74 protein-coding genes (2 of these 74 only partly in view) are annotated in these 115,343 nt (G+C 73.9%); 29 read left to right on the top strand and 45 right to left on the bottom strand.

From position 1 onward, the window contains the following. The 3 genes from BFV98_RS00895 to BFV98_RS00905 form a co-directional block, all read left to right on the top strand. On the top strand, positions 1-610 hold the end of the coding sequence (locus BFV98_RS00895; RefSeq protein ID WP_255367949.1) for a bifunctional 3-(3-hydroxy-phenyl)propionate/3-hydroxycinnamic acid hydroxylase. Its footprint begins 1,157 nt before the window's first position; only the last 610 of its 1,767 coding nucleotides appear in the window; the start codon falls outside the window, past its left edge; it ends in the stop codon at positions 608-610. Positions 611-1,025: 415 nt separating this feature from the next. Further along, on the top strand, positions 1,026-5,282 hold the full coding sequence (locus BFV98_RS00900; RefSeq protein WP_071094424.1) for a VCBS repeat-containing protein: 4,257 nt from the start codon (positions 1,026-1,028) through the stop codon (positions 5,280-5,282). A gap of 163 nt (positions 5,283-5,445) precedes the next feature. After that, a complete protein-coding gene (locus BFV98_RS00905; protein ID WP_071094426.1) occupies positions 5,446-7,479 on the top strand; it encodes a hypothetical protein in 2,034 nt (677 codons plus the stop codon). 127 nt (positions 7,480-7,606) lie between these two features. On the opposite strand, the gene BFV98_RS00910 is transcribed toward BFV98_RS00905, so the two are convergent. Genes BFV98_RS00910 through BFV98_RS00965 form a run of 12 tightly spaced genes read right to left on the bottom strand, consistent with a single transcriptional unit; the run spans position 7,607 to position 20,167 of the window. After that, entirely contained in the window at positions 7,607-8,761 is a 1,155-nt protein-coding gene (locus tag BFV98_RS00910) for a pyridoxal-dependent decarboxylase, exosortase A system-associated (RefSeq protein ID WP_013287011.1), read from the bottom strand. Next, positions 8,761-10,002 carry an acetyl-CoA carboxylase biotin carboxylase subunit family protein gene (locus BFV98_RS00915; RefSeq protein WP_013287010.1) on the bottom strand — a complete coding sequence of 414 codons (1,242 nt, stop codon included), beginning with the start codon at positions 10,000-10,002 and terminating at the stop codon, positions 8,761-8,763. Before BFV98_RS00915 ends, BFV98_RS00910 begins: the two co-directional genes overlap by 1 nt. A 17-nt stretch (positions 10,003-10,019) precedes the next feature. Then, a complete protein-coding gene (locus tag BFV98_RS00920) occupies positions 10,020-10,946 on the bottom strand; it encodes a 3-oxoacyl-[acyl-carrier-protein] synthase III C-terminal domain-containing protein (protein WP_013287009.1) in 927 nt (308 codons plus the stop codon). Beyond that, positions 10,933-11,910, bottom strand: a complete 978-nt coding sequence (locus BFV98_RS00925; RefSeq protein ID WP_071094428.1) for a transglutaminase domain-containing protein — start codon at positions 11,908-11,910, stop codon at positions 10,933-10,935. The genes BFV98_RS00920 and BFV98_RS00925 overlap by 14 nt, the downstream gene beginning before the upstream one ends. Further along, positions 11,907-13,412, bottom strand: coding sequence for an AMP-binding protein (locus tag BFV98_RS00930; RefSeq protein ID WP_071094430.1), 1,506 nt, complete (start codon positions 13,410-13,412; stop codon positions 11,907-11,909). The genes BFV98_RS00925 and BFV98_RS00930 overlap by 4 nt, the downstream gene beginning before the upstream one ends. Next, the gene (locus BFV98_RS00935) at positions 13,409-14,350 is read right to left on the bottom strand and encodes a ketoacyl-ACP synthase III family protein (RefSeq protein ID WP_071094432.1); all 942 of its coding nucleotides are present in this window, start codon (positions 14,348-14,350) and stop codon (positions 13,409-13,411) included. The genes BFV98_RS00930 and BFV98_RS00935 overlap by 4 nt, the downstream gene beginning before the upstream one ends. Continuing rightward, complete coding sequence (locus BFV98_RS00940) at positions 14,344-15,882, bottom strand: class I adenylate-forming enzyme family protein (RefSeq protein WP_013287005.1); 1,539 nt, start codon at positions 15,880-15,882, stop codon at positions 14,344-14,346. Before BFV98_RS00940 ends, BFV98_RS00935 begins: the two co-directional genes overlap by 7 nt. Positions 15,883-15,892: 10 nt before the next feature. Next, on the bottom strand, positions 15,893-17,254 hold the full coding sequence (locus BFV98_RS00945) for an MATE family efflux transporter (protein ID WP_071094433.1): 1,362 nt from the start codon (positions 17,252-17,254) through the stop codon (positions 15,893-15,895). Next, a complete protein-coding gene (locus BFV98_RS00950; RefSeq protein WP_071094435.1) occupies positions 17,251-18,342 on the bottom strand; it encodes an acyl-CoA dehydrogenase family protein in 1,092 nt (363 codons plus the stop codon). Before BFV98_RS00950 ends, BFV98_RS00945 begins: the two co-directional genes overlap by 4 nt. Further along, positions 18,330-19,016, bottom strand: a complete 687-nt coding sequence (locus tag BFV98_RS00955; protein ID WP_071094438.1) for a hypothetical protein — start codon at positions 19,014-19,016, stop codon at positions 18,330-18,332. Before BFV98_RS00955 ends, BFV98_RS00950 begins: the two co-directional genes overlap by 13 nt. Further along, positions 19,013-19,888 carry a hypothetical protein gene (locus BFV98_RS00960; protein WP_071094440.1) on the bottom strand — a complete coding sequence of 292 codons (876 nt, stop codon included), beginning with the start codon at positions 19,886-19,888 and terminating at the stop codon, positions 19,013-19,015. Before BFV98_RS00960 ends, BFV98_RS00955 begins: the two co-directional genes overlap by 4 nt. Positions 19,889-19,891: 3 nt before the next feature. Continuing rightward, positions 19,892-20,167 (bottom strand): acyl carrier protein, encoded by a 276-nt coding sequence (locus tag BFV98_RS00965; protein ID WP_013287000.1) that lies wholly within the window; start codon positions 20,165-20,167, stop codon positions 19,892-19,894. A 998-nt stretch (positions 20,168-21,165) separates the two neighbouring features. On the opposite strand from BFV98_RS00965, the gene BFV98_RS00970 reads away from it, so the two are divergent. Continuing rightward, positions 21,166-23,163: a S8 family serine peptidase gene (locus BFV98_RS00970; RefSeq protein ID WP_071094442.1), complete on the top strand. Its 1,998-nt coding sequence runs from the start codon at positions 21,166-21,168 to the stop codon at positions 23,161-23,163. On the opposite strand, the gene BFV98_RS00975 is transcribed toward BFV98_RS00970, so the two are convergent. The 9 genes from BFV98_RS00975 to BFV98_RS01015 all read right to left on the bottom strand — a co-directional run bounded on the left by BFV98_RS00975 (position 23,164) and on the right by BFV98_RS01015 (position 48,663). Continuing rightward, positions 23,164-24,063 carry a GlcNAc-transferase family protein gene (locus BFV98_RS00975; RefSeq protein ID WP_071094444.1) on the bottom strand — a complete coding sequence of 300 codons (900 nt, stop codon included), beginning with the start codon at positions 24,061-24,063 and terminating at the stop codon, positions 23,164-23,166. It abuts the gene before it with no gap. Then, positions 24,060-25,016 carry a hypothetical protein gene (locus BFV98_RS00980; RefSeq protein WP_071094446.1) on the bottom strand — a complete coding sequence of 319 codons (957 nt, stop codon included), beginning with the start codon at positions 25,014-25,016 and terminating at the stop codon, positions 24,060-24,062. The genes BFV98_RS00975 and BFV98_RS00980 overlap by 4 nt, the downstream gene beginning before the upstream one ends. Positions 25,017-25,143: 127 nt before the next feature. Next, positions 25,144-26,064 (bottom strand): hypothetical protein, encoded by a 921-nt coding sequence (locus tag BFV98_RS00985; RefSeq protein WP_071094448.1) that lies wholly within the window; start codon positions 26,062-26,064, stop codon positions 25,144-25,146. Further along, positions 26,061-26,561, bottom strand: a complete 501-nt coding sequence (locus BFV98_RS00990) for a type VII secretion system-associated protein (protein ID WP_047890713.1) — start codon at positions 26,559-26,561, stop codon at positions 26,061-26,063. The genes BFV98_RS00985 and BFV98_RS00990 overlap by 4 nt, the downstream gene beginning before the upstream one ends. Continuing rightward, positions 26,558-26,923 (bottom strand): hypothetical protein, encoded by a 366-nt coding sequence (locus BFV98_RS00995; protein WP_071094450.1) that lies wholly within the window; start codon positions 26,921-26,923, stop codon positions 26,558-26,560. The genes BFV98_RS00990 and BFV98_RS00995 overlap by 4 nt, the downstream gene beginning before the upstream one ends. A gap of 62 nt (positions 26,924-26,985) precedes the next feature. Beyond that, on the bottom strand, positions 26,986-27,309 hold the full coding sequence (locus BFV98_RS01000) for a YrhB family protein (RefSeq protein ID WP_013286993.1): 324 nt from the start codon (positions 27,307-27,309) through the stop codon (positions 26,986-26,988). A gap of 78 nt (positions 27,310-27,387) precedes the next feature. Further along, a complete protein-coding gene (locus BFV98_RS01005; RefSeq protein WP_071094452.1) occupies positions 27,388-47,337 on the bottom strand; it encodes a DUF6531 domain-containing protein in 19,950 nt (6,649 codons plus the stop codon). A gap of 25 nt (positions 47,338-47,362) precedes the next feature. Then, complete coding sequence (locus BFV98_RS01010) at positions 47,363-48,256, bottom strand: WXG100 family type VII secretion target (protein ID WP_071094454.1); 894 nt, start codon at positions 48,254-48,256, stop codon at positions 47,363-47,365. After that, positions 48,253-48,663, bottom strand: a complete 411-nt coding sequence (locus BFV98_RS01015; RefSeq protein ID WP_013286990.1) for a YbaB/EbfC family nucleoid-associated protein — start codon at positions 48,661-48,663, stop codon at positions 48,253-48,255. The genes BFV98_RS01010 and BFV98_RS01015 overlap by 4 nt, the downstream gene beginning before the upstream one ends. Before the next feature lie 252 nt (positions 48,664-48,915). On the opposite strand from BFV98_RS01015, the gene BFV98_RS01020 reads away from it, so the two are divergent. From BFV98_RS01020 to BFV98_RS01080, 13 genes are all read left to right on the top strand, one after another. Continuing rightward, positions 48,916-49,236: a WXG100 family type VII secretion target gene (locus BFV98_RS01020; RefSeq protein ID WP_013286989.1), complete on the top strand. Its 321-nt coding sequence runs from the start codon at positions 48,916-48,918 to the stop codon at positions 49,234-49,236. Between the two features lie 37 nt (positions 49,237-49,273). After that, positions 49,274-49,576 (top strand): WXG100 family type VII secretion target, encoded by a 303-nt coding sequence (locus tag BFV98_RS01025; protein WP_013286988.1) that lies wholly within the window; start codon positions 49,274-49,276, stop codon positions 49,574-49,576. Positions 49,577-49,699: 123 nt separating this feature from the next. Beyond that, on the top strand, positions 49,700-50,548 hold the full coding sequence (locus tag BFV98_RS01030; protein ID WP_225319862.1) for a hypothetical protein: 849 nt from the start codon (positions 49,700-49,702) through the stop codon (positions 50,546-50,548). A gap of 42 nt (positions 50,549-50,590) precedes the next feature. Beyond that, on the top strand, positions 50,591-53,887 hold the full coding sequence (locus tag BFV98_RS01035; RefSeq protein WP_071094456.1) for a hypothetical protein: 3,297 nt from the start codon (positions 50,591-50,593) through the stop codon (positions 53,885-53,887). Positions 53,888-53,889: 2 nt separating this feature from the next. After that, the gene (locus BFV98_RS01040) at positions 53,890-54,288 is read left to right on the top strand and encodes a hypothetical protein (RefSeq protein ID WP_013286984.1); all 399 of its coding nucleotides are present in this window, start codon (positions 53,890-53,892) and stop codon (positions 54,286-54,288) included. Further along, a complete protein-coding gene (gene eccCa / locus BFV98_RS01045) occupies positions 54,285-58,244 on the top strand; it encodes a type VII secretion protein EccCa (RefSeq protein ID WP_071094457.1) in 3,960 nt (1,319 codons plus the stop codon). The genes BFV98_RS01040 and eccCa overlap by 4 nt, the downstream gene beginning before the upstream one ends. 13 nt (positions 58,245-58,257) lie before the next feature. Then, positions 58,258-59,667 carry a type VII secretion integral membrane protein EccD gene (gene eccD, locus BFV98_RS01050; protein ID WP_071094459.1) on the top strand — a complete coding sequence of 470 codons (1,410 nt, stop codon included), beginning with the start codon at positions 58,258-58,260 and terminating at the stop codon, positions 59,665-59,667. A 6-nt stretch (positions 59,668-59,673) separates the two neighbouring features. Continuing rightward, positions 59,674-61,029 carry a type VII secretion protein EccB gene (eccB, locus tag BFV98_RS01055; RefSeq protein ID WP_071094461.1) on the top strand — a complete coding sequence of 452 codons (1,356 nt, stop codon included), beginning with the start codon at positions 59,674-59,676 and terminating at the stop codon, positions 61,027-61,029. Between the two features lie 7 nt (positions 61,030-61,036). Beyond that, complete coding sequence (locus BFV98_RS01060; protein WP_071094463.1) at positions 61,037-64,072, top strand: hypothetical protein; 3,036 nt, start codon at positions 61,037-61,039, stop codon at positions 64,070-64,072. Positions 64,073-64,076: 4 nt separating this feature from the next. Beyond that, positions 64,077-67,364 (top strand): right-handed parallel beta-helix repeat-containing protein, encoded by a 3,288-nt coding sequence (locus tag BFV98_RS01065; RefSeq protein WP_071094465.1) that lies wholly within the window; start codon positions 64,077-64,079, stop codon positions 67,362-67,364. Between the two features lie 50 nt (positions 67,365-67,414). Then, positions 67,415-67,714 carry a YbaB/EbfC family nucleoid-associated protein gene (locus BFV98_RS01070; RefSeq protein WP_369752305.1) on the top strand — a complete coding sequence of 100 codons (300 nt, stop codon included), beginning with the start codon at positions 67,415-67,417 and terminating at the stop codon, positions 67,712-67,714. Positions 67,715-67,833: 119 nt separating this feature from the next. Then, a complete protein-coding gene (locus BFV98_RS01075; RefSeq protein ID WP_174361720.1) occupies positions 67,834-68,469 on the top strand; it encodes a response regulator transcription factor in 636 nt (211 codons plus the stop codon). Between the two features lies 1 nt (position 68,470). Then, a complete protein-coding gene (locus tag BFV98_RS01080) occupies positions 68,471-70,996 on the top strand; it encodes a hypothetical protein (protein WP_071094467.1) in 2,526 nt (841 codons plus the stop codon). 28 nt (positions 70,997-71,024) lie between these two features. On the opposite strand, the gene BFV98_RS01085 is transcribed toward BFV98_RS01080, so the two are convergent. The 3 genes from BFV98_RS01085 to BFV98_RS01095 all read right to left on the bottom strand — a co-directional run bounded on the left by BFV98_RS01085 (position 71,025) and on the right by BFV98_RS01095 (position 76,770). Next, complete coding sequence (locus BFV98_RS01085; protein WP_071094469.1) at positions 71,025-73,076, bottom strand: BREX system ATP-binding domain-containing protein; 2,052 nt, start codon at positions 73,074-73,076, stop codon at positions 71,025-71,027. Continuing rightward, complete coding sequence (locus tag BFV98_RS01090) at positions 73,073-75,265, bottom strand: BTAD domain-containing putative transcriptional regulator (protein WP_071094471.1); 2,193 nt, start codon at positions 75,263-75,265, stop codon at positions 73,073-73,075. Before BFV98_RS01090 ends, BFV98_RS01085 begins: the two co-directional genes overlap by 4 nt. Before the next feature lie 290 nt (positions 75,266-75,555). Beyond that, complete coding sequence (locus BFV98_RS01095) at positions 75,556-76,770, bottom strand: cellulose binding domain-containing protein (RefSeq protein ID WP_071094472.1); 1,215 nt, start codon at positions 76,768-76,770, stop codon at positions 75,556-75,558. 296 nt (positions 76,771-77,066) lie between these two features. Here BFV98_RS01095 and BFV98_RS01100 point away from each other — a divergent pair, with 296 nt between their 5' ends. The 6 genes from BFV98_RS01100 (at position 77,067) to BFV98_RS01125 (ending at position 83,637) form a co-directional block, all read left to right on the top strand. After that, the gene (locus BFV98_RS01100) at positions 77,067-77,411 is read left to right on the top strand and encodes a hypothetical protein (RefSeq protein ID WP_013286972.1); all 345 of its coding nucleotides are present in this window, start codon (positions 77,067-77,069) and stop codon (positions 77,409-77,411) included. Between the two features lie 64 nt (positions 77,412-77,475). Then, positions 77,476-78,291, top strand: a complete 816-nt coding sequence (locus BFV98_RS01105; protein ID WP_176921668.1) for a hypothetical protein — start codon at positions 77,476-77,478, stop codon at positions 78,289-78,291. Positions 78,292-78,556: 265 nt separating this feature from the next. Beyond that, positions 78,557-79,852 (top strand): sugar ABC transporter substrate-binding protein, encoded by a 1,296-nt coding sequence (locus BFV98_RS01110; protein ID WP_030268305.1) that lies wholly within the window; start codon positions 78,557-78,559, stop codon positions 79,850-79,852. A gap of 27 nt (positions 79,853-79,879) precedes the next feature. After that, positions 79,880-80,797, top strand: coding sequence for a carbohydrate ABC transporter permease (locus tag BFV98_RS01115; RefSeq protein ID WP_030268306.1), 918 nt, complete (start codon positions 79,880-79,882; stop codon positions 80,795-80,797). Between the two features lie 3 nt (positions 80,798-80,800). After that, on the top strand, positions 80,801-81,718 hold the full coding sequence (locus BFV98_RS01120) for a carbohydrate ABC transporter permease (RefSeq protein WP_030268308.1): 918 nt from the start codon (positions 80,801-80,803) through the stop codon (positions 81,716-81,718). Further along, positions 81,715-83,637 (top strand): glycoside hydrolase family 127 protein, encoded by a 1,923-nt coding sequence (locus BFV98_RS01125; RefSeq protein WP_232236579.1) that lies wholly within the window; start codon positions 81,715-81,717, stop codon positions 83,635-83,637. Before BFV98_RS01120 ends, BFV98_RS01125 begins: the two co-directional genes overlap by 4 nt. Before the next feature lies 1 nt (position 83,638). Here BFV98_RS01125 and BFV98_RS01130 read toward each other — a convergent pair whose 3' ends face one another. The 3 genes from BFV98_RS01130 to BFV98_RS01140 form a co-directional block, all read right to left on the bottom strand. Then, on the bottom strand, positions 83,639-84,679 hold the full coding sequence (locus BFV98_RS01130) for a LacI family DNA-binding transcriptional regulator (RefSeq protein WP_013286966.1): 1,041 nt from the start codon (positions 84,677-84,679) through the stop codon (positions 83,639-83,641). Between the two features lie 16 nt (positions 84,680-84,695). Further along, a complete protein-coding gene (locus BFV98_RS01135) occupies positions 84,696-86,219 on the bottom strand; it encodes a family 43 glycosylhydrolase (protein ID WP_030268312.1) in 1,524 nt (507 codons plus the stop codon). A 72-nt stretch (positions 86,220-86,291) separates the two neighbouring features. Then, positions 86,292-89,621, bottom strand: coding sequence for a discoidin domain-containing protein (locus BFV98_RS01140; protein WP_030268314.1), 3,330 nt, complete (start codon positions 89,619-89,621; stop codon positions 86,292-86,294). 503 nt (positions 89,622-90,124) lie between these two features. Between BFV98_RS01140 and BFV98_RS01145 the strand changes: the two genes are divergently transcribed. Beyond that, positions 90,125-91,225 carry a LacI family DNA-binding transcriptional regulator gene (locus BFV98_RS01145; protein ID WP_030268315.1) on the top strand — a complete coding sequence of 367 codons (1,101 nt, stop codon included), beginning with the start codon at positions 90,125-90,127 and terminating at the stop codon, positions 91,223-91,225. Here the strand turns inward: BFV98_RS01145 and BFV98_RS33030 are convergent. The 3 genes from BFV98_RS33030 to BFV98_RS01160 all read right to left on the bottom strand — a co-directional run bounded on the left by BFV98_RS33030 (position 91,167) and on the right by BFV98_RS01160 (position 95,720). Then, positions 91,167-92,246 carry a cellulose-binding domain-containing protein gene (locus tag BFV98_RS33030; protein ID WP_030268317.1) on the bottom strand — a complete coding sequence of 360 codons (1,080 nt, stop codon included), beginning with the start codon at positions 92,244-92,246 and terminating at the stop codon, positions 91,167-91,169. The two genes, BFV98_RS01145 and BFV98_RS33030, sit on opposite strands and share 59 nt — an antisense overlap. A 12-nt stretch (positions 92,247-92,258) precedes the next feature. Next, complete coding sequence (locus BFV98_RS01155) at positions 92,259-93,509, bottom strand: cellulose-binding domain-containing protein (protein ID WP_030268319.1); 1,251 nt, start codon at positions 93,507-93,509, stop codon at positions 92,259-92,261. A 219-nt stretch (positions 93,510-93,728) separates the two neighbouring features. Beyond that, a complete protein-coding gene (locus BFV98_RS01160) occupies positions 93,729-95,720 on the bottom strand; it encodes an acyl-CoA dehydrogenase (RefSeq protein WP_071094473.1) in 1,992 nt (663 codons plus the stop codon). A 170-nt stretch (positions 95,721-95,890) separates the two neighbouring features. Between BFV98_RS01160 and BFV98_RS01165 the strand changes: the two genes are divergently transcribed. The 3 genes from BFV98_RS01165 to BFV98_RS01175 are packed head-to-tail and all read left to right on the top strand — an operon-like array spanning position 95,891 to position 100,963. Further along, entirely contained in the window at positions 95,891-97,612 is a 1,722-nt protein-coding gene (locus BFV98_RS01165; protein WP_013476359.1) for an ABC transporter ATP-binding protein, read from the top strand. Further along, the gene (locus BFV98_RS01170) at positions 97,609-99,405 is read left to right on the top strand and encodes an ABC transporter ATP-binding protein (protein WP_071094475.1); all 1,797 of its coding nucleotides are present in this window, start codon (positions 97,609-97,611) and stop codon (positions 99,403-99,405) included. Before BFV98_RS01165 ends, BFV98_RS01170 begins: the two co-directional genes overlap by 4 nt. 34 nt (positions 99,406-99,439) lie before the next feature. Continuing rightward, positions 99,440-100,963, top strand: a complete 1,524-nt coding sequence (locus tag BFV98_RS01175; protein WP_071098706.1) for a methyltransferase — start codon at positions 99,440-99,442, stop codon at positions 100,961-100,963. A gap of 59 nt (positions 100,964-101,022) precedes the next feature. Here the strand turns inward: BFV98_RS01175 and BFV98_RS01180 are convergent, their stop codons facing one another. From BFV98_RS01180 to BFV98_RS01205, 6 genes are read right to left on the bottom strand one after another with little or no spacing between them, the layout of a single operon-like run. Continuing rightward, on the bottom strand, positions 101,023-101,724 hold the full coding sequence (locus tag BFV98_RS01180; protein WP_071094477.1) for a LysE family translocator: 702 nt from the start codon (positions 101,722-101,724) through the stop codon (positions 101,023-101,025). After that, positions 101,717-102,106 carry a hypothetical protein gene (locus BFV98_RS01185; protein WP_071094478.1) on the bottom strand — a complete coding sequence of 130 codons (390 nt, stop codon included), beginning with the start codon at positions 102,104-102,106 and terminating at the stop codon, positions 101,717-101,719. The genes BFV98_RS01180 and BFV98_RS01185 overlap by 8 nt, the downstream gene beginning before the upstream one ends. Beyond that, entirely contained in the window at positions 102,097-103,356 is a 1,260-nt protein-coding gene (locus tag BFV98_RS01190) for a lysine N(6)-hydroxylase/L-ornithine N(5)-oxygenase family protein (RefSeq protein WP_030268332.1), read from the bottom strand. The genes BFV98_RS01185 and BFV98_RS01190 overlap by 10 nt, the downstream gene beginning before the upstream one ends. After that, positions 103,356-104,399, bottom strand: a complete 1,044-nt coding sequence (locus BFV98_RS01195; RefSeq protein ID WP_030268334.1) for an FAD-binding oxidoreductase — start codon at positions 104,397-104,399, stop codon at positions 103,356-103,358. Before BFV98_RS01195 ends, BFV98_RS01190 begins: the two co-directional genes overlap by 1 nt. Further along, entirely contained in the window at positions 104,392-105,759 is a 1,368-nt protein-coding gene (locus BFV98_RS01200; RefSeq protein WP_071094480.1) for a class I tRNA ligase family protein, read from the bottom strand. The genes BFV98_RS01195 and BFV98_RS01200 overlap by 8 nt, the downstream gene beginning before the upstream one ends. Continuing rightward, the gene (locus tag BFV98_RS01205; RefSeq protein WP_013286951.1) at positions 105,752-106,132 is read right to left on the bottom strand and encodes a cupin domain-containing protein; all 381 of its coding nucleotides are present in this window, start codon (positions 106,130-106,132) and stop codon (positions 105,752-105,754) included. The genes BFV98_RS01200 and BFV98_RS01205 overlap by 8 nt, the downstream gene beginning before the upstream one ends. Before the next feature lie 315 nt (positions 106,133-106,447). Between BFV98_RS01205 and BFV98_RS01210 the strand changes: the two genes are divergently transcribed. Beyond that, positions 106,448-107,356, top strand: a complete 909-nt coding sequence (locus BFV98_RS01210) for an NB-ARC domain-containing protein (RefSeq protein WP_255367953.1) — start codon at positions 106,448-106,450, stop codon at positions 107,354-107,356. Positions 107,357-107,379: 23 nt separating this feature from the next. Here the strand turns inward: BFV98_RS01210 and BFV98_RS01215 are convergent, their stop codons facing one another. Next, complete coding sequence (locus BFV98_RS01215) at positions 107,380-108,054, bottom strand: pyridoxamine 5'-phosphate oxidase family protein (protein ID WP_071094484.1); 675 nt, start codon at positions 108,052-108,054, stop codon at positions 107,380-107,382. Between the two features lie 29 nt (positions 108,055-108,083). Beyond that, on the bottom strand, positions 108,084-109,556 hold the full coding sequence (locus BFV98_RS01220; RefSeq protein ID WP_071094486.1) for a PLP-dependent aminotransferase family protein: 1,473 nt from the start codon (positions 109,554-109,556) through the stop codon (positions 108,084-108,086). A gap of 46 nt (positions 109,557-109,602) precedes the next feature. On the opposite strand from BFV98_RS01220, the gene BFV98_RS01225 reads away from it, so the two are divergent. Further along, on the top strand, positions 109,603-110,910 hold the full coding sequence (locus tag BFV98_RS01225; protein ID WP_255367954.1) for an FAD-binding oxidoreductase: 1,308 nt from the start codon (positions 109,603-109,605) through the stop codon (positions 110,908-110,910). Positions 110,911-110,971: 61 nt separating this feature from the next. Here the strand turns inward: BFV98_RS01225 and BFV98_RS01230 are convergent, their stop codons facing one another. The 7 genes from BFV98_RS01230 to BFV98_RS01260 form a co-directional block, all read right to left on the bottom strand. Then, positions 110,972-111,334 (bottom strand): helix-turn-helix transcriptional regulator, encoded by a 363-nt coding sequence (locus tag BFV98_RS01230; protein WP_013286946.1) that lies wholly within the window; start codon positions 111,332-111,334, stop codon positions 110,972-110,974. Between the two features lie 60 nt (positions 111,335-111,394). Next, positions 111,395-111,802 (bottom strand): arsenate reductase ArsC, encoded by a 408-nt coding sequence (locus tag BFV98_RS01235; RefSeq protein ID WP_013286945.1) that lies wholly within the window; start codon positions 111,800-111,802, stop codon positions 111,395-111,397. A 58-nt stretch (positions 111,803-111,860) separates the two neighbouring features. Then, positions 111,861-112,946, bottom strand: coding sequence for an ACR3 family arsenite efflux transporter (arsB, locus tag BFV98_RS01240; RefSeq protein WP_071094488.1), 1,086 nt, complete (start codon positions 112,944-112,946; stop codon positions 111,861-111,863). Positions 112,947-113,016: 70 nt separating this feature from the next. Further along, positions 113,017-113,703 (bottom strand): helix-turn-helix domain-containing protein, encoded by a 687-nt coding sequence (locus BFV98_RS01245; protein ID WP_071094490.1) that lies wholly within the window; start codon positions 113,701-113,703, stop codon positions 113,017-113,019. Positions 113,704-113,796: 93 nt separating this feature from the next. After that, positions 113,797-114,180: a helix-turn-helix transcriptional regulator gene (locus BFV98_RS01250; RefSeq protein ID WP_013286942.1), complete on the bottom strand. Its 384-nt coding sequence runs from the start codon at positions 114,178-114,180 to the stop codon at positions 113,797-113,799. Positions 114,181-114,342: 162 nt separating this feature from the next. Then, positions 114,343-115,134, bottom strand: coding sequence for a DUF2470 domain-containing protein (locus BFV98_RS01255; protein ID WP_030268342.1), 792 nt, complete (start codon positions 115,132-115,134; stop codon positions 114,343-114,345). A 153-nt stretch (positions 115,135-115,287) separates the two neighbouring features. Then, positions 115,288-115,343: the 3' end of a DUF1540 domain-containing protein gene (locus tag BFV98_RS01260; protein ID WP_030268344.1), read on the bottom strand. Its footprint extends 241 nt past the window's final position; only the last 56 of its 297 coding nucleotides appear in the window; its start codon lies beyond the right edge, outside the window; it ends in the stop codon at positions 115,288-115,290.

Raw genomic sequence — 115,343 nt, forward strand, 5'->3', positions numbered from 1 at the left:
GGTACGGCGGTTCGTGGAGCGCTTCGAGTTCAAGCCGGTGCCGGCGTACCGGCGGGGCCTGATGACCGGCGGGCGGCGGGACGGCGTGGTCGGGACCATGTTCCCCCAGCCGCGGGTCCTCATCCCGGGTGCGCCCGGCGAGCGCCTGCTCGACGAGGCGCTCGGCGACGGCTTCGTCGTGCTGGGTCGCGCCGGTGTGGACGACCCGCCCGGCGCGTGGTGGCAGGGGTTGCCGGTGCGGTTCGTCGCGGTCCACCCGTCCGGCACGCCGCTCGCCGGCCTGCCGGACCCGCTCGCCGGCCCGCCGGACCCGCTCGCCGGCCTGCCGGACCCGCTCGCCGGCCCGCCGGAGTCGTCCGCGGACGGCCGTCCGGACCGGATCGACGTCGTGGACGCCGACGGGGTGCTCGGCGGGTGGCTGCGGCGGCACGGCGCCGACCTGGTGGTGCTGCGGCCGGACCGGTTCGTGTTCGCGCTGGCGACGGCCGATGGGATCGAGCAGGCCGCACGGGACCTGTCGGCCGCCCTCGGTGCGCCGCCGGACGGCGGCCGGAACCGGGCGGCCGGCCCGGGACTCGCGACGGCGCCGGCAGTGCCCTCGTCGTCGTGACCGCCCTCGTCGGCAGCCGGGCCGATCTCCCACGCCCGCCGTCGCGGCGTGCCGACGTGCGGCCCCGGCCGTGGCGGTCCGCCGGCGGCGGTGCCGAGCCGGCTCGGCGTCCACCGCCGCGCGCAATCGTCTTCCCGACTCGGCCGCCCGATGTGGCCGGACGGGCAGGGGGTTGTCTTGCGCGCGGGCAGAAAGATCCGGCACGCCGTTGCGCCGCCCTGGACCGCCGACCCTGTAGCCGGACGTCCCCCGGGGACGAGACTCGTACCGGACCGGCGGTGCCCCGCGTGCGGCACCCGGCCCGGGCCGGCTGTCTCCCGGTCGACCCGATCGAGACTTCCCACTCTCCTACGACGATCGTGCGCCGCCGTCCGGCCTCGCGCCGGACGGTCGTGCGCGCGGAAAGGTGGCAGTGATGCGTTCACGAAGATCAGGCCGGTGGACCGGCGCGGTGGCGGCCGCTCTGGCGGTGGTCCTGCTGGGGCCCGGGGCGACAGTGCCGGGCGCCGCGGCACCGGTCCGGGTCGCCGGCCCGCCGGGAGCGGGCCTCGTCGCCGGCTGCGAGACGTTCGGGTTCACGGCCATGCCGGCGGTCGCCGGTGTGGCCGCTCCCCGTGACGTCGAGGCGGTCGACACCAACCAGAACGGCTTCGACGACCTGCTCGTCGCCTCGGCGAGCGGTGACGGCGACGTGCACCAGCTCATCGCCGTCGGTAACGGGACGTTCCGCACGTCGGTGGGGCCCGGCGCCCCGCCGGAGGTCTATCCGGCGCCGGGCACGCCGCGCGCCGTCACCGTCGGCTACTTCAACCGGGACGCCAAACCGGACTACGCCGTCGCGACCACCGACGGGGTGGGTGTCTGGTTCGGCGCCGCCGGTGGAGACCCGGGCTTCGGGCCGGGAGGGCGCGTGCTGGCCGGCCGCAGCGTGGCGGACGTCGCGGTGGCCGACTTCGACCGTGATCTGCTGCCCGACCTGGCGGCCCTCGACCCGGAGGACCGGACCGACCGGGACGACGACCGGGTGCGGGTGTTCCGCAACCTCAACGGCGGCAGCTTCGACCAGAGGTTCCTCCTCGGTGACCAGCCGACGTACGTCCAGCCGGACTTCCTCGCCGCCGGCGACCTGACCGGCAACGGCGTGCCCGATCTCCTGGTCAGCAGCCGCACACAGGGCACGGTGTCGCTGATCCGCGACGGCGCTAACAGCCCCGCGCCCCGGGTGGAAGGGATCGGCGAGGCGTGGAAGCCCGCGATCGCCGACTTCGACCTCGACGGGCGGCTCGACGCGGCCGTCGCGATCCCCGGCGAGGACCGCATCCGGTTGTGGAGCGACTACCGCGACCCACCGTCCGGCGGCTTCCCGTCGGCGCCCCGGGAGTTGCCGTCGCTGGACCTGGGGCCGCTGACCCCGGGGCGGGAGGGTCCGCACGACGTGGACGTCGCCGACGTCAACCGGGACGGCCGTCCGGACCTGGTGGTGGTCGGCTACGCCAGCCGGGCGGTCTACGTCTTCCCGGGCCGTGGCGACGGCACGTTCGGCACCCCGGCCGTCCTCGCGGCGGGCAGCCAGCCGGTGCAGGCGGCCGTGGGGCGGTTCGACAACAACCAGTCCCTCGACGTGGCCGTCCTGGACGAGGTCGACAACACCCTGCGCGTCTACCTGAACACCTGCACCGCGCCCGGACCGAACCTGACCGCCGGCGGGCTGGAGGTCACCCAGGTCATCCAGGACCTGGGCAACTCCGTCGACCTGGTCGCCGACCGCCGCACCGTCGTCCGGGCGTACGTCGGCACCGACGCGCAGACGCCCGCGGTGACCGCGGCCCTGCACGGGTTCCGGGCCGACGGCACGTCGCTCGGCCCGCCGCTCGCCCCGGCGAACCCGGGCCGCCTGCTGGTGCCCGACCGGACGGTGCGACGCGGACAACTGGGCGGCGGGTTCCTGTTCGAGCTGCCCACCCAGTGGACGAGCGAGGGCCAGGTCAGGCTGCGGGTCGAGATCAACCCGGACCGCCGGGTCACCGAGCCCGACCACCTGGACAACGTGACCGAGCGCACGGTGCGCTTCCAGGCGTCCCAACCGGTTCGCGTCAAGCTGATCCGGTTCGGCTACCAGCGCGACGGACAGACAGTGCTGCCTCCCGAGTCCGACCTGGACCGGGCCGAGTCGCTGCTGCGGCGCACGCTGCCGACGAGCCGGCTGGAGGTCACCCGCGCCGACTACCGCGACGACCACCCGTTCTTCTGGATCGGTGACGACAGCTTCTTCCTCGACGCGCAGGACGCGCGTTCGGTGCTCGACCGCTACCGGCAGGCGACGGCAGGGACGCGGGAGCCCGGCGTCTACCACCTGGTCATGGTGAACCGGGACCGGATGGGCGGCATCGCCGAGAACATCCCCGGATGGGTGGCGGTCGGCGGAGCGCACAACCCCACGACCATCCTGCACGAGCTGGGGCACCTGCTCGGCGCCGGGCACGTGGAGTGCACGGACAATCCCGGCGACGAGACCGGGCCCCGGTCCTACCCGTACCCGCGCGGCACCATCGGCGGGCCGGACCCGGCGAATCCCGGCTTCGCCGGCTACGACATCGGTGACGCCTCGGTCGGCGCTCCGCGCCGGATCGTCTGGGCGCCGGACACCAGCCCGCCGGTCGCCGACCTGATGAGCTACTGCCGCAACACCTGGGTCTCCGACGACCTGTGGCGGCTGTGGCGCAACCGCGTCCAGAACCCGCCCGCCCAGCAGGGCGCGACGGGTGACCTGCTGGCGCTGTCCGGCGCCGTCGGCGACGGCACCGCCACCCTCACCGGGCAGCGCCTGACCCGCACCACCCAGCGCCCGGCCACCACGCCCGGCCCGTACGCGCTGCGGCTGCTCGACGCCGCCGGGGCGACGCTCGCCGAGCATCCGTTCACCCCGGCGGCCACCGAGCACGCCGCGACACGTCCCTTCCAGGAGGTCGTCGACTTCGCCCCCGGCACCCGCCGGGTGACGCTCGTGGACACCCGCGCCGGGCGGGACCTCGCCACCCTCCCGGTGTCGGCGAACCCGCCCGTCGTAGCGCTGGCGGGCGAGGCGCCGCCCGCGTCGGTGCCGGCCACCGGGCCGGTCACTGTGGGCTGGAGCGCCGGCGACGCCGACGGCGGTCCGGTCACCGCGAGCGTCCTGTACAGCCCGGACGGCGCCGACGACTGGCGGGTGCTGGCCACCGGGCTCACCGGGACGTCGTACACGCTGGACGCCGCGCAGCTCGCGGGCACCGGCGGCGCGGCCACCGGCCGGCTGCGGGTACGGGTCACCGACGGTGTGCACACCGCCGACGCGACGAGCGGTCCGCTCACTGTCGCCGGCAAGAACCCGGCGGTACGGATCACCGCTCCGATGGGCGGCACGTTCTTCGCCACCGGGCAGACGGTCACGCTCGCCGCGTCCGTCACCGACCCGGAACAGGGCGACCTGGACGGGTCGGCGGTGCGCTGGACCTCCGACCGTGACGGTGACCTCGGCACCGGCGCCACCCGTACGCCGGGGCAGCTCAGCGAGGGACGGCACGTCCTCACGGTCACCGCCACCGACGCCGACGGCCTGCGGGCCACCGCGCGTACCGAGGTGACTGTGGGCCGGGTCCTGCCGGCCGGTGGCCCGCCCACAGCCGACGCCGGGCCGGACCGGACCGCCGTCGAGGGCGACACCGTCACCCTCGACGCGACCCGGACCACCGACCCGGACGGCGACCCGGTGACCCTGTCCTGGACGGTGCTCGCCCAGCCGGAGGGTGGCGGCCTCGGCGGCGGCCTGCGGCTGGAGGGTCCGGCCCGCACGCCGTCGTTCCGCGCCGACCGGGCCGGCACGTACCGGCTGGAACTGACCGCCACCGACGCCCGCCACGGCACCGCCACCGACACGGTGACAGTCACCGTGGCGAACCGGCCGATCGAGGTGAGCCCGATCGCACTGGACGAGGAGCTGCGGGTGGCCGGTCCGGTCACCGCGCGGGCCACGTTCACCGACCCGGGCGTGCCGGACACCCACCGCTGCGCGGTCGACTGGGACGGCGGGGGTCCGGCCCCGGCCACGCCCGGTGTGGTCAGCGAGGACCGCAACGAGGGCGGCTGCGTCGCCACCGGCGATCTCCGGCCCGGCGTGCACGTCGCGCGCCTCACGGTGACCGGCGACGACGGCGGAACCGGGCAGCAGACGGTACGGATCGTGGTCTACGACCCGTCGGACGTGACGGTCGCCGGCGCCGGCGCCATCGTCTCACCGGCGGGCGCGCTCAGCGCCGACGTGGCCGCCACCGGGCCGGGGGAGTTCGCCTTCGTCGCGGGCCTGGTGAAGGGTTCACCCACGCCGTTCGGCGCGACCACCTTCCGGCTGCCGGGACGCGAGTTCACGTTCGCCGGTACGACACACGAGCGTCTGACCGTCGCCGGATCGGTGGGCCGGTACCAGGGTGAGGGCACCGTGAACGGCCGGCCGGGGTACGCGTACCAGCTCACTGTCGCCGACGCCCCGGACGGACGTGACGTGGACCGGTTCCGGATCAGGATCTGGGAGAGCGACGGAGGGCGCGTCGTCTACGACAGCGGCCGGGGCGCACCGGACGATCTCGACCCGGCGCACCTGCAACCGCTGAACCAGGGCCGCGTCGTGGTCGTCGGCTAGCCCGGCGCCCCTCCCGCCGTCCGCCGCCGGGAAGAGGCGGACGGCGGGAGGCCGCGCCCGTCGCACCACGTAGTGCTTCGCGGCCCTGTCCATGGTGGGCCTTGCCGGGATCCGGTCACGGGCGTAGGAAGAACACCACCGTCCGCTGTCGAAGGAGACACGCGTGCCCACCCCCAGACGGCTCCGTCTCGCCGTGTCCGCGTTGGTGACCGCATCGGCCGTGCTGCTCGGTTCCGGCGCCGCCGCGGCGCCGTCCGCGCCTCCCGCACCGGCCGGGCAGCGGTCCTGCGACCCGATCGACCCGGCGGCCTGCCTGCTGCCGTTCCCCAACGACTACTTCACCGTCCCGGACCGCAGCACCCCGACCGGCAAGCGGGTCCGGTTCGCGGCCTCCGCGATGCCCGCCAACGTGCTCGGCGTGCCGATCGACCCGGCGGAGTGGAACCGGCAGGACGGGTTCAGCCCCGGATCGCCGATCCTGGCGCGCGTACCCGGCCTCGACGCCGAGCGGACGCGGATCGCGCCGGTCACCGACGTGGGCCGCTCGCTGGCGCCGGACGCGCCGATCGTGCTGCTCGACGCCCGCACCGGCAGGCGCACGCCCTACTGGGCGGAACTGGACGCGCACGCCGCCGGCAACCCGGACCGGCAGGCGCTGATCATCCGGCCGGCGGTCGCGCTGACCGAGGGCACGAGGTACGTCGTCGGCCTGCGCGGCATGCGCGACGGCGACGGCGCGCTGATCCCGGCGCCGAAGGCGTTCCGCGCGTACGTGTCCGGCGCCGGCCTGGACCGGCGTGACCCGCGCGCGCCGCAGATGAGGCGGATCCTCGCCGACCTGAGCCGGGCCGGTGTCAAGCGGCACAGCCTGTACCTGGCCTGGGACTTCACGGTGGCCAGCCGGCAGGGCCTCACCGGGCGGATGCTCGCGGTCCGGGACGGCGCGTTCGCCGCGCTCGGCCGCCGCGCGCCCTCGTTCACAGTCAACCAGGTCACCGACTACACGCCGGAGCAGGATCCGCTGATCGCCCGGCAGGTGACCGGCACCGTCGCCGTACCGTCCTACCTGACCGGTGACGGCGGACCGGGCTCCCGGCTGCACTACGGGCCGCCCGGCGGCGACGGCAGCCCGCCGGCGCCGGACGCGCTGCCCACACCGTCCGGCACGACGGTGGCGGCCGACTTCGTCTGCAACATCCCGCGCAGCGCGTCCGCCGCGAAGCCGGCCCACCTCTCGCTCTACGGCCACGGCCTGCTCGGCCGGCCGACCGAGGTCAACGCCGGCAACGTCAAGACCATGTCGCAGACGTACGACTTCACCTTCTGCGCCACGAGCTGGATCGGCATGGCCGCCGCCGACGTCCCGTACGTGGCGGGCGCCTTCACCGACCTCAGCGCCTTCCCCGCGGTGGCCGACCGGCTCCAGCAGAGCTTCCTGAACTTCCTGTTCCTGGGCCGGACGATGATCCACCGCAGCGGGTTCGCCGCCCACCCGGCGTTCCGCGACGCCGCCGGGCGGCCGCTGATCGACGTGGCCGGCGGGCTGCACTACGACGGCAACAGCCAGGGCGGCATCAACGGCGGCGCGCTCACCGCCGTCGCCCAGGACTGGACCCGCTCGGTGCTCGGCGTGCCCGCGATGAACTACTCGACGCTGCTGCAACGCAGCGTCGACTTCGCCCCGTTCCAGTCCGTGATGGACGGCTACTACCCGGACCGGATCGACCAGCAGCTCATCTTCGGTCTGCTCCAGATGCTGTGGGACCGGTCCGAGGCCAACGGGTACGCCCAGCACATGACCGACCGGCCGCTGCCGCGTACCCCGGCGCACCGGGTGCTGATGCACGTGGCCTTCGCCGACCAGCAGGTCTCGACCGCCGCGGCGGAGGTCCAGGCGCGCACCATCGGCGCCCGACTGCACACCCCGGCGCTGGCCGACGGCTGGTCACCGGACGTGCGGCCGTTCTGGGGCATCGCGCCGATCCGCAGGTACCCGTACGCCGGCTCGGCCATGGTGGTCTGGAACAGCGGCGCCGCGTACGCGCCGCCGCCGACCAACCTGGCCCCCGCCGGACCGGAGTACGGCGAGGACTCGCACGAGTTCCCGCGCGCCCAGCCCGGCGCGCAGCGGCAGAAGGCGGTGTTCCTGCTCACCGGCAAGGTGATCGACGTCTGCGCGGGCGGACCCTGCCCGTGAGCTGCGTCCGGCCGGTCTGAACACGCCTACCCACAGGCCGACCTCCCGCGGCAGCCGGCACACCAATGTCCTAGGACGCTCTGGCGGGTGTGCCGGCCGTCGCGGTGCGGCGCAGCGCCGTGCCCACTCAGAGCAGCACCTCGACCGGCGCCGGATGGCCGAGGAAGTGCACCGGGCTGGCGGTCGGCCCGTACGCCCCGGACTGGTGCACCACCACCAGGTCGCCGACCTCGCACCGGGGCAGCTCCACCCGCCGGCCGAGCGTGTCCAGCGGCGTGCAGAGCGGTCCGACCACTGTGACCGTCTCCCGCTCGTCGGCCGGCTTCGCGGTCACGGCGGACACCGGGTAGTTGCGGCGTACCACCTGGCCGAAGTTGCCGGACGCGGCGAGGTGGTGGTGCATGCCGCCGTCGACCACCAGGAACGTCTCGCCGCGCGAGTGCTTGCGCTCGACCACCCGGCTGACGAAGACGCCCGCCTCGCCGACCAGGTACCGCCCCAGCTCCAGCACGACAGCGGTGTCCGGGTGGCGGCGGCGCCACCGCTCCACCTCCACGGCCAGGTGCCGGCCGTACGCGGCCAGGTCCAGCGCCTCGTCACGGGGGAAGTACGGGATGCCGAGCCCGCCGCCGATGTTGACGTGCGCGAGGTCCAGCCGGTGCTCGCGTACCAGCCGGTCGGCCAGCTCGAACGTCTGGCTGACCCCCGTGGTCAGCGCGTCCAGGCGCAGGTTCTGCGACCCGGCGAAGATGTGCAGCCCGCACAGTCCGCGCCGGCCCGGCCCGCGCAGCACCTCGCCGACCGCCTCGGCGTCGATGCCGAACTGGGTCGCGCCGCCGCCCATCGTCATCCCGGAACCGGAGAGCTGGAAGTCCGGGTTGACCCGCAGCGCGAACCGGACGGACCGCCCGACCGCCGTCTCGATCCGGCGCAGCCGGGCCAGCTCGTCGCCGGACTCGACGTTGACCACCACGCCGGCGGCGATCGCGGCGGCCAGCTCCGGGTCGCGCTTGCCCGGCCCGGCGAAACTGATCTGCTCCCGGTCGACGGCGGTGCCGAGCGCGGTCAGCAGCTCACCGTGGCTGGCCACGTCGAGTCCGTCGACGAGCGGCGCGAGGCGCTGCACCAGGGCCGGCATCGGGTTGGCCTTGATCGCGTAGTGCAGCAGCACACCGTCGGGCAGGGCCGCCCGCAGCTCGGCGACCCGGTGGCGGACGGCGGCGAAGTCGTACAGGTAGAAGGGCGTGCGGCCGGCGATGTCGGCGGCGAGGTTCAGGTCCATCAGGGCTCCACGCGGTAGAGGGTGAGGTCACGCAGCAGGTCCATGTCGTGGCCGAAGGCGACCCGGTCGGCGCCGTAGACCATGAACACGGCGGAGGGCGGCTCGACGATGTGCGCGCTGGCGCGCGCGACGGTCTCGCCGACCGACACGTGCACCTGCACGGTGTGCTCGCTGCGCAGCGCGGGCAGGTCGACGGCGCTGACCCGGCCGGCGTGACGAGGGGTGATCACCCAGGCCCCCAGCTCGCCGGTCGGCCGGGCCCGCACGTCGTACGGCTCGCCGGCCCGCAGCAGGTAGTGCGCGAGGTCGATGTCGACGCCGTGGGTGCGCAGGTAGACGGCGCGCATCTCGCCGCCGGGCGGCCGGGCCGCGACCTCCAGGAAGACCAGCTCGCCGTCGGGCGTGCCGAACACCTCCATGTGTACGCCGCCGTCCGGTGGCCGCAGCGCGGCGAGCGCCCGGTGGCCGAACCCGGACACCCGCACGGCCGTCGGGTCGTCGGCGGGCAGCGTCCACACGCCGAGCGACCGTCCGGCGGCGAACTCCATGCAGGGGTTGAGGTTGGCGCACACGTTGCTCCACACCACCCGGCCGTCCTGCACCAGCGCGTCGAAGTTGTAGAGCGTGCCGGAGACGAACTCGTCCACCTCGTAGCTGTTGCGGTCCTTCGGCGAGGACGCCCAGCTCGCCCAGGCGCGCAACGCCGCCGGCCCGTCCAGCCGCCGCACGTCCATGCTGGCGTACCTGTCGACCGGCTTGACCACCATCGGGAAGCCGATCTCCGCGGCGATCCGCTCGCAGTAGCCGCGCGGGTCGGCGGCGTGCCGGTCGCGGTCGAAGCGCAGGTGCCGCGGCAGCCGCAGCCCGCTGCCGGCGAGCGCGGCCTTGCTGGCCATCTTGTCCACGAACGGCAGCAGGCGCGCGGCCGGCCAGCCGGCCGTGCCGAGGTGCTCGGCGAGTCGCGCGCAGATCAGCTCGCAGGACTCGTCGTTGGTGAGGAACCGGAGTTGCTCCGGCCGGGGGCGGGGCAGCTCCCGGTCCAGCAACGCCACCAGGTCGGTCGTCTCCATGTCGTCGGGCACGACGATCCGGGCGTACGCGGCGCGCTGCTCGTCGGTGAGCCGGCGCGCGTAGTGCGGGCTGGAGACCAGCCAGAGTTCCGCGTCCGCGAGCCGGCCCAGGTCGGCCAGGCCGGATCGGATCACGTTGTCGTTGATGAGGATGACGTACAGCTTCTTCACGCGACTCTCCTCGCGGGTCAGTGTTCGAGCAGGACGGCGCCGAACGTGCCGCCGACCCCGACGGACGCCATCAGGGCCAGGTCACCCGGGCGCAGCCGGGGCCGGACGGTGTCCAGGTTCAGGAAGATGTCGGCGCCGAAGCAGTGGCCGTACCGGGGCACGTTGTCGAGCACGATCCGATCGGCCGGTACGCCGATCACGCCGGCCGCCGCCCGCCACACGTTGACGTTGACGTTGTGCGGCAACAGGACTGTCAGCTCGTCGGGACGGCGTCCGGCCCGCCGCAGCGTCCGGTCGACCACGTCGCCGAGATGCTCCTGGAAGCGGCGTTCGTACTCCTGGCGGCTCGGCGCGCCGGGCTCGGTGTAGATGCCGCCGGCGTACTGGCCGTGCGTGGCGACCGCGTGGGCGAGCACCCGGTCGCGGGGCCCGTTTCGGCGCAGCAGCACCGCGCACGCCACGTCCCCGGCGATGCCGGTGTCCAGCACCCGCAGATCCGGGCTGTCGGCGGTCTCGCCGATCAGCAGGACGCCGACGGCGTCGCCGGGCCGCCCCGCGAGCAGCCGGTCCATCAGGTCCAGCGCGCTGATGCTGGAGACGCACTTGTTGGACTGGGTGCCGAAGCACAGCGTGTCGCCGCCGAGCTGCCGGGCGACCAGCCGGGGCAGGCCGGCGCCCACCGGTCCGATGTACGGGCCGGTGTGCGCGTGCACCACCACCGCCACGCGGTCCGGTGTCACGCGCGCCTCGTCGAGCAGCCGCCGGACGGCGTCCAGCAGCATCGGGAACTCCTGCCCGGCGGCGGCCACCGGGATCCGGTCGTAGCCGTAGAGCCGGCCGTACACCCGGGCGCGGGCCGAGGTGAGGCCGAGCAGCGCGTGGTCGTCGGTGACCGACAGCCGTCGTTCCGGTTCCACGCGTACCACCGCGTCAATCGCGATCATCGGGTGTCCTCCGGGCGGGCGGCGCGGCGACGACGCGGCGGCCGTTGACCGGGCTGCACGACAGCACCCGGGCCGGCACCCGGACCAGGCGGGTGGCCCGGTAGCGGCGCAGCAGCTCGCGCCACTGCTCCGGATCGCGGTCGTCGAGCGCGGCGAGCCGGCCGAGCTTGCGGTACTGGAGGAACCCGCGCGGGCGGGACTGCGGGCGGGCCCGGCGGATGTAGCCCCAGGCGTCCCACATCAGCGGTTCCCAGCCGGCGAGGGCGGCCAGGTCGTACAGGAACAGGTTGCGGGCCTGCCAGCGGCCGGCGTCGGCGTTCAGCATCAGGCCGCTGAGGCGCAGCGCCGCACGCTCGCCCTCCTGGGCCCGGCGCCAGGCGCGGGCGCCGGTGAGGAACACCGACTCCGGAACGTCGTCCCGGTAGTGGTCGGGCAGTTGGAAGGTGTCCCGGGCGGTCCGGTACATCCGGCCGTCGGCGTACCGCCACCGGCCCTCGCCGGCCGACCAGTACTCGACCACCACGTGGTCGTGCATCGGCCGGTAGGGCACGTACAGGTGGTGGGCGGTGCCGTACCGCAGCCGGGCCGGCACCCCCTGCTCCCGCAGCACGGCGCAGAGCAGCAGGCTCGCGTCCCGGCAGACGCCCAGCCAGCGGCGGTGCAGCGGCCGGGCCCGGGTCAGCGGCGCCGGGTCGAGGGCGAGCACCCGGTCGAGCATCCGCCGGGTGGTGCGCAGGTCGACCTCGGCGAGCCGGTCCGGTCCGGGCTTCCAGCCGGCCGCGGGCGGGTCCAGCTCGTAGTGGGCGAAGAGGCCGCCGATGACCTCCACGAGGGCCGGCACGTCGGCCGGCAGCCGGCGCAGCGCCTCGGCGTGCGGTCCGGGTTCGGTCATCGGGGTGTGCCGGCGGTAGGTGGCGAGCATCCGGTCCAGCCCGGCGGCCGGTGTCCGCACGGCGGCGGTCACGCTTCCTCCTCGAGCCGGCGCCGCAGCTGCGGGTAGTCCACCTTGAGGCTGCGGTTCTGCGGCAGCGGGCCGACGTGGATCCGGCTCGGCCACAGGTGTTCGGGCAGTTCCCGGCTGATCCGGCGGCGCATCTCGGGCACCGGCGTCGCGGTGTCCGCGACGAACGCGACGAGCCCCTGGACGAGGCCGCCCGGCGCCACCGGCCAGCCGACCACCGCCACGGCCTCGGTGCCGAGCACCTGCCGCAGCAGGGTCTCCACCTCGAGCCGTTCCACCCGGTGCCCGCGGACCTGCATCTGGTCGTCGCGGCGGCCCTTGAACACCAGCCCCCAGCGCGGGTCGTGGGCGACCAGGTCGCCGGTGCGGTACCAGCGTCCGGGCGCGTCCGGCAGCTCGACGAACCGGGCCGCGGTCTGCTCCGGGTCGCCGTGGTAGCCCGGGACGAGCTGGCTGCCACGCAGCAGCAACTCGCCGGTCTGCCCGGCGGCCACCCCGGCCAGGTCGGCGCCGACGACGCGGACCTCCTGCCGGGGGTACGGCCATCCGATCGGCACGACGTCCGGCAGGTCCTGGTCCGGCCGCCAGCCGAAGGAGGTCACCGCGATCGTGCACTCGGTCGGCCCGTACACGTTGAACAGCTCCCCGTCCGGGTTGGCGGCGTGCCACGCCTGCGCGAGCCGCCGGGGCAGCGGTTCCCCGCAGAACAGCGTCCGGCGCAGGCTGGGCAGCGCGCCGGGCCGGAGCAGGCCGAGGTCGAGCAGGCTGACCCCGGTGGTGGGCACGGACAGCCAGAACGTCAGCGCGTGCTCCCGTACCAGCGCGGGGAGCTTGTAGACGGCCTGGTCGGGCAGCGCGTACACGGCCGCGCCGACGGTCCACGGCAGCGCGATGTCGTGCACCGACAGGTCGAACGTGAAGTTGTTGACCTGGGCGAACCGGTCCTCGCAGGTCGGGCCGAACAGCTCGATCGCGCCGTCCAGGTACGCGGTGAGGTTGTCCAGTGTGACCAGGACGGCCTTGGGCACCCCGGTGCTGCCGGAGGTGAACATCAGGTACGCGCCGCCCTGCGGCCGCCGGGGCTCGCCCTCCCACCGCGGCCCGGGGCCGTGGTCGAGCACCGGCGCCGGCGGCGCCATCATCGTCCGCAGCCGGTCGTCCTGGTCCGGGTCGCCGCTGTCCAGGACCGCGACCACCTGTCCGTCGAGCCGTTTGAGCACCTTCTCGCAGTAGGCGGGCGGCGACGTGGGGCACATCGGCACGAACGCCTTGCCGGCCAGCAGGCTCGCCAGGATCGCCACGTACCGGGTCAGGTTCCGGCCGCAGTACACCAGGCAGAACGGCTCGTCCCGCTCGTCGAGCCGGCCGGCCAGGGTGTCGGCGCGGGCGAACAGCTCCCGGTACGTGTACGCGCGGTCGTCGACCCAGAGCGCCGTACGCTCCGGGTGCCGCCGGGCGGCGGCCAGCAGCCGGTCGCGCAGCTCGGCGCGGTATCCGATGGTCATGTGTGACTCCCGTATTCCAGCACCACGGCGGCGAAGACCGCGCCGAGCCCGACCGTGGCGAGCATCAGCCGGTCACCGGGCCGCAGCAGGCCCGCGCGGTCGGCGGCGGCGAGGTTGAGGAAGATGTCGGCGCCGAAGCAGTGCGCCGTGTGCGGCACCTGGTCCAGGTAGACCGACTCGAACGGAATGCCGGCGCGCGCCGCGACCTGCTTCCAGGAGAACGTGTTGACGTTGTGCGGCAGCACCATGCGGATGTCCGGCCAGGTCAGCCCGGCGTCGTCGAGCGCGCGGCGCATCACGTCGGCGAGCCGCGCCGGGTACTCGGCCTCGAACTCCGCGTTGGCCGCCTCGTCCTGCCACTGGCAGGCGGCGTGCCGGCCGTACGTGTCGATCCGGGCGGCCAGGACGCGGTGACCGGCGTCGCGGCGGCTGAACAGGCAGGCGACCCCGGCGTCGCCGGTGACCGAGCTGTTCGGGATCACCTGCATGATCGGGGTGAACGCGACGTCGGCTGTCACCACGATCGCCACGTCGGTGGCCGAACCCCGGGCCAGCAGCCGGTCGACCACCCGCATGGCGGACACCGTCGACGCGCAGTTGTTGGTGGTCATGCCGAACGACTGCGCCCGGTCCAGCCCCAGCCGGCGGCAGATCCGGGCCAGGCCGGCGCGGCCCACCACGTCCTGGTGGGTGCCGGTGTGGGCGTGCACCAGCCAGCGGACCCGGCCGGAGTCCACACCCGACTCCTTGAGCAGGTTCGCCACCGTCTCCTCGACCAGGGCGGTGGTGTCGCCGGACCACACCGGTACCCGGTCGAGGCCGTAGATCCGGTGGAACACCGCCAGCTCGGCGCGCGGCATGTCGTACCGGCCGGCGAGGGCGAAGAGGCTGGGCCGGTCGTCCGGCACGACGGCCTGCACGGCGGTCAGGTTCAGCACGGCGCACCGGCCGGTGCCAGGGCCGCAGTGGGCACCGGGTACCGGCGCAGCAGCTCGGGCTTGTCCACCTTGCCGTTGCTGTTGCGCGGCAGCGTGGCGAGCACCTCGTACCGGGTGGGCCGCTGCCAGGTCTCCAGGCCGGACCGGCAGGCCGCACGCAGCGCGGACGCGTCGACGGCGGCCGGGTCGGCGGCGACGAAGGCGGCGATGTCGTGGTCGCCGTCGTCGAGGGCGGTGCAGACCACGCTCGCCTCGGCGACGCCCGGCACGGACCGCAGGACCTCCTCGACGTCGCGGGGGATCAGTTTGCGTCCCCGGACCTTGATCACCTCGTCGATCCGGCCCTTGAAGAAGAAGTGACCGTCCTCGTCGAGGTAGCCGTAGTCGCCGGTGTAGAGGCAGCGGCCGCCGCGTACCGGGTGCTCGCGGATCTTGCGGGCGGTCTCGTCCGGCAGTCCCCAGTAGCCCTGCATCACCGTGCCGCCGCGTACCACGAGCTGCCCCACCTGGTACGGCGGGCAGGGCCGGTCCTGCTCGTCGACCACCAGGATCTGGGTGTTCGGGATGGCCTGCCCGACGCTGCCCGGCTTGGCGTCGAGCAGCTCCGGCGGAAGGTAGGTGCAGCGCTTGCACTCGGTGACGCCGTACATCGAGTAGATGTCCGCGCCGGGGAACAACCGGCGGATCGCGGCGATGTGCCGGGGCAGCAGCGCGGCGCCGGTGTTGGTCAGGCAGCGGACGCTGCTCACGTCCGGCATGCCGAAGCGGCTGAACTGCTCGACCAGCTCGAACAGCACCGGCACGCCGGGCACGACTGTGCAGCGGTAGCGGGCGATGTCCTTGACGACCTGCAACGGCAGGCTCATGTCCCGCTCCAGGACCAGCGTCGCGCCCTGCGAGAACGCCATGATCATCTGGTAGAGCCCGTAGTCGAAGGCGAGCGGCAGGGCGCAGAGGAACACGTCCTCCGGGCCGTTGCGCAGGTACTCGTTGAGCGAGTCCAGCGCGGTCAGCATGTTCGCGTGGCTGAGCATCACGCCCTTGGCGTCGCCGGTGGAGCCGGACGTGTAGACCAGCGCGGCCAGATCCTCGCTGATCACGTCGACGGGTGCCGGCGTACCGGCGAAGAGGGTGTCCTCGGCGCCGACCGGCAGCACCGCGCGGACCGACGCCGGCAGGCCCAGGCCGGTCAGGGAGCGCGCCATCGGCTCCAGCGCGAGCAGGACGGTGGCGGCGCAGTCGGCCAGCACGTGGCGTACCCGCTCGGGCCGCTGCTCGTGGCCGACCACCACGGCCACCCCGCCGGCGGCCAGCGCCGCCCAGAAGGCGGTCACCGTCTCGACCCGGTTCCCGGCGCAGATCACCACCCGGTCGCCGGGGCGCACACCGTCGGCCTGGAGGCGGCCGGCCAGGCCGGCCACGCGTGCCGCCAGGTCGCGGTAGGTCAGCCGGTGCGGTCCCGCGATCAGGGCGAGCTTGTCGGGATGACTGTCCACTGTGGCGGTGAGGACGTCGTACAGGGTTCGGTGCATCGTGTTTCCTTCACCTCGTGGGAATGGCGCTGACCCGCCCACCGAGGCGGCGGGCGCGGAGCAGCTCGTGGACGACGAAGCCGACGGCCGGCAGGTGGGCCACGGCCAGCGCGAGGTAGACGTGGGACACCGGATGCCCGGCGCGGGCCAGCCCGGCGGCCAGGGCGAGCTGGACGACTGTGAGCGTGGCGTTCACGACCAGCGCCCGGACCCCGTTCCCGGTCTCCTCCAGGAAGATCGACAGGGTGAGCAGCGGACCGGCGACCAGATAGGCCGGCGCCAGGTAGCCGAGGTAGTCGGCGGCGGCCCGGGCCACCGCCGGATCGCCGGTGAGCAGCCCGGTCCCGGGCCCGCGGAGCAGCCAGACCAGGGCGGCCACGACCGCGAACACCGCCGCCGACAGCCCGACCGCGGCGACGACCGACGGTCCGACCCGCCCGCCGCGGCGCTGCGCGGCGAGCCGGTTGACGGTGATGCCGGCGCCCACACCGAGTGCGATGGCCGGCAGCAGCACGAGGTTCTGCACCCGGTACGCCACGCCGTACCCGGCCACTGTCAGCGGGGAGTAGCCGGCGAGGATCCGGGTCAGCACCAGCCCGCTGCCGAACAGCAGCAGGTAGCCCAGGCTCACCGGCACGCTGATCCGGCAGACCTCCCGCCAGGACCGGCGGACCGGTGCGCGCAGCCCGATCCGGGCCCAGGGCCGCACCCCGCAGCGGGCCAGGCGGCGGGACGCCCAGACCGCTGTGGCGGTCGCGGTGGTGGCGGTGGCCGCCGGCAGGGCGAACACGCCGAGCCAGCCGACGAGCGCGGCGGTGAGCACCACCCCGGAGCCGAGGCTCACCAGCGTGCCGACGGTCACCGCGCGTACCTGCCGCAGCCCGTACAGGCTCGACATCAGCGCCACGCTCACCGCCAGCACCGCGCCGGTGAGCGTGTTGAGCTGGACGAACGCGTACACCAGGGTGCGCGAACCGGCGGGCACCGCGTACAGGTCGAGGAAGAGCGGGTGCGCCACCAGGAACAGCAGCGCCACGCCGAGGTTGACCGCCACGCCGAGCACGAGCACGGTCCGCTGTCGCCGCGCGTACGTGTCGAGGTCGCCGCTGCCCGACGCCTGGGCGGCGAACGCCACCGACGCGACACGCAGGCTCTCGTTCACCGAGTTCTGCAACAGGATCATCGGCAGCACCAGCGCCAGCGGGTACAGGTAGGCCGGGTCGTGCCGGCCGATCACGGCGGTGTTCAGCAGCGGCGCCACCAGGCTCGCCAGCGACGCGAGCAGCACCGGCAGCGCGATCGCCAGCACCGGCCCGAGCACCGGCGGCGCGGCGCTGTCCCCGGCCGGGCGCGACTGGTCGACGGCTGTCATACCGGCACCTCCCGGCGCAGATAGCCGGCGTGCACGTTGGCGAGCTGGATGGGCGTGGTGCCCTCCATGAACTCGTACGCGACCACGTCGGTCAGGGACCGGGCGAGCCACGGGTGGTCGACGAGCGCCGCCACCGGCAGCTCCCGGGCGAGGACCGCGGCCACCTCCTCGGCCGCCGCAGTGGCCCGCTGCTTCGCCAGCGACACCAGCGCGCCGCGCAGCGGCTCCTCGTCGACCTCGCGGGCGGCGGCGGCGTTCAGCTCGCGCGACCGCTCCAGCATCTGGTCGAACCGGTCCAGCTCCGGGCGGGCGGCGCCGACGTGGTCCCGGACGTAGTCGACGAGGGCCTGGGCGTGGCCCAGCGCCATCGCCGCCACCCCGGGCCGGAAGCGGTGGAACGTCTTGAGCATGCCCATCATGCCGCGCTCGGTGGCCTTCAGGTGGCTGCCGAGCACCGCCTCCGGCGGCACCCGCAGTCCGTCGACGCGCAGCTCGGACAGTTGCGCGCCGGGCAGGGCGAACATCGGGAGCACGCGTCGTCGTACCGCGGCGGACTCGATCAGCTCCGGCGTCATCAGCACCGCCACCAGGTCCAGCGGGCCGTCGCCGGTGCGCGCGAGGACGGTGCCGACGGGCGCCACCGCCCCGTTGCCGAACAGCAGCTTCTCGCCGGTCAGCCGGCCGTCGCGCAGCGTGGTGTCCAGGTGGGCGGCGTCGGAGCCGCGTCCGGGCTCGGTGACCGCGAAGAACGTGCGGCACCGGGTGGTGGACACCAGCTCCCGGAACCAGGCCCGCTGCCGCGGTGTGCCCAGCGCGTCCAGCAGCACACCGGACAGCGACGGGCCCGGAGTGGTGAGCAGGAAACTCGCGCTGCCGTAGCTGAGCGCCTCGAACATCGCGGCCCGCCGGCGGGTGTCCGCCGCGAACTCGGCCTCGATCTTCTGCGCGACCGCCGGATGGTCGAGGTGCCGCAGCACCAGGTCGGGATCGTCCGGCACGGCCGGCGAGTTCTCGCGGTACCAGGTGGCCGCGGCCAGCCACTCCGGCCCGTAGCGGGCGGCGAAACGGTCGGGATTCAGTCGGAACACGGGGCACCGTCCAGGTAGATCCGGTTGGCGTAGAGCAGGGCGGTGCGCATCTGCGCCATCTGCCCGGCGAGGACGGACCGGCCGCCGGCCATCCGGATCAGGTCGCGGGCCAGCCCGTCGACCTCCCGGACCCACCAGGCCCGGCCCGCCGGTTCGGCGAGCGCGGCGGCCGCGTCGGTCTGGCGCAGGGCGGCGGCCCGGGCCACCAGCCCGGCCATCTGGTGGGCCACCACCGGGTGGGCACTGAGCCGCTGACCGGCCGAACGCCGGCCGGCGAGGAACCGCCGGCACCAGCGGACCGCCTCGCCGAGCGCGTCCCGCTCGGCGTCGGCGAGGGCCTGCCGGAACAGCCGCAGGGCCGGTGCGTCGGCCGGTCCGCCGGCCGCCCGGTACCGCAGCACCACCAGGCCCGCGCGGGTCAGCAGCTCATGGGGTACGACGGTGAGCCGTTCCGCCCCGAGGACGGCGCCCGTGGTGAGGTCGAACGCCTCCACCGGCGCCGCGTCGCGGTCGGCGAGCACCAGCCCGGCGTACCCGGCGGCCTGGCCGGATCCGGCCGGCAACGCGCCGGTCTCGCGGGCCCGGGCAGCGGCGGCGCCGACTGTGAACCGGACGGCGACCGGGTCGGTGGCCGGCCCGGCGGGCCGGGTGGGCAGTCGCAGCACGTTCGTCACGGCGTCACCGCCCGGGTCAGCACCACGGCGGCGGACAGGCTCTCCACGTCCTCCTCGACGTAGGCGACGTAACCGCCGGCCGGGGTGGTGGACTCGGCGCCGAGCCAGCGGAACAGCCCGGTGCAGGTGCGCTCCGGCGGCAGGAACTCGACCCGGCACGGCCAGGAGTCCGGCCCGTACGCGTAGGCCCACCGCCGGTAGAGGAACGTGGCCCGGTTGACCCGCACGGTCAGCTCCGCCGGGTCCACGTCGTACTCCGCGCACCAGCGCGCGACCAGGCGGGACAGGTCCCCGTCGTCGCCCAGCACCGCCGGCTCGCCGAGCGCCGTGACGGTCAGGATCTCCGTTCCGGCCGGGCGGCGGCCGATCCGCACCGCCCCGGCGGTGGACCGGCTCGGGCCGGGGAAGTGGGCGCCCACCGGGGCCGGGACTGTGGTCTGCTCGACGCTGAGCAGCAGGCCGTCGCGGTCCGCCGGACCGGCCCGCAGGAAGTCGCAGAGCACCAGCAACGCGAGCGCCGGGGAGATGCTGCCCTGGTCGACCAGGTCGAACGAGGTGCAGTCGAGGCGGTGCCGGTGGTGCAGGTACGGGCCGAACGCGGACACGTCCGGGTCGAACTCCGGCGTCCAGAAGCTGGTGACGAGCACACCGAGGTCGCGGAAGAGACCGGGTCCGGTGCGGTCGGCCAGCGCGTCGGCCAGGTCGACGAAGGTGTACTGGTCGCCCCGGGTGAGTGTGGCCTCGTCGAGGACCACGCCGGCCATCCGGTGCAGGTCCGCCTGGTACTCGACGAAGCGCGGCCGGGGTGGGTGCCGGTCGTCGCGGGTGGGCAGCACCGCGTGGTGCGCCGCCTGTACGTAGAGGCCGGTCATCGGTCAGGCGATCTTCGCGGTGCTCAGCTGCGTCCGGACGTACTCGTAGATGCTGCCGATGGTCTGGAAGTGCTCGGCCTCCAGCGTCGTCGCGTCCACGAAGAACCCGTCGACCGCGTCCTCCAGCGCCATGAGGAACGTCAACGACGTCATCGAGTCGATCCCGAGGTCCTCGCGGAGCTGGGTGTCGAGATCCATCTCGAGGACGGCGTCGTCGTGCGTCACGTCGGCGAGCACGCGCTTGACGGTGTCGATGAGCTCGGATTCCTGGATGGGCACGGAAATGCTCCTTCGTTCGGTTCGGAGGCGGCCGGAACCGGCCCGCGAGCGGGCTGGGAATCGCCCGGGTGGGCGCACGGTTGTCCGCCGGCGATGGTGATCGGTGCGGAAAGGATTTCGGGGATCGCGATAAGCCGCCGGAAAGTGTCCTCCGGTTGCGGTCGGCGGAAGGAACTTTGCCGAACCGCGATCGGGGGTGTCAATGCTTTTCCGACTCGGCGGGTGACGGCAGTACGACTGAGCGTGTCAGTCGGAAATGCGGCACTGCGGCGATTCGTGCGGACGCGGCCGGCTCGCCTTTCCGGTGTTCCCGGCCGACCCGGTCCGGATCGGCGATGTCGGACCTGGCCGTCCGTACCCGGATCCGCGCTATCTGTCCACCCTGCCGGGTCGGACCGGGCCGGAGGTGCCGCTCACCCGGGCCGGACGGGTGGTCGCGGGATGTCTCCGCCCGGCCGGCGCGTGCTCGTGGCGATTACTCCATGAGGGCGTGTGGCGCTACCCGGTAGCCGACAGTCGTTTCCCGCAGTGATGCCGTGTGACGCAACTCGCCAACCGTCCTTCCGGCGGCTGTCCGGCGGCTGTCACTCCGCTTGCGGATGAGTTCTCGGCGAATCGCCGGCATCGAAAGGATGATTCGGAGTGGTCTCTTCGGTCCGGCTGTCGGAAACCGAATTGACCGCCTTCCGATCACGCGTCATCACGCGTTTACGAGAATGTGTCGCGGTGGGAATTCCACAACGGCGCGGCACCCGAGGCGGCCGCCTCTCGCCTGCGTCCGCCGAAGCGGGTCGCGGTGATGCCGCGCCCGGACCCTCCGGCGGCCCTTCGTGCATCGGAGATCCGCGATGCTAGCCTGCCCGTCTGGTAAGGACAGTCTTCTCGACCGGGCTCAAGAGTGGATCGATGACGGATGGTTCGGACGCCCGGCGTTCGCGGCACCACGCAACGTCCGGGACCACACCCGTGACCGGCGCCGGCAGCCGAGGTGGTCGCGGATGACCCGGACCGCACCGGCAGCCGCCCGGGCCGCGCTCGCCGCCGTCGTCGCGTCGGCGGTGCTCGCGCTGACGCCGCTCGCGCCGGCCGCCCGCGCCGAGGGCGACCACGTCAAGTACTACACGGTCGAGGCGGCCCACCAGGGCGAGCCGGAGAACCTCACCGAGATCGCGGAGCGGTTCCTGGGCGACGGCGCGCGGGCGGCCGAGCTGTTCGCGCTCAACGCCGGGCGGATCCAGCCGGACGGCACCACCCTCACCGACGGTTCCCGGCTCCGGGCCGGCTGGGTGCTGGTGCTGCCGTGGGACGCGTACGGCAGCGAGGTCCGCCGGGGCGTCCCGCCGGCCGCGAAGCCGGCGCCCGGCGCGTCCACGCCGGCCGGACGGCAGCCCGCCGCCGACGGCGACGCGGCCGTCCGCCCGCCGAAGGGGTGCCGCACCGCCGCGACGTCGCGCGCCCGGTCACAGTGGGCGGGTCCGCGCGTCGCCGCCGACCAGGCGTGGCCGCACAGCCGGGGCCGGGACCAGCTCGTGGCCGTCGTCGACTCCGGCGTCGCCGGCGGCCTGCCCCCGCTCGCCGGCCGGGTGACGACGGGTGTCGACCGGGCGACCGGCGGCGCTCGCGGTGACACCGACTGTCTCGGCACCGGTACGGCGATGGCCGCGCTGATCGTGGCGCAGCCGGTGAAGGGGTCGGCGGTGGCCGGCATCGCGCCGGACGCGGCGGTCATGCCGGTCCGGGTAGCCGGCCGGACACCCGGCGCCTCGACCGCGGCGAGCGTGGCGGGCATCCGGGCGGCGGTCGGCTCCGGCGCCTCCGTCGTCGCGCTCGGGCCGCAGGTGGACCTCGGCCAGGCCGAGGTGGTGTCCGCCGTCAACGAGGCGGTCGACGACGGCGTGGTGGTCGTGGTGGGCGCCGCCGCTGAGTCGGCGCCACCGGACCCGGACGTGCCACTGAACGACGCGGTGCTGCGCGTCGGCGGGATCGGGCCGGACGGGGGTACGGCCGACAGCTACCGGTCCGGCGGCGTGGACGTGGTCGCACCCGGCGTCGACGTGATCAGCCTCGGCATCACCGGCGCGCGACCGGTGAACGGCGCCGGCACCCACCTCGCCGTCGCGTACGTGGCGGGGCAGGCGGCGCTGATCCGGTCGGCGTACCCGGATCTCGACCCGGCGCAGGTCCGCAACCGGGTGCTGAAGACCGCGAAGACCACCGGCGGCGTCGCGCCGGAGATCGACCTGACCGCCTCCGTCACCGCCGTGCTGCCCGAGGAGGCGCCCCGGGCACAGGCGGCCGCGCAGGCGTCCGGCTCCACCGGGATCGGCCGCCGGGCGGCGTTGCTGGCGCTCGCCGGGCCGGCGGCGCTCGCCGCCCTCCTGCTGGGCCTGCGCGCCCGCAGGTCGGCGCGGACAGGTGCCGGGCGGCCGGAGGCGGCACCCGCCGGGACCGGGACGGCAGCCCCGTCCGTCCCCACCGTCACGGCGGACGCCGCCGCGACGCGGACCGATCCGGCCGTCGCCGCCCCGCCCCCGACCGATCCGGCCGTCGCCGCCCCGGACGTGACGGCGGCGGTCGCGGAGCTGAGCCGCGACCCCGCGCTGCGGCACCTGGCCGCCGACGAGGCGGGCATGGCGTACCTGGCGGAGACCCGGCCGGAGGCGCGCGAGAAGGCGCTCATCGGCCTGGTGCCGGGCATGGACGACGAGACGGTGGCAGCGCTGCCGGCGATGGTGACGGCGCTGCCCGGCACCGACGAGCAGGAGCAGTCGCTCACCGGCGTCCTGGTCGACGTCCGGCGTCACCTGCGCGGCGACCCGCTCGCGCTGGACCGGGCGCTGGTGCGCGCCGGGAAGGTCCGGTGGCAGTCCCAGCACGAACTGGCCGAACACGTCACGTCGTACGCGCAGCAGCATCCGGAACTGGACCGGCTCGCCACCGCCATCGCCGAGACCCGCTGGTCGAGCGGCGCCGGGGAGCCGGCGCGGGGCAGCTGATCAGAGCAGCACGAGTTCCTGGGCCAGCATGTCGGTCCAGGTGCGCCGGGTGAAGTTGCAGCCGGTGTGCGCCACGAACTGCTCCAGGGTGCGTACCGGCCCGATGCCGAGCCGGTCGACCGGCGGGGTGTGCAGCATGTAGAGCACCCGGCGACGGCTCAGTTCCTCGTAGCGGGACCAGTCCTGCTCGACGTGGTCGCTCCAGTGCCGCGGCCGGTCCTGCCGGATGTAGTAGTGCCAGGTCAGCACCTCGGTGGGGTGGAACAGGTCGTAGCCCCACGTGTAGGCGCGCAGGGCCAGGGTGATCTCCTCGCCGTGGAAGTAGATGCCCGGGTCGTAGGGCACCTCGGTGACGAACGAACCGGGCGCGAAGAGGAACCCGGCGGCCAGGAACAGCGCCGGCTTGGGAGGTACGCCGGGCGCGGCCCCCTCGATCAGGCGCTGACCGAAGACCGGTACGCCGAACGTCGTCCAGTCGCTGACGACGATCTCGGCGGGCGCGCCCGCGCCGGTGAACTCCTGATCGGGCTCGTAGCTCGCCGGGTACGCGGTCAGGACCGGCTTCGCCGCACCCGTCTCCCGCGCCATCCGGATCATCCGCACGTCCCAGCCCGGCGCGAACCGGGTGTGGCTGTCCACCTGCAACAGCCAGTCCTCGCCGCGGTATTGCTGGAACGTCTTGTCCCGGGCCCAGCAGGCGCCGCGGCTGTCCCGGGCGTCGTACTCCTGCACGTCCACCTGCGGCAGGTCCCGGATGGCGGAGATGTCCTCGTCGCCGAGGTGCTGCCAGCACACCCCGATGCGGACGTCCTCCGGGTGCGCCGCCTTGGCCAGGCAGTCCAGCACCGTCGGCACCAGTTCCCGGTCCCGGTACGACGCGACCGCCACGAAGATCGTCACGCGTCCGCCTCCGCGTCCGCCTCCGCGTCCGCCTCCGCCGGGACGAGGGCGTACGACTGGAACAGCAGCGCCAGCGCGCGGTGCTCGTCGGCGGGGTCGGTGACCGGGAGCCGGTCACCACGTGACCGGATGTGGGCCAGGAGGTCCGGCTCCGGCGCCAGCCCGTACGCCTGGAGGTAGTAGGCGACGGACTCGGGCCAGAGCCAGCGCCCGTCGGTGCGGTAGGTCATCGGCACGACCCGGCCGCGTCCGGGCTCCACCACGTCGGGCCCGCGCGCGGTGGTGGCGAGCACCGGCGTGCCCGCGTCCAGGTACGCCGCCGCCCGTTCGAGGTCGGTGCCGGACAGCCGCTCCCGGTCCGGCGCGAAGCGAGCACCGTCGTCGTCCACCTCGTCGAAGACGCGGGCGATCCGCAGCGGTTCGGTGTCCCGGCCGGCCCAGAGCAGCGCGCCGGACCGGCGGGCCGCGGCCGCGTACGGCGGGAGCTTGTCGCCGGGGCGGTACACCTCGACCAGCGGCGCCGAGATCCCGGCCCCGGCGAGTGCCCGCATCACTGTCGCCGCCGTCACCGCCTGCGGCCCGTTCGTCTCCAGCACGTAGACCGGCGCGGGCGGGATCACCGAGGCCGCCCACTCCGGAGCGATCCGCCATCCGCGCCACAGCGCCACCGCGCCGGGCTGCTGCCGGGCCGCGGCGACCGCGACCCGGTCGGTGTCGTCCATCAGGCCGTCGCGGCCGGTGAGGTCGGCCAGTGGCGGCACCCGGCCACCGAAGACACGCGGATTCGGTACGGCCGACGCGAACGTGAACGGCAGGTCGACCGGTCCGGGCGGCTCCGGGAGAGACACCGTGCCGGTGTCGGCGAGCCGCAGCCGCGCCTCGGCGAGCATCGCGTCCGGCACCCGGCCACCGAGGTGCAGCAGCGCGATGTGCAGCTCGTCCTGGTCCGTCATTCCCGGCCTCCTCGCGTCCTCGTCGGCGGGCGTCGGCGCATTCGACCACGGCGGCCGACGGGAGCGCCGCGCAGCGCCGGGGCTCGTGCCCGAAGGACACCGCGACCCGAGGCGTTCGTGCACCCGGTCAGAGCGCCCTCGCGCGTACCAGGGCGGCGAACGCCCGGTGGACGGCGACCGCGTCGGCGGGCGCGGGCGGGTCGGCCCGGCACCGCCGCAGGTACCGCAGCAGACCCTCGTCGGCCAGCGCGCCCTCGTCGAGCAGCCGGTCGGCCACGTCGGCCGGCCAGACCCAGGTGCCGTCGGTGCGCAGGTGCGCGGTCAGGGCGGGCGCCGACCGCAGGTGGGTGACGAACGCCGCGATCTCGTCGTCGTCGACCGGGAGCCGGGCGTCCCCGTCGGCGGCCAGGTGCACCTCGCCGGGCGGCTGAGGAGCCCAGATCAGCGCGGACCGGGACCGGGCCGCCCACTGGTACGCGGGCAGCGGCAGGTCGGGCCGGTACACCTCGACCGGCGCGGCGTGCCCGGCGTCGGCGAGGGCCTGCTGCCCCCGGTCGGCGATCGCGGGCAGTTCGTCGTCGGGCGCCGTCGCCTCGACCAGGTAGACCCGCACGGCGTCGACGGTGCCGTCCGGCCCTCGGGTGATCCGCCAGCAGCGCCACACCCCGGCGGTGCGCGCCGGGTCCAGCACGTCGAGCAGGGCCCGGTCGAGGTCGTCCACGGTGCCACCGGCTGTCTCGTCCACCACCGGCGGCGCGGCCGTCGCGTACAGCGGCAGGTCGGCCGGCGGGAACGGGACGAACAGGGCCGTCGGTTCGGCGTCCACGTTCTCGTCCGCAGCCGGTTCGGGCAGCAGCGGCGTCTCCGGGGGCAGCAGCGCGGTGAGCACCGCGATCTCCGCCGCTGACTGCGGGAACGCGCCGAGCAGCCGTGCGGCGCAGGCGCCGTGGTCGCCGTGGGCGAGCAGGCCACGCAGGCCGGCGAGGTCGCCGTCCGGGATCCGGCCCGCGGCACGCAGGCAGAGCAGGTGCAGCAGACCGGTGCTCATCGCGTCGCCGCCGTCTCGTGCAGGAAGGCGGCGGCCAGCCGGGCGGGCGCCGGGCCGCCCGGGTTGACGAGCACGTCACCGTCACCTGCCACCCCGGCCAGTTCCGCCAGGTCCAGCAGCCGCCACCCGGGCGCCGGCACCGGCTCCCGGTGGGGTTCGCCGGTGGCGACCACCACGCACCGCTCGTCGCCGGGGGCGCTGACGACGAGCGGCCGCCCGTCGCCGTTCACGGCCAGGTGCAGGGGGGACGCGCGCAGCACCGACCGCAGGTGAGCCGGCTGCGCCGCACCGGCCGCGACCAGGCGCAGCAGCGCGTCGACCGGGTCGGTGGGGGAGTCCGGGAAGTGCGGGCGGTAGTCCGGGTTGCGCCGGAACTCGCCCACCTCGCCGTCAGCGCCGACCTGCCACACCCCGACGACCGCCTCGAACGGCGGTTCGTCGTCCTCGCCTGCCGGCCACTGCGGGTCGAGCAGGAACAGGAACTCGTCGTCGCTCATCCGTCCGTGTCCTCGTCGGCGAACCGGAGGGCGTGCCAGACGATCGCGGCGGCCAGCCGTACCGGCTCGGGGCGGTTCGGGTCGACCAGGACGTCGATGCCGTCCGGAAGCAGCTCGGCCAGCTCGGCCGCCTCGACCCGGCGCCACCCGGGCGCGAAGGTGCGGGCGCGCTCGTCGGCCGAGGTGGCCACGATCACGCACGGCAGGTCGTCGAAGGAGCGGACGACGAGGGGACGGCCGTCGCCGTTCGTCGCGAGGTCGAGCGGGGAGGCGCGCAGCGCGGACTGGACCTGCTCGATCGCGGCGTCGCCGCGCATCATCCGGTGCAGCAGCACGTCGAGCGGCTCGGCGCTGTGGGTCATGGTTCCTCCAGGTGGCGGCGGCCCGCCGCGACGGTACGGTCACGGCGGGCCGTCCGTCCGGCTCAGGCGAACGGGTCCGGTGCGGCCGGGACCGGCACCGGAGGCAGTCCCTCCCGCGCGGCGTACTCGTTGAGCCAGCGCTCCAGCGGCGGACCGGACGGCGCCACCCACGGCTCGGCGCCGTTCTTCGGCACGACCAGCGGGCCCACCGCGAGCGTGTCCATGATGTCGCCGGTCTCGGTGGCCCGGACCGTGTTGAACGGGTACACCCAGCACCACTCGTACTCGGCCGGTGCGTCCGGGGCGAGCAGCGTCAGCGGCTGCTCCGGGTTCTCCAGCCGGCGCAGCGCGGTCTGCGCCCGGGTGCGGGCGTCGTCGGCGTTCATCGGGTAGTCCTTCTCTGTCGTGGTTCGTCTGACGGGATGCCCGCCCCGGCCGCCGTGACGGCCGGGGCGGGCGGCGGGTCACCGCCGGGGTACTGGAGCGGTGTGCGGTTCCGGCAGGGAACCGCCGGACGAGGTGGACATTGTGGCGCCGTTCGCCACCCGGCCGGCGGCGTCGTGCTCCAGCCGGGCCTGCGAGCCGCCGTCCTCGGCGGGGACGACCCGGCCCGCAGCGTCGTACGCGATGCGCGTCACCGACTCGCCGGTGCGCCGTTCCACCACCCGGCCGAGCAGGTCGTACGTGTAGTGCGTGACCTCGCCGGCCGCGTCGGTGCGCTCGACGAGCTGCCCGGCGGCGTCGTAGACGTACCGCTGGGTGCGGCCGTCGAAGTCGGTCTCGGACACCATCCGCCCGTTCGGGTCGTACGTGTAGCTCCACGTCGCACCCGCCGGGTTGGTGACACGCACCAGCCGCAGCTCGGTGTCGTACGCGTACTCGGTGCGGTTGCCCTCGTCGTCGATCTCGGCCGTGACCAGGTCGAACGCGCCGTACTCGCGGATCGTCCGGCGGCCCGTGGCGTCGACCCACTCGACCAGGTTGCCCTCGCCGTCGTAGAGGAACTCCTCGACCGAACCGTCCGGGTTCTCCCGCCAGGCCAGGTCACCCTCCAGCGTCCAGCCGAACTCGGTGAGACCGGTGTCGTCCTGGATGCTGAACAGGCGGCCGAGCGCGTCGTAGGTGTACTCCGTCTCGCCCTGCCCGGTGCTCACCGCGGTGATCTGCCGGGCCGTGTCGTGCACGACGGCGGTCGGTCCGACGTGGGTGGTCGTGCCCCGGCCGTCGGCGGCCGGCTGCTCGTACCGGACCACCTCACCGGAGGCGTCCACCTCGGCGATCAGCAGGCCGTCCGGGCCGAACTGGCGGTTGCGGGTGCTGCCGTCGAAGTCGGTCCAGGACACCGCACGACCGAGTTCGTCGTACGTGGTGACGGACCGGCTGCCGTCCGGCCGGGTGACCGCGACCAGCCGCCCGTACGCGTCGTACTCGCTCGCGGTGGTGCGGCCCAGCGGGTCGGTCGTGGACCGCAGGCGGTACGCCTCGTCCCAGACGTTACGGGTGGTCGCGCCGAGCGCGTCGGTCTCCGCGACCACCTGGAAGCGGTCGTTGAGCTCGTATACGCGCACCGCGCCGAGCGAGTCGGTCACCACCGTACGGCCCGGCTGGTAGTCGAACCGGTAGCGCAGGTAGCCGCCCTTGCCGTCGGTGGCGACGCACCGGCCGGCCTCGTCGTAGGTGTACGTGTACCACTCGCCGTTGCGGTCCTCCCAGCGCACCAGCCGCCCGTCGGCGTACGTGAAGCGCTCGGGGTCGCCCGAGGAGTTCGTCACCTCGATCAGGTTGAGGTCGCCGTCGTAGCCGAACTGCGACGCCGCCATCAGGTCACCCGCCGCGTTGGGCAGCGAGACCATCGTGACCAGTCCGGCGGACGAGGTGAACGCGATGGTGGCCCCGGTGGACGACAGCAGCTGCGTCGGCGTACCCCGGCGGTCGCGGTGGATCGTCCAGCGGACGCCGCCGTCGGTGACGTCGGTGAGCAGCGACTCGGTGCGCGACGCCGCGGCGAACAGCAGGCTGCGGCCGGACGTCGGATCGGTCAGCAGCCACCCGCCGCCCACCAGCCGGCGCAGCGGCAGCGTCCGGCCGGTCTCCGGCTGCGCCACTTCACCCTCCGCCGGTAGCGGGTAGGTGAGCAGCGAGCCGTCGGCGGCCAGGTACCGGACCTGCTCGCCGTCGACGATGATCCGCTGGTCGAGCGTGGAGGCCCAGGCCCGGCCGAACGACCGGCCCCACCGGTAGTCGGAGCGGTAGGTCCGCTCCAGCGTGAGCCCCGGCATGACGGCGTCGGTGTGGGTGAGGATCATCCGGCCGGTGGTGACGTCGATCGGGTCACCCACGGTCGGCGTCTCCGCGGTGGTCTTCGCCACCGCTTCGGGCGCCACCCCGGCGAACGTCTCGGTGGTCGGCGAGAAGTCCGTCATGTCCACGTCGGAGTCGCTGTCGCGGACCGAGGCCATGTCGACGTCGCTGTCGGCGTCGCGGACCGAGGCCATGTCCACGTCGCTGGACGGGCCGGGCACCGGGTCGCTGGTCCGGATCAGGACGACAGAGCCGTCCGGTCCGATCTGCGGCAGCGTCGCCAGACCGGGCACCTGCGAGTCCTCGAACGTCACCCGGCCCCGCGAGTCCTTCGACACGTTCACCACGTGGCCGACGGTGCCGGGGCCGCCCGTGCGGAAGCCGACGATGCCGTTGGTGCCGTTCGGCATGGCGCCGAGCGCGTCCACCAGCCCCTGGAGGGTGCCGACCTCCTCGGTGGTGCGCCCCGGGTACTGCTTCTGGAGGTCGCTCAGCTCCCTCGGCTGCGTCTGCGACGGGATCTGGGTGATCAGCCCGGACTGCTTGTAGCTGTCGACCGCCATCGTGAGCGTGATGCAGTCGTTCTGGTTGCCGGCGTCGCGGGACTGGTGGATCTGCCGCAGGTGCCGCCGGTCCGCGTCGTTGAGCGTCTCGAGGTCGGCGGCGGTGTTGGCCGTGCCGCCGTGCGAGTTCGCCGCCATGATCTGCAACGTCGACCCGTTGCTCAACGGGACGTCCCGGGACAGCGCGTCCCGGAAGGTGTCGAGGATCCGGTTCTGTGCCTGCGGGTCGCCCTGCGCCGCTGCCAGCTGCTCGGCCAGCGGCGTCGTGGTGTCCGCCTGCGTCGCGGCAGAGGCGGTGCCGATGCTGACCGGGCCGGTCTGCTGCCCCTGGAAGCCGTACTCCTGGCGACGGCCCCGCCGGTGGCTGCTGCCGCTGGGGCGGCTCCGGTCCCGCGGGCTGCGCGACCGGTCGCTGCGGTCACGGCTGCCGCTCGGCTCGCCGTCGACGGCGAACGCGTGCGTCGTGGTCCGCTGCGGCCTGCGTGTACCGGTGATCAGCTGATCGGGCCGGGGCCGCTGCGACGGCGGAACGTAGTCCTCCTCGCTGGCGTAGCCACGACGGGCGGGGCCGTACCAGTGACCGACGTTCTCCCAGTAGTGCTGTGCGCGTTCGCTCCTCGCCAGTGAGTGGATCTCCTGGAGCGCGTTCGCCGCCTCGTGGCGCTCCTGGGCGTAGCCACGGGCCTGCTCCGCGAATGTGACCACGGTGGCGAACTCCCGGCCGGCGGCGCTGGTGATGGAGTCCAGCGCCGTGAACCCACGGAGGTAGTTCGCGATCTGGCCGGCGGTCCGGCGACCGCCGTCTGCCTCCGCGCCGATCCGGTCGCCGAGGCCGGTCCCTTCCGCGTTGTTGTACGGGCGGTTGCCGACCATCGGCTCGTTGAAGTGACCGTCCCGGTTGCTGCGCGGCCCGGTACGCGGGCGGTGCCCGGTGCTCGCGTACAGGTCGGAACGGATGCTCTGGTAGCTCTGGTACGCCGTCGAGGACGTGTCGGCCAGCGTCGTCTGCGAGGCGAAACCGACAGTGTCGAACCAGGCCTGGGCCTGCGCGGTGACCTGCCCGACCGGTGTGCTCAGCGGCGGCGGCGACGGGGTGTCGCGCTGCACGTACTCGTAGGTGACGGTGCCGTCCGGGTTGCGCCTGGCCTCCCGCACCCAGGTCGGCATGCCGTAGAGCGCGCTCGGCGGTGGCGGCGCCGCGTTCGTGGGCAGGCTGCTGGGCGTCTGGTCGGAGGGCGCGGCGAGCGCCGGCTCCACAGCGGCCAGCGGGTGCGGCGTCGTCGGAGCCGGCGTGCAACTGGTCAGGCCCAGCGGGTCGGCCACGGTCAGCGGGTTGCTGACGTACGCGGTCGGGTTCGGCCCGCCGGACAGGCCCAGCGGATCGGGGCTGACGTACCGGCCGGTGGCCGGGTCGTAGTAGCGGAACCGGTTGTAGTGCAGGCCGGTCTCGGCGTCGACGTACTGGCCGGGGAAGGCCAGCGGCGTCGCGGTCCGGTCCGCGCCGCGTCCCCACAGGTCGCCCCGCGACCACCAGCGCAGCCCGCCGCCCGGCTCGACCAGGTGGGTCGGGGTGCCGATGGTGTCGGTGATCACCGCGCGGAGCGTGCCGTCGTCGGTCTGCGCGACCGGCACCGCCGCGTCCGGACGGTAGTCCCACGTGGTCGTGGTGGTGGCGCCGGCGGCGTCGCGGTGCGTCTGCTCCAGCATCAGGTCACCGGACCAGGCGAACGACACCTCCTCCAGCACCCGGTCGCCGTCGCCGAGACGCTGCTTGGCGATACGCCGGCCGAAGCCGTCGTAGCGGTAACGCCAGCGGTCACCGCCGGGCGTGACGGCCAGGACCAGCCGGTCCTCGGCGTCCCACTCGAAGCGCCACGCGCCCGCGTCGTCGACCCGGCCGGTGAGGCGGCCCTTCGCGTCGTAGGAGAACGTCGCGTCGTCGGAGCGCACGAGCATGGTGCCGGTGAACTCCCAGCGCCCGCCACCGGCGCCGACCAGGTTGCCGGCCTCGTCGTAGTCGTACCGCTGCGGGACGTCGCCGTCGACGGCCCGGACGCGGCCGGTGTCGTCGGCGGTGAAGGACTGGTCACCGGCGAGCGAGTCGGCGATCGCGGTGACCCGGTCGGCGGCGTCGTAGGTGTAGCGGCGCTCGGCGGCGTCGGCGATGTGCTGCCCGGTGAGCCGCCCGGCCGCGTCGAAGGTCTGCCGCAGCGCGACCAGGCCGCCGACGGTCCGGCCGATCTCCCGGCCGGCGTCGTCGTGGGTGAAGCCGAGCAGGTGCTCCCCGGCGGTCAGGCTCTCCGGGCGGCCGGCGGCGTCGAACGTCCACCGGCTCGACCGGCCCGACGGCGTGGTGCGCGCCTCGACCGTGCCGGAGGCGGTGTACGAGGTGCGCACCGTCCGGCCGTTGATCGTCTCGGACAGCACCCGGCCCTCGGCGTCGCGGGTGAACCGCACCTGCGCGTCCGGGCTGAGCACTGCCGCCACGTGGCCGTCGGCGTCGTACTCGACGCGGGTGACGGCGTCGCCGACCCGGCGTTCCACGACCCGGCCCCGCGCGTCCCAGCGGTAGCGGGTGACGGTGCCGGCGGCGTCGGTGTGCGCGACCAGCCGGCCCGCCTCGTCGTGCTCGTAGCGCTGGATACGGCCGTCGAAGTCGGTCTGCCCGCACAGGCGGCCTGCCGCGTCGTACTCGTAGTGCCACGTCCGGCCCGCCGGATTCGTCACCCCGATGAGCCGTAGTTCCGTGTCGTACGTGAACTCGGTGCGGTTCCCCACCTGATCCACCCGTGCCGTGGGTAGATCGAAGGGGCCGTACTCGAAGCTCACCGCCCTCCCTGATGCGTCGATGACGTCCACCAGATTCCCTTCACCGTCGTAGAACCACCGTTGCGTGGAGCCGTCCGGGCGGACCCGCCACGCGAGATCCCCCTCGGCGGTCCAGCCGTACGTCGTGACCGCGCCGTCCGGGGCCCGGGTCGCCCGGACCCGTCCGAGCGCGTCGAACTCGATGTCGTCCGCGTGCGCGGGCGGGCGCGGCGGGACCGGGTGGGTCGAGCCGTCCGGGAGGGTGAGCGTGCGCGCCTCGTGGTCGAAGCGGGTGACGCGACCGAGCGGGTCGGTGCGCGACAGCGGCCGGTGCGCCGTGTCCCACTCCTGCCGGACCGTCGCGCCCAGCGGGTCGACGATCGCGGTGACCAGGTGGCGCTCATCGAACTCGTACCGGGTCACCTCGCCCAGCGAGTTCGTCACGTGCGTGACGCCGTCGTCGTAGCGCAGGGAGTAGCGCAGGACGTCACCGCCGCCGCCGGCCCGGACGCAGCGGCCCGCCTCGTCGTAGTCGTAGCCGAACCACTCGCCGTTGCGGTCCTGCCAGCGCACGAGCCGGCCCGCCTCGTCGTAGCGCAGCCGCGTCTCGTGGCCGGAGGAGTTGCGGACCTCGACCAGGCGCCGCCTGTCGTCGTAGCCGAAGGAGGGGAGGTGGACCGCGTCGACTGCGCTGTCGCCCGCGGCGCGGACGTGTGCGCCGACGACCAGGCCGCCGGTCAGGTGCGGCACCACGACCAGGCCGGACGCGGAGAGCAGCAGGTGGGGCGTGCCGTCGGCGGAGCGTTCGATCCGCCACCCGGTGCGGTCGGTGACCACGTCGGTGAGCCAGGAGTCGCCGTGGGCGTCGGCGGGCGCGAACAGCAGCGACCGGCCCGGCTCGGTGAGCAGCCAGCCGCCGCCGGCCAGCCGGCGCAGCGGCCCGCCGGGGCCGGCGACCGGCAGCGCCTCGTCGCCCTCGGCCGGCATCGGGTACGTGTGGATCGAGCCGTCGGCGGCCAGGAACCGCGCGTACGTGTCGTCGGTGACGACGCGCTGGTCCAGCGTGGAGGCCCAGGCCGGGCCGAAGCAGCGGCCCCACCGGTAGTCGGAGCGGTGGGTCCGTTCCAGGGTGAGCCCCGGCAGGCGGGCGTCGACCTCGGTGTAGAGGACCCGGCCGGTGGTGACGTCGACCGGGTCGCCGACCACAGGGGCCTGCGCGGTGGGCGTGGCCACCTCGGCGGCGGGCACGTCCACCGGCGGAGCCGGGGCCGGTGGTGGCGGGGCCACCTCGGCCTCGTGCGCACGGTAGGCGTCCCACCAGGCGTTCTCGGCCTCCGTCACGGACTGCTCGGCCTCGGCGACGGCGTCGGCGTCCGCGTCCGTCCGGGAGGCCAGGCCGTCCAGGCGGGCCGCCGCGGCCGACAGCTTCTTCGCCGCGTCGGCGACGGCGAGCGCGGAAGCGCGCAGACCGGGGGAGAGGTCCCGGCCGATGACGTCCCGGGCCGCCGCCTCGTCCAGCCGGACCACGAAACCGCCGGGCACCCGGACCTCCGTGCCGGCCCGGTGCCGGCCCGCGGCGTCGCGGGAACGCGCGACGAAACGGAACTCGACGTCGTACTCGACCGCGGCGGTGAGCTTGTCGTCCGGGTCGGTGCGCCGGGCCGGCTTGCCGGTCGTGCTGACCGAGACCTTGCCCTCGTCCTTCACCTGGGCGCCCGGGTCGGTCCGGTAGAGCTGCTGCTCGACCAGTGTGGCCGCGTTGACGGCGGCGAAGTCCTGCCGCTCGCCCACCCGGCTCGCGCCGCCCGGATGGCCGACGCCGCCGACGACGAGCGGCCCGGCCGTCTTCAGCGCGAACGAACGTCCGGCGGTCTGCTCGTACTCGGTGTCCGCGGCGCGCTTCGCCGAGCCGCCGATCTTCACCGTGGCGTCCGCGCGCAGGAGCTTCGGGCGGGCCACCAGCCGGGCGTCGAGGAACAGGTCGCGGCCCAGCCCGGCCGGCATCGGCAGCGGGAACGCGCCGTTCAGCATCGCCGGCAACGCCTTGATCCGGCTCACGGTCAGTGTGTCGCGCAGCGCCGCGTCGACGTCCCTGCCGGGTGCGGCGCCGGAGGCGACGAGCGCCTGCCGCGCCGCATCGTGCAGGCCGGGCAGGTCGACCAGGACGTCCTCGACGGCGAACCGGCCCGGCTCGGGCAGCCGGTCGAAGCCGGCCTCCTCGCGCCATCGCCGCCGGCCCTCGTCGGTGGTCTGCCCGGCGGCAACCGGTGTGACCGGGCCGGACACGGCCAGCTTTCTGCCCTCGGTCGCCGAGTACGTGGTGACGTCGTGGACCGCGTGGACCGACACGCCGCCCTCGGGCAGCCCGCGCCCGGTGACGGTGACGGTCAGGCGGACCGGCCCGCGGTACGTGGGCACCGGGCCGGACACGGTCAGCGACTGCTCGTACGTGCGGCCGGTGCGCTCGATCGCCTTGGTGGCCTGGTTGCCGAGGGCGGCGGTGCCGGTGAGACCGGCGGCGACGGTGCCGGAGGCCGGGCCGTGCCCGGTGGTGCGGGTGGCGTCGTCCTGAACCCGGTCGGTCTCGGTGCCCTGCGCACGTCCGGTCAACGTGATCTGCGCCGCCGTCCGCGACGTCGTGCGGGTCTGCGCCTCGCCGACGACCGCGCGGTCGGTGACGGACAGTTCGTCGACCAGGTCGATGCCGGTGAAGCTCGGCTCGCCCACCGGCTCGGCGGTGAGCGTGACGTCGTACGTGGCGCCCCGGAAACGCCGCTCCAGCCGTACCGTCTCGCTCCGGCCGCCGTTGAGCGCGTCGGCCAGGTGCAGGTGGGCGGCGCCGAGGAAACCGGTGCTGCCGAGCCCTCGGACCGGGTCGTCCGGGCCGCGGTCCCGGGTGGACGGCAGGATCGCCTGGGCGAGGTCCTCGCTCGACTCCCGCGCCAGGGCACGCCGCAGGTGCGGGATGCGATCGGTGAGGTCGATGTGGGTGGTGACGCCGCCGATGCCGAGGGACCGTTCCGGTCCGGCCCGGAACTCCGGTTGTGCCGCGTGGGCCGGTGCGCCGGGGCCCGCGGCGTCCTCGTTCTGCCGCTGCTGTGCCTCGCGTACCAGGTCGCGTTCCCGCTGCTGCTGTTCGGCCTGCTCGGCCCGCTCCCGCTCCTGCGCCGTCCGCAGCGCGTCCGTGGCCACCTCGTGCGCCGCGGCCAGATCCTCGCGTTCGCGCCGGTGGCGTTCCTGGAGATCGGCCAGGTAGTCGTCGGCGAGCTGCCGGCCCGCCCGGCTGACGCGGCGGTCCCGCCGGACCCGGTCCACGTAGGCATGCACGTCACGCAGGTCGGTGTGCTGCCGCCGCAGCAGGTTCCCGAGTTCCGTGGCCTGTTCGCGCGCCATCCGGGCGAGCTGCTCGCGCTGCTCGGCACGGAGCGTCTCGGCGTTCTCGGCGTGCCGCAGGTGCAGCCGCACGTCGGCGGTGCCGTGCCGGCGGGCGCGGTCGCGGTCCTGGAGTCGTTTCAGCTCCGCCGGTGTCATCCGCATGACGACAGCGCCGGGCAGGGTGAGCCGCCGGCCGGCCCGCCGGGCCGGTGTGCCGGGCCAGCGGCCCAGCGGACGCAGGTTGCTGTCGTGCCGGGCCTCGGCGACCACCTCGGCCTCGACGTCCACCCGCACCAGCAGCTCGCGTTCGGCCCGGCCGCCGCCGAGACGCAGCTTGGAGACCCCGGAGGCGCTGCGCTCGCTGATCCGGCCCCACGCCCGCCGCCACGGTGTGACGGACAGGATGACCGCGCCCCCGGGCCGGCCGGTGCTGCCGCCGTGGTCGGCGACCGGCCCGCTGACCGACGCGACGCCGGTGCCGGAGACGCTCACCTCGATCGCCCGCGCGTCGGTGGTCTTGCGGGCGGTGCCGCTGGCGAAGGTCCGCTTGACGCGCGCGAACTCGGCGCCGTCGAGCACCGCCGGGTTGGTCGGGCGCAGCCGTACCCGCACGTCGGCGCGGGCGTCGGCGGCACGGCGGCCGTGCCACAGGTTGCTCAGCGCCAGCGGGCGGCTGAACAGCTCGGCGTCACCGGTGAGGCGCTCGGGCGACAGCTCGTCGGCGACCACAGTGGAGATCCGGCCGTCCTCGGCGGCGTAGACGTCGTCCCGGCTCGCCTCGCGCAGCGTCTCGACCACCGCGTCCTGCAACCGGTCGGCGCCGACGAACGACTCCACCCGGCGTCCGTCGAGATCGTGCGGGCCGCCCGTCATCCGGCTCAGCGGCGGCGGGTACGCCATGGTCTCCACGTCGCGGGGGACCGGGCTGGGCTCCGCGCCGGGGCGTTGCCGGGAGACCCGCGACTCCGGGACGAGCATGCGCACGTCGAGGCGGTGCGTGCGGGGGCGCTGCTCTGATGCGGCTACGACGGTGGGCACGTCCCGCCCGTACGCCCCGAACGACAGCTGCCGGCCCGCCTGGTTGACCCGCACCGTGGACGTGGTGGTGACGGTGAGGTCGAGGGTGGCGGCGAACTCGCGCAGCCGTACCCCGGTGGGCTTGCCCTCGTCGTCGAGCGCCGGCCCGTGGTCGCTCTCGGTGGACTGCCCGCCGGTGACGGCGCTCTCGTCGGTGGTGCCCCAGGTGACCGCGGCGCGCGGTCCGCCGAGCAGCGTCGAGGCGGCCTGACCGAGCGGACCCAGGATGCGTGGCTCCAGGCTCAGCTCGGCCGACCGGCTGTCGTCGCGGGCGCTGGTGACTGTGGACCTGGCGGTCCGCTTGGCGGCGGTGCCGATCTTGTCGTGGTCGAGCAGGTCGCCGTCGGACACCTCGCCGAGGCTGCCCTTGATCGTCACCACCGTGACGTGGTCGTGGAACGTGCCGGTACGGATCAGCGGGATCTTCAACCCCGGACCGACGATCCGGTCCGCCAGGTGGCGCAGCTGGTCGGGGGAGAGCTGCGTGCGCAGGTCGGTGGCCCGGGTCAGTGCCGCCTGAAGCTCGGGGGTCAGCCCGTCGGCGAGCTGCTGGTCGCCGAAGTGCCGCAGCGTCTCGTCGCGGGTGGCCAGGCGGAACCGGTCGTGACCGGGCACCGACCGCACCGCGTCGGCGACCGTCTCGTACAGGCTCCGGTCGCCGACCCGGGTCAGGTACGCGCCGCCGAACGACTCGCCCCGCTCGATGCGCGCCGGTGCGAAGTGGGTCCGGTCGGTGCCGCGCCGTCCGCGCCACTCCCGGCCGTCCGGGTCGAGGGCGGTGCCGGGCAGCCGGTCGCCGGTGGTCCACTGGAGCGCGTCGACGGAACCGGACAGCATCCGCGGCGCGCGGCCCAGGACGCGCACCTGGACGCCGTACTCGACCCGGTACCGGACGCCGGGCGCGGTGCCCGTCACCGTCTGCTTGCCGCCGGTCCGCTCGGTGATCGTCCGGGTGGCGCCACGCTCCCGGCCGCCGCCGACGCGCGGCCCGACGACCAGGCTCAGCGGCGCGGCGTCCACTCCGGCGCCGGCGAGGCCCCACACCCCCCACTGCCGCTTGGTGGCGGCGGCGCTCGTGCTCTCGGCGGCGAGCGCGGACGTGTCGACGTGCGTGAGCCCGTCGACCCGCTCCACCTCCTCGACGTGCCGGGCGACCAGGCGGACCTCGACCTGCCGGGCGCGGCCCGGGAAGAAACGCCGCCAGCCGCTGCGCGCGGCGCGCGGCAGCGAACCCGACCGGACCCAGCCGTCGTGGACGTTCGCCGGGTCGGTGACCACCATCGCCGGCAGGCTGCCGGAGAACGTCGCGTCGCTGAGCAGCTTCTGCATCACCGGGCGGCCGGGCGCGCCGATCCGCACGAGGTCGGCCATGCCGTCCTCGGCAAGGATCGCCTCCACCTGGTCGAAGAACGTGGCGCCCGGATCGGCCGGCCGGCTGCGTACGCTCTCCACCCCGAACCGGGCCGGCACGGGCGCGCCGAGCGCACGGTCCGCGGCGGCCGGCGCTGTCGCGTCTGCCGTCCGCAACCCCGTGTGTACGGCGAGAGCGACGCTGCCGGAGGTCTCGACCGGGTCGACGGCGGGACGGCCGGGCCGCACGAGCCTTGCGACGAACCGGATCGGCACCGTCACCTCGGTCAGCCCGGTGACCTTGACAGTGGTGGTGGACGTGTACGTGTCCTTGTGGGCGGCGGAGTGCTCGGTGGTGGGCGCCGTCGGCACCGACCCGCCGATCCCGACGACGACACCGGGTATCGCGGTGACTGTCACCTTCGGCTCGACCCGCCGGTCCCGGTTGTGGCGCAGCGTGTGGGTGAGGTTCTCCCGGTTCTTGGCGGAGACCTTGCGCGGGTCGTCGTGGGCCCGGTCCACTGTGAGCGCGTCCCAGTCGAGGACGGCGGTGACCCGCAGCTCGGCCGGCCGCCCGTCGATCGTGACCGGGTACGGGCGGCCCTCGCCGAGGAACTGGTCCACGTCGTCGCGGCTGTCCGCCTCCACGGCGGCGACCACGTCGTCGGACAGGCCGGGGTCGAGGGTCCGCAGCGCCGCGCCGAGCGCCGCGTTCTCGGTGGCGCGCAACTGTTCGGCGAGGCCGAGGGTGCGGCTTTCCCGCAGGTAGGAGGGCAGGCCCCGGCGTACCGCGTCGGGCGACGGCAGCGGCGCGGTGGTCCCGGTGGCCGACGACGTCCCGCCCGCGGTGTCCTCCGCGGCGGTGGTCTCTTCTGCGGCGGTCTCTTCTGCGGTGGTGGTGTCGTCGGCGGCCGACCGGGTGGCCGGGTCGTCGGCCGGCGTGGACGTGGCGAGACCGTCGTCGCTGTCGTCGCTTCTGTCGTCGTCGAAGCCGCCGTCGAAGCCGCCGTCGAAGCCTCCGTAGCCGTCGTCGTCGCCGAACAGGTCGAAGCCGCCGGAATCGCTGTCACTGTCGCTGTCGCTCGCCGGGGCCGACGGAGGTGGCACATGGCGTGCGTAGGTGACGTGACCCGACGGGTCGATCGTGCGGAGCAGCTCCAGCCGTCCACGCGGCCGGGCGCCGACCACCGGGTAGTCGCGCGGCGTCCCGGCCGGGTCGTCGTACACGACGAGGTGCACCCGGGTGCCGCGGGCGGCGGCGAACTCGACCACGTCGTGCGCGTTGGCGATGCGCTGCCGTTCGGCGTCGTCGACCGGCGTGTCGCGGCGTTGCCCCCCGGGGTCGGGGGCGAGTACGGCCCGGACGAAGTGGCCGTTGTCGTACGGGTTGCGCTGCCGCATCGCCGCGGCCTCGTCGAGACTCATCGTGTCCCGGCCGGCGTGCAGCGTGCTCATCCGCAGGGCGTCGGCGTCACCGTCGGGCAGCGCGGCGGCGATCGCGTCGTAGAGGGAGCCGGAGTGCCGGTCGAGCCCGCCACGGTCGGCGACGGCGGTGGCGGCGGCGAACTCCTGCTGGATGGTCCCGGAGTCGTTCGACGTCGCGACGAGGTGCGCGGCGACGAGGCGCTGGCTGTCCGGCAGGCCCACGGTCCGGGCCGGCCGTGCCGGGTCCAGGTCGGGGTCGAACTCGGGTGGGACGTCCGGCGCCGTGGTGGTGTCCGGCGCCGGCAGCGAGACGGCGGTGACGTACCTGTTGTGTGGTTGCGCGCCGAGCTGCCGCAGCTGCTGCGGCGTGAGCGTCTGCTGCCACGTCCACGACGGGCCGGGCACCACGTCGGTGGGCGCGGCGAACGGCTTCGGGGCGGCGAGGTCCGGCCTGCGCAGTTCGGCCCGGTACTCCTTGAAGCCGGTGCCCTCGGTGTAGAACAGCTGCCGGTTGACGTTCGTCGGCACGGCGTGCGACTGCGGCAGGAAGTTGCCGACGGCGAAGTCGGCCGCGAGCCGGGACAGGTCGGTGGGCGTGGCGGCGCCCACGAAGTCCGTCATGAAGGCCAGGTCGCGGTCGGGATGCCTGTTGTTCTGCGAGTCGACTTGGACGTCGACGGTGAGGACGTCCGCCGGCAGACCGGCCGGCGTCGCCGCGCCGTGGGCGACGGCAAGCTCCTCGCCGTACGCCCGGTGCAGGCTCTCGGCCAGCAGGAGGAACTCCGCGCCCGCGTCGCCGAACCGGACCTCGGGCCGGCCCAGGGTGAGCAGGCCGTCGACGAACAGGTTCGGCTCCGGCGAGTACGGCAGCATCGGGTGGACCGTGGCCTGCCGGTCCCGGGACCGCATGTCCTCGTCCACGGCTGTGGTGAAGTCCCGGACGAAGGCGTCCCGCCCGGCCTGCGTGTCGAGCTTGGCGAGGCCGTTGCGCACGGCGGCCAGCTTCTGCTGCTCGGTCGTGCGTTCGCTGCCCGCGGGGAGGCCGGCGATCCTCGCCCGGTGGTCGCGTGCGCGTCGTTCCAGCCGTTCCCGGGTACGCCGGATCAGCTCCTCGGTGTCGCCGACGCGGTATCCGCCGGAGATCATCATGGGCCGGGCCGGTGGCTCGTCCTGCGGTCCGGTCGCGTCCGGGTCGAAGCGGGTCCGGCTGTCGATGCGGTCGAACACGTGGGTGCCGTCGGCCGTCGTCCGGGCACCCCTGTCGAAGTCCTGGATCGACACGTACGGGTAGCGCCGGGCCTCGCCGTCCGGACCGCCCTGCGCGAGGCCCTGGATCGCGGCGACCGTGTCGGGGTCGCGGAGCACCTGGTTGCGGGTGCGGCCGTACGGGAACTTCCCGTTCTTCGTGCCGACCGCGTAGCCGTTGACCGCCACCGGCACGTCGAGGCCCTCGGCGAGCCGGGCGGCCCGGGCGACCGCGTCCCGGAAGGCGAGGTCGGGCACCTCGGCGGTGGTGTTGACGCCGAAGACGAACGCGACTGTGGTGCCCGGGGCGAGTCCCTCGGTGACGGCACGGACCACCTCGGGGATCTGGTCGACGTCGTCGGCGGGCAGCATCGAGTTGACGACGAACCCGATCGGCGCGCCGTCGTCCTTGAGGTCGGCAGTCTCCTTCCGGTAGTTGCCCGGACCGACGTCGCGGGTGTGCCGGGTCAGCTCGTCGAACCGTGCGTTGCGGCCGCCGGGCACCCGTACCGGCTCGAACCGGACCGGCGCCGTCCGGGGCGGCAACCCGCCACGGTCGGGTGAGAGCACGTCGCGCTGCTGACCGGCGATCCGGTGGACGTTGCGCGCCAGCAACCGCGGATCGTTGCCGGGCTGCCGCGTGGTGGTCGCCATCAGCGAGTTGTCGCCCTGGACGAAGGTGCCGTCCAGGGCGCGGTCCGCCACCGAGTACTCGTCGCGCAGACCGAGGAAGTGCCCGATCTCGTGCGCGAGGTCGAGGTCGGAGGAGTGCGTCGACCAGGTGGTCTGGGTGGTCGGTGACGGAGAGCCGTGCAGCGCCACGACTGCGTGTGCCTCGCTCGGCCGGGTCACGAACTCCACTGTGACGTTGAGCTGATCGGCGCCGATCCGGAAGCCCTGGTTGTAGATCGCGTCGACCGCGTCGCGTACCCGGGTCTCCACGTCCGGCCGGGCATCCGCCGCCGCGTCGTCCCGGGGGTCCAGGAAGACCTTGACCGTGAAGTCCTGCACGTTGCGGTCGCCGAGGTCCAGCACCCGATGGTCGTACGCGATGCGGTTGTCCACCGCGTCGAGGCGCAGGCGGGGCCGGTCGCCCGCCGGAACGGTCAGGCCGGCCTGCTCGTACGAGCGGGCGACCACGTCGGGCACGCGGGTGTCGGGATGGGGCCCACGGTCGATGACGTCGTACGCGCTGGTGTGCGCGATCCGCCGTGGCGCGGTGTCGTGCTGCTCGGCGCGTGCCCGGGCGATCTCGTCGCGGGTCTTGGGCGTGGGGAACCGGTCCGGCAGGACTCCCGGGACGCGCAGGGTGTTGTCGGCCGGGGGAGCGCCGGGCGCGGCGTCGGTGCGCGGGCGGGCGTCCGGGTCCAGCGGCAGGCCGGTGACCGTGGCGAGGGCCTGGTCGACCTGGTCGGAGCCGGTCTGGCCGAGCGCGTCCCGCCATCCGTCGAAGTACGTGCGGACACCGCCGTCGTCGTCCTGGACGAAGTCCCGCACCGTGGCGGGGTCGCCGCCGTGCCGCAGGTACTCCGACGCCACCACGAGCCGGTCATGGCCGCCCCGGGCGGCGTCGTCGTTCCGGACCGACGCCGGCTCGTTGCGCCACGGCCTGGTGTCACCCTCGGAGCCGGTCACGGAGAGCGTGGGCCTGCCCTCCGCGAGCGACTCCTGCCATGTGTTCGCGCCCTCGGTGACCACGAGCGTGGCGCGGTCGCGGAGCCCGGCCATCTGCTCCGGTGTGACACGGGGCAGTGCCGCGACGTGGACGTCGGCGTTGCTCGTGGTGAAGCCGCGTTCGCTGTCGCCGAGCACCAGGACGACGGTCTTCCGGCCGGGCCGGGCGGCGGCGGCCAGCCGGTCGACGACCTCCTGGTGCGGAGGAGTGTCAGGCGTGTCGCCGTAGTAGACGAGCACCACGTCGGTGGCGTCGTCGTCGACCACTGCCGCGAGGTCGTCGGCCCCGGGGATCCCGGTGGCGGTGATGACGTCCCGGGCGGCCGGCCGGGTGGAGGGCGGCGGGCGACGGTAGGACGGCACCCCGGTCGAGGTCTCGTCGAGTTCCGCCTCGACCGTCCCGGTGGTGCTGCGGACCTGCCGGGGAAACTGGTCCCACAGGAACGGCTGGAGCGTGACGACGTCGTGGTCCCTGCCACGGGCGGCGTCGCGCAGCGGACCGGCCCACGCCTGCTGGAACCACTCCCGCTTCTGCTCCGCGGTCCACTCCGAGCCGTCGTCGTTCTTCGGTACGTCGACAGCCGGCAGCACCGTCAGCACGTCGCCCTCAGGGAGCAGGCGGGTGGCGAGCTCGCCCATGCGCAGGCTCTGGGTGTTGCCCTGCTCGCGGATCTTCTGCTCCCGGAAACCCTTCTGCCGGTCCACCTGCCACGCCTTGGCCCGTGGCGCGCCGGGCCAGTCCGTCGTCTTCCAGGCTTTCTCATTGGTGCCGGGCGGCCCCTGCGGTCGCATGACGACGTCCATCCCACCGCGGTGGCCGGTCCACTCCCGGTGGAACAGGTCGTACGAGCCCGCCGGTGTCTCGAACTCCTCCTGCCGGCCGAGCTGCTCGGCGTAGAAGGGCGTCTTGTTGCCGGGATAGGTCAGCACGACCGTGCCCCGGTAGCCGGTGGCGGCCAGCCCGTCGAGCATCGCGACCGTCGCGGCCTGGTGTCCCACGCCGGGTGACCCCTGGTCCACGACGTGCACGACGCCGTACTTCTCGTTCAGCCTCTGGCCGACGGGGGTGGGCGAGGGCCTCGGGTCACGGTGCCGCAGCGTGGCGGGTGAGAGGTCCGTCGGGGTCAGGTCGACGGCCTGAGTCGTGGGACCGGCCGACGGCGGTGGCGGCATGCCGGGTGGTGGCGGCATGCCCGGCGGCGGTGGCGGCGGGAGCATGCCCGGCATACCGGGTGGCGGTGGCGGTGGTGGCGGCATGCCCGTCACGCCGGGCGGTGGTGGCGGCGGCGGTGGCGGGGCCGGGGCGCGGGACGGGATCTGCGGATTCGGACGCGGGTCCGGCGTCTGGTCGTGCGCCGTCTGCGGCACCGGCAGGTCGCGCACCGGGCCGGCGGTCAGCGCGGCGTCGTGGATCGTCGCCAGATCCTGCGCGGTGAGATAGTCGACCGGCCCGGTCGAGGTCGCGGCCTGCTCCGACGACGTCGGCAGGGCGCCGACGTCGACGCCCATCACCCCGGGACGGTCGACTGTGGTGAACAGGTGCTCGGGGGCCTGGTGACCCTCCTTGGCCCCGAGGTAGTGCATCACCTCGTGCACCATCACCGAGAGACGGTCCCCGGTGTTCCACAGGTGCTGGTCGGTGCTCACCCCGGTCTCCGAGGTCACCTCGACCGGCGGGTTGCGGCGCGGATCCGCCTGCCAGTCGCGGGTCATACCGTCGCGCCACGGAGGCGTGTCGACGACCAGGTCGATGTGCAGCAGCCGGCCGTCGGGCAGCGTGTACCGGCCGTTGACCATGTCGTCGACTGTGCGCTGCACCGTCTCCGCGAAGTCCCGCAACTCCCGGGGGGACATCTGGTCGTTCTTCGAGACCAGATCCAGGTGTACGTCGAACGACCGGTAGTCCCTGCCGTCGGCGGTGAACTCCCGGGTGGTGAAGTCGATAGTCGTGATCTCGCCGCGCAGCAGGTGCGTGCCGGGGACGACGGTGTCCTTCCAGGGCACGTACCGCTCGGTGCGCAGCCGCTTCGGTTCCGCGCTCGCCTTGGCCTGCCGGAACTGCGGGCTCCGCTCGGCCCGGCTGGGCGTGGCAGGGTCCGCGACGGCGAGCGGCGGCGCTTGCACGCTTCGCGACCCGTCCGGCGTCGGTTCGGCGGTGTCGCCCTGTCCTGCCGTCGGTCCGTCCGGCGTCGGTGCGGTGCCGACGGCGCTCGTGTCCGTGGCGTGTTCCGCCACCGTGTCGGCGGTGGCGTCCACCGAGGCGTCCGAGTGGACGTCGCTCGATGCGGCGTCGGTGGTCGGGCCTGGTACCGCGACCGCCTGCTCCCCTGTGGACGGCGTGCCGACACCCGGATCGGTGGCCGGGGAGGCGACCACGGCCGGGCCGTCGACCACGGCCGGGCCGTCGACCGAGATGCCGTCGACGGGCGCCATCGGTGGCGGGGGCGCGGCCCCGGCGACGCCGCGTGGGGGAGCGGTCGGCTGGCCGCTGGTGGTCGAACTCGACGACGGCGTACCGGTGGCCGGGGTGCTCGTGGTCGACGTGCCGGTGCTCGGCGCGCTGGTCGGTGGGCTGGTCGACGGCGTGCTCGCAGACGGGGTGCCGGTGCCGGTACTCGGTGCGGCTGTGCTCGGCGTGACGGCAGTGGGCGGTGCGGTGGTGCTCGCGGTGACGGTGGTCGTCGGTGCGGCGGTGCCCGGCGTGGCTGTGCCTGGCGTGGTGGTTGCCGGTGTGCCTGCGCTCGGTGTGGCGGTGGACGGTGCGGGGTCGGCCGGGACGGCCACCGGGCCGGCAGTGGTGGCGGGCGAGGTCACGGGTGCCGGGGTGTCGGCACCGGCTGTTCCGCCGCTCGACGTCGGAGTGTCGAAACCGGGAAGTCCGCCGCCATAGGGCGCGGCGACGTCGGCGCCCGCTGCCGGGGTGCCGGTCGTGGGCGTACCGGTGCCGGTGCTCGCCGGGTTGCCGCCCGGCGTACCCATGGAGTCGGCGCGCGGTGCCGTGGCCTCGCCGCCTGCGGCCGGGCCCGGCCCCGTGGCGACCCCGCCGACCCCACGCGGGTCGGCGCCGACGCCCGGACCGGCCGTGCCGGGCCCGCTCGGGGTCTGACCTCCGACGCCGTCGGGGCTCGCGCTGCCGTTCGATACGCCCGCTTGCGACCCGTCGCGGACCTGACCACCGGCGGTCTGACCATCCGCGACTGGACCGCCCGCGGTCTGACCTCCCGCGGTTTGGCCGCCCGGAGTCTGACCTCCCGCGGTTTGGCCGCCCGGAGTCTGAGTGTCCGGGGTCTGACCGCCCGCAGTTTGGCCGCCTGCGGTCTGACCGCCAGCGCTTTGGCCCCCGGAGGTCTGACCGCCCGGGGTCTGAGCACCCGTGGTCTGGCCGCCCGCGGTCTGGCCCCCAGGAGACTGGCTGCCCGGAGCGGTGCTTCCGGCGCTGCCCTGACCGGTGCCCTGGTTGCCCGGGCCCTGGTCGCCGGAGCCCTGATGCGCCGGCCCCTGACCCCCGGTGTCGCCCGGGCCGGACCCCTGACCGGCACCGCCTCCGGCGACCGGGCCGCCCGAGGGCTGCGGACCCGGGCCGCCGCCCTGACTGCCTGGACCGGCGGAGGAGCCGACAGGTGGGGGCACGGGTGGTCCGTCCACGGCCGTGGGAGGAGGCGTGGGCGCGGTGGTCGTGAGGTTCTTCGTCTCGATCGTCGGCGGTGGCGCGCCGGCACCGGCGCCCGGGCCGTAGCTCTGGCCCACCACAGTGGCGTAGTGGTGGGCCATTCCGCCGATCATCGACGACGTCATGGTGGCCCACGGGTTGAAGCCGCCGCCGCCGACCATCATGGTGAACAGGCCCTCGAACAGCGTCTCGGCGAGTGCCGACAGCCCTTCCCGCGACAGGACACTGTTGTTGATCTTCGGGAAGAACTTGCCGCCGATCATCTGCACGCCGCTGACGCCCGCGCCGATGAACGCGCCTCCGGCGAACGCCATCGCCAGGTCCTTGTAGTCCAGGGACTTGCGGTTGCCCTCGATGATCTGCGTGACCTGGGCGGCGGCGCTCTGCCAGAGTTCCTCCAGGCCCTCCTGGAACGCCTCCCAGGCCAGCCGCATCAGCATGTTGCGCAGGCGCTGGCGGAACAGGCTGATCAGCGCCCCGACGATCTCCTGACCGATCTTGATCAGGGCGGGCACCGCTGCGGCGCCGAAGCCGGAGGCCAGCGCGATGGCGATCTCCACGACCTGGGTGAAGGCCGCGATGACGATGTTGTACTGGGTGTTCTCCGAGTCCAGCGCGAAGTTGTAGGCCGAGCCGCCCAGTGCCAGCGCGATGTTGCCGCCGGCCGGCACGTTCTTGGTGATACCGACCTGGTACTGCTGGAACGCGTCCATCGCCGGGCCGGACAGGCTCCCGGCCAGCCCGTAGCCGAGGTTGGCGGTCGCGCCCATCCCGTTGAGGATGGTGCTGCTGAGCGCGTACAGCTCGTCGCCCATGGCCCGCAGGGCGGCGGGGTCGGCCTTCGGGTACTCCTCGCCGACGGCGACGAGGATCAGGTCGTACGCCCACTGCCACTGCGGGTCGTTGGGGATGTGGAAGTCGGGCATGTCCTACCGGGCGCGGGTGGGTGGCTCAGGCGCCGGGGATGATCGGGGTGGGCGTGCCGTCGGGTGCGTAGCTCAGGTACAGCGGCTGGTAGCCGGGCACAGCCGGGTCCACGGCCGGGTTCTCCTTGACGACGAAGAACCGGCCCTGTCCGGGATCGATCGCCCTGCCGTCCGGCGTGGTGACGGGTGTGCCGGTCAGCGGAGTGATCGAGTCGTAGAGGTTCGCGTCCACCCGGGTGCTGCCGTCCTCGAACGGGTTGAGCGCGATCAGCCGGTACCCCTCGGGCAGCGGCCGGCCGCCGACGTGCGCGGTCGCGTACTCCGGCCGCACGAAGTAGGACGAGATGGCCGGAGTGGCGGCGGTGAGCGGGGTCAGCGCTTCGGCGGGCTCCAGCGGCAGCAGCGGCGTGCCCTGCTGCTGCGGGAGGAGCCTGGCCCGCTCGGCGACCGGCTCACCGGCCGGCTCGCCGACCGCCAGGCGGCGGGACAGCAGATGGGGCCGGCGCGGCTCACCCTCCGCCGTGGGCTCCAGCACCGGGCCCGCCACCGCCCGCCTCGCGTACGGGGGTCCGTCCAGGCCGTCGAAGTCCTTGGCCATCTTCCGGCTGACGTCCAGGGCGGCCTCGTCCGCCTCCCGGTACGCCCGGCCGCTCTCCTTGAGGCCCTGGGCGGTGTAGTGCAGGGTGCCCTTGACGCCGCCGATGATCGCTTCGAGGTTGTCCAGGCCCTGGAGGAACTTGGTCGAGAACTGCTCGCCCATGTCGTCGTCGCCCCAGGCGTTGGCGTACCGGGCGCGCAGGGCGGTCAGCTGGGAGAGGTAGGACTCGTAGAGCTGCACGTGCGACTCGTACGCCTTGCCGAGCCCCTCCACGCCGTCCGGGTCGACCCACAGCCGCCCGCCGGGATTGTTGCTGATCATTCGGGCCCCCGGGTCAGGAGTTCCCGCACGCTCGTCACCATGCGGGGTTCCTTGGGCAGGAAGGCGTCGGCCCCGGCCTGGCCCCGGACCAGTTTGTGGGCGTCGAGGCCGTCCGGCAGCATCGGCGCGAGCACGTCGGCCGCCTGGTTCATCACCTGTTCCTTGGCGTCGGCGTAGGTGTCCATGATGAGCCGCGTCAGGTCGGCGGTGGTGAGCCGCTTGTGGGCGCCGGAGGGGAACTGGATGTCGGTCAGCACGCCGTTCTGGCCGACGGTGACGCTCACCTCGCGGCGCGGTGACGTCGCGGTGGCCGAGAGCGCGCTCATCCGGGCCTGCATCTCGGCGAGGCTGGTGCGCTGCCGTTCGTACTCCTGGAACAGGCCTTCGATGCGCTCGCTGTAGTTCACGACGGACCACTCCCTCGACGTCGCGGTCCAGTGAAGACGCCACGACCGTCGCGCCGGAACTCCGGCCGGGGATCAGTGCATGAAAGTGCAACCACTCTTCCCGGGCTGTCGGCCGGTGGCGGCGGTTGCGGGGGCGCTGCCGTGCAATGTTGGGTGACGTTCGGACATGGTGGCGCGACCGGGTTGCCGCGGGGCGCGGCCGCGGATCAACACTCTTCCCTGCCACCTTTCCCTGACATGAGGAGTCCGGCCGTGACGATGCCGACCGTCAGTACCACCGAAGAGGGTATGCAGCGGGCTGCCCAGGAGTTCTCCGACAAGGCCACCGCCTTCACCGGCCAGCTGCGGGCCGTGAACGGGCAGATGGCCATCCTGATCTCCTCCTGGACCGGCCAGGCGTCGCAGGGCTTCAACCAGGCGATGGACAACTGGGAGAACGCGTTCCAGCGGGTGATCAACGAGCTGCTGAACATGCTCGAGGTCATGGGCGTGACCACCAAGGGCTACCAGACGGCCGAGGACGAGGCGTCGAGCGTGGCCAACTCCTTCGGCGCCGCCCTGCCGGGCATCTGAGCCGTACCCCGACCCCCGATCTCCCGAGAGGACTGACGTGTCCAACTACACCTTCGACTTCGTGCAGGCAGACGCCGTGCTGACCGACATGAACCGCATCAACGGCCAGATCCAGTCGTCGCTGGAGGAGATGGAGCGCACTGTCGAGGCCAGCCTCGCCCAGTGGACCGGTGCCGCCCAGGAGCAGTACAAGGTCTCGAAGCTGGCCTGGAACCAGGCGGCCGACTCGATGGTCGGCTACCTGGAGCAGGCCCGCATGACGCTGCTGCAGATCTCGGACAACTACGGCACCACCGAGCAGCGTCACGCCATGATCTGGAACGACGTCCGCGGCGGCTGAACCGCCGGACGGCCGCCGCGGACACGGCGTGGCGGCCGGCGTCGTCCGTCCCCGGCCCGGTGAGCTAGACGACCCGGGCCGCTGGGGTCTGTGTCAACGTTCCGCCGTCGACACCCGAGTGGAGTGAGCTCCTTGGCCCGCATTGACTGGGGATACCCCAACGACAAAGCCATCAGCGCGATGAACGCCTACGGCATGGGCGACGCCGCCATCGGAAAGCCGGAGGGCACCACCCAGGCGGCGTACGACTCCTGGATGGCCTTCTACAACAAGCACCAGAACAACCGCACCGGGGTGAACTACGAGCGGTGGAAGGACGAGGTCCGCGCCGAGCATCCGGAGTGGATCGAGGCCCGCGAGTGGTACGACAAGAACATCCTCGACACCGACGGCTGGCGGAACCTCGTCAAGACGTACAAGGACAAGATCACCGACCCGTCGAACGTGACGCCGCCCGCGTTCACCGACAAGTCCGACTGGATCGACGAGGACAAGACCCCGACGAACTCGGGCTTCACCCCGCCGGGAATCAACCCGACGTTCAAGGGTGACACCGCCTCGACCAGCGGGGTCGCGGTGAACACCGCCGCGCTGGAGTGGTTCGCCAAGGAGATCCTGGGCAAGATCACCGGCGCCGGGAACATCCTGCTCACCACGGCTGACCAGGTGGGCGCGATCGACCCGCGTCCCGGTGCCTTCGCCCGGGCCGAGGTGCTGCGGCAGGCGGTCGTCGGGGCGACGGCCCAGGACGGCGGCGTCAAGGGCGACATGAAGGACATGCTCGTCAACATGAACACCGCCCTCCTCGCGGTGCAGACCGCCCTGCTGAAGATGGCCGCGGACTACCGGAACCTCGAAGAACTCAACGCGCTGACCACCGACAAGCTCGGCGAGATCATGGGTGACTCCTTCAAGGGCCTGGACAACCTGAGCACCTACGGCCAGAAGATCATCAAGACCGACGGCAACTGACGCGGGCGGACAGGTCCGGCAGCTCGCGAAGAGGGACGGGGCATGGGAAACGGTCTCGGCGACACCAAGCTCGACGGGTGGAACGACCCGGCGGAGCCGGAAGGAACCTTCCCCCCGAAGGTGATCCCCGTCGGCGACCTGTACGACTACCGGACCTGGGCGACCGAGACCCGAGGCTGGCGCAAGCTCATGGCCTCGGTCAACGGCGGCGCCGCGGTGTTCAGCGAGGAGGGCCTGAAGTACGCGGCCGGCCGCGTCAACGTGGGGTCGGTGGTCGAGGCCGCCCGGGCCTTCCAGGCGACGCAGGACCTGCTGATCTGGCTCGAACAGACCATCCGCACCGCCGTCGCCTCGATGGTCGGCGACGACAAGGCGTGGAAGGGTCCGGCGGCCAACGGGTTCCGGGACAAGATGAACTTCTACGCCGACCTGCTCGGCAAGCAGGCCGAGCACCTCGCCGGCGGCGCGGTTCCGGACTCCACCACGGCGGCCAACAGCATCAACTCCTCGACCAACGTCACGTCGCTGCCGTCGCAGCTCTACGACGCCGCCAACCACCTCTCCTGGGCCCAGCAGACGATCTCCTACCTGGACGGCGCCTGGGCGACGATCGCCTCCCAGAACGGCGTCGGCAGCGGCAGCGGTCCGGTGCCGATCAGCGGCACCGAGTACGAGAAGCCGATGGCCCAGCAGATGGCCGATGTCGTCCACACGGTCGCCGAGCAGTACAAGATGACCACCGACAAGGCGGGGACGTCCGGCATCACCATGCCGACGCCCAGCATCACCACGCCGACGATGCCGAACTTCACGACGCCGAACCTCACGACGCCGAACCTCACACCCCCGCCGACACTGACCCCGCCGGGGTTCACCCCGCCACCCGTCGGCGGCATCACCACGCCGGGGTTCACCACGCCGCCGAACATCACAGTGCCCACCGTCACGCCCCCGAACCTGGCCGGCATCGGTGGTCCGGGCTCCGGCCAGGGGCCGGGCGGCGTCACCCCGCCGTCGTTCTCCGGCCCCGGCGAGATCGGCGGTCCCACCCCCGGCGGCGGCAGCGGGCTGCCCGGATTCGACGCGCCGGGCATCAACGGGCCGGGGGGCGTCGGCTTCCCGGGCGTCGGCGTACCGGGTGGGGGCGGCCTGCCTGGCGGGCTCGGTTCCGGTGTCGTACCGCCGGGCGTCAAGCCGCCCGGCTCGGCCAACCTCGGTGGCGGGGCGGGCGGCGCCGGCTCGGTCAAGCCGCCGTCGTTCTCCGGGCCGGGTGAGGTGGGCGGCCCGAAGCCCGGGGCGGGCACGGGCACGGGCACGGGAACCGGCATCGGCAAGCCAGGCGGCGGGTTCACCGCGCCGAGCATCCCGGGATTCGGCCCGCCCGGCGGCGCCGGCCCCGGCGCGGGCGGCAGCCCCGGACTGCCGGAGAAGCCGGATGCGAACGGGCTGCTCGGCAACAGCGACGACTTCGCCCCCGGCACCGTCGGCGGTGTGGACATCCCGGCCGCCCCCGGTGGCGCCGTGCCCGGTGGCGGTGGCTTCCAGCCGCCGATGATGCCGGGCATGCCCGGCGCGGGCGCGCCCGGTGCCGGTGCCGGTGGCGGCTCCGGTGTCCCCGAGGCGCCGGACGCCAAGGGCCTGGTGGAGGGCGACGAGGCGGACTGGCGGTCACCCGGGTTCGACGGTGTGCAGGTTCCCGGCGCACCGGCCGGCGCCTCGTCCGGCGGTGCCGGGCTGGGTGCCCCGATGCCGGCCGTGCCCGGCATGCCGGGGCCCGCGGGCGGAGCCAACAACCCCGCTGGGGCCGAGTCGCCCGACGCCCGGGGACTCGTCAGCGGCGACCCCGAGACCTGGGGACCGGTGGGCGTGGACGCGGGCGTGCCGGACGGGTCGGCCGGTGCGCCGGCCGGTGGCGACGGGCTCGGCGTCGACGGTCCGCAGATCCCCGCCGGCCCGCCCGTGGCCCCGGGCGTCGGCGTCGACTCTCCGGTCGCGGCGGCGCCGCCCGGAGCCGCCATGCCGATGATGCCCGGCGCGCCGGGCGCCGGTGCGGGCACGCCCGGCGGGGGCGTGCCGGACGCACCCGACGCCTCCGGGCTGATCGAGGCGGACATCGACGACTGGCGCCCGTCGACCCCCGACGCCGCAGGACCGCAGGCGCCCGTGGGCGCAGGTGCGGGCGGCACCGGGCTGGTGGAGCCGCCTCCCTCCGCGCCGCTGATCGCCGGTGCGACGCCGCCGATCGCGGGTGTGGGGCCGCCGGTAGCCGGCCCGCCGGGCGGCAACGCACCCGCCGGGACCACGCCCCGGACCGCGCCCGACGCGTCCGGCCTGATCCGGCCGGACGAGACCGACTGGACCCCGGCCGGACCGGGTGACTTCGCGCCGGAGGCGGGCGACGGCACGACGGCCGGTGGCGCAGGCCTTGACGGATCCGCGCCGGTCGCCGACGTGTCCGGCCCGCAGCCGGGGCCGGGGGGCGGCACGGCGGACCTCGACGGTTCCGTGCCGGTCACCGGTGTGCCGGGCGCGCAAGCGGGTCCGGACGGTCCGCCGGCCGGTCCGGATCCGGGTGTGCCGGAGGCCGCCGTCGAGGAACCGGCCGCGCCGGACGTTCCGGCAGCGCCCGTGTCCGGCACCGGCGGTACGTCGCCGGGTGCACCCGTACCCGAGGTGATCGCACCGCCGACGGCGGTGGAGGTGCCGACTGTGGTCGACCTGTCCCCGGCGGTCGGCGGTGTCGTGGCGGCTCCGGTGATCGTCGGCCACCCGGGCCAGCCAGGGCAGCCGAGCCTGCCTGCCCAGCCCGGCCCGGTGCCGAACCCACCCGCCCAGACGGCCACGCCGAACCCGGCCGGGCAGCCGAACCCGCCCGCGCAGTCGAACCCGTCGGTCTCGCCGGGAGGCGGCAGTCCGGAGGGGACGCACCGGAAGGCCGGCGTCGCCGCTGCCGTGGCCGACGGTGAGGTTGCCGTCGCCGTCCCCGGCGCACTCGGCCTGGCCGGCGCCGCCGCCGTGGCCGGACTCGCCGGTCCCGGCCCGCAGCCCTCCGGTCGCGCGACGCCCGGCGCGGACCCCGACGAGCCGGCCCGCGCCGGTACGGTCCGGGGTCGCTCCGATCGCGACGACGACCGCGAGCCCGGCGCCGACCGGGAGCCCGCCGCCGGCCTGCGCGAGGACGACGCCGTCTGGGGCGGTGACCGCGCCCGGCCGGCCGCCGACGACCACGTTCCGCTGGTCCGGCCGGACGACGACCCGGACGACACGACCGACTGGGACGACCTCAGCGACGCGGACTGGCTGACCGGTACGTCAGCGGACGACGGCAGGGAAGGGTGACCATGTCGGAGACACCACAGCCCCCGCGCGCCGTGTGGCGGCGGGTCACGCCCGCGAAGGCGCCCCGGCCGGCCGGTGGCACGTTCGACTTCTTCAGCGCCGACCTGGAGAAGATGCGCCGGTGCGGCGAGCCCGGCGTCAGCGACGCCGAGTTCACGACGTCGCTGGCCGAGGAGGAGAAGGCGGCGGCCGCCCGCGCCGAGGCGTTCTGGGCCGAGCAGGAGCGACGCCGCAGGGACGAGGAGGAGCGGGCGGAGAAGGAGAAGAAGCGCCAGGCCGAGGAGGACGACGACGTCAAGGTGGCCGAGCGCTACCGCAACGACCGCTACGCGGTGAAGCTGCTGCGCCAGGAGCGCACCGTCTGGGGCGGCGACGGCGCCGACGCGGGGACGATCGGATGAGTACGGTCACCGTCAAGCGCCCGCCCCGCGCGCCCGGCCCGGAGGCGCCGGAAGGCTCGATCGAGCTCCAGGAGCCGCCGCTGATGGCGGAGGAGGCCCCGCTCGACTTCCGCTCGTTCGCGATGGTCGTGCCGATGGGCCTCGGCATGGGCGCGATGCTCGCCATGTTCGGCCTCTACAACCGCACCCCCGTGATGTACGTGATGGGCGGCGCGATGGCCGGCGGCATGCTGCTCATGGGCGTCATGCAGATCGGCCGGGCGGCCGCCGAGCGCAAGCGCAAGATGCGCGGCGAGCGGCGCGACTTCCTCCGCTACATCGGGCAGTTGCGCAAGCAGGCCCGCGAGGCGGCCGACCAGCAGCGCCGCCACGTGCTGTGGAACAACCCGCAGCCGGGCTGGCTGTGGTCGATCGCGATGGGCAGCCGGCTGTGGGAGCGCCGGCCCAGCCACGACGACTTCGGCCGGGTCCGGATCGGTCTCGGCCGGCAGACCGCGATGCTGAAGTTCAACCCGCCGTCCACCAAGCCGATCGAGGACCTCGAACCGCTGTCGTCGATCTCGCTGCGGCGGTTCTCCGAGGCGTACCGGACGGTGTCCGGCATCCCCACCTCCGTCGGCCTGCCGAGCTTCACCAGCGTCGAGTTCGAGGGCGCGATCGACCCGGCGATCGACCTGGCCCGCGCCATGGTGGCGCAGCTCGCCACGTTCCACGCCCCGGACGAGCTGCGGATCGCGGTGCTCGCCGCCGAGGTGCACCGGGGCCCGTGGGAGTGGGTCAAGTGGCTGCCGCACAACGCGCACCCCACCGCGTACGACGCGGCGGGTCCGGTCCGGATGTTCGCCGGCAGCCACGACGCACTGATGGACATGCTCGGCCCGGAGATCACCGACCGGGGCGACCACGACCGGGCCGTCAGGCCGACCACCAGCGAGCCGTTCCTGGTGATCGTCGCGCATCTGGTGGACCTGCCGGACAGCTCCCGCCTGCTCGGCGCGGGCATCCGCAACGTGGTGCTGCTCGACCTGACCGGCGCGATGCCCGGCGGCCCCAAGGTGCTGCGGCTGACAGTCACCGACGACGTCGTGGAGTTCCCGGCCGGCGCCACGACCGGCTCGGCCAAGCGGGACGGCCTGGACCAGACCCAGTGCGAGGCGCTCGCCCGCATCATCGCGCCGAAGCGGACCAGCGGCACGCTGGAGGTCTCCGACGAGCCGCTGGACACCAGCTTCGAACTGACCACGCTGCTCGGCATCCGCGACGCCATGACCTTCGACGTGCAGGCCCTGTGGCGTACCCGCACACCGCAGCGCAACCGCCTCATGGTGCCGATCGGCGTCACCGAGGAGGGCGAGGTCATCGAGCTGGACCTGAAGGAGTCCGCGCAGGGCGGCATGGGGCCGCACGGCCTGCTCATCGGCGCCACCGGCTCGGGCAAGTCGGAGCTGCTGCGTACCCTCGTCTGCGGCCTGGCCGCCACGCACAGCTCGGAGATCCTCAACCTGGTGCTGGTCGACTTCAAGGGCGGCGCCACCTTCCTCGGCATGGACAAGCTGCCGCACACCTCGGCGGTGATCACCAACCTGGCCGACGAGCTGCCGCTGGTCGACCGGATGCAGGACGCGCTGAACGGCGAGATGACCCGGCGGCAGGAGATGCTGCGCGCGAGCGGTTACGCCTCGCTGTTCGACTACGAGAAGGCGCGCGGCAACGGCGCCCAGCTCGTGCCCTTCCCGGTGCTGCTGATCATCGTGGACGAGTTCAGCGAGCTGCTGTCCAGCAAGAGCGAGTTCATGGACCTGTTCGTGTCCATCGGCCGGCTCGGCCGGTCGCTCGGCGTGCACCTGCTGCTCGCCTCCCAGCGCCTGGACGAGGGGCGGATCAACCGGGTCGAGGGACACCTGTCGTACCGGCTGGCGCTGCGCACGTTCTCCTCGATGGAGTCGCGGTCGGTGATCGGCGTGGGCGCGGCGTACGAGCTGCCGCCCGAGCCCGGCAACGGCTACCTGAAGGTGGACACCACGAACCTGGTGCGCTTCAAGGCGGCGTACGTCTCCGGCGCGTACACCGGAAGTGGACGCCGCGGCGGCGTCGCGGACGCCGGGGACGAGCCCACCGCGGACGTGGTGCCGTTCACCACCCGGCAGGTCGCGGTGCGCCACGACCCCGGGCCGGAGCGCCCGGCCGAGCAGGTCGAGGAGCCCGCCGCCGACGCGAACGGGCCGAGCCTGGTCGAGGTGCTGCTGGACCGGCTCGCCGGCTCGGGCCCACCGGCCCGCCAGGTCTGGCTGCCGCCGCTGTCCAGCGCGCCCAGCCTGGACTCGCTCATGCCGAGTGTGCTGCCCGACCCGGTACGCGGCATGACCATCGACGACCCGGCCGTCCAGGGCGGCCTGCGGGTGCCGGTGGGCGTGGTGGACCGGCCCGCCGAGCAGCTGCGCGAGCTGCTGGTGGTCGACCTGAACGGCGCGGACGGCCACGTCGGCATCGCGGGCGCCCCGCAGAGCGGCAAGTCGACGCTGCTGCGCAGCCTGATCCTGGCGCTGTCGCTGGCGAACACGCCGCGCGAGGTGCAGTTCTACGGCCTGGACTTCGGCGGCGGTGGTCTCGCCTCGATCGCCGGCCTGCCGCACGTCGGCTCGATCGCGACCCGGATGGAACGCGACCGCGTCGTCCGGACGGTCGAGGAGGTCCTCCAGGTCATGGAGAGGCGCGAGGCCGAGTTCGCGCGGCACGGCCTCGACTCCATGACCAGCTACCTGGCCAGGGTCGCCGACGGGGTGATCGAGGACGGCTTCGGGCACGTCTTCCTGGTCATCGACGGCTGGTACACGATGAAGCAGGACTTCCAGGAACTGGAGCAGAAGTTCCAGGAACTCGCCTCGCGGGGCCTGTCCTTCGGCGTGCACGTGATCGTCACCGCGACCCGCTGGTCGGAGCTGCGTACCTGGATGCGGGACCTGCTCGGCACGAAGCTGGAGCTGCGGCTCGGCGACGCGATGGAGTCCGAGCACGGCTCCCGCAAGGCGGCCACCGTGCCCAACCAGGTCGGCCGCGGCCTCACCGCGGGGGCGCTGCACTTCCTGGCCGCGCTGCCCCGGATGGACGGCAGCTCCGAGGTGGGCGACCTGGCCGAGGCCACCAAGTCGGTGGTCGAGGAGATCGGCACGTTCTGGCCCGGCCCGGCCGCCCCGCCGGTACGGATGCTTCCGGCGCACCTGATGGTCGAGACGCTGCCGCCGCCCGAGTCCGACTTCAAGTTCGTCATCGGCCAGGACGAGCAGCGTCTCGCCCCGGTCTGGCACGACTTCATGACCACCCCGCACATGCTGGTCCTCGGTGACAGCGAGACCGGCAAGACCAACCTGCTGCGGCTCGTGCTGCGGTCCATCCAGCAGCACTACCCGCCGGAGCGGGCGAAGGTCGTGCTCGGCGACTCGCGCCGAGACCTGGACACCGCGATCGGCGCCGCGTACCAGGTGGGCTTCGCGTTCACCGGCGACAAGATGCATGAGCTGGCCGGCCAGGCGTCGGTCTCGATGAACCGGCGGATGCCCGGGGCGGACGTCTCGTCCGAGCGGATGCGCAAGCGCGACTGGTGGGAGGGGCCGGAGCTGTTCGTCATCGTCGACGACTACGACCTGATGACCAAGAGCACCGGGATGGGCTCGACGCTCGACCCGCTCCTGCCGCTGCTGGCCCAGGGCGCCTACATCGGCCTGCACGTGATCGTCGCGCGGAGCACCTCCGGCGCGATGCGGGCCATGATGGACCCGGTGATCCGGCGGATGTGGGAGCTGGGCACGCCCGCGACGCTCTTCTCCTACCCCAAGGAGGAGGGCAAGTTCCTCGGCGAGGCGAAGCCCCGTCAACTGCCGCCCGGGCGCGCCCAGCTCGTCACGCGGCGCGGCGTACGCCTGATGCAGACCGGTTTCGTGTCGGACACGGCCCGATGAGAGAGGCTCGCTGGTGACCGCAGCGCTGAACGACCAACTGTGCCGGATCACGGTGATCGGGCCGGCCCGCCGGGCCGACCTGGCCGTGCCGGCCCGGATGCCGGTGGCGAACCTGATGCCGCTGCTGGTGCGGCACACCACCGACGTGGCCCGGGTGCCCGACGGCGAGGTGCCCGACGAGTCGTGGGTGCTGCAACGCCTCGGCCAGCCGCCGTTCGAGCTGTCCGGCACGCCGGAGAGCCTGGACTGGCTGGAGGGTGAGGAACTGCACCTGCGCCCGGCACAGGACCCGCTGCCCGAACTCGACTTCGACGACCTGGCCGAGGGCGTCGCCACTGTGGTCAACCGGCGGGCCGACAGGTGGCAGCCGGAGTACCGCCGGGTGCTGTTCCTGGTGCTCTCCCTGGTGGCGATGGGCCTGATCGCCGCCGTACTCGTGGACCGGGGCCCGGTGCTGCCCCAGGTGATCGCCGGCGCCGTGCTCGCGGCCGGCCTGTTCACCGCGGCGATCGTCAGCGCCCGCCAGCAGACCGACGGCGCGTTCCCGCTGCTGTTCGGCGGCGGCGCGGCGTTCTTCGCGGCCGTCGCCGCGTCCAGCGCCGTCGACGGCGACCCGGACGGCGTGGCCCGGACCGCCGCCGCCGGGCTGGCCGCCGCCGTCGCGGTCGTCGCGGTGACCGCGTTCCTGCTGATCGCGCAGCGTACGGTCACGCCGGTCATGCCGTTCGCCCCGCTGCTGATCGTCGCGCTGACCGCCGCGATGGTGGTGCTCGTGCTGCTGGCCGGTGACGGCTTCGCGCTCACCGCCCCGCAGGTCTCCGCGGTGGCCGTCTCGGTGATCCTGGTGCTGATCGTGATCGCGCCCCGGGCGGCGGTGAAGCTGGCCCGGCTGCGCGGACCGCAGCTGCCCAAGACCGGCGCCGACATGTCGTACGACATCGAGCCGGAGGACTCCGACCTGGTCAAGTCGCGCGCGGACGAGGCGGACACCTACCTGACCGCCTGCATGACCGCGTCCGCCCTGGTCCTGCCGGTGCTGATGCACCACACGATGCGGGTGCCGGGCTGGTCCGGGTGGACACTCGTGCTCGTGACATCGAGTGCAATCCTGTTGCGCTCGCGTACCTTCTTCGGGTTCTGGCAGCGGGTCGCCCTGGTGGCGGCCGGTACCGTCGGCTACCTCATGGTGGCCCTGATGTTCTCCGACAAGCTCGCCCCGACCGGCCGGTACGTCCTGCTCGGCGGGCTCGTCGCCCTTCTGGTGCCGCTGGTGACGGCCGCGCTGCGGCCGTGGCCGCGGCGCATGCTGCCGTTCTGGGAGTACACCGCCGGCGGGCTGGACGTCGCGACCGGCCTGGTCGTGCTGCCGGTGCTCGCCCAGGTGCTGGGGCTCTACGCCTGGGCCCGCGGACTCTTCGGGTAGCCGGCGGTGCAGACCCAGCGCGACCACGTCCACGCCCACCAGTTCATGATGGGCCGGTTGAGTTCCGCCCTGGTGCAGGGCGACCCGTCCACGGCGGAGATTCCCGGGCAGCGCGCCGTCACCGGCCTGGCCTTCGGCGTGCTCATCAGCGTCCTGGTCGTGGCCGGGTTCGCCGTCTACGGCTGGATCGTCCCGGGCGGCAGCAAGGCGTACACCAAGAGCGGTGTGATCCTGGTGGAGAAGGAGAGCGGCAACCGGTACGTCTACCTCGACGGCGTGCTGCGCCCGACGCCGAACCTGACCTCGGCCATGCTGATCCAGGGCAGCGGCGCAACCGTGAAGCTGATCTCCAAGGAGTCGATCAAGGACGTTCCGCGCGGACCGTCGATCGGCATCGACGGCGCCCCGCAGTCGGTCGCCACCGGGTCGATGGTCGCCGGCCCGTGGCTGGCCTGCCTGCCCGGCTCGGTCGCCGACGAACCCGGCGACCGCCTCGGCCTCAACCTCGACCCGCGCGCCGAGGCCGTCCCGCTGCCGGCCGACCGCTTCGCCGTCGTCCGCGCCGCCGACGGACCCACCTACCTGGTGACCGCCGGCCGCAGGCACCGGGTGGCCGACCCGGCGGTGCTCGCCGCGCTCGGCGCCACCACCACCCGCAAGGTGCCCGCCCCGCAGGACTGGCTCGACTTCCTGCCCGACGGACCGGACCTGGCGCCGGCCACGATCCCCGGCGAGGGCCGCTCCGGACGGGTCGGCGACCGCTCGTACCCGATCGGCACGCTGTTCCGGCAGCGGCCCGACACCGGCGCGGAGCAGTTCCTGGTGCTGCGCCGCGACGGCCTCGCGCCGCTGAGCCGTACCGAGTTCCTGCTGGCCACCGCCACGTCGGGGGAGGAACCGGTGGAGCTGAGCGCCGCCGACCTCGCCGCGGCCCGGATGTCGGCCGACCGGTCGCTGCTCACCCGGCTGCCCGACCTGACCGGCCTCACCCCGCAGGAACCCGGCCCGTACGCGCTGTGCCTGCGCCAGAGCGCGGTGGACGGGACGCGGTTCGACAGCACCGCGGTCCTCGTCCCGCTGGCCCGCTCCGGCGTCCGCCCCGACGGCCGCACGACGGTGCTCCTGGCGCCCGGCAGCGGCATGGCGGTGCTCCCGGCGCCGGTCGGCCCCGGTGCGGCGCAACCCCTGCCCACGTACATCGCGGACGACGGAAAGGCGTACCCGATCGGCGACCAGGACGCGGTACGGGCGCTGAAGCTCGACCGGGTCGTGAACGTTCCCTTCCCGAGAGAGCTGCTCGCGCTGGTGCCCCAGGGCCCGGCGCTGGGCATGAGGGCCCTCGCGGCCGCAGAAGTGGGGTAGGTCGATCATGGCAACCCGGATCCGGGACCTGTTCGGCGGCGGCAAGGACCGTCCCGAGGGCGTCGTCCAGCACACCGTCGGCAACGCCCTCGTGGTGCACGCCGAGGACGCCATCAGTCCCGAGGCCCAGTCGCTGGCGCTGTCCGTGATCGAGGACGCGGAGAACGACGTCGTCGTGCTCGACCTCGGCGACGGCATGCCGATCAGCGCGTGGGAGGCGATGGCCGGGGTGCTGCCGCGCCGCCGCCGCGGCATCCGGCTCATCGCCTGCGGCCGGCACGGCAACTCCGCGGCGATGGCCGGTCAGTGGCTCTCCGAACGCCTCAACCGCACCGTCATCGCCCCGGACGGCGACCTGGTACGCGGCTCCGCCGGAACGCTGTTCGTCCACTCCGCACCGGGCAGCGGCTGGGTGCGGTTCCGGCCCGGCCGTCCGCCCGCCTGGGACGCCAAGCGCTACCCGACGCCGCGATGGGACCGGGCCGCGATCGACACCCGGCCGTCCAGCGCCACCGCCGAGATCGAGCCGATCCCGGCCGGGGTCTGGATCCACAGCAACCGCGACCCACAGGTGGTCGACCCGCAACGGCAGCGGCTCACCGCGTACGTGCCCTGCCAGGCGGAGACGATGACCGTGCTGCTGGGCTGCCCCGGCACGCCGCCGCTGTCGCTCGACGACGTGGTGCGCTTCTGGCGCGGACTCGACGAGGAGAACCGCCAGCGGGTGCGCTTCGTGCAGTTCGGCGAGGTCCGGATCCCCGAGGGCGAGGCGTTCGGCCAGGCGCTCGCCGACCTGCTGAACACCGACGTCACCTGCTACACCGGCGTGCCGATCGGCAGCCCGCACCGGTACGAGATCCGTACCGTGCTGCCGGACGGGGCGTTCGGCTGGGCGCCGTACGCGCTCGAACTGTCCTACACGCCCCGGGCGCACCCCAACTCGCGGGCCCGCCGCCCCACTGTGCTCAGCCACCGTCCGCCGCTGGCCGGCGCCGAGGAGGTCGCGCCCCGGGTCTACTGGTTCGCCCCCGGCGCGGTGGTCGAGGTGGTGCAGACCGGCCTCTGGGTACGCTCCACCGCCGAGCCGAAGAACGCCGAGCAGGTCCGGTCCGCGATGCTCGACGCGGGCAGCGGCACGCTCGTCTTCGACGACACCGTCCACTCCACCGCCCACCGGATGCGGGAGCTGGCGCTCGACCTGGCCGCACGCGTCGACGGCATGGCCGGTACGAGCCGCGCGCTGATGCCCGCGTCGGTGCTGGTGCCCGGCGCGAAACCGGCCAGCCGGGCCGAGGTGGTCATCGACCTGGAGACCGAGATGCGGGCGGTGGGCGCGACCGTGCCGGTGCCCGCGTACGTGGAGGTCGCCCCGCCCGCGCCTGTCGCACCGCCCGCGGCGGACAGTGTGGTGGTCGCCGTTCCCGCGCCGGTCCCGCCCCTCCCCGCCGGCCGGGAACAGCCGGCCGCACCGCCCGCGGTGCCGCTTCCGGTCGCGCCCGCACTGCCGCCGCCCCCGGTCGCGCCGCTCGCGTCCGAGTTGCCGGCTCCGCCCGTGGTGCCGCTCGTGTCCGCGCTCCCGGCTCCGCCCGCGGTGCCGCTCCCGGCAGCGCCTCCGGTCGTCTCCGAGCCGCCTGCGCCGTCGGTCGTGGCGGAGCTGCCGGAACCGCCCGCCGTGCCGCTCGTCTCCGAGCTGCCCGCACCGCCTGCGCCGCCGGTCGTGTCCGAGCTGCCGCCTCCACCTGCTGTGCCACTGCCGACGGCACCGCCGGTGGTGCCCGTGGTGGTGTCTGCACCCACGCCGCCGATCGCCGCCGGTGAGCCGGTCACGCCCGCCGCACCTGCCGGGCCTGGCGCCGCCGACGGACCGGTGGTCGCCGCCGACTCCGGGAGCGGGCCCTCGGCGGCACCCGTCGAGGACGCCGGACACGACACGTACCCCGCGCCGCCCACCATGCCGGCGGGCTTCGGCGAGCCGGCGCCGCCGACCATGCCCGCCGGTTTCGGCCAGGCGCTCGCGACGCCGCCGGTGGCGGCCGGGCCGGCGGCGCCGGTCGCGGCCCTGCCGTCGCTGCCTGCCGTCGCGGTCGACCTGCCGCCCGCCCCGCCCGCCGGAGCCGGTCCGTCGCACGTGGCCGCGCCCGCGCGGACCGCCGAGCCCGACGGACAGAGCGAGCCGTCGAACGCCGCCACGCCGTCGGAGAACGCCGAACCGTCGGAGGTGGCCGCCGAGGCGCGGGTGCAGCCGGTGCCGTCGGCCGGCGCGGGCGCGCTGCTGTCGGAGAAGAAGGGGCTCGCCGACGAGCGCGCATGGCTGCGCCGCACGCTCAGCCGCGAGTTCGACGTGATGGCCAGCTCGGTGTCCCGGATCATGTCCGAGCACCCGGGCATGCAGGGCTCGGGCGTGTCCACCGAGGACGTGCTCGCCGACTCGGTAGCGCTGCGGCTCTATCTGACCGGTCGCGGACCGGGTGTCGACGCGGGTCTGCGCTCCGGCCGCAAGGGGCCGCACGTGCCGTTCGCGCGTTGCGTGGTGGCCGGCGTCTCCCGGATGCCGTCGTTCCGGGGCACCACCGTCTACCGGCTGTCGCCGACCGCCAGGGAGTGGGCGCTCTACCAGGACCGGCGGCTGGTGACCGACTGGAGCTTCGTCAACGCGCTGACCCAGCCGTGCGCGTCCGAGGACGGCGACACCGACGTGCTGATCTGGTCGATGACCGCCCGCCGGACCAGCCTGCTGGAGCCGGAGGGGGACGAGCACGTCGAGGACCGGGTGCTGTTCCTGCCCGGTACGAACTTCAAGGTGCTGGACCTGCGCCGGCCCGCCGAGGGTGAGCGCGGCGCGGTCCTGCTGCGGGAGATCGGCGCCAACGAGATCGACGACACCGGCCGGGTCGACTCCAACCGGGTGTCGCTCGACGAGCTGGCGATCACGTCGCTGCGGCGCAGCGTGGACCGCTGGGCCACGGCCGAGCCCCGGGTACGCATCGGCGCGGCGGCCCGCGGGCGCCTGCGGGTGCTGCCCGGGCTGGACCGGAAGGGATGACGCGGTGAGTCGGCAGGTTCTTGTGGTGGGCGACCGGAAGCCGGGCTCGTACCCGACGATCGGCTCCGCGCTGTCCCGGGCCGAGCCCGGCGCCACTATCGACGTCCACCCCGGCCGGTACGTCGAGAAGCTCGTGGTCGGTGACCGGGTGACGATCAGCGCGGCCCGGCCCGGCACCGTCGAGGTGCAGGTGGAGGAGGGCAGCGTCCTCGTCGTACGCGGTGAGGGCGCCCAGCTGCGCGGCATCACGCTCAGCAGCGCCGACACGACGCTGGCGGCGGTAGACGTGTACGCGGGCGAGGTGGCGCTCGACGACTGCCGGGTCAGCGGCGCCTCCTGGGTGACGCTGCTGGCCCGGATGCAGGGCACCGTCGCGCTGCGTGGCTGCGACGTGACCAGCTCGGCGGGCGCGGGTGTGGTGGTGATGTCGGCCGGGTCGAGCACGATCGAGGACACCGACGTCCACGACGTCGCCACGAGCAGCGTCGTGGTGGGGGAGCAGAGCGCCCTGACGCTGCGCCGTTGCCGCCTGCGCACGGCCGGCGCGAACAGTGTGTGTGCCGGCGGCGACGCCCGGCTCACGATCGAGCAGTGCGAGATCACCGGGGCCGGCAAGCCCGCCCTGGTGGTCGAGCAGCGCGCCTGGGCGCGCATCCGCGGCCTGGCCGTCACCGGCAGCGGCAACGTGGACGTCTTCGTACGCGGCGAAGGCGACGTGCAGATCAGCGACTCGACGTTCACCGGCGCCGCGGTGCAGTCGGCGCACATCGCCGAGGGCGCGTCGCCGTCGTTCCGCAACTGCACGTTCGGCGGTGCCGGGCACACCGCCGTGCAGGTGCTCGGCGGCGGCCGCCCGACCTTCACCGACTGCACGGTCCAGGACGCGCCGGTCGGGGTCGCCGTCACCGGCGGCTCGCCCCGCTTCCTCGGGCTGACCGTGCGGGGCACGCGCGACAACGTCGCCGTGCTCACCGGTGAGTCGGCTGTCGTGCTCCAGCGGCTGCGCGCCGAGATCACCACGGGCAGCGGGGTGCTGGTCCAGGACGGCGCCTCACTGGAGGGCACCGACCTGGTGATGGACGCGGGCGAGGCGACAGCGCTCGCGCTGACCGGCCCCGCGCGGGGCGTCGTGCACGAGGCCCGCCTCACCGGAACCGGCGTGGCCTGCGTCCGGGTGGGCGCCGGCGCCGACCTGACGCTGCGCGCGTCCCTGCTGCGGGGTGCGGGCGTGCTGGCCGAGGGGACGCTCCAGCTCGGCGACAGCGAGATCGTCGGCGCGGCCCGCGACGGCCTGCGGGTCACCGGGTCGGCGACCGTCACGCAGACCCGGGTGCGCGACGCCCGGGCCGACGGGATCGTCTTCGAGGCGGGCTCCCGCGGGTCGGTGAGCGACGGGGAGGTGCTGGGCAGCGGCGGGGCCGGCATCGGCGTGGACACCGTGGAGCCGGTGGCGCTGACCCGGTGCGTGGTGCGCGACAGCGGCGGCGAGGACGTCCGCCGCGGGCCCGGCGCCACGGTGACGACCGAGGCGCTGACCGTGGGCCGCCCGCAGGCCACCCCGGCGCCCGCCGGTCCGCCGTCCGCCGCGCCGGCCCCGGTGGCCGGCGACGAGGGTACGGCGGCGGAGAGCGGCGCGGACGAGCTGAGCGAGCCGCTTCGCGAGTTGAACGGGCTGATCGGTCTGCGCGGGGTGAAGCAGGAGGTCACCGCGCTGATCAATTTGATCAAGATGTCGCAGGTCCGGCTCCAGATGGGCCTGCCGATGCCGCCGATGAGCCGGCACCTGGTCTTCGCCGGGCCGCCCGGCACCGGTAAGACCACAGTGGCCCGCCTGTACGGCTCGGTGCTCAAGGATCTGGGCATCCTGTCCAAGGGCCACATGGTCGAGGCGGCGCGGGCCGACCTGGTGGGCCAGTACATCGGCTCCACGGCGATCAAGACGACCGAGCTGGTCACCAAGGCGCTCGGCGGCGTGCTCTTCATCGACGAGGCGTACACGCTGTCCAGCGGCTCGGGCGGCTCCGGGCCGGACTTCGGTCAGGAGGCCATCGACGCGCTGATGAAGATGATGGAGGACCACCGCGACGAGCTGGTGGTGATCGTCGCGGGCTACTCCGAGCTGATGGAGCAGTTCCTCGCCTCCAACCCGGGTATGGCGTCCCGCTTCACCCGTACCGTCGAGTTCCCGAACTACTCCGTCGAGGAGCTCGTCACCATCACCTCGAACCTGGTCAGCAAGCACTACTACGAGCTGACCGACGACGCGGTGGACGCGCTCACCGCGTACTTCACGCGGGTGCCGAAGAACGCGACGTTCGGCAACGGCCGGGTGGCCCGCAAGCTGTTCGAGGCGCTGATCAACAACCAGGCGTCGCGCCTGGCGACCACGCCGCCCACGAAGGACAGCGAACTCAACCGGCTCACCGCCGCCGACGTCGAACCCGAGCTGGCGCTGCTGGAGGACCTGCCGGTCGAGCAGGGCGATCAGCCCGACGCGGCGACCGACCCGACCGGCGCGATCAACGCGGCCCGCAGCTGGAAGCGGATCTGCGGCCTGGTCGGCGGGCAGCGCGTCAAGGAGGCGGCCGGGCAGACGCTGTTGCAGCTCTGCGAGGGACGCAACCGCCGGCGCGGCCCCGGCCGCACCGGCAACGTGCTGCTCGGCGGCCGGGCCGGGAGCGGCCGCAGCGAGTACGCCCGGCTGTACGCGGCATGCCTGTCGGAGCTGGGCCTGGTGCCGGTCGGCCAGCTGGTGCGGGTGAGCACGAGCCGGGAACTGGCGCCGCAGTGGCCCGGCCAGGCCGGGAGCCTGGTGGACGCGGTCCTCGACGACGCCGCCGGGGGCGTGCTCCAGCTCGACTACGTCGACGACGCCTCCGGCGTCGCGCCGGAGATCGCCGAGGCGCTCGTGAGCCGGATGCGTTCCCGGCTCGGCGATCCGGTGGTGGTGCTGACCGGCGAGGAGGCGGCCTTGGCGAGCCTGCGGACCGCGGTACCGGCGGTGAACGAGGTGTTCGGCCAGCAGTGGTCGGTGCCCGAGTTCAGCACCGACGAGCTGGCCACCGTCGTGCTGCGGCACCTGGTGCGGCGGGGTCATGAGGTGCCCGACGACGTCCGGGCCGCGCTGACGCAGATGGCCGGCCGGCTGCCCGAGCGCACAGTCCACGCCGCCCACCAGTTCTCGCTCGCGCTGACCCGGCGCACCGGCTCCCGTACCCTCGCGCTCGCCGACCTGGCCGCGCCCGGCCCGGCGGCCGGCGAGCGGCTCGGCGGCCTGGCCGCCGTCGGCTGACCACCCGCCCACACACAGAAAGGCCCGGCATGCAGCCCGAGTCCACGCCGATCCCACCCTCGTTCCAGGAGTTCATGGAGAACGCGCAGCGCCTGGAGGACCAGATGCGCAACGCGCAGTCGGAGCTGGAGCGGGCGATCGTCACCGGCCGCTCCCAGGACGCCACTGTAGTGGTCATGGCCAGCGGCCTGGGCAAGGTCCAGGCCGTCCGGGTCGACCCACGGGTGTACGAGCAGCGTGACGCAGCGTCGTTGCAGACGGCGATCATGGAGGCGATCCAGGCCGCCGCTGCGAACGCCGGAAAGCTCGCGACGGAGAAGATGGGCCCCGTCGAAATCAATCTTCACTGACTGAAAAAAGTCTGACCAGCGGTTATGGGCAGATCTTCATGGCTCGACGCCATCAGGAAAGAGAGTGTGGAGATTTCTTGAAGGACTCTCCATGAGACTGTCAGCCCCTACTGACAGTGATGGAGATGGCTGTGGAGCAAGTTGCCGTCTTTGTGCACGCGCCCGACCCGCTGACCCACACCGGCCTGACCGCCCACCTCCGGTCGCGCTCCGACATCACGCTGCTGGAGAGCGCGGACCGGACGCGGGCGCAGGTGCTCGTCGTCGCCGCGGAGCGGCTCACCACCGACGTGATCGCCATGCTGCGCCTCGCGGCGACCGAGATCGGCGCCCCGGTCGTCCTGATCACGACCGAGGTCAGCGAGCAGGAGCTGCTGACCGCTGTGGAGTGCCGGGTGGTGGCGGTCCTGCCGCGCGTGGCGGTCACCGCCGAACGCCTCGTGCACAGCGTCCGGGCGGCCGCCTCCGGCGGCGGCGTGCTGCCCCCGAACCTGGTGGGCGAGCTGCTCAAGCACATCGAACGGCTCCAGCGCGACGTGCTCAACCCCAACGGGCTCAACGCCTCCGGCCTGACCGCGCGCGAGATCGACGTGCTGCGGCTGATGGCCGAGGGCTTCGACACCAACGAGATCGCCGACGAGCTGCGCTATTCCGAACGCACTGTGAAGAACGTCATCTACGGCCTCAACCACCGGCTGAAGCTGCGCAACCGCTCGCACGCGGTGGCCTACGCCCTGCGCTCCGGCATGATCTGAGGTGATCACGCGCCACACCGTCGGCAACGCCCTGGTGCTGCACGCCAGCGAGCGGATCAGCACGGAGGCCCGTACGGTCGCGCTGTCGGTGGACCGGGATCCCGACAACGACATCGTGATCCTGGACCTGCAACACGAACTGCCGTTCGACATCTGGGACACGGTCGCGACCGAGCTGCGCCGGCAACGCCTGCGCCGGGGCATCCGGCTGGTGGTCTGCGGCGCCCGCCCGGAGACCGGGGCGCTCGCCGGCCAGTGGCTCTCCGACCGGCTGGGCCGGCCGGTGATCGCCCCGTTCGGACGGATGATCCCGGGTGCGGCGGGACTGCTGTTCGTGCACGCCACCGATCTCGGCGGCTGGGTCTGCTACCGGCGCGGCCACACGCCGGTCTGGCAGTCGAAGCGCTATCCCGTACCGGCCTGGGACGGCGCCGCCGTCGACCACCTGACGATCAGCTCGACCTGTGCCGCCGAGCCGCTGCCCGGCGGTGTCTGGCTCCGGGAGAGCCGCGACGAGGCCGCAGTCGCCGTGCACGGAAGCCACCTCACCTCGACGATGCCGTGCCTGCCGGACGCCATGCCGGTCCTGGTGGGCTGCCCCGGGACGGCGCCGCTGCGCCTGGACGACATCGCCCGGTTCTGGCGCGGCCTGGCGCCGGAGGGGCGCGAGCACGCCCGCTTCGTCCAGTACGGCCCGGTCGCGCTGCCCGACGGCGAGCAGTTCGGGCAGGCGCTGGCCGACCTGCTGCGCAGCCCGGTGCGCGTCTTCACCGGCGTGCCCAGCGGCCGGCCCGACGGCCCGGCCATGTTCACAGTCGACGCCGACGGGCGGCCCGGCTGGCAGGTCTTCGCCGAGGAACTCGCCTACCGGCCCCGGGAGACGCTGGGGGCGAAGGCGGTGACGCCGCGCATCCTGCGCCACCGCGCGCCGCCGGAACTCGGCGAGCCGGTCGGCCCGCGCGTCTACCAGTACGCCCACGACGCGGTGGTCGAGGTGATCCCGTCCGGCCTCTGGCTGCGCGCCCCGGAGCCGCCCCGCCACGCCGACCGGATCCGCGCGGTGCCGATGGACCCGAACCGGGTCCGCCTGGTCGTGGACGACCCGGCGCCGGCCGCTGCCGACCGCCACCGGGAACTGGCCGGTGACCTGGCCGCGCGGCTGGACCCGGCGACCCGCAGGCGCGCGGCGGTGCAGCCGTCCTCGCTCGTGGCGCCGGGACGCCCAGGGCTCTCGGCGCGCGGGATCGAGGCTGGGACGTACCGGCACACGACGGGTCACGCCGCCGACCTGCTCCCCGCGCCGTCGGTGCCGGCGCCCGTCCCGGAGCCGGTGCCCGTCGCCGTGGCCGGCCCGCCCGCCCCGTCGGCCGGCGAGGTGGCCGCGACCGTTCCCGCAGTCGCCGGTCCCGCCGCCCTGCCGGAAACGACCCTGCCGGACGGCTCCGGGCTTCCCGGCCCGGGGGCAGAAGCGACCGGGCCTCACGGTGCCGGGCCAGGCGTGGCCGGGCCTCACGGGGCCGGGCCAGGCGTGGCCGGGCCTCACGGTGCCGGGCCGGACGCGGCCGGGCTTCCCGGGGCCGGGCTGAGCGTTGTCGGGTCGGAGGCGGCCGGGCCTCACGCGGCCGGGCTCGACGGCATCGGGCCGGACGCGAACGCGCCGGATGCGGCGGCGCGGGACGTGGCCGGACCCGTGCCCGGCGGCGGCGCGGGCTGGGCGACCAGCCCGACGATGACGCTGCCGGTGCACCGCCCCGCACCGGCGCCCGTCCGCTTCCAGCGCACCCCCGGCGACGACGCGCGGGGCGTACGCCCCGGCCCCGACCTGGACGAGGAGCGGACCTGGTTCCGGCGCGCGTTCCGCCGCGAGATCGCCGCGGTCTCCGCCGACGTGGCGGACGTGCTCGCCGCGCATCCGGCGCTCGCCGGCGGCGCCGACGCGGTGGAGTACGCGACAGCCGTCCGCCTCTACCTCTCGGCCGCGGGCGACGGCCTCGACCAGGCGCTGCGGTCCGCCGAGCCGGGCGGACACGTGCCGTTCGCCAGGTGCGTGTCAGCGGGCGTACGCCGGCTGCCCGTGCACCGCGGCGTCGCGTACGCAGGCGCCGGGCTGACCACGGCGGACCTGCGCCGGATCGCGCAGCGGCGGGTGCTCACCGACTGGGGGTTCACCAACGCCCTCGCCGAGCCGCCCGCCGACCTGCCGGGCACGGTCGAGGTGCTGATCTGGTCGGCGACCGCGCGGCGCACGGCGGCGTTCGAGACCGGCGACGGCGTGCCCGCCCGGGTGCTGTTCCTCCCCGGTACGGCGTTCACGGTGCTCCAGGTGCAGGAGCCCGAGGCCGGTGCACCCGCCCGGCTGCTGTTGCGGGAACTGGCGGTGGAGGAGCCGCCTGTGGACGGGCGGGTACGCTTCGACGCCCTCGCCCTGGCCGCCCTGCGCCAGCACCTCGTGCGCCGCACCGGCCCGGGTACGCCGGTCCCGGCGGCCGCCGCACGCCGGTTCACGGGCGTTCCCGGGCTGCGCTGAGGCGCTGTACCGGCCGAGCGCCGAGGCGCTACCGGTCGAGACCGTCGAGGAGGGCGGCGAGCGTCGCCCGTTGCGCCGGCGGCAGCCGGTGGCTCGCCAGGGCGCGGCGTACCAGCTCGCGGGCCGCCTCCGGGGCCTGCCGGGACAGCTCGGCGCCGTGCGCGACCAGCCAGCCCACCAGCCACTCGTCCACCTCGGGCGGCCCGGCGAGCAGGTGGTCGGCGACCCGGGTGACGGGGCCGCCGTTGTCCGCGAGCGCCTGTGCCGCGTGCCGGTGCAGCGTCGGACGTAGCGCGGCGGGGATGCTGCCGGCGAGGGCCCGCCGCAGCACCGGTTGCCGGAACGCCAGCTCGCTGCCCGCGTCCACGAGGACGTCGGCGGCGACCGCCTCCTCCAGGTCGGCCATCAGGTCGAACGGGGTCCGCCCGGTGACCGCCGCGACCTCCGTGACGGCGAACTCGTCGCCGAGCAGGGCGGCGTAGCGCAGCGCCTCCCGGGCGCCGGGGGAGAGGTGGTCGAGGCTGGCCCGCACGGTGTCCAGAAGCGAGCGCGGCATGTCGTCGGCCCGCGCGTCGACCTCGGCGAGCCCGTCGACGACCCGTACCCCGTCCTCCGCCACGAGGCCGGTGACCAGTTCCCGGGCGTACAGCGGGTTGCCGGCGGCCAGCGGCGCCAGCGACCGCAGCGTGGCGCCGGGCGGCACGCCAACGGTCCGGCCGAAGATCTGCTCGATGTCCGACGGGGGCAGGGGAGTGAGCCGGATCAGGTGCCCGGCGCGGGTGCTCACGCCGCGCCGCAGCCGGGCCAGGTCGCGGCGGCCGGGCTCGGGCCGGGCGGTCGCGACGAGCAGCAGCGGCAGCCACCGGGTCAGCGCGGCCAGCCGCTCCCAGGCGAGCAGGCTCACCTCGTCGGCCCACTGGAGATGGTCGACGGCCAGGACCAGCGGGCCCTCGGCGGTCAGCCGGCGGACGTGGCCGAGCACCCGGTCGACAGCCGCCGCCGGGTCGTCGTGCGGCGCGTCCTCCAGGCGCAGCGCCCGGCGCATCACGTGCAGGGGGATACGGCTGCTGAGTTCCTCGGCGCTGCCGCGCGCGACCCGGTGGCCTCGCGCACGCGCCTCGTGCAGGGCCGCGTCGAGCAGCGCGGACTTGCCGATGCCCGGCTCACCCTCGATCCACACGATCGCGCTGCGGCCCTCGCCCACCGCGTCCAGCAGGTCGCGCAGCAGCGCCAGTTCGGCGTCGCGTCCGACCAGCCGGCCCCGCCGCGGTACGGGCGGCGCGGCCACCGCTGCCGGCACCTCCGCTACCGGCGTCACCGGTACGGCCGGAGGGGCCGCCGCCGGCTCGGCGAGGATCCGGCTCTGCAACTCGCGCAGCGCCGGGCCGGGCTCGACCCCGAGTTCGTCCACCAGCACCCGGCGCGCCGCGTGGAAGACGTCGAGCGCCTCGGTGCCCCGGCCGGCCCGGTGCAGCGCACACATCAGCAGCTCGTGGAACGGCTCGTGCAGCGGGTGGTCGCGGACCAGGGCGGTCAGGTCGGCGATCAGCGCGTCGTCGCCGCCGCCGGTCAGGACCAGCCGGGCCCGCCGCTCGGCCGCGGCGATCCGCATCTCGGTCAGGCGGTGCCGGTCGAGGTCGGCGAAGAGTCCGGTGACGTTCGCGTACGGCTCGCCCTGCCACAGCGCGAGCGCCTCGTCGAGCAGCGCGACGGCCGGTGCGGGCCGCCCGGCCGCGGCCGGTGCCACTGCGGCCTCGCACAGCGCCTCGAACCGGTCGGCGTCCAGCGCGCCCGGGTCGAGGCGCAACGTGTACCCGGCGCGGCCGGAGCGCAGCATCCCCCCGGCCGGGCCCAGGCTGCGCCGCAGGCCGGAGACGTAGGTGTAGATGTTGCCCGCCGCGGCGCTCGGCGCCGAGTCGCCCCACAGCGCCCGGATCAGCTCGGCGCGGGTGACCGGGCGGTTGGCGTTCGCGGCCAGCATCGCGAACAGGGCCCGCCGCCGGGCCGGTCCGAGGTCGATCTCGACCTCGCCGTTCCAGGCGCGTACCGGCCCCAGAACGGTGACGCGCAGTCTCCTCACCGGTGCCCGACGACCGCCGGTCCGACGCTCGGGGACGGCCCGTCCGGGCCGGCGATCCGGCTCATCTCGGCGCGCGTCGCGGCGTCCCCGGTGTGCGCCGACACCCAGCTCGCCTCGGCGCCCGCGGGCAGCCCGCAGCGGTGCAGCACCCGGGCCAGTTCCGCGGTGAGCAGCTCGCGGGACGGCGCGGAGAGGCCGGGCGAGGCGACGGCGTGCCGCAGCACCGCGATCGCGGGCGCGGGGGCGACGGCGCCCAGTTGCGCGGCGTGCGTGGTCAGCCAGTCCTGCACCCAGGCGTCGACCGGCACCGGTCCGGCCAGCAACTGGCCCGCGACCCGGCCGAGGTCGCCACCTGCTTCGGCGAGCCGCTGGGCGAATTGTCTGTGCATCAGCACCCGCAGCGCGGTCGGGATCGCGCCGCGCAGGACCCGGCGCAGGACCGGATGCCGGAACCGCAGGCGACGCCCGTCCTCGACGAGGACCCCGGCGGCCAGCGCCTCCTCCACCGCGGGCACGAGTTCCGGCGCCGACTTGCCGGTGACCGCGGCCAGGTCGGCGACCAGGTAGTTGTTGCCGAGGAACGCGATCGCCCGCAGCAACTGACGGGTGTCGTCGGCGAGCGGTTGCAGGTGCCGGGAGACCGCGTCGGTCAGCTCGGGTCCGGGCGTGTCGGCCGTCCGGCCGTCGCGGTCGGCGAGGACGAGATGACGAAGGTAGTACGGGTTCCCGGCGGCCGCCGCGACGAACGAGCGGGTGGTGCCGGCGCCCGGGCCGGGCGGACGGGACCAGTCGCGTACGAGCGCGGTCGCGGTGTCGTCGTCGAGCGGACCGAGTTCGACGAGCGTGGTGCCGTCGCGGGGCAGCACCCGGCGCAGGAGCCGCACCTCGTATCCGGCCGGAACCGGGCGGGCGGCCGAGACGAGCAGCAGCGGCAGCCGCGTGGTGAGCTTGTGCAGCGCGTGCCAGACCAGCAGCGACATGTCGTCGGCCCACTGGAGGTCGTCCAGGACCAGCAGCAGCGGCCGTTCGGCGCACCGCGCCACCACGAACCGCTGCACCGTGTCGATCACGGTCATGGTCGGTGGTGCACCGGCCGTGCAGGCGTGCAGCGAGGCGGGCAGGCCGTCCGCGTCGTTGCCCAGGGAGAGGCACTCCAGCACGATGCTCAACGGCATCCGGTACGCCAGCTCGTCGCCGACGGCCCAGCCGACCTGGACGCCGAGCGGGGCCGCGCCGCTCAGTCCCTCGGCCAGCAGCGCCGACTTCCCGATGCCCGCCTCGCCGCTGATCCAGACGCTGCCGCCGCGTCCGCCCGCCAGGCCGGTGACCGCCGACCGCAGCCGGGCCAGCGCGGCGGAGCGGCCCCGGAAGCCGGGGTGCCGCCGCGGGACCGGGCCGGGGCCGCGTGCCGGGGCCGCGGTGCCGGCCGACAGTTGTTCGTGGATCTGCCGGACGGCGGCGGCGGGTTCGGTGCCCGACTCCTCGACCAGCCGGTTCCGCAGCGTGGCGTAGAGCGCGAGCGCCTCGGCGGTACGCCCCTGCGCGGCCAGCGCGCGCATCGCCACCGCGTACAGGCTCTCCCGGGCCGGGTGGCGGCCGACGAGCGCGAGCAGGCGGTCGACGACCTCGGCGCCGCGTCCGAGGCCCAGCATCAGCTCGGCCTGCCGTTCCACAGTGGTCAGGTACAGCTCACCCAGCCGGATCCGGTGGCCGGCGGCCCGTGGTCCCGGTACGCCGACGAGCGCCTCGTCGCCCCGCCACTGCGCGAGCGCGGCGTCCAGGGCGGCCAGTTCGCCCGCGGTGTCCCCGGTGGCGCGGGGCGCGCGGCTGCGTTCGCGGAGCCGCTCGAAGCGGTGCACGTCGACGGCGTCGGCGTCGAGGTGCAGCCGGTAGCTGCCGCCCTCGGAGGTGAGCACCCGGCCGGAGGACCACCTGTCACGGTCCGGTTCGAGCATCCGGCGCAGGGCGGAGACGTACGTGTAGAGGTTGCCGGTCGCGCTGGCCGGCGGGTGGTCACCCCAGACGGCGGTGATCAGCTCGTCCCGGGACAGGCCCCGCTCCGGGGTGAGCGCCAGCGCGCTGAAGACGGCCCGGCGCTGAGCCGAGCGCAGTGGCAGTTCCCGCCCGGCGTACGTGATCCGGAGATTGCCCAGCAAGCGGATGTCGAAGCCACTGCACTGTGCCGTCATGCCGTCCTCGTGGTGACCGGATACCTGCCTCGGTGACAACCGTTCGGCGGAACCCTAGCCCAACCATCTACCATGTCAACTTCGTGTAAATGGCGAAAAGGCTTACGGCGCAGGGCTTTCCGGTGCACGTCGCGTTCATCTCCGGCTGCCGCCGGTAGCGCTAGCAGGCAGTCTTCCCGAGGGCGGGCCCGAACCGTCCACGACGGACCGGCGGGCGGCCGGGCGTCCCGGCGAGACGATACTCACCTCGGGCGGGGCCGGGGTCCGGCACCGGCCCCGCCCGAGGTGGTTCAGCTACCGGCGCAGGTGGCGGTGGCGCCGCCGCCGGTCCCGGTGCCCTGGAATCCGAAGGTGGTGCTCTGGCCCGCGCCCAGCCGTCCGTTGTAGCTCTGGTTGGCCACGCTGACGGTGCCGCTGGTGCCGCTGGGCACGCCGTTCCACAACGAGCTGATCGCGGCGCCGCCCGGCAGGGTGAGCGTCACGCGCCAGCCGGTCAGCGCGGTGCTCCCGGCGGTCACGGTCACGTTGGCGACGAAGCCACCGTTCCACTGGTCCTGGACGGCGTAGACGGCGGTGCAGGAGGCCCCACCCGGCGGGGGCGTGGTCGGCGGCGGCGTGGTGGGCGGCGGGGTCGTGGGCGGGGGCGTGGTGGGCGGCGGGCCGTCCAGCGTCAGGTTCTTCTGCTGGACGCTCCACTGGCTGCGGCACAGACCGCAGTCCGGGCCGACGAAGTTCGCGCCGGCGCCGACGTCGCCCTTCAGGCGCCACTTGAGGTAGAGCACCGCGACCCGGCCGAACTCGCCGCCGTTGGGCTGGTCGTACGTGCCGCCGTGCCCGACGTTCAGGTTGCCCATGAAGGCGGGCAGCCCGGCCGGCAGCTTGCCCCAGTCGTCCATCGCGTTCGGGTACGCGATGTCGCTCGGCCCGCCGACGAAGTACGCGATCGGCTTGGTCAGTCGCCGCAGCTGGTAGTCGTCGGCGTCGTTGAGCAGGCCGCTGCTGAAGATGCCGGTGGTGGTGACGCGCGGGTCGTTCGAGACCGCGTACGCCTCCAGGCCACCGCAGGAGAACCCGGCCACGGCGATCTTCGTGGTGTCGATCCGGTTGTAGTACCTGCTGCCCGGCCGGGAGTTCTCCGCCACGGCCCAGTCGATGGACTGGGTGAGCATCTGGGCGTTCGTGGAGCCGGAGCCGTTCGGTGCGCCGTTGGCGATGGCGAGGAAGCCGTGGGAGGCGATCTCGCGCAGGAAGTTGCCCTGCGACAGGCCGTTCGCCGAGCAGCCGCCGTTGCCCCAGACCAGGACGGGAAGGCGCTCGGACGGGAGCGTCTGGGGCCGGAAGATGGTGTGGTTGGGCAGGCTCGACGAGGTCTCGTAGTCGGCGGGGTAGGGCCCCGAGCCGCCGATCGCGGCACCCGCGGGTGTCGCGCCGAGCGCCACGACCACGGAGGCGAGCGGGACGAGGGTGGCCGCCAGCCCCGCGTAGATCTTCGATCGTCTTCTCATGCGCCCTCCAGGGGACACGTCGTGACGGCGCTCCCTGGATGGTGGTGGTGGCGGTGGGTCGGCCACGTCGGTGTGGCGCCGCCGCGATGCGTCCCCGCGGAGGGACCGGCGGGAGCTTTTGCAGTTACTATCACCGCCGTAACAAAATGTGTCAATACACGTTGGTCGATGCCTGACACCGATTTGGTTGACAACTCAACCTTCCTGCGGCACCGTTGGCATCGATGCGCATCGCTCCTGACGGGGTGGGAAACCGCCGCCCCCCTCTTGGCCGCCCACCGTCCCTGGAGGACAGAATGCGCACGTCCACCATGCGAATCGCCGCCGGTCTCGCCGCCGCGGCCCTGACCGTCCCGCTGTTCGCCGCGCCCGCCGCCGCCGAGCCGGCCACGATTCCGAACCCCGACACGGGCCTGGTCTTCTACTCCAGCGATCCGCTCGCCGTGGTCGCCCGGCAGGCCGCGCCGGACGACCTGTGCCGCCCGTTCCCGGCCGACGCCGACTGGCTGCTCGGCTGGAGCGGCGGCTTCCAGAACGTCATCGGCTACCAGTCCGCCGACTGCAGCGGGCACGGGTACGGGCTCGGCCTGTTCCGGGGCTGGACGACGCGCGGCACCTTCGGCTCGTACAAGACGCTCTGACCGACCCCCGCGACGCCGGTCCGCGGTACGCCGAGCGCGGCGTGCCGCGGACCCCTCGCGCCACATGTCTTGCGCGCACATCGCCGACGCGCTGGACAGCGGACGCGACACCGCCGAGATCCTCGCCGGTCTCGGCGCACCGAGCGCGGTGGCGGGCCAGGCGCGGGAGGAACTGGGCCTGCCGGTCCGGGACGGCGCGGAGCGGGCCGCCCGGACGCTGTCAGTGGTCGCGGTGGCCGCCGGTGTGCTGATCGCCGTGTGCGTGAGCTTCCTGCTGCCGTCCGCGGTGCCGGTGGACCCGCTCGGCGCGGGCTCCGGCGAACAGGGCGTCGTCCGGCGGTTCGGCCCCGGCATCGCGTTGCTCACGCTGCTGCCGGCGCTCCTCGTGGCCGCGCCGCTCGTGCTGCGGGGCCGGGCCCGCGGCGCGGCACGGTTCGCCGGCGCGGCGGCGCTTGCGCTGTTCGCCTGCGCGTCCGGCGAGATCGGCCTGTACTACGTCCCGCTCGCGCTGGTGGCCGGGGCGGCGGCGGTCGTGCCGTGGGCGATGCGGCGAGGCGCCGGTGGACGGTGGTGGCGCTACCTGACCGGCGGCTTCGTGGCGATGCCCGGCGTGCTCGTGACCGTTGCGACCGTCGGTGGCTCGGTCGGCATCGGCTGGGCGGGTGCGGCGCTGTGGATCGCCCGACCCCTCGTGGTCGGCGCGCTCGTCATGGTCTCCGCGATGGCCGAGCGCGGCTTCCTGTTCGCCGCGTTCTGGCTGTTCGGCGGGCTGTACCTGGCGATCGGCGCCGGCGCGTACGCCGCGTCGCTCGCCGCCCACGGTGACCCGGCCGCAACGCCCGGCCCGTCGCCGCGACCCGCGCCGGCTCCCGGAGCGTGACCGGGGCCGTGATCGTCGGCGGCGCCGGGCGCGGTGAGCTGACCCGGTGGCCGGCCGGGGGTGCCGGTGCGGCGAGGCGCTCCACGCAGCCCTCCGGATCGAGGTATTGACACCTGCCTAAGTAGACGCCGAGAATTCTCCGAAAAGGTTTTCGGAGAATTCTCGGCCCACCTCGCCGGGCTGAGCCCGAGGGCCGGCATCGGCAACCGCTTACCGCTTCAGCCGTGGAGCCGGCTCCGGCTCCCTCAGAGAACGGGAGGCCGACATGACGATCACACCGAGCCGACGCGGACGGCGGTGGCTGGCCGGGCTCACGGCGGCCGTGCTGGTTCTCGGCGCGGCGGCGTGCGGCGACGACGGCGGCGACGACGGGGCACTGGCCCAGGCCGGCCCGAACGGGCTCGACGACGGCAGCAAGCTGACGCTGTGGACCCGGGCGCCGCTCGAGAAGCAGGCGAAGCTGCTGGTCGAGGCGTACAACGCCAGCCACCGGAACAAGGTCGCGCTGACCGTCGTCCCCAACGACGACTACGTCGCGAAGGTGGGCGCGGCGGCCGGCTCCGGCAGCCTGCCGGACCTGTTCGCCGCGGACATCGTGTACGTGCCGAACTGGGTGAGCCAGGGACTGTTCCAGGACCTCGGCGCCAACATCGACGGCCTCGACTTCAAGGACTCGGTCAACAAGGGCCACCTCGCCGCCGGTACGCGTGACGGCCGGAAGCACGTGCTGCCGTTCGTGCTCGACCTGTCGATGCTGTTCTGGAACAAGAAGCTGTTCCGGGAGGCCGGGCTCGACCCGGACCGGGCGCCGGCGACCCTCGCCGAGTACGCCACGGCCGCCAAGGCCGTCCAGGCCATCGGGAGGGACGGTGTCTACGGCACCGCCACCGGCCTCAACTGCGGCGGCTGCCTGGCCTTCACCTGGTTCCCGTCGATCTGGGCGGCGGGCGGCGAGGTGCTCGGCGCGGACGGCACCACCTCCGAACTCGCCGGAGACACCGCGGAGAAGGTCTACCGCACCTGGGCGGACCTGTGGCGCTCCGGCGCGGTCCTGCCGTCCTCGGCGGGGGAGACCGGTCCGACCTGGACCGCGGCCTTCACCGAGGGCAAGGTGGGCCTGATGTTCTATCCGGCGACGCTGCTCTCCTCGACGCCGTTCGACGTCGGGGTGGCCGGCATCCCCGGCCCCGACGGCGGTGCGTCGACATTCGTCGGAGGCGACGGCATCGGCGTGTCGAAGGACTCCCGGAAGTCCGGGCAGGCCTGGAACTTCCTCAACTGGTTGATGTCGGAGCAGGCCCAGGTGGAGGTGCTGGCGAAGAACAAGGACGTGGTGTCGCGCTCCGACCTGGCGGACAACAGGTACGCCGCGCGTGATCCCCGCCTGGTCACCGTCAACGAGGTGGCCGGCAAGGGCGACACCCCGGTCGCCCTGAACTTCCAGCAGGCCTTCAACGCCCCGGGCAGCCCCTGGCTCGCCCTGGTCCGCGGCCAGGTCCTCCAGGGCGGCGGCGACATCCAGAAGCAGAACGACCAGATCACCGCCGTCCTGAAGCAGTAGGCCGCGGCGGGGGAGCGAGGAGCTGCCATGGAGGTCACCGCACCACCGGATCCGCGCCGCGCGACGACCCGCCGCCGCTTCCGTTCCGGACGCCGGCAGGCGCTGCTCGGCTGGCTGTTCGCCGCACCCACAGCGGCCTTCGTCGCAGCGCTGTTCGCCGTTCCCCTGCTGCTGGTGCTCAAGATGGCGGCGTCGAGGTGGCCGCTGCTGGCCGGCGACCAGGGACTGAACGCGCCCGACAACGTCACCCGGGCGGTGAGCCACCGCTTCTTCAGCGACTCGGTCGTCTTCACCGTCAAGTACACGGTGCTCGCGACGGTGCTGCTGATCGCGCTCGGGCTGGGACTGGCACTGCTCGTACAGGAGTCGAGCCGGTGGAACAACCTGCTGCGCGCGTCGTTCCTCGTCCCCGGCGCCCTCGGGCTGGCCTCGGCGTCCCTGCTGTTCTACGTGATCTACTCGCCGTACGCCAGCCCGTTCGCGCCGGTGATGCGCCGGCTGGACGTCACGTTCCTCGGCTCACCGAACGCGGCGCTCCTGTCGACCGTCTTCCTCGTCGTCTGGCGCTACGCCGGCTTCTACATGGTGCTCATGCTCGTCGGCCTCCAGAGCATCCCGGCGGACGTCTTCGAGGCCGCGCGCGCGGACGGCGCGAGCCGCTGGCAGACGTTCCGGCGGGTGACCCTGCCGCTGCTGCGCCCGACGCTGGCGCTGACGACGGTGCTCTGCGTGACCGGTTCCCTGCTCGCGTTCGAACAGTTCTACATCCTCACGAAGGGCGGCCCGGACAACAGCACCGTCACCGTCGTGCAGCTGATCTACATGATCGCGTTCCAGGGCCAGAACGACCTCGGCGTCGCCGCCGCGCTGTCGGTCGTCGTCCTGGTGGCCCTGGTCCTGCTCAACGCGCTGCAACTGCGCGCCTTCCGGCCCGAGGAGCGCTGAACCATGGCCGTCGACTCCCGTTCCGCCCGGACCCCTGTGGACGGAACGCCCCGGCGTCCTGCCCCGGCGCCGGCCGCCGCGCGCAAGCCGGACGGTCTCACCGTCGCCGGCGTGGCGCTGCGCACGCCGTACTGGGTGTTCACCGGAGGGATGGCGCTGATCTTCCTCTTCCCGCTGGTCTGGACGGCTGTCGCGTCGGTGTCCCCGCAAGCCGGGACCGGCCAGACGCAGGGCTGGGGGTTCGGCAACTACGCGACCCTGGCCGGATATCAGGCGGGCGTGGGGCGCTATCTCGCCAACTCGGCGCTGGTGTCGCTCCTGACGGTCGTGCTCACCCTGTCCGTCTCCCTCCTGGGCGGCTACGCGTTCGCACGGTTCCGCTTCCCCGGGCGCAACGCGCTGTTCCTGCTCACCCTCGCCATCCTGATGGTGCCGTACGCGACCCTGCTCATCCCGCTCTACGTCCTGCTCAACCGGGTCGGGTTGCAGAACTCGCTCGTCGGCGTCGCCCTGGTGCTCACCATGTTCCAGCTCCCGTTCTCCACGTTCCTGATGCGGATCTCCTTCGAGGCGGTGCCGCGTGAACTCGACGAGGCGGCGATGGTCGACGGGTGCTCGTCGTTCGGCGCGCTGCGCCGGGTGCTCATCCCGGCCGTCAAGCCCGGCCTGATCACCGTCGGACTGTTCGCGTTCCTCGCCTCGTGGAACGACTTCATGGCGCCGCTGATCCTCATCAACGACTCCGAGCGGATGACCCTGCCGCTCGCGGTGGCCAACCTTCGCGGCCAGACCCAGGGCGTCGTCGACTACGGCGCGACCGAAGCGGGTGTCGTCGTGCTCGCCCTGCCGTGCGTCGTGCTGTTCCTGCTGCTCCAACGACACTACGTGCGCGGCTTCATGTCCGGCGCGGTGAAGGGATGACCATGGCTCGTAGCGTGCCCGCCGCCGCACCCGTCCTGCCGACGCGCGGCCGATTCCGGCCGCTCGGGCTCGGTGAGGTACGCATCACCGGCGGGTTCTGGGCGGACCGGCAGTCCGTCAACGCGGACGCGAGCCTGGGGCACATCGGGCACTGGCTGGAGCGGGAGGGCTGGATCCGCAACTTCGACCTGGTCGCCTCCGGCGGGCCGGCCGGCGGGCGCCGGGGGCGCGAGTTCTCCGACTCGGAGGTCTACAAGTACCTCGAGGCGATGGCGTGGGAGATCGGGCGCAGCGGCGACCCGCGGCTGGAGTCGGTCTTCGGCCGCGTCGTCAGCCGGGTGGCGCGGGCGCAGGACGGCGACGGCTACCTCAACACGCGGTTCGGGCACCGGGGGCAACCACCGCGCTGGTCCGACCTCGGGCACGGGCACGAGCTCTACTGCGCCGGCCACCTGCTCCAGGCGGCCGTCGCCCGGGCCCGGACCCGTCCACACGCCGACGACGGGCTGGTGGCGGTCGCCCGGCGGGTCGCCGACAACATCTGCGACACGTTCGGGCCGGACGGGCTCGACGGGCTGTGCGGGCACCCGGAGATCGAGACCGCGCTCGTCGAGTTCGCCCGCACGACCGGCGACGACCGCTACCTGGCCCAGGCGGCGCTCTTCCTCGACCGGCGCGGCCACGGCCGGCTGGGGGACGTGGAGTGGGGACGCGAGTACTTCCAGGACGAGACGCCGGTACGCGAGGCGACGGTGCTGCGGGGACACGCGGTCCGCGCGAACTACCTGGCCTGCGGGGCGGTCGACGTCGCCGTCGAGCGGGACGACCCGGGGCTGATGAAGGCGGTACGCCACCAGTGGCGTACCGCTGTGGCCCGGCGGACCTACCTCACCGGCGGGCAGGGTTCCCGGCACCAGGACGAGGCGTTCGGCGCCGACTGGGTGCTGCCGCCCGACCGCGCCTACTCCGAGACGTGCGCGGCGGTGGGCTCGGTGATGCTGGCCTGGCGGCTGCTGCTCGCCTCCGGCGACCCCGGCTGTGCCGATCTCATCGAGCGGACCCTGTTCAACGTGGTCGCGGCGTCCCCGGCGGCCGACGGCCGGGCGTTCTTCTACACCAACACGCTGCACCGCCGGGAACTCGGCGCCCGTCCCGACGACGACCGGCCGAGGATCCGCGCCGAGGCGGCCCAGCGGGCGCCCTGGTTCGAGGTGTCGTGCTGCCCGACGAACGTCGCGCGCACCCTGGCCGGCCTCGGCGCGTACGTGGCGACCACCGACGACGAGGGCCTCCAGATCCACCAGTACGTGCCGGCGACCGTCGCCCACCGCACCCCGGACGGGGGCGAGCGGCACCTGACGGTCACCACGGGCTATCCGGACGACGGCATGGTCCGGGTACGGATCGACAGCGACGACGAGCGGCTTTGGACCCTGTCGTTGCGGGTGCCGGACTGGGCGGGGCGGGGTGCGACGCTGACCGTCGGCGGCCGGACCCGCACCGCGCATCCGGGCTACGTCACCGAGCGCCGGACGTGGCGGAGCGGGGACGAGGTCGTGCTGAGCCTGCCGGTGCAGCCCCGGTTCACGTACCCGGACCCCCGCATCGACGCGGTCCGTGGATGCGTGGCGGTGGAACGCGGGCCGCTGGTGCTCGCGGTCGAGTCGGTGGACGTGCCGCCGGGCGCGGACCTGCAAGGGCTGCACGTCGACACGACCCGGCCGCCCCGGAGCGCCGGCGACCGGGTGTCGGTGCGCTGCCGGCGGCTCGACTGGCCCGACCACGACTGGCCCTACCGTGGTACGGCCGCGCCGCCGGCCGAGGCGGTGACGGAACCGGTCGAGGTCCCGCTCGTGGCGTACCACTCCTGGGCCAACCGGGGGCCGTCCACCATGCGGGTCTGGCTGCCGGCCGGCTGACTCAGCGCGCCGCCGGGGGCGCCGCCGTGCTGTCCCGCACGACGAGTTCGGGCGTCAGGAGCACGCGTCCGGGCGCCGATCGGTCCCCGCCCGCGTCGAGCTGGGCCAGCAGCAGGTCCAGGCTGCGCCGGCCGAGTTCGGCGAAGTCCTGCCGCACGGTGGTCAGCGGGGGCAGGAAGTAGCCCGCGTCGGGCATGTCGTCGAAGCCCACCACGCTGACCTCGTCCGGCACCCGCCGGCCCGCCTCGTGCAGAGCGCGGAGCACCCCCAGGGCGATCTGGTCGCTGGCGCAGAAGACCGCCGTCACCGACGGATCCCGGGCCAGTCGCCGGCCCTGCGTGTAGCCGGCCCGGGCGGTCCAGGCACCCGGCACGGCGTACGGCGACGGCCGGCCGGTGGCGTGCAGGCCGGCTCGCCACCCGTCGGTCCGCTCGGTCGCCTCCGGCCAGTCGGCCGGGCCGGCCACGTGATGCACCGTGGCATGCCCGAGGTCGAGCAGGTGCCGGGTGGCCAGCCGGGCGCCCGCGGCGTTGTCGATCTGGACGTTCGGCACCGCCTCGTCGTGCCCGCCGCCCACGCCGACGACCGCCAGGCCGTCGGACACCTGGGCCAGCGCGGCGGCCACCACCGGCTTCGGGGCGATCGCGATGATGCCCTCGACCGACTGCGCGCGCAGCCAGTCCACCGCGTCCAGCACCGACCGGCGGTCCAGGTCGCGCAGTCCCGCCACGCTCAGGAAGTAGCCGGCGGACCGGGCCGCGCCCTCGATCGCGTACAGCATGGAGGTCGGGCCGTACAGGGCGCTCTCGTACGCGATGATGCCGAGCGTCCCGGAGCGGCGGGTGACCAGCGCGCGGGCCGCCGGGTTGCGGCGGTAGTCCAGCGCCCGCACCGCCGCCAGCACCCGGCGGCGGGTGTCGTCCCGGACGTGCGGGTGCGCGTTGAGCACCCGGGAGACCGTCTGGTTCGACACCCCCGCCAGCCGCGCGACGTCGCGCATGATCGAGTGCCTCGGCACGGGTGTGTCCTCCGGCGTCCTCATCGACTCGGGCGAGGTGTCAGCCGGCCGGCTCGCCGGAGGGGGCGGGGAGCCGCACCCCGGTGGCTACCGGAGTGCCGAAGTTCGGTGTGCCGTCGGCGTTCCAGGTGAACTTCTGCGCCCGGGTGCTGCGGTTCATGTCGCAGCCGCCGGATGCCGAGCTGTTCGCGTGGTAGACGATCCAGTCCTCGGTGCCGTCCGGCGACGTGAAGAAGCCGTTGTGGCCGGGGCCGAAGACGCGGTTGGCGTCGCTGCGCTGGAAGACCGGCTGCGGGGACTTGACCCACGACGAGGAGTTGAGCGGATCGCCGCCGTTCCAGGTCAGCATCCCGAGCTTGTAGTCCGGTGTGCTGCAGTGGCTGGCCGAGAAGATGATGAACGTCCGGCCGTTGCGTTGCAGGACCTCGGCGCCCTCGTTCACGGCGCCCCCGGACGTCTCCCAGCCGTAGGTGGGGGTGGACAGCAGGCGCCGCGTGCCGGCGGCGGTCCACGGGTTGCTCAGCTCGCGGATGAAGTTGGGCTGTGCGCCGTTGTAGTACGTGCCCAGCAGGTACAGCTTGCCGTTGAGCTGCATGATGCTGGGGTCCAGCTCCCAGGTGTTGTCGGCGGTGGGATCCAGCAGGTCGGCCTTGAACGTGTACGGCCCCATCGGGTCGGTGCCGGCGCTCTCCAGCACGTGGATGCGCTGGCTGCCCAGGTCGAACGGCTGGCGGCCGGCGACGTAGTACAGGTACCAGCGCCTGCCGTTCGGGCCGTCGAGCAGGTGGAACTCGGGGGCCCACATGGTGCCCGCGCCGTTGGGGCGGGTGAGGGTGAACAGCACGGTGTCGGCCGCGCCGGCCAGCCCGTCCAGCGTCCGGGACCGTCGCATCGTGACGGTGTTGTTCCAGGTCGTGGTCGCCAGGTAGTAGTAGCCGTCGTGGTACTTCAACCACGGGTCGGGTCCGTTCACCTTGATCGGGTTGGCGTACGTGTTGGGGCCGGGGTTCGGCCCGCCGCCCGGGTAGCCGGTGAGCCGCCACGTCCGGCTGGCGGCGCTGGTGCAGGGCAACTGGACCAGAGCGGTGCCGGCCGCGCCGCCGTCGTTGACCGGAGCGACGCACTTCCCGCTGGAGACGGCGGCCAGGTTCACGGTGCCGGCGGCGCCGTTGGCCACCAGGCGGAACTGCTGGTTGGTGCCGCCGTGGCAGGTGTACTGGATGACGGCGGCGTTGTCGGCGGTGGACGCGCCGTAGATGTCGAGACAGCTGCCGGGGGTGAGTGTGGTGATCGTGTAGCGGTCGGTCGTGCCGGCCACCGGCGTGACGGTGAAGGTCTGCCGGGCGCCCGCGCCGCAGCCGGCCTGGACGAGCTGCAGCGCGTTCGTGGCGGCGCCGCCGGGCACCTCGACACAGTTTCCGTTCGCCTGGTTGACGACTGTGGTGCCGAAGGCGCTGACGGCCTGGGCGGGGCTGCCGGGGAGCAGGGGCAGGAGCGCGGCCAGCAGCAGGATCGCGACGGCGGCCCCACCGGTGCGCCGGCGGGGGTGCCGGGACGGGTCCATGGGGAGGTCCTTTCGGTGTGGTGACGGGGCGGACGCGCGGCGGTGGGTGGCGGGGCCTCCCACCGCCGCGGCTCAGCTGACCTGGATGCGGTCGAGGTCCGGCGCCCAGCCCGCGGTGTTGCCGAAGGTGAGGGTGTTCGTGCCCGCGTTGAGCGGGAGCGTGACGCTGACCGTGCCGACGGTGTCCCAGCCGCCGGTGCCCGGGGTGGCGACAGTGACCGGGGTGCCTCCGTTGACGCTGATCTGTGTCGACCTGGCCTCGGCCGAGGCGTAGGAGACGGTGACAGTGCGCGGTCCGGCGGCGTTCGCCGTGACGTTCGTGAACCGCAGCGTGTTCGCGGTGCCGTTGCCGACGTAGCCGACGAGCGCGCCGCCGGAGGCGCCGGCCGAGGAGCGCACCGCGGCCTGCCCGGTCAGCGTGTTGCCGCTCGCCTCCGCCTCGTACGAGGTGGAGGCCGGTGGCGTGGACCCGCCGCGGTGGTAGGCCTGCACCTCGGTCAGGCCGGACCGCGCGCCGCCGGCGTGCGTCAGCACCACCCGGATCCGCTGGGCGGCAACCGCGGCGAAGCGGACGTTGTTGTAGTTGCCCTGGGGTGCCGCCGGCGTGCCGACCTGTGCGCCGACGTTCACCCAGGCGCTGCCGTCGTGGTACTGGACCTGGTACGACGCCGGCGGCCGGTAGGTGCCGCCGGCCGGGCGGCTGTCCTTGACGTACAGGCGCAGCTCGTCGACGGTCTTCGGCGAACCGAAGTCGATCTCGTACCAGTCCTGGGCGGCGGACCCGCCGGCGCCCCAGAACGGCTCGTTCGTCGGGTAGCCGTCGATCGCGGCGCCGGCGCTGGTGCCGCTCGCGGTGGTCGAGGCCGTCACTCTCGCGCCGTCGGCGAGGTCGGGCAGGTTCGCGCTCAGATCCACCCCCGCCTTGGCGAGCAGGTCCACCGTGCCGGCGTCACTGTGGACCACCTGGTTGGGGGCCCGCATGCCGGGCACCGGCGTGCTGAAAGTGACACCGGCGGTGGCGCCGGGGAAGCTGACCGATCCGCTGGACGGGTCGAAGACCAGCGGCACGAGCTTGTCGACGGTGACGGCCCGGTTCCCGTTGACGTAGATCGAGTACCCCTCGGGGACGCCCGGGTACCGGGTCACCCCGTCGCCCGGGTCGTCCCAGACGATCGTCAGGTCGCTGTTGCGGTAGCGGATGTTGTTGACTGTGAAGTTCGGCCAGCCGATGGCGATTGGCGACAACTCGACCCGGTTGTCGTTGCGCGGCCGCAGACCGGCCACGTCCTCGACGACCGTCCAGTTGCTGCTGCCGAGGATGTTGTGGTGGATCCAGGAGCGGTAGTCGATGCGCTTGCCGCCCGGGTTCCAGTCGGCCCAGAACTCGTTGGCGTCGGGCCAGCGGGTGTCGCCGTTGACGTACTGGGCCCAGACGTTCCAGTAGAGCAGCTTCTTGTAGTCCTCCGGGCCGACCCACTGGTTGGGGTAGGTGCGCAGGACCGAGGAGAGCAACCGGAACTGCACTGTGGAGTTGATGGTGGAGAAGTTGTTGCTGCCGGGCGAGCCGGCGGCCGCCGCGGCGGCCTTGTCCCGCTGGTTGGCGGTGTAGAACGGGAAGATCGGGTACTCCGCCGGGTCGGCGAGGAGGCGCAGCGCCTGCTTGTACTGATCGGTGGCGGGCATCAGGCCGACCGCGTACGGGTAGTAGTTGTTGATCTCCTTCCACGGCACGTGGGCGTTCGTCGCCACGTGCCGGTGTTCCAGCAGGTTGTCGGCCGGGTTCCAGAGCACCGTGACGATCGCGTTGCGGATCCGGGCGGCCAGGGCCCGCATCTCGGCGGCCTTGGCCGAGTTGCCGACCGCCTCGTACGCCTGCGCGGCGGCCAGCGCGCCGCTGTACTGGTACGCGCCCTCGGCCCGGTCCAGGTTGCCGGGGCGCCAGTGGAACGAGACGGCGTCGGCGTCGTTGCCGGTCAGCGCGCCCCAGTCGTACTCGATGATGCCGTTGCCGTCGCGGTCGTAGTGGGCGAGCTGGCCCTTGACGTCGCCTTCGGCGTAGCGGGCGAGGCTCGCCGCGATGCCGGGCTGGCCGCCGTGGAGCTGGTAGCTGCGCCAGGCCGCCTCGGCGATGTACTGGGTGTAGCTGTTGGACCAGTTCTCCGGGTCGCCGGGGTTGTCCAGGAAGCGTCCGCCCTTGGACACCTGACCGACCGAGAGCCAGTCGCCGTAGGCGTACTTCGGGTCGCGCAGGTACTTCAGGTCGTCGATGTGCATCGGCTGGGTCAACGCGATGGCGTTGTTGTAGCCCAGCGCGCCCTCCACCGACGTCGGGAACTGGAAGGTCTGCCCGGGGATGTCGGCGTCGAGGTGGTTGAAGCGCATCAGCCACCAGCGGTAGTAGATGTTCTTCTTGATCGCCGGTTCCGGCACGTCGATGTAGGGGACGTTCTCGGCCCACCACCTGTGGTAGGCGCGGACGTGGGTGGCGAAGGCGGCGTCCGGGGTGGCGTCGCGGTAGCTCAGGTAGTCGGTCGACGACTGCGGGATCTCCCGGGCGGTGAACCCCATGACCACCTTGGTCTGCACCGTGGCGCCGGCGGCGACGGTGACCGTCCGGGTCAGCGCGCCGCCGGACGCGGTGAAGCCGTCACCGGCCAGCCTGGTGGCGAGCGTGGTGAGGCCGTTCTTCACACCGGTCGACCCGGTCAGCTCGTTGCCGCTGCCGGACGACGCGTACGGCGAGGTGGCCCGCAGGGTGAGTGTGACAGGAGCGCCGCCGCTGTTCCTGATCGACAGGTTGGTGACCGCGACGTTGTTGTCGGTGATGAACTTGGTGACTGTGGCCTGCACCGAGCCCCCGGCGTACACGCTCCTCCAGTGGCTGGGCGCCTGCCAGCGCTGGCTGCTCTGCTCGGTGAACGTCCCCGGGCCCAGCGCGATCGAGTACGCGGCGGCGTCGCTGATGCTCTCCCAGTACGCCACCCGGCCGCCGAAGCCGATCACCGCCGGGTTGTGCTGTTTCATGAACAGGGCCCGCCCGCGGGTCATCAGGATCCCGCCGTCGGCGTCGGACGGATCGCCGCCGCCGGAGCGCGACAGCAGCCGGTCGATCCAGAAGTCGGTGCCCGCCTTCTCCGCGTCGTAGATCGACTGCATCATGTTGCCGGTGGTGTACCCGACCGGCGGCTGCGGGACCGCCGGGCCACCGAAGGTGGGATAGCCGATGGTCTGAGCGGCCTGTGCGGGGCTCGCGGCCACCGGGGTGAGCGCGCCGACGACCACCAGGGCGAGCGCCGCTCCGGTGACCCGCCGGAACCGGCGGACGGCCGGGGGTGGCGACGTGCGCACCTCCGGCCCGGCCCGATCGAGGTGTGGACTTCCGGGAGGATCCCATGTGTTCATGGGTGCTCACCGAGACCTTTCGTTGTCGGGATGAGAACTGCACCGCGACAGGCCGGACCGCCGGTACCGCGGCGGGGCGGCGGTCGGGGTGACACCTCGTACCGGTTTCGGGCGGCCGTCGTGACCCGCGTGCGCGGCGGGTGGAACGGCCCCCGGTCGTCGACGCCCGGTCGTCGGCGACTGCCTCGCCCGGCCGGCCGGCTGCCCCGCCGACCTGAGCCGAAAACCTTTTCAGCAACATACCACCGCATCGGAGTCTGTCAATCCTCTGCGCAGCCCGGGAGCCGTTCGGTGTGCGGCAGACGGGGTGCCGGCCGTGCGCCGATCGTCCGAAAAGCTTTCGGGCGAGAGGTGTCGGCGGGCGGGCCGGCGGTACACGCCGGTGGTGGCCGGCGCAGGCGCGGTGCTCGAAATCCTTTTCAGAATCGGCCGCGGGGTCGGGTATAGTCGGTACGCCTCGGTGGCTGCCTCGGTGATCCAGCCCCGGCCCGAAGGGGATCTCGGTGCGTAGACGACGTTCGCAGTCGGTGACTCTGATGGATGTGGCGAAGCTGGCTGGCGTGTCGGTGGCCACCGCGTCCAAGGCGCTCAACGCCCGTGAGGAGGTGGCACCGGCCACCCGCCGGCGGGTGCAGCAGGCCGCCGAGCAGCTCTCCTTCCAGCCGAACGGGCTGGCCCGGGGGCTCATCTCCGGACGCTCCCACACCATCGGGCTGCTGACCGAGACGCTCGGCGAGCGGTTCGCCTTCCCCGTCCTCAGGGGAGTGGAGAACGCCCTGGGCAACGAGCGGATGTGCGTGCTGCTGTGCGACGCCCGCGGCGACGTCATCCGCCGCCAGCACCACATCCGGACGCTGTTGTCACGTCAGGTCGACGGTTTCGTCATCCTCGGCGACTCCAACGACATCCGGCCGTCGCTGAGCCGCGACCTGCCCGTCCCGGCGGTCTACGTCTACGGCGAGTCGGACGACCCGGACGACCTGTCCGTCCTCGCCGACGACGAGGGCGGCGGTCGGCTCGCGGCCGAGCACCTGGTGTCGCTGGGCCGCCGCCGCATCGCCCACATCACCGGCCCGCAGACCTACCGGGCCGCCCGCGACCGGGTGGTCGGCCTGGAGGCGGTGCTGCGCGAGGCGGGTCTGCCGCTGGTCGGCGGCGGTCCCCGCTACGGCGACTGGTCGCAACGCTGGGGCCGGCAGGCGGCGGCCATGGTGATCAACGCCTCGCCGGACACGGACGCCGTCTTCTGCGGCAACGACCAGATCGCCACCGGGGTGGTCGAGGCGCTGCGCGACCTCGGCCGCCGTACGCCGCAGGACGTGGCGGTGGTCGGGTACGACAACTGGGAGGTCTTCGCCACCGACTGCCGTCCGCCGTTGACCACAGTGGACCTGAACCTGGAACAACTCGGCGCCACGGCGGTCAAGTACCTGTTCGCGGCGCTGGACGGCAACCCGTCGCGCGGCGTCATCCGGCACCCCGGCCGCCTGGTGGTCCGGGACTCCGCCGGCCCGCCCCCGCTCGGGGACGGGCCGGCGGAGGGCGTCAGGACAGGAAGGCGCCGTACGGGCCGGCGAGGATCTGGTTCTTCTGTGCCTGGCTGAAGTGCGTGTTCGGATAGTCGTAGAACGAGGCCGACATCGGGGTGCCGTCCGTCGACGTCGAGTCCGGCAACCCGAGCGCGTGGCCGAGTTCGTGCACCATGCCGCCGTACCAGCGGTTCATCGGGCCGTTCACGCCCGCCGCGCCGTCGGCGTCGTGCTGGCAGAGGATCACCCAGCCGCCACCGCCGCCACCCCCGGCGCCCGGACCCTCGGCGCTGATCTCACCCACGTTGATCCAGCGGTTGTCCGGTGCGCGCAGGCTCAGCTTGCGCATCAGCTCCTGCTGCATGTTGAACACCGACCACCAGTACCGGTCGGAGCCGTTCGGGGTGTTCTCGTACCAGGACTTGGCGTGGTCGCCGTCGACCACCTCCACCACCGGGTTGTTCAGTGTGAACGTCCGGCCCAGCTCCTGCCGGTAGTACCGCTGGGCCTCGCGCATCACGGCGGCGATGCCGTCCGGCCACCGCTGGTCGTACGCGACGTCGGAGGGCTTGAGCCAGTAGACGCGCACGGTGCCCGGCGGCGGTGTGCCGCCGGGCGGCGGCGCGGTCCCGGTCGGTGCCGGCGTGGCGGTCGGGGCTGGCGGTACCGACGTCGGCGGCGTACCGCCGGTGCAGGCGACGCCGTTGAGGGTGAACGCGCTCGGGGCCGGGTTGGCGGAGCCGTTCCAGGACCCGTTGAAGCCGAACGACGCGGACGCCCCGGTGCCGAGGCCGCCGTTGTAGCTGACGTTCGTCGCGGTGACAGCGGCGCCGCTCTGCGCCACCGTCGCGTTCCATGCCTGGGTGACGGTCTGCCCGGCCGTGAACGACCAGCGCAGCGTCCAGCCGCTGATCGGGTCGCCCAGGTTGGTGACCTGCACGTTCGCGCCGAAGCCGCCCGGCCACTGGGAGCTGACCGCGTACGCGATCCGGCAGCCCGCGGCGGCCGCGTGGCCGGCGCCGCCGGTCGCCACGACGGCGCCGGCCAGGATCACGGCGAGCGTCGCCGCCGCGAGACGGAACGGGTTTGCACGCATCGGGCACCCCCGTCAGTAGCCGTAGCGGCTCTTGAGGTGCCACCACCAGTCGCGCAGCATCCAGGCGTCGAAATCGGTGATCGAGGCGGCGCTGCCGGCCTTCATGACGAAGCCCTGGCCCGGCAGCGGGTCCCAGTCGTAGAAGTCGTCGAGGCCGTAGGTGTGCCCGATCTCGTGCAGCAGGATGTGGATGTTGTCGCTGCCGAGGTTGGACATGAAGTACTCCCGGCCGATCCGTTGCCCCCAGTCGCCGCCCGCGCCGCCGCCGAACCCGTCGGTCAGCCAGAGCGAGTGGTCGTAGTGGCGGCCGGCGCCACCCGGGCAGTTCGGGTACTGGCCGTTCTGGTTGAAGAACCGGCCGCACGGCTCGCTGCACTGCGGCGCGTTCTCCCGGATGTCGTTGACGTAGATGTCGACCGAGTTGTCGGACCACTGCAACTGGTTGCGGTCCCGCACCGCCCAGCCGACCACCTTCACCGGTACGTCCGTGTAGGGGAAGCCGTTGTGGCCGGCCAGGACGTTCATCCACTTCTTGTACTGGCGGGCCAGCGCGGCCTGGATCTGGTCACGTTGCGCCGCCGTCACGGTGGCCGACGAGTCCCATCGGACGCAGTAGTTGATGTAGCCCCGGTTCGCGAACAGCTGGTCCCAGCCGTAGTTGCGGAAGCCGTACAGGTTGCCGTTGTTGTAGGTCTGCTCCACGTGCTGCCAGACCTGGTTGAGCGGTCCGGCCAGGTTCGACGGCGGGTTCCAGCCGGAGCCGGGGGTTGGCGTGGTGGGGCCGGAGGTGGGGGTGGGCGCCGGTGTGGTCGGCGCGGGCGTCGTGGGAGCGGGCGTGGTCGGCGCCCCGGTGCAGGCCGTTCCGTTCAGGGTGAACGACGTGGGCGCCGGGTTGGTGCCGGTGAAGGCGCCGTTGAAGCCGAACGAGGCCGCGGCGCCGGTGCCCAGGGAGCCGTTGTAGGAGGCGTTCGTCGCGGTGACCCGGGTGCCGCTCTGGCTGACGCTCGCGTTCCACGCCTGCGTCACCGTCTGTCCGGCCGCGTACGACCAGGCCAGCGTCCAGCCGGTGACCGGGTCGCCGAGGTTGGCGATCGTCACGTCGGCGCCGAATCCGCCCGGCCACTGGCTGGTCACCCGGTAGTCGACCCGGCATCCGGGCGCCGCCGCCTGCGCCCCGGTGACCACGAGCGCCGCGCCGGCCACAGTGGTCAGGGTGGCGGCCAGGACGACCGCCAGCCGCGCGCCACCTCTCGCTGATGTCACGGACCTCTCCTCTCCTCTCGGTCGGGGCGGCGGCCCGGGAACAGCCGTCGCGCCGTCCTAGGTGAAATCGATTAGCATCTATTGCTTTCTCGACCACCATGGAGCCCGAAAAGGTTTTCGTCAAGGACCGGCCCACGTGGCAGGCGGACAGCGCGCAACCGCCGGACGGCCCCGGCAGGGGCACATCCGGCGGTACGGCGGATCAGCGCCGCGGGGCGGTCAGACCGGCGCGGACCGCGGGTCGGTGGCGGCGTCGTGGGCGGCCATCGTCTCCTGCCGTGCCGGCTCCTCCCGCAGGATCGCGGCGTGCAGCCACGCGTCCGGGATGGCGAAACCGTCCACCAGCGTGCGCATGTACGGGCGCAGCTCCTTGAGCAGCCCGTTCACCACGCCGGTGATCGCCTTGGACCGGGCCGGGGTGAGCCGGCCGTGCTCCATCAGCCAGCCCTTGTTCGCCTCGATGACGCTCAGCGCGTACAGGTCGCAGACCCGGGACAGCAGCTCCTTGACCGCCGGGTCGGCTGTCGCGTCGATACCGGCGACGAACGCCTCCAGGGTCACCCGGTCGACGTGCGCGGCGGCGACGGCGAGGACGTGGTCCTGCACGTCGTTGAAGATGTCGAACGGACGGTCCTTCTTGGTGGAGGCGCCACCGCGCAGGCGGCGGACCGCGCTGTCGAGCAGGTGCTCCTCGCGGTCCTCGAACACCTTGAGCTGCCAGCCCCGGTCGGTGACGGCGACCTCGTCGTCCCGGCCCGGCACGGCGCCGACCAGCCGCGCGATGAGCGCCCGCGCGGCGGTGCGTTCCAGCACCATCTCGCGTACCTGCTCGGCGACGAACGAGGCGCGCCCCCAGCCGTCCAGCGAGCCGAACTCGTCCCGGTAGCCGGTCAGCAGCCCCTTGGCGACCAGCTGGAGCAGGACCGTGTTGTCGCCCTCGAACGTGGTGAACACGTCGGTGTCGGCCTTGAGGCTGGGCAGCCGGTTCTCGGACAGGTAGCCGGCGCCGCCGCACGCCTCCCGGCACGCCTGGATGGTGCGTGTGGCGTGCCAGGTCTGCGCCGCCTTGAGCCCGGCGGCACGGGACTCCAGCTCCCGCTGCCGGTGCTCGTCGACCGGCCCGTCGCCGCCCTGGATCTCGTCGAGCGCGGCGACCAGCTCGGTCTGGGCGAAGTGCAGCGCGTACGTGGTGGCCAGCGCGGGCAGCAGCTTGCGCTGGTGGGCCAGGTAGTCGTTGAGCAGCACCTCGCGGTCACCCTCGGCGTCACTGAACTGACGGCGGATGTCGCCGTAGCGCACCGCGATGGCCAGCGCCGCCTTGGTGGCCGCCGATGCGGCGCCGCCCACGCTGACCCGGCCCCGCACCAGCGTGCCGAGCATGGTGAAGAACCGGCGGGAGTCGTTCTCGATCGCGCTGGAGTACGTCCCGTCCTCGGCCACCTGCGCGTACCGGTCCAGCAGCATGTCCCGCGGCACCCGAACGTGGTCGAAGCTGAGCCGCCCGTTGTCGACGCCGAGCAGACCGGCCTTGGGCCCGGCGTCGCCGATGGTCACGCCGGGCATCGGGTTGCCGTGCTCGTCGCGGATCGGCACCAGCCACGCGTGCACCCCGTGCCGGCGCCCACCGCTGATCAGCTGGGCGAAGACCACAGCCATCCGCCCGTCCCGGGCCGCGTTGCCGATGTAGTCCTTGCGTGCCGCCTCGTGCGGCGTGTGCAGGTCGAAGGTCTGCGTCTGCGGGTCGTACACACAGGTGGTGCGCAGCTGCTGCACGTCCGAGCCGTGGCCGGTCTCGGTCATCGCGAAGCAGCCGAAGATCCGGCCCTCGACGATGTCCCGCAGGTAGGCGTCGTGGTGCCGCTTCGTGCCGAGCGCGGCGACCGCGCCGCCGAACAGGCCCCACTGCACGCCGGCCTTCACCATGAGTGACAGGTCGACCTGCGCCAGCATCTCGGTGGCGACGATCGAGGCGCCCACGTCGGACCGGCCGCCGTACTCGGCCGGGAAGCCCGCGGCGATGCCCAGCTCGACCGGGAGTTCGCCGAGCAGCCGCGTGATCCGCTCGCGTGCCTGGTCGCCGGACTCGCCGTAGACCGGGAGGAAGCGTTCGTCGAGGTGTTTGCGGTGGGCCTGGCGGACCTCGGCCCACGGTCCGTCGAGCGTCTCCTGAAGGCGGGCGATGTCGATTCGGCCGGACGCGTGATCGAGCATGGTCGCTCCTCGGGGCAGCGGACATATGGGTGCACTCTCGGCCTGATCAACATTACCGGCGGTCACCGTGCCCCGCTGGCGGAGGCTGTGGTGAGCCGTGCCACCCGCCTCGGCCACCCCGGAGGCTGAGGTTAGGCTGTCCTCACTTCGAGCACTGGAGGCAACCCCTCGTGTCCCCGCATCCCGCCGGCGGCGCCGTCACGGCCCGGTACGTGCTGCGTCAGGCGTTGCGCCGCCAGCGACGGCCGGTGCTGATCGGCGTCACGCTGCTCGGCCTGCACCAGGTCGCCGAGGCGCTCGTGCCGGTGGCGATCGGCGTCATCATCGACCGCGCCGTGGTGACCGGTGACCCGTGGGCGCTGGCGTACTCGGTCGCCGGCCTCGCGGCCCTGTTCGCCGTGCTCGCGTTCGCCTACCGCAACGGCGCCCGCCAGGCGTTCGCGGCGGTGGAGCGGGAGGCGCACCTGCTGCGGGTGGAGATCGCCGAGCGCGCGCTCGACCCGCGCGGACACCGTTCCGGCCTGCGCGACGGCGAACTGCTCTCGGTCGCCGCCTCCGACGCCGAACTCTCCGCGCTCGTGGTGCGGGTCGCCGGATTCGGTGTCGCCGCGGTGACCGCGCTGACCGTCGCGGCGACCGCGCTGCTGGTCATCGACATCCCCCTCGGGCTCGGCGTGCTCGTCGGCGTACCGGTGCTGGTCCTCGTACTGCAACGGATGGCGCCGCTGCTGTCCCGGCGCAGCACCTCCCAGCAGGAGGCCCTCGCGGAGACTACGGCGCTCGCCGTGGACCTCGTCTCCGGCCTGCGCGTGCTGCGCGGCATCGGCGCCCAGCACCACGCCGCCGGCCGGTACGCCGCCGCCAGCCGCAACGCGCTCGCGGTGACGCTGCGCGCCGCCAACACCAAGGGACTGCATCTCGGGCTCACCACCGCCGCCAACGGCCTGTTCCTCGCGGCGGTCGCCGGGGTGGCCGGCTGGCTCGCCCTGCGCGGCCGGCTCACCATCGGCGAGCTGGTCACAGTGGTCGGACTCGCGCAGTTCGTGGCCGAGCCGGTGCAGACCATGGGCTGGTGCGTGCAACTGTTCGCGATGGCCCGCGCCTCCGCCGCCCGGGTGGCGCGCGTGCTCGGCGCCGAGCCGCTGACCCGGCCCGGCGACGCGTCGGCGCCGGCCCACCCGGACGGGCCACGGCTGGCCCTCGACGACGTCGGGCACGCCGGACTGGACGGGGTGAACCTGCGCGTCGGCCCCGGCGAGGTGGTGGGCGTGCTCGCGTACGACCCGGCCGACGCCGAAGCGCTGGTGGCGCTGCTGTCCGGGCGGGTGTCGCCGGACGCGTGCCGGGGCACCGTGCGTGTCGACGGCGTGCCCGCCGACGACCTGCACGTCGACGCGCTGCGCGGCACCGTGCTCGTCGAGCCGCACGACGTGACGCTCTTCGAGGGCACGGTGGCGGCCAACCTCGCCGCCGGCGCCCCGGCCGACCAGGCGCGGCTGCACGCCGCCGTCCGGGCGGCCGCGGCCCAGGACGTCGTGGACGCACACCCCGGCGGCCTCGACCACCGGCTCGTCGAGCGGGGCGCGAACCTCTCCGGCGGCCAGCGCCAGCGGCTCGGGCTGGCCCGGGCGCTGCACGCCGACCCGCCCGTGCTGGTGCTGCACGATCCCACCACCGCTGTCGACGCCGCCACCGAGGCGCAGCTCGCCGACGGACTGGCCGAAACGCGCCGGGTGGGGCCCCGGGGCACCCTGCTGATCACCAGCAGCCCGGCCCTGCTGCGGATCACCGACCGGGTGGTGGTGATCGCCGACGGCCGGGTGGCCGCCGAGGGACCGCACGAGCACCTGCTGGCCTCCGACGCCCGCTACCGCGAGGAGACACTGCGGTGACCGCTGACCCGCGTACCGCCGAACCCGGCCGGACGTTGCTGCCTGTCGCGTCCGCCCGGCAGACCTGGACGACGCTCGGCGCCCAGTTCCGCGCCCGGCCCGGCCTCAGCGCCGCCGCGGCGACCGTGCTCGTCGTCGCCGCCGCGGGTGGCCTGGTCGCGCCCTGGGTGCTCGGCCGCCTGGTCGACGACGTCATCGCCGACGCCCCGGTCTCCCGGATCGCCGGCCGGGTGGCGGTGATCGCCGGCGCCGCCGTGTTCACCGGCCTGCTCACGGCGCTCGGCGCCGCGCTCGCGTCCCGGCTCGGCGAGACGGTGCTGGCCCGGCTGCGCGAGCGCGTCCTCGACCGCGCGTTGCACCTGCCGTCCGCGACGCTGGAGCGGGCCGGCACCGGCGACCTGCTGGCCCGCGTCGGCGACGACGTGGCGGTGGTGACGAACGTGATCGCGGTGAGCGGCCCGGCGTTCGTCGGCGCGCTGCTGTCGGTGGTGCTCACCGTGTTCGGGCTGGTCGCGCTGGACTGGCGGCTCGGCCTCGCCGGGCTGCTAGCAGCGCCCGCGTACGCGCTGGCGCTGCGCTGGTACCTGCGGCGCTCCGCGCCCTACTACGCCCGCGAGCGGGTCGCCACCGGCGAGCGGACGCAGGCGATGGCCGGCGCGCTGCGCGGCGCGGCGACGGTGCGCGCGTACCGGACCGAGGACGCGCACGTGGCGGCCATCGCCGAGCGGTCCGGCGTGGCGCGCGACCTGTCGCTGGAGATCTTCAACCTGCACACCCGCTTCGGGCTGCGGATCAACAGGTCGGAGTTCCTCGGCCTGGCCGCCGTGCTCGTGGCCGGGTTCCTCCTGGTCCGCGACGACCTGGTAACCGTCGGCGCGGCGACCACCGCCGCGCTCTACTTCCACCGCCTGTTCAACCCGATCGGCCTGCTGCTGCTGGAGTCCGACTCGGTGCTGCAGGCCGGCGCGAGCCTCGCCCGGCTGGTCGGCGTGGCGAACCTGCCCGACACCGGCCCGGCCACCGCCTCCGGCCCGGCCGCCCCGCCCGCCAGCCCGCGCGGCCCGGCCGCGCTGGACGTCACGGTGCGCCGGCACCACTACGACGACGGGCCGCTGGTGCTCGCCGACGTCGAACTGCGCCTGGCGCCGGGGGAGCGGGTCGCGCTGGTCGGCGCCAGCGGCGCGGGCAAGAGCACGCTCGCCGGCATCGCCGCCGGGATCATCGCGCCCACCGACGGATCGGTACGCCTCGACGGCGCGCCGCTGACCGGGACGGGCGAGGCCACGTCCCGGCGCGACGTCGCACTGGTCAGCCAGGAGGTGCACGTCTTCGCCGGGCCGATCGCCGAGGACCTGCGCCTGGCCGCACCGGACGCGACCGACGCCGAGCTGCTCGACGCGCTGGAACGGGTCGGCGCCACCACCTGGCTGCGTGCCCTGCCCGACGGGCTGGCGACGCCGGTGGGCGAGGGCGGCCACCGGCTCACCGCCGCCCAGGCCCAGCAGGTGGCCCTGGCCCGGCTGGTGCTCACCGCGCCGGCCGTCGCCGTGCTGGACGAGGCGACAGCCGAGGCCGGCAGCGCCGGGGCCCGCGACCTGGACCGGGCGGCCCTCGCGGCCACGCAGGGGCGGACCACGCTGATCGTGGCGCACCGGCTCAGCCAGGCGGTGAGCGCGGACCGGATCGTCGTGCTCGACCACGGCCGGATCGTGGAGCAGGGCACGCACGAGGAGCTGCTGGCCGCCGACGGCCGGTACGGCCATCTCTGGCGTTCCTGGCGCGTCCCGGTATGATCACCGACCGCTGTACCGCCCAGGCGAGGTGACCATGACCGACCTGCCGACCCGCTTCGTGCTGTTCCCGGGGCGGCACCACCTGCTGACCCGGTTCCAGGCCGACTACCTGCGCCGGCTCTCCGGCGACGAGGCCACAGTGGTCTGGGCGGTGACGTCGGCCAACCACGAGAACACCAGGCGCAACCCCGTCGCGTACCACAGGCGGGAGGCCGCGATCGAGCGGTTCAGCGTGCTCAGCGGGCTGCGCTCGCTGGCCGTGCCGATCTTCGACACCGCGTACACCGACGCGTTCGCCGAGGTCACGCTCAAGAGCATCGCGGTGGCCACCGGGCTCGAACTCACGCCCGCCGACACGGTGGTGGCCTGCTCCACCCCGGAGGTCGCCAAGCTGTACGAGCGCCTCGGCTTCGGGATCGCGCTGGTCGAGGCGGATCCGGACCTGCCCGGGACGCCGGAACGGCCGTGGGACGTGCTGCTGCGCCTGGCCGCCGGTGACGAGAGCTGGCGGACGCTCACCCACCCGGCGACGATCGACGTGTTCGAGCGCTACCGCCTGGTCGAGGCGATCCGGTCGGTGGTGAACGACCCGCTCGTCGGCGACGAGGGCGGCCTCACCGTGACCCGCGACTACCGCACCTACGTGGAGGCGTTCGCCTCGGCCGCCCAACGCAAGTGGGACTCGGTGCGCCGGCACGTGCAGCCCGGACGCATCGTGGACATCGGCTGCGGCGCGGGCGCCGTCCTGGAACTGGCCGACCGGGAGGCCGCGCTGCGCGAGAGCGACCTGATCGGTGTGGAGGTGGCCCGCCACCTCTACCAGGAGTGCCTGCACAAGAAGGCGCAGGGCGTGTTCCGTAACGCCAACGTGTACTTCTTCCACCGCAACGTCCTCGGCGGCGCGGTGTTCAAGGACCGGTCGGTGGACACCACGCTCACCTTCGCGCTGACCCACGAGATCTGGTCGTACGGGCGGCAGCGGGAGTCGCTGCTCCAGTTCGCCCGCCGCATCCACGACCACACGGTGCCCGGCGGCGTCTGGATCAACAGCGACGTGTGCGGGCCGGACGAGCCGGACCGGCCGGTGATCCTGCGGCTGACCACCGACGACGGGGACAACCCCGCCTCGCCGCGCCGGGATCTCGCCGACCTGACCTCGGCCGAGGTCCGGCGGTACGTCTCCGGACTGTCGACGCGGGCCCGGCTGGACCAGTTCGCGGTGGACTTCGCGTTCGGCTTCGCGTACGAGCCGCTGGCCGACGGCGCGGTACGTCTCGGCCTGGGCGCGGCGATGGACTACCTGACCCGCAAGGACTACACCGACAACTGGCTGTCGGAGACGAAGGAGCAGTTCTGCGGCCTGAGCTTCGCCGACTGGACGGCGCTGCTCACCGAGGCCGGTTTCGAGATCGGCCCGGCCTCGGCGCCGGTCCGCAACGACTGGGTGATCGACAACCGGATCGCACCGGTCGCGTCCCTCACCGACCTGGACGGCCGGCCGCTGGACTGGCCGACCACCCACGTCCTCACCGTCGCCCACCGCCCGCGCAACGCCTGACACCACGAGCGCCCGCCGGACCGGCTGGACGGCCGGGCCGGCGGGCGCCGTGGCGTGCTTCAGTGGCTCAGCGCGATCCGTACCGCCAGGACGATCAGGATCAGCCCGGTCAGCCGTTCGATCACCAGCAGCACCGACGGCCGGGTCAGCCAGGGCTGCAACCGGTCGATGAGCAGGATGTAGCAGGCCCACCACAGCACGGCGAGGCCGATGAACGTGGCGGCCAGCACCGCCGTACGGGCCGCCGCGCCGTCGCCGGGCTTGACGAACTGCGGCACGAACGAGACGTAGAAGACGACCACCTTGACGTTCAGCAGCTGGCTGGTGACGCCCATGACGAACGAGCGCCGGGCCACGTGCGGCTCGTCGGCGGCCACCGTCTCCGGCGCGGCGACCGGGCCGGTGTCCACGTCCGGCCCGGGGCCGCCCGCGCCCACGGTGACCGGCTGCGCGGCCGGGGCCGTCGCCCGTCGTGGCCGGGTGGCCCAGAGGATGGTGCCGCCCAGGTAGAGCAGGTACAGCGCGCCGGCGACCCGCAGCACCGTGTAGAGCGCCGGCGAGGACACCAGCAGGGCGGACAGGCCGGCGGTGGCGAGCGAGGCGTGCACCAGGGCGGCGGCGAACAGCCCGGCCAGCACCACGAACCCGGCCCGCCGCCCGTACCGCACGGTCTGCCGGGTGACCAGGGCGAAGTCGACGCCCGGCACGATGATGATGAGCAGGCTCGCCGCGACGAAGCTGACGATCTGGATGTCAGACACGCTGCTCCTCCCTCGCCTCGATGCGGGCCGGGGCGGCCTCCTCGATGACGGAGACGCCGCTGTCGCGGCGCGGCCCGTGCCGGCGCCACTGCTCGCGCAGCCGGATCCGGCCGTCCGGCAGCCGCTCGGGCCGCGACTCGCACTCGCCGACCACGATGCTGCCGTCGGTGAGCACCTCCACGTACGCGAAACGCACCACGCCCTGCGCGTCGCAGGTGCCGGCGAGCCGTCCGTGCCGTACCGGGCCGCCGGAGATCTCCGCCCAGACCAGGTCGCCGCGCTGGTGGTAGTGCCCCCGCAACGGGTCGGCGTCACCGGCGTGGTCGACGGAGACGAAGATCCGGTCGTCGTAGTCGAACGATGTCATCGCGCTCACGCCCATCGGGTGCTCAGGTAGTCGTCGCGGAACCGGCAGACCGTGCGGCCGGCGATCGAGTTGAGGATCATCGCGCTGCGGATCGGCAGGATGCTCAGGTTGGAGTCGACGAGCCCCTGGACGTACCGCCCCCGGTTCAGCACGAAGATCTTGTGGTCGTCGGCGTGCTTCCACCGGATCGAGTAGTCCGACTCGATGACCGGCTCACCGCGCTCGTCCAGGTCGATCAGCGCGGTCAGCTCCGGGTCGAAGGGCAGCGGCGCCTGCCGGCGTCCCGCCGCGACGACGAGGTTCACCGCCCGGTGCCGTTCCTCGCCGCTGCCGGCGGTCAGGCACTCCAGCTCGACCTCCCCGTCGAGCTGCCGGGCGCCGGTCACGGTACGGCTCGGCATGATCGTCACCGGGAACCGGCCGGTGCGCAGCCGCTCCTCGTAGTTGTGCTGGTAGACGCCGCGCAACGTGCCCGGGGAGATGCCGTCGCTGGTCAGGATCTGACCGGAGACGAGCCGTTCCCGCACGTCCCGGGACAGGGTGAGGAACGCCTCCTGGTAGGCGGGCCGGTACAGGTCGTTCGCCGACGGGGAGTCCTCCAGCGGGGCGAACCACGACCGCCGCCCGATCCACCTGATGTCGCGGCACCCGCGGGCGAGCAGCGCCGCGACGCACTCCGCGCTGGTCTGGCCGCTGCCGATCACGATCCACGGCAGGTCCGGCTCGTCCGGCACCGTGGCGAGGCGCTGGTGCAGCTCGTCGGCGACGAACAGGTGCCGGGGGTCGAGGGCGTCCAGGAACTCCGGTACGAAGGGGACGGTCCCGCTGCCGAGCACCAGGTGCCGGGAGCGGGCGACCTCCGCACCGCCGCTGCGGCTCACCAGCGCGCCGTCGAACTCGACCCGGTCGACGCGGGTGCCGTACGTGATGCGCGGCAGCCGGCCCGCCGCCCACACCAGGTACTGCTGGTACTCGATCCGGGGGATGGTGTCGAACCCGGCGCCCAGCAGGGCGTACACCCGGCCGGTGGTGACCAGGTAGTTGAGGAACGACAGCGGGTGGGTCGGGTCGTAGAGCGAGACCAGGTCCTTGACCCAGCCGGTCTGCATGCGGACGCCGCTGTGCAGCATCCCGTCGTGCCAGCCCGGCCGGTCGCGGGCCTCGAACAGCGCAATGTCGTGCGGCGCGAGGGTGTCGTACATCGCCGCGAGGCTCAGGTTCGCCGGCCCGGCGCCGATTCCCACTGTGTGAAAGGTCTGCGTCATCAGTCTGCCTCTGTCTGGCCGTGGGGGACAGGGATCGCGGTTCGGGTGTTCAGCAGGGCGGTGGCGGCGAGCCGGCTGGCGGCCAGGACGGTCTTGGCGGCGCCGCCGCTGCCGCCGGTGAAGGTGTGCACCGCGCCGGCCACGTGGCGCAGGGCCAGCCCGGCGGGTTCGCTGTAGCAGTCGGTGGCGCTCACCGGCGGGCCGGCCGGTCGCGGGTCCAGGCCGGGCAGCCTCCGTGCCGCCACGGTCAGGACCCGTGCCGCCAGTGCGGCGTCCGGCTCGGGGGACGGCGGGTCGACGTCCCACCTGTCGCTGGGCAGCCCGAGCAGCACCCGCCCCGGACCGGCCGGCCGGCCGTAGAGGCCGCTGGTCTCGTCCACGAAGCACGGCAGCTCGGCGCGGCCGGTGACGTGGTGGGCGTACTGGATGTGCTTGGTGCGCAGCGAGGTCGGCAGCCCGGCGGCGCCCAGCAGACGCGGGGTCCAGGCCCCGGCGGCCACGACGACGAGGTCGCCGGTGAGCCGGCGGCCGTCGCGCAGCTCGACCACGCGGTCGTCGAGGCGGGCCACCGGTGTGGTCTCGGTCCGGCCGAGGCCACGCAGGACGGTCCGGCGCAGCCGGTCCGGGTCCAGGTAGCCGGCCCGGTCCTCCCAGATCCCCACCGTGCCGTCCGGGAGCCCGGCGAAGCCGAACCGGTCGGCGATCTCGGCCCGGGTCAGCACCTCGGCGCCGTCCACGCCGGCCGCCGCCCGGGCGTCGAGCAGGTAGAGCGAGCCGGTCCGCCGCCACCCGGCCGCTGTCGCGAGGGACGGATCGGCCAGCAGTTCGGCGAGGCTCGCGGCGGCGAGGGACCGGGCGGCCGGATCGGGCTCGAAGGCACGCACCAGTCCGCCGGACGCGGCCGTCGCGTCGGCGGGCCGCCCGGCCGCGCCGCCGCCGTGCGGGCCGATCAGGACCGCGTCGGCGCCCGCGTCCCGCAGCCGCCGGGCGAGCAGGACGCCACTGATGCCCGCGCCGACGACGAGCACGCGCGGCTCACCCATCCGAACCCGCCGGTTCCGCGCCGCCGACGACGCCGAGCAGGCGGGCCGCCCGCTCCGGCGCACCGGGGTACGCGGCCAGCGCCGCCCGGACCGCGGTGGCGGGGTCGAAGTGGTCCAGGCGCAGCGCCTGCTCGCCGCGGGTCAGTTCGGTGTCGGCCAGGACGCCGTCCAGGCCGGCGGTGGTGCCGGCCAGGGTCGCGGCGTACCGGGCGGCGAACGCCTCGTACGCCTCCGGGCGGAAGTCCGACTCGTAGCTGTCCGGCCGGTCCCAGCTCAGGAACGCCCGGACCACAGCCGGGTCCTCGGTGGCCAGGAACTCGTGCGCCCAGATCGCGTGCTCGCGGCTGGTGGAGAACTTGGCGCCGGTGAGCCGGTAGAACTCGTTCACGACCAGCCCGGTCGGCCGGTCGGGCAGCCCGGCGGCCAGGTGCAGGGCCGGGATGAGCAGCGCGTAGTAGAACGCGTTGTCGACCCCGAGGAAGATCCACTGCTCGTCCACGTCCCGCCACGCGTCCAGGTACCCGGCCAGCGTGTCCGCGTCCGGCCGCAGGTGGCGGGCGGGCAGCACCAGGTTGGCCAGGGCCATCTCCGCCCAGACGTCGATGCGCAGGCCGTCGTCCCACTCGATGCCCCAGTCCGTCGGGTACGCCAGCGGCACCTCCGGCAGCCCGCCGTCGAGGTACGACGCGACGAGGCGCCGCAGCCGGGGCGGCAGCACCGCGCGGGACCAGAACTCGGCCAGCCGCTCCCGGTGCTCGTCGAGCCGCAGCACCGGGACCGTGCGGGTGACCGGTTCGGGTGCGGCGTCGCAGCAGGTCGACCGCGCGCCGGCCAGGTTCGCGGCGGTGCAGAACCCGCCACAGCCCTCGCAGGTGCCGCCGTTCGCGCCGGCGCCGCAGGCCGGGCAGCGCCCGGCGACCCGGACGTGGTGCAGGGTCCGCCCGCAGGCCGCGCACGCGCGCAGCGACACCGGGGCGACCTCCACCACCTTCGCCTCCACCAGCTCGGTGAGCAGGCGTGCGACCACCCGGCGGTAGCCCTCGTCGGCCAGCGGGTCGGCCATGACGTCGTACCGGATGCGCGCGGCGCGCAGCGCGGCGTGGATCGACGACCCGTACCGGGCGGCGGTGTCCGCCGGGGTCTCGCCCAGCGCCTCCGCCCGGGCGGGCACGTAGTTCTGGTGCGCGTCCAGCCCGCACTGGGTCACCACCCGCCGGCCGGCGGCACGCAGCGCGCGGGCCGCGACGTCCCCGGCGACGTACGGGCCGCTGAGGTGCCCGAGGTGCAGCGGCCCGTTCGGCGTCGGTGGCGGCGTCACCACCAGCACCGCGCCGGGGGAGGTGGCCGCCCCGTCAGTCACGGCCGGCTCCGTCGTCCGCGCCGGCCTGCGCCGCGTCGTCGGGCCGGGGCATCCAGTAGATGCTGAGGATGGTGAGCGGCTGCTCCGGCGAGGGGTTGTGGATGACGTGGCTCTGCTCGGGTTCGAGCAGGATCACGCCACCGGTCGGCACCTCGACCTTCTCGCCGCCCGCCTCGTAGATGGCCGTGCCGCGGGTCACCACGGCGAACTCGACCTCGGGGTGGACGTCCTCGCTGCTGCTGCCACCGGGCGGGATCACGCACCACATGGCGTCGAACGGCAACGGGCCGAGATCGCGGTACTGCGTCCAGCGGCCGATCCGGATGCCGTACTCGTCGGTGAGTTCGGCGGTGTCGCTGACGTACCTTCGCATGTTCGTCCTCCTGGTCGGCGCGCTGCCCGCCGGGCCCGCGCCGGACGGGTCTGAGGTTTGCGGAGAGTGACCGGAAGTGCTGCTTCTGCGACGCTGCACCGATGCCGGGAAGGGCCCGTCTCGTCGACCGTCGATTCGACTCCGGTCGATAGCGTCGGACCCACTGTGGACTTAACCTCGTCTGGCCAACAGGAGCTTCACCGGCAGATCACCGGCAATGTCGCTGCTGACTGCCCGCTCAGCGGCCTCGGCTTCGGTGGTCCACCGGCATGAATCCACCAGAACCGGTACGGAGACGACGCTGTGATCGGCTACATGGATACGTTGGGTCATGAAATCGCTACCGCCCGGCGACTGGCCAACCTGACACAGGAGGAGTTGGCCGCCCGCACCGGACTGAGCGTCCGGAGCATCCGCAACCTGGAGTCGTCGCGGGTGACCCGTCCGCGGCCCGCGACCGTCCGGCTGCTCCGTGAGGTCCTCGGCCTGCCCGCCCACCCGGCGTCCGCGGCCCGGATCCGCCCCATGCAACTACCGCTGGAGATTCCCGGCTTCACCGGCCGTTCCGCACAACTGCGGCAACTCGACCGGCTGCTCGACGGGGGACCGCGGCGGATGTCGAGCGTCGTCGTGTGCGTCCTGTCCGGCCGGTCCGGCATCGGCAAGACGGCGCTGGCGCTGCGCTGGGCGCACCGGTCGGCCGCCCGGTTCGCCGACGGGGTGCTGCACGTGCAGCTCGGCGGCAGCGGCCCGGGCAGGGCGGCGGTGGCGCCGGCCGAGGCGCTCGGCGGTCTGATCGAGGCGCTCGACGTACCCGGTGGTGTCCCGTGCGGACCGGCGGCGCGCACCGGGCTCTACCGCAGCGCGCTCGCCGGACGCCGGATGCTCATCGTGCTCGACGACGCCCGCGACGCCGACCAGGTACGGCCGCTGCTGCCCGGCGTACCCGGCTGCATGGTGGTCGTGACCAGCCGGGACCGCCTCACCGGCCTGGTCGTCGGCGAGGCCGCGTGCCCGGTCGTGGTCGACGAGCTGGCCGCCGGCGAGGCGTGGGACCTGCTGGCCGCCCGCCTCGGCGAGCGTCGCCTCACCGCCGAGCGCGCGGCGGTGCGGGAGATCATCGCGCACTGCGCCGGCGTGCCCCGGGCGCTGGCTGTGGTGGCCGCCCGCGCGGCCGTCCAGCCCCGGCTGCCGCTGGCGGAGGTGGCCCGCCAGCTCCGGTAGGCGGACCGGGGCCGCCCGGCCGGTCAGCCCTGGTCGGCGCGGGTGCCGTCGCGCGCGGCGACGTGCGCCGGCACCGGCGTCGCCGGCGGCAGCGCCGGGTCGGTCACCGGCTGCTGCCAGCGCGCGACCAGCGGAAGCTCGCCGGCCCAGAGCCCGAGGACGGCGTCCGGGCCGTCGCCGTCGTCCGGCGGGCCGCTGCGCGTCTTGACCGACGCCTCGGCCAGCGGAAGCGCCAGCAGCGCGGTGGCCGCCAGCTCCCGCCGGTTCGGGCGGCGGGCGTGGTCCCACTGGCCGGGGGCCACGTGCTCGGTCAGCAGCCGCAGGCCGTACACCTTCTCCTCGGCGTCGGTCACCCACCGGGGCCGGCCGTAGACCATCGCGCTGCGGTAGTTGATCCCGTGCTCGAACACCGAGCGCGCCAGGACCAGGCCGTCGACCACTGTGACCGTGACGCAGACCTCGGCGTCGGTGGTGAGGCTCCGGCTGGCCACCGAGCCGTGCAGGTAGAGGTGCCGGTCGTCGAAGCCGTAGACGGTCGGCACCACCATCGGGCCGCCGTCGACCAGCACGCCCAGATGGCAGACGAAGGCGGCCCGGAGCACGTCGAACAGGGCGGCGCGGTCGCGGTGCCCCTTCTCCTTCATCCGGCGCAGCGTCGTACGCGGCGTCGCGGACAACCGCCCGTCGGTATCGGTCATGGCTGATTCTCCTGTCGGCCCCGCCGTTTCTACCGGGTCGGGCCGCGGTCCTCAAGGGCCGGCCCGCCGGACCGGTGGGGGAGCGGGCCCGGGGGAAGGATCCGGCACAGCGCCTCCAGCGCGGCGGCGTACGCGTGCTCGGGCGGCGTGGCGTAGCCGACCACGAGGCCGTCGAGGGCGGGCATGGTGGCGTCCGGGTGGCGGAAACCGGCCAGCCCGTCGAGCGCGATCGACTGAGCGGCGGCGGCCTCGACCACCTGGTGCTCGGTGCCCGCGGGCAGGCGCAGCACGGCGTGCAGCCCGGCGGCGACGCCGGTCGGCGTGACGTGCGGGGCGTGGGCGGCGAGCGCGGCGACGAGGCGGTCGCGGCGGGCGCGGTACCGCTGCCGCATCCGGCGCACGTGCCGGTCGTACCGGCCGGAGTCGAGGAAGTCGGCGAGGGTGAGCTGGTCCGTCACGCCCGCCCACGCCTCCCGCTCACCCTTGGCGTCCAGCACCGGGCCGACGAGCCGTTCGGGCAGCACCATCCAGCCCAGACGCAGCGCGGGGGAGAGGCTCTTGCTCACCGAGCCCAGGTAGACCACGTGCTCCGGGGCCAGGCCCTGCACCGCGCCGACCGGATCCCGGTCGTACCGGAACTCGCCGTCGTAGTCGTCCTCCAGCACCAGTCCGTCCCGGCCCTCCGCCCACCCCAGCGCGGCGAGGCGCCGCCGGGGATGCAGTGGCCCGCCGGTGGGGAACTGGTGCGCGGGCGTGAGCAGCGCCGCCCGTACCCCGGCGAGGTCGGTCAGCTCCCCGGTGCGGGCGCCGTCCGCGTCGAGCGTGAGCGGGACGGTACGGACGCCTGCCGCCGCCAGGATCGCGCGGTGGAACGCGAGGCCGTAGGACTCGACCGCCAGCGGGCCGCGCAGAACCCGGCCACCGAAGAGCAGGCGCAGCGCGTGCGCGACACCGGAACACACCACGATCCGGTCCGGGGTGGTGCGGACGCCCCGCGCCCGCGCCAGGTACCCGGCCAGTGCCCGGCGCAGCTCCGGGCGGCCCCGCGGGTCGCCCGGCCCGAACGCCTCGTTCGGCGCGGCGGTCAGGGCGCGGCGCGTGGACGCCAGCCACGCGGCGCGCGGGAAGGAGGCGGCATCCGGCTGCCCCTGCCGCAGGTGGTGCACGGCCGGGGCCGGACGCGCGGGCGGCTGCCTCGGGACGCGGGCGACCCGGGCGGGCTCGGTGCGCGGCGCCACCCGCGTACCGGAGCCCTGCCGGGCGACCAGCCATCCCTCGGCCACCAGCTCGGCGTACGCGGCGGCGACGGTGTTGCGGGCCAGGCCGAGGTCGGCGGCGAGGGACCGGTACGGCGGCAGGAGGGTGCCGGCGGCCAGTCTCCCGTCCCGGACGGCGTCGCGCAGCGCGCGGATGAGCGCGGACCGGCGGCCGCGGGCGCCGGACAGTTCCAGATGCAGGTCGCTGCCGAGCCGTCGCGCCGGATTGGCCCACGAATCCGTCATGCGAATGCACCCTAGTCCGGGTCTTTTCCGACCCTAGTGTGGGCTCATGGACACGATCATGAACGCCCCGCACCCGCTGCGCTCCACCGTCCGGGGCCGGGTCCTGCTGCCGGGGGACGAAGGGTTCGAGGTGGCCGGCCGGGCCTGGAACCTGGCCGTCGCGCAGTCACCGGCGGCGGTGGTCGAGGCCGCCGACGCGGACGACGTCGCCGCGCTCGTCCGGTACGCCCGCCCGGCCGGACTGAGCATCGCCGTGCAGCCCAACGGGCACGGTGCCACCGGCCGCGCCGACGGCGCGATCCTGCTGCGGACCGGACGCCTGGACACCGTGGAGATCGACCCGGCCGCCCGCCGGGCCCGGGTCGGCGCGGGTGTGCCGTCCGGCCGGCTCCAGGCCGCCGCCGCGCCGTACGGGCTCACCGGGCTGCCCGGCAGCTCCCCCGTGGTCAGCGTGACCGGGGTGGCGCTCGGTGGCGGGCTGAGCTGGTTCGGCCGCGCGTACGGCTGGGTGTCCGACGCGGTCACCGCGTTCGACGTCGTGGACGCCGAGGCGCGGCACCGGCGCGTCACCGCCGAGACCGACCCCGACCTGTTCTGGGCGCTGCGCGGCGGCGGCGGAGACTTCGCGATCGTCACCGCGCTCGAACTCGCGCTGCACCCCGCGCCGGAGCTGTACGGCGGACGCATGATGTGGGCGGCGGCGCACGCGCCGGACGTGCTGCGGGCGTTCCGGCGGATCACCGCCACCGCGCCCGAGGAGCTGACCGTCTGGATGGACCTGCTGCACCTCCCCGGCGCCGACCCGATGGTGGCCCTCGACGTCACCCATCTCGGCGACGGGACCGGGGCGCGGGACCTGCTCGCACCGCTGGACCGGTTGCCCGCGCCGATCTCCGACAGCAGGCGGATCATGCCGGTCACCGAACTCGACGGCATCACGGCTGAACCCACCGCCCCCAGCCCCGGCATCTCCCGCGCCGAACTGCTGACCCGCCTCGACGACGACGCGGCCGGGGCGCTGCTGGCCGACCCGATCGCCCCGCTGCTCAGCGTCCAGCTCCGGCACCTGGGCGGCGCCCTCGCCCAGGACTCCGACAGCCCGCACGGCCCGCTCACCGAGCCGTACGCGCTCTACCTGTTCGGCGTCGCCACCGACCCGGCGGCGGTCACGGCGCGGCAGCGGGCCCTGGCCGCCGCCCTGCCGGTCAGCGGGCGCAAGCCGGTGACCTTTCTCAACCCGGACGAGACGGTGGCCGACGCGTTCACCCCCGCCGTCCTGACCCGGCTCCGGGCGGTCAAGCGCCGCCACGACCCGGACGGCCTCGTCCGGTCCAACTTCCCGGTGGCCGGCTGACGCCCCGGAGCGCGACCCGGTCAGGCCGGGGGGTGCGCGCGGCAGCCCGGCAGTCCTCTGCTCAGCGGACCTTCTTCGTCGGCCGTTTACGAGGCGGGGTCAACGACTCGGCGATCGCCGAGATCGCGGACGGCACCAGGCGGTAGTACGCCCACACACCCCGCTTCTCCCGCTCGAGCAGGCCGGCCTCGGTGAGGATCCGGAGGTGATGGCTGACGGTCGGCTGGGAGAGACCGAGCGGCGCGGTGAGGTCGCTGACTGACGCCTCGCCCTCCGGAGCGGACTGGATCAGGCTGAGCAGGCGCAGCCGGGCCGGGTCGGCGAACGCCTTCAGGACTCCCGCGAGCCGCTCGGCATCGGCACGCTTGATCGGCTCGCCGGCAAGTGGCGAGATGGCAGGGGTGGCAGTTTTCGCAGTTCCCACGCTTGCATCGTTGCACCAATGGCGGCCACCTGCCCGGGCAACCAGGACCGGATCATCCGGTCAGGCGGTGGGGTGCAGTTCGGCGAGCAGTCGTTCCACCCGGGTGCGGATCTCGTCCCGGATGGGGCGTACCGCGTCGAGGCCCTTGCCCGCGGGGTCTTCGAGCTTCCAGTCCTCGTACCGCTTGCCGGGGAAGACGGGGCAGGCGTCACCGCAGCCCATGGTGACGATGACGTCCGAGGACTCCGCCGTCTCGTACCGGAGGAGCCTGGGGGTCTGGTCGGTGATGTCGATGCCGACCTCGGCCATGGCCTGTACGGCGGCGGGGTTGACGGTCTCGGCGGGTGCGCTGCCGGCGGAGCGGACCTCGACGGTGTCGCCGGCGAGGTGGCGCAGCCAGCCGGCGGCCATCTGGGAACGGCCGGCGTTGTGCACGCAGACGAACAGGACGCTGGGCTTGTCGCTCATCGGGTCTCCATGATTCCGGTGGTCGCCGCGCGGCGTGCCGCGGCGCAGTCGAGGCATCTCATGGCCGGGCTCCCGGCGTGGGGAACAGGCGGGCGCGGGCCCACAGCGACACGTAGACCAGGCCGACGAGGACCGGGACCTCGATCAGCGGGCCGACGACGCCGGCCAGGGCCTGGCCGGAGGCGATCCCGAAGGTGCCGATCGCGACCGCGATGGCCAGTTCGAAGTTGTTGCCCGCCGCGGTGAACGCCAGGGTGGTGGTGCGTTCGTAGTTCAGGCCGATGGCCCGGCCGAGCAGGTAGGAGCCGGCCCACATGAGGGCGAAGTAGGCCAGCAGCGGCAGAGCGATGCGGGCCACGTCGGCCGGCCGGCCGGTGATGGCCTCGCCCTGCAGGGCGAACAGCACGACGATGGTGAACAGCAGCCCGTACAGGGCGACGGGTCCGACCCTGGGCAGGAACCGCTGCTCGTACCAGTCGCGACCCCTGGCGCGTTCGCCGACGCGGCGGGAGAGGTAGCCGGCGAGCAGTGGGATGCCGAGGAAGACGAGCACGTTGCCGGCGATGTCCCAGCCGGAGACCTCCAGCGCGGCGCCGTCCAGGCCCAGCCAGCCCGGCAGCACCGACAGGTAGAACCAGCCGAGCAGGCCGAAGGCGAGGACCTGGAACACCGAGTTGACGGCGACGAGGACCGCCGCCGCCTCCCGGTCGCCGCAGGCCAAGTCGTTCCAGATGATCACCATCGCGATGCAGCGGGCCAGGCCGACGATGATCAGACCGGTGCGGTACTCCGGCTGGTCGGCCAGGAAGACCCAGGCCAGGGCGAACATGACGGCGGGACCGACGATCCAGTTGAGGACCAGCGACGAGACCAGGAGACGCCGGTCACCGGTGACGGTGTCGAGGCGGTCGTAGCGGACCTTGGCCAGTACCGGATACATCATGATCAGCAGGCCGAGAGCGATGGGCAGGGAGATGCCACCGACCTCGACGGCGTCGAGAGCGTCGTCCAGGCCGGGAACGATCCGGCCGAGCAGCAGACCGGCGACCATGGCCAGGCCGATCCAGACCGGCAGGAACCGGTCGAGGCGCGACAGGCGTGCGACCACCGGTGGGGCGTGGTCGGCTCTGGTGGCGGTGCTCATGGGCACTCCCGTGGGTTGTCGGTGCCGACGCGTACCCCGATCTCCTGGTGGATGCGGGCGCTGGTGCCGGTCATCGGGTGTCTCCCGACGTGGCGGCGGGGGCGAGGCGGTCGACGCGGTCGGCGAGGTCGGCGTAGGCCGCCTCGAACGCCTCGTCGGTGTCGACGCGGACCGGGTCCGGCACGGACCAGTGCAGGCGGGGGCGGATCGGCCCGGTCAGCTCCTCGTGGGCGTTGTCGCAGACGGCGACGATCAGGTCGTCGTCTCGGACGACGTCGTCGACGTGTGCGGTGCCGGTCGGGTCGAGGTCGAGGGCGTGGCGGTGGGCCACGGCGACCGCGCGGGGATGGACCCGCGGCGCCGGTCTGGTGCCGGCGGACGCGGCGTCGCCGTCGGTGCGTCGCTTCCACAGCGCCGCGGCCAGCTGCGAGCGGGCGGAGTTGTGGGTGCATACGAAGACGACCCGATGCACATCCGCCAGCGGTGGCGGCGCGAGAGCGGAGAGGGCGGCCGGCTGGAGTCGCAGGTAGGTGCGCCGCCGATCGCCCTCCGACCGGCCCCGGACGACGAGGCCCGCGTCGGTGAGGACCTTGACGTGGTGGGCGACCAGGTTCGTCGGCATGTCGAGGGCGTGGGCGATCTCCCCGGGGGAGGCGTCGCCCAGGGTGAGCGCGTCCACGATGGCCAGGCGGGCCGGATCGCCCAGCGCGGCGTGGATCCGCGCGCGCTCGGCCAGAGAAGTAAGCTCAGTTTCCATTGACTCAATTGTTGCTGAGTAACCTCGGAGCCGTCAAGCCGGCATCGGCCGGATCGCTGGGCGGAAGCACAGGGCGCCGTGCGGTACGGCGGCCTACCGCTGCGTCGCGGCGGTCGGCTCGATCGACAGCAGGCCGGCGAGCCGGCGCAGGATCTGCGGCCGCGCGCGGTAGTAGACCCAGGTGCCCCGCCGCTCGGCGTCCACCAGGCCCGCCTCGCGTAACGTCTTGAGATGGTGGGAGATCGTCGGCCCGGTCAGGTCGAACGCCGGCGTCAGGTCGCACACGCACACCTCGCCGCCTTCGGCGGAGGCGATCATCGACATCAGCTGCAGCCGCACCGGATCGCCGAGGGCCTTGAACGCGGGCGCGAGCACCGCGGCCGTCTCGGCGGGAACCCGGCGCTGCGCCAGCGGGGGGCAGCACGGCGCGTCGGCGCTGAGGTCGACGAGTGGGATCGGCGCCTGCTGCTTCGACATGTCCCTAGGTTGACATCTGTCTAATCAGCGTGCAAGTCACCGATCAGGCAGATGCCAGGCCAGGGTGTCCGGAGGAAGTGAGGCTCGCCGGACGCGCAACCCTCCACCGGGCGGGCCGCGTCGTCGCCGCCGTCGTCCGGCTTCCAAGATCGGCGCGACAGGCTAGGCGAGCAGCGTGCGCAGCGCCTCGGCCAGGCCGGAACCGGCGGTGACCGGGCGGGCGAAGGACAACCGGGTGTCGGCGTGACCGTCCGGCCGCTCCGCCCGCAGCACGATGCCCTCGGCGTCGAGCGCGACCGGGACGACGCGCGCCGAACCGGCTGTGACTGTGGGGTCGACGAGCGTGCCGAGCCGGTCGAGGACGTCGCGGTGGCAGCGCGTCAGGTGCGCGAGGTGGGCGGCCTCGTCGACGGCGATCGGATCCGGCCGGGCCGCGCGGTACGCGCCGAGGTCCACCGCGACGGGATCGGCGGCCCGGTCGAGGACGACCTCGTCCGGCTCGACGGCCCACAGCGCCACCGGGGGCAGGTCGAGCAGCGACATCACGGTGGCCGGGTCGCAGGCGTCGAGGACGGCCGGGTCGAACCGGCGGGCCGTGCCGAGGATCCGCAGCCGGGACCGCACCCGGGAGCGCACGGCGACCGGGGCTAGGTGGGTCACGTCGAGGCGTACCGCGCCGCTGTGGCCGCGCGCGGCGACCAGCATGCCGCCGGTGCGGCTCATCGCGTCGACCGCCAGGACGATCGTGCCGTCGGGGAGGACGGCGTGGGCGGAGAGGAGGTCGGCGGTGGTGTCGCCGAGCGTGAGCCGCAGCGAGGAGGCAGCGGTCAGCACGCACCGGGCGGCGACGGCGTCGCGGGGCGTGGAGGAGGTGCCCGTACCGCCCGCCGACGACCCTGCGGCCGGGACGACGCCGGCCGGCGGGGCCGGACGCCCGGCGGGGTGCAACGCCATGTCTGTCTCCTCGGCCGGGAAGGGGTGAAGTCGGCCCAGGTCAGACGGTAGTAGGTAAGGCTTACCTCTGCAACGGCGGGTCGGGCGCCGCGCATGCCGTACGGGTCACGACGGTGACCGTCGTGACCCGTACGAGCGTGGTGTCCGGTTCTGTCAGGCGGGCTGGTAGGTGAGGCAGTCGCTGACAGTGGCGCCCGGACCGACGGTGA

This window comes from Micromonospora sp. WMMB235, from assembly GCF_001855515.1.
GTDB lineage: Bacteria > Actinomycetota > Actinomycetes > Mycobacteriales > Micromonosporaceae > Micromonospora > Micromonospora aurantiaca.

What these genes read in the sequence shown, in the direction of transcription:
- BFV98_RS00900 (WP_071094424.1), top strand. Translation starts at nt 1,026, where the DNA reads ATGCGTTCACGAAGATCAGGCCGGTGGACCGGCGCGGTGGCGGCCGCT.
- BFV98_RS00910 (WP_013287011.1), bottom strand. Translation starts at nt 8,761, where the DNA reads ATGGACCTGAACCTCGCCGCCGACATCGCCGGCCGCACGCCCTTCTAC.
- BFV98_RS00920 (WP_013287009.1), bottom strand. Translation starts at nt 10,946, where the DNA reads ATGATCGCGATTGACGCGGTGGTACGCGTGGAACCGGAACGACGGCTG.
- BFV98_RS00930 (WP_071094430.1), bottom strand. Translation starts at nt 13,412, where the DNA reads ATGACCATCGGATACCGCGCCGAGCTGCGCGACCGGCTGCTGGCCGCC.
- BFV98_RS00940 (WP_013287005.1), bottom strand. Translation starts at nt 15,882, where the DNA reads ATGCACCGAACCCTGTACGACGTCCTCACCGCCACAGTGGACAGTCAT.
- BFV98_RS00945 (WP_071094433.1), bottom strand. Translation starts at nt 17,254, where the DNA reads ATGACAGCCGTCGACCAGTCGCGCCCGGCCGGGGACAGCGCCGCGCCG.
- BFV98_RS00960 (WP_071094440.1), bottom strand. Translation starts at nt 19,888, where the DNA reads ATGACCGGCCTCTACGTACAGGCGGCGCACCACGCGGTGCTGCCCACC.
- BFV98_RS00970 (WP_071094442.1), top strand. Translation starts at nt 21,166, where the DNA reads ATGACCCGGACCGCACCGGCAGCCGCCCGGGCCGCGCTCGCCGCCGTC.
- BFV98_RS00980 (WP_071094446.1), bottom strand. Translation starts at nt 25,016, where the DNA reads ATGACGGACCAGGACGAGCTGCACATCGCGCTGCTGCACCTCGGTGGC.
- BFV98_RS00985 (WP_071094448.1), bottom strand. Translation starts at nt 26,064, where the DNA reads ATGAGCACCGGTCTGCTGCACCTGCTCTGCCTGCGTGCCGCGGGCCGG.
- BFV98_RS00990 (WP_047890713.1), bottom strand. Translation starts at nt 26,561, where the DNA reads ATGAGCGACGACGAGTTCCTGTTCCTGCTCGACCCGCAGTGGCCGGCA.
- BFV98_RS00995 (WP_071094450.1), bottom strand. Translation starts at nt 26,923, where the DNA reads ATGACCCACAGCGCCGAGCCGCTCGACGTGCTGCTGCACCGGATGATG.
- BFV98_RS01000 (WP_013286993.1), bottom strand. Translation starts at nt 27,309, where the DNA reads ATGAACGCCGACGACGCCCGCACCCGGGCGCAGACCGCGCTGCGCCGG.
- BFV98_RS01005 (WP_071094452.1), bottom strand. Translation starts at nt 47,337, where the DNA reads ATGCCCGACTTCCACATCCCCAACGACCCGCAGTGGCAGTGGGCGTAC.
- BFV98_RS01010 (WP_071094454.1), bottom strand. Translation starts at nt 48,256, where the DNA reads ATGATCAGCAACAATCCCGGCGGGCGGCTGTGGGTCGACCCGGACGGC.
- BFV98_RS01035 (WP_071094456.1), top strand. Translation starts at nt 50,591, where the DNA reads ATGGGAAACGGTCTCGGCGACACCAAGCTCGACGGGTGGAACGACCCG.
- BFV98_RS01040 (WP_013286984.1), top strand. Translation starts at nt 53,890, where the DNA reads ATGTCGGAGACACCACAGCCCCCGCGCGCCGTGTGGCGGCGGGTCACG.
- eccCa (WP_071094457.1), top strand. Translation starts at nt 54,285, where the DNA reads ATGAGTACGGTCACCGTCAAGCGCCCGCCCCGCGCGCCCGGCCCGGAG.
- BFV98_RS01060 (WP_071094463.1), top strand. Translation starts at nt 61,037, where the DNA reads ATGGCAACCCGGATCCGGGACCTGTTCGGCGGCGGCAAGGACCGTCCC.
- BFV98_RS01075 (WP_174361720.1), top strand. Translation starts at nt 67,834, where the DNA reads ATGGAGATGGCTGTGGAGCAAGTTGCCGTCTTTGTGCACGCGCCCGAC.
- BFV98_RS01090 (WP_071094471.1), bottom strand. Translation starts at nt 75,265, where the DNA reads ATGACGGCACAGTGCAGTGGCTTCGACATCCGCTTGCTGGGCAATCTC.
- BFV98_RS01095 (WP_071094472.1), bottom strand. Translation starts at nt 76,770, where the DNA reads ATGAGAAGACGATCGAAGATCTACGCGGGGCTGGCGGCCACCCTCGTC.
- BFV98_RS01100 (WP_013286972.1), top strand. Translation starts at nt 77,067, where the DNA reads ATGCGCACGTCCACCATGCGAATCGCCGCCGGTCTCGCCGCCGCGGCC.
- BFV98_RS01105 (WP_176921668.1), top strand. Translation starts at nt 77,476, where the DNA reads ATGTCTTGCGCGCACATCGCCGACGCGCTGGACAGCGGACGCGACACC.
- BFV98_RS01110 (WP_030268305.1), top strand. Translation starts at nt 78,557, where the DNA reads ATGACGATCACACCGAGCCGACGCGGACGGCGGTGGCTGGCCGGGCTC.
- BFV98_RS01115 (WP_030268306.1), top strand. Translation starts at nt 79,880, where the DNA reads ATGGAGGTCACCGCACCACCGGATCCGCGCCGCGCGACGACCCGCCGC.
- BFV98_RS01120 (WP_030268308.1), top strand. Translation starts at nt 80,801, where the DNA reads ATGGCCGTCGACTCCCGTTCCGCCCGGACCCCTGTGGACGGAACGCCC.
- BFV98_RS01125 (WP_232236579.1), top strand. Translation starts at nt 81,715, where the DNA reads ATGACCATGGCTCGTAGCGTGCCCGCCGCCGCACCCGTCCTGCCGACG.
- BFV98_RS01130 (WP_013286966.1), bottom strand. Translation starts at nt 84,679, where the DNA reads ATGAGGACGCCGGAGGACACACCCGTGCCGAGGCACTCGATCATGCGC.
- BFV98_RS01135 (WP_030268312.1), bottom strand. Translation starts at nt 86,219, where the DNA reads ATGGACCCGTCCCGGCACCCCCGCCGGCGCACCGGTGGGGCCGCCGTC.
- BFV98_RS01140 (WP_030268314.1), bottom strand. Translation starts at nt 89,621, where the DNA reads ATGAACACATGGGATCCTCCCGGAAGTCCACACCTCGATCGGGCCGGG.
- BFV98_RS33030 (WP_030268317.1), bottom strand. Translation starts at nt 92,246, where the DNA reads ATGCGTGCAAACCCGTTCCGTCTCGCGGCGGCGACGCTCGCCGTGATC.
- BFV98_RS01160 (WP_071094473.1), bottom strand. Translation starts at nt 95,720, where the DNA reads ATGCTCGATCACGCGTCCGGCCGAATCGACATCGCCCGCCTTCAGGAG.
- BFV98_RS01175 (WP_071098706.1), top strand. Translation starts at nt 99,440, where the DNA reads ATGACCGACCTGCCGACCCGCTTCGTGCTGTTCCCGGGGCGGCACCAC.
- BFV98_RS01185 (WP_071094478.1), bottom strand. Translation starts at nt 102,106, where the DNA reads ATGGGCGTGAGCGCGATGACATCGTTCGACTACGACGACCGGATCTTC.
- BFV98_RS01190 (WP_030268332.1), bottom strand. Translation starts at nt 103,356, where the DNA reads ATGACGCAGACCTTTCACACAGTGGGAATCGGCGCCGGGCCGGCGAAC.
- BFV98_RS01195 (WP_030268334.1), bottom strand. Translation starts at nt 104,399, where the DNA reads ATGGGTGAGCCGCGCGTGCTCGTCGTCGGCGCGGGCATCAGTGGCGTC.
- BFV98_RS01205 (WP_013286951.1), bottom strand. Translation starts at nt 106,132, where the DNA reads ATGCGAAGGTACGTCAGCGACACCGCCGAACTCACCGACGAGTACGGC.
- BFV98_RS01210 (WP_255367953.1), top strand. Translation starts at nt 106,448, where the DNA reads ATGGATACGTTGGGTCATGAAATCGCTACCGCCCGGCGACTGGCCAAC.
- BFV98_RS01215 (WP_071094484.1), bottom strand. Translation starts at nt 108,054, where the DNA reads ATGACCGATACCGACGGGCGGTTGTCCGCGACGCCGCGTACGACGCTG.
- BFV98_RS01220 (WP_071094486.1), bottom strand. Translation starts at nt 109,556, where the DNA reads ATGACGGATTCGTGGGCCAATCCGGCGCGACGGCTCGGCAGCGACCTG.
- BFV98_RS01225 (WP_255367954.1), top strand. Translation starts at nt 109,603, where the DNA reads ATGGACACGATCATGAACGCCCCGCACCCGCTGCGCTCCACCGTCCGG.
- BFV98_RS01235 (WP_013286945.1), bottom strand. Translation starts at nt 111,802, where the DNA reads ATGAGCGACAAGCCCAGCGTCCTGTTCGTCTGCGTGCACAACGCCGGC.
- arsB (WP_071094488.1), bottom strand. Translation starts at nt 112,946, where the DNA reads ATGAGCACCGCCACCAGAGCCGACCACGCCCCACCGGTGGTCGCACGC.
- BFV98_RS01245 (WP_071094490.1), bottom strand. Translation starts at nt 113,703, where the DNA reads ATGGAAACTGAGCTTACTTCTCTGGCCGAGCGCGCGCGGATCCACGCC.
- BFV98_RS01250 (WP_013286942.1), bottom strand. Translation starts at nt 114,180, where the DNA reads ATGTCGAAGCAGCAGGCGCCGATCCCACTCGTCGACCTCAGCGCCGAC.
- BFV98_RS01255 (WP_030268342.1), bottom strand. Translation starts at nt 115,134, where the DNA reads ATGGCGTTGCACCCCGCCGGGCGTCCGGCCCCGCCGGCCGGCGTCGTC.